The 114,564-nt window shown below is 60.7% G+C and carries 105 protein-coding genes and 2 tRNA genes (2 of these 107 only partly in view); 54 read left to right on the top strand and 53 right to left on the bottom strand.

The window, feature by feature from the left end; all coding sequences use genetic code 11:
- Positions 1–261, top strand: partial view of a YggU family protein gene (locus KF821_02895; protein MBX3004757.1) — the 3' portion only. It extends 57 nt beyond the left edge of the window; 261 of the gene's 318 nt are visible here — the last part of the coding sequence; its start codon lies beyond the left edge, outside the window; the stop codon is at positions 259–261.
- Here KF821_02895 and KF821_02890 read toward each other — a convergent pair.
- A complete protein-coding gene (locus tag KF821_02890) occupies positions 258–962 on the bottom strand; it encodes a hypothetical protein (protein MBX3004756.1) in 705 nt (234 codons plus the stop codon). The genes KF821_02895 and KF821_02890 overlap by 4 nt on opposite strands.
- A 54-nt stretch (positions 963–1,016) precedes the next feature.
- Between KF821_02890 and KF821_02885 the strand changes: the two genes are divergently transcribed.
- From KF821_02885 to KF821_02870, 4 genes are read left to right on the top strand one after another with little or no spacing between them, the layout of a single operon-like run.
- Entirely contained in the window at positions 1,017–2,507 is a 1,491-nt protein-coding gene (locus KF821_02885; GenBank protein MBX3004755.1) for a hypothetical protein, read from the top strand.
- Positions 2,497–4,080: a hypothetical protein gene (locus KF821_02880; GenBank protein ID MBX3004754.1), complete on the top strand. Its 1,584-nt coding sequence runs from the start codon at positions 2,497–2,499 to the stop codon at positions 4,078–4,080. The genes KF821_02885 and KF821_02880 overlap by 11 nt, the downstream gene beginning before the upstream one ends.
- A gap of 9 nt (positions 4,081–4,089) precedes the next feature.
- A complete protein-coding gene (locus KF821_02875) occupies positions 4,090–6,270 on the top strand; it encodes a YfhO family protein (protein ID MBX3004753.1) in 2,181 nt (726 codons plus the stop codon).
- Positions 6,249–7,364 (top strand): hypothetical protein, encoded by a 1,116-nt coding sequence (locus KF821_02870; protein MBX3004752.1) that lies wholly within the window; start codon positions 6,249–6,251, stop codon positions 7,362–7,364. Before KF821_02875 ends, KF821_02870 begins: the two co-directional genes overlap by 22 nt.
- Before the next feature lie 51 nt (positions 7,365–7,415).
- Here KF821_02870 and KF821_02865 read toward each other — a convergent pair.
- The 11 genes from KF821_02865 to KF821_02815 all read right to left on the bottom strand — a co-directional run bounded on the left by KF821_02865 (position 7,416) and on the right by KF821_02815 (position 17,513).
- Positions 7,416–7,486 (bottom strand) — tRNA-Gln (locus KF821_02865).
- A 14-nt stretch (positions 7,487–7,500) separates the two neighbouring features.
- Positions 7,501–8,064 carry a cupin domain-containing protein gene (locus KF821_02860; protein MBX3004751.1) on the bottom strand — a complete coding sequence of 188 codons (564 nt, stop codon included), beginning with the start codon at positions 8,062–8,064 and terminating at the stop codon, positions 7,501–7,503.
- Positions 8,065–8,288: 224 nt separating this feature from the next.
- Entirely contained in the window at positions 8,289–9,779 is a 1,491-nt protein-coding gene (locus KF821_02855) for a glutamate--tRNA ligase (protein MBX3004750.1), read from the bottom strand.
- Between the two features lie 18 nt (positions 9,780–9,797).
- Positions 9,798–10,904: a rod shape-determining protein RodA gene (locus KF821_02850; protein ID MBX3004749.1), complete on the bottom strand. Its 1,107-nt coding sequence runs from the start codon at positions 10,902–10,904 to the stop codon at positions 9,798–9,800.
- Positions 10,905–11,097: 193 nt separating this feature from the next.
- Positions 11,098–11,364, bottom strand: coding sequence for a cell division topological specificity factor MinE (gene minE, locus KF821_02845; GenBank protein MBX3004748.1), 267 nt, complete (start codon positions 11,362–11,364; stop codon positions 11,098–11,100).
- Positions 11,357–12,169, bottom strand: coding sequence for a septum site-determining protein MinD (gene minD, locus KF821_02840; protein MBX3004747.1), 813 nt, complete (start codon positions 12,167–12,169; stop codon positions 11,357–11,359). Before minD ends, minE begins: the two co-directional genes overlap by 8 nt.
- A 2-nt stretch (positions 12,170–12,171) precedes the next feature.
- A complete protein-coding gene (gene minC / locus KF821_02835; GenBank protein ID MBX3004746.1) occupies positions 12,172–12,873 on the bottom strand; it encodes a septum site-determining protein MinC in 702 nt (233 codons plus the stop codon).
- A 70-nt stretch (positions 12,874–12,943) separates the two neighbouring features.
- Positions 12,944–15,037, bottom strand: a complete 2,094-nt coding sequence (gene mrdA / locus KF821_02830) for a penicillin-binding protein 2 (GenBank protein MBX3004745.1) — start codon at positions 15,035–15,037, stop codon at positions 12,944–12,946.
- On the bottom strand, positions 15,034–15,531 hold the full coding sequence (locus KF821_02825; protein ID MBX3004744.1) for a hypothetical protein: 498 nt from the start codon (positions 15,529–15,531) through the stop codon (positions 15,034–15,036). Before KF821_02825 ends, mrdA begins: the two co-directional genes overlap by 4 nt.
- 1 nt (position 15,532) lies before the next feature.
- Complete coding sequence (gene mreC, locus KF821_02820) at positions 15,533–16,375, bottom strand: rod shape-determining protein MreC (protein MBX3004743.1); 843 nt, start codon at positions 16,373–16,375, stop codon at positions 15,533–15,535.
- 73 nt (positions 16,376–16,448) lie between these two features.
- Positions 16,449–17,513 (bottom strand): rod shape-determining protein, encoded by a 1,065-nt coding sequence (locus KF821_02815; GenBank protein ID MBX3004742.1) that lies wholly within the window; start codon positions 17,511–17,513, stop codon positions 16,449–16,451.
- Between the two features lie 623 nt (positions 17,514–18,136).
- Between KF821_02815 and glmS the strand changes: the two genes are divergently transcribed.
- Together glmS and KF821_02805 are read left to right on the top strand one after the other, a co-directional pair.
- Entirely contained in the window at positions 18,137–19,978 is a 1,842-nt protein-coding gene (gene glmS, locus KF821_02810) for a glutamine--fructose-6-phosphate transaminase (isomerizing) (protein MBX3004741.1), read from the top strand.
- 77 nt (positions 19,979–20,055) lie between these two features.
- On the top strand, positions 20,056–21,561 hold the full coding sequence (locus KF821_02805; GenBank protein MBX3004740.1) for a hypothetical protein: 1,506 nt from the start codon (positions 20,056–20,058) through the stop codon (positions 21,559–21,561).
- Here KF821_02805 and KF821_02800 read toward each other — a convergent pair whose 3' ends face one another.
- The 4 genes from KF821_02800 to KF821_02785 all read right to left on the bottom strand — a co-directional run bounded on the left by KF821_02800 (position 21,562) and on the right by KF821_02785 (position 24,385).
- Positions 21,562–22,119 (bottom strand): DUF1003 domain-containing protein, encoded by a 558-nt coding sequence (locus KF821_02800; GenBank protein MBX3004739.1) that lies wholly within the window; start codon positions 22,117–22,119, stop codon positions 21,562–21,564.
- A 70-nt stretch (positions 22,120–22,189) separates the two neighbouring features.
- Positions 22,190–22,504: an AzlD domain-containing protein gene (locus tag KF821_02795; protein MBX3004738.1), complete on the bottom strand. Its 315-nt coding sequence runs from the start codon at positions 22,502–22,504 to the stop codon at positions 22,190–22,192.
- The gene (locus KF821_02790; GenBank protein ID MBX3004737.1) at positions 22,497–23,234 is read right to left on the bottom strand and encodes an AzlC family ABC transporter permease; all 738 of its coding nucleotides are present in this window, start codon (positions 23,232–23,234) and stop codon (positions 22,497–22,499) included. The genes KF821_02795 and KF821_02790 overlap by 8 nt, the downstream gene beginning before the upstream one ends.
- Positions 23,235–23,308: 74 nt before the next feature.
- The gene (locus KF821_02785) at positions 23,309–24,385 is read right to left on the bottom strand and encodes a LysM peptidoglycan-binding domain-containing protein (protein ID MBX3004736.1); all 1,077 of its coding nucleotides are present in this window, start codon (positions 24,383–24,385) and stop codon (positions 23,309–23,311) included.
- 286 nt (positions 24,386–24,671) lie between these two features.
- Between KF821_02785 and KF821_02780 the strand changes: the two genes are divergently transcribed.
- On the top strand, positions 24,672–25,346 hold the full coding sequence (locus KF821_02780) for a hypothetical protein (protein MBX3004735.1): 675 nt from the start codon (positions 24,672–24,674) through the stop codon (positions 25,344–25,346).
- An 88-nt stretch (positions 25,347–25,434) separates the two neighbouring features.
- Here KF821_02780 and KF821_02775 read toward each other — a convergent pair whose 3' ends face one another.
- Positions 25,435–26,049, bottom strand: coding sequence for a helix-turn-helix domain-containing protein (locus KF821_02775; protein MBX3004734.1), 615 nt, complete (start codon positions 26,047–26,049; stop codon positions 25,435–25,437).
- Positions 26,050–26,181: 132 nt separating this feature from the next.
- Between KF821_02775 and iscX the strand changes: the two genes are divergently transcribed.
- The 5 genes from iscX (at position 26,182) to KF821_02750 (ending at position 30,084) form a co-directional block, all read left to right on the top strand.
- A complete protein-coding gene (gene iscX / locus KF821_02770; GenBank protein MBX3004733.1) occupies positions 26,182–26,394 on the top strand; it encodes a Fe-S cluster assembly protein IscX in 213 nt (70 codons plus the stop codon).
- A gap of 49 nt (positions 26,395–26,443) precedes the next feature.
- A complete protein-coding gene (nuoB, locus tag KF821_02765) occupies positions 26,444–27,130 on the top strand; it encodes an NADH-quinone oxidoreductase subunit NuoB (GenBank protein MBX3004732.1) in 687 nt (228 codons plus the stop codon).
- Positions 27,131–27,139: 9 nt separating this feature from the next.
- On the top strand, positions 27,140–28,921 hold the full coding sequence (locus KF821_02760) for an NADH-quinone oxidoreductase subunit D (GenBank protein MBX3004731.1): 1,782 nt from the start codon (positions 27,140–27,142) through the stop codon (positions 28,919–28,921).
- Between the two features lie 22 nt (positions 28,922–28,943).
- Positions 28,944–29,618, top strand: coding sequence for a 4Fe-4S binding protein (locus KF821_02755; protein ID MBX3004730.1), 675 nt, complete (start codon positions 28,944–28,946; stop codon positions 29,616–29,618).
- Positions 29,619–29,769: 151 nt separating this feature from the next.
- Entirely contained in the window at positions 29,770–30,084 is a 315-nt protein-coding gene (locus KF821_02750; protein ID MBX3004729.1) for a hypothetical protein, read from the top strand.
- Between the two features lie 187 nt (positions 30,085–30,271).
- Here KF821_02750 and KF821_02745 read toward each other — a convergent pair whose 3' ends face one another.
- On the bottom strand, positions 30,272–30,529 hold the full coding sequence (locus KF821_02745; protein MBX3004728.1) for a hypothetical protein: 258 nt from the start codon (positions 30,527–30,529) through the stop codon (positions 30,272–30,274).
- A gap of 30 nt (positions 30,530–30,559) precedes the next feature.
- Here KF821_02745 and KF821_02740 point away from each other — a divergent pair, with 30 nt between their 5' ends.
- Together KF821_02740 and KF821_02735 are read left to right on the top strand one after the other, a co-directional pair.
- Complete coding sequence (locus KF821_02740; GenBank protein ID MBX3004727.1) at positions 30,560–31,642, top strand: Mrp/NBP35 family ATP-binding protein; 1,083 nt, start codon at positions 30,560–30,562, stop codon at positions 31,640–31,642.
- Positions 31,643–31,737: 95 nt separating this feature from the next.
- Positions 31,738–32,733: a hypothetical protein gene (locus KF821_02735; protein ID MBX3004726.1), complete on the top strand. Its 996-nt coding sequence runs from the start codon at positions 31,738–31,740 to the stop codon at positions 32,731–32,733.
- Between the two features lie 41 nt (positions 32,734–32,774).
- On the opposite strand, the gene KF821_02730 is transcribed toward KF821_02735, so the two are convergent.
- Positions 32,775–33,221 carry a DUF3761 domain-containing protein gene (locus KF821_02730; GenBank protein MBX3004725.1) on the bottom strand — a complete coding sequence of 149 codons (447 nt, stop codon included), beginning with the start codon at positions 33,219–33,221 and terminating at the stop codon, positions 32,775–32,777.
- Positions 33,222–33,269: 48 nt separating this feature from the next.
- On the opposite strand from KF821_02730, the gene KF821_02725 reads away from it, so the two are divergent.
- From KF821_02725 to KF821_02705, 5 genes are read left to right on the top strand one after another with little or no spacing between them, the layout of a single operon-like run.
- The gene (locus KF821_02725; GenBank protein MBX3004724.1) at positions 33,270–34,097 is read left to right on the top strand and encodes an ABC transporter substrate-binding protein; all 828 of its coding nucleotides are present in this window, start codon (positions 33,270–33,272) and stop codon (positions 34,095–34,097) included.
- A gap of 57 nt (positions 34,098–34,154) precedes the next feature.
- Positions 34,155–34,373, top strand: a complete 219-nt coding sequence (locus KF821_02720; GenBank protein MBX3004723.1) for a hypothetical protein — start codon at positions 34,155–34,157, stop codon at positions 34,371–34,373.
- 6 nt (positions 34,374–34,379) lie between these two features.
- Positions 34,380–35,762 (top strand): hypothetical protein, encoded by a 1,383-nt coding sequence (locus tag KF821_02715; GenBank protein ID MBX3004722.1) that lies wholly within the window; start codon positions 34,380–34,382, stop codon positions 35,760–35,762.
- A gap of 15 nt (positions 35,763–35,777) precedes the next feature.
- The gene (locus tag KF821_02710) at positions 35,778–36,680 is read left to right on the top strand and encodes a DMT family transporter (protein ID MBX3004721.1); all 903 of its coding nucleotides are present in this window, start codon (positions 35,778–35,780) and stop codon (positions 36,678–36,680) included.
- 15 nt (positions 36,681–36,695) lie between these two features.
- Positions 36,696–37,811: a hypothetical protein gene (locus KF821_02705; protein MBX3004720.1), complete on the top strand. Its 1,116-nt coding sequence runs from the start codon at positions 36,696–36,698 to the stop codon at positions 37,809–37,811.
- 39 nt (positions 37,812–37,850) lie between these two features.
- On the opposite strand, the gene pyk is transcribed toward KF821_02705, so the two are convergent.
- On the bottom strand, positions 37,851–39,332 hold the full coding sequence (pyk, locus tag KF821_02700; GenBank protein MBX3004719.1) for a pyruvate kinase: 1,482 nt from the start codon (positions 39,330–39,332) through the stop codon (positions 37,851–37,853).
- 321 nt (positions 39,333–39,653) lie between these two features.
- A tRNA-Gly gene (locus KF821_02695) sits at positions 39,654–39,725 on the bottom strand.
- Positions 39,726–39,910: 185 nt separating this feature from the next.
- Here KF821_02695 and KF821_02690 point away from each other — a divergent pair.
- Positions 39,911–44,773 (top strand): DEAD/DEAH box helicase, encoded by a 4,863-nt coding sequence (locus tag KF821_02690; protein ID MBX3004718.1) that lies wholly within the window; start codon positions 39,911–39,913, stop codon positions 44,771–44,773.
- Positions 44,774–45,334: 561 nt separating this feature from the next.
- On the opposite strand, the gene KF821_02685 is transcribed toward KF821_02690, so the two are convergent.
- On the bottom strand, positions 45,335–45,820 hold the full coding sequence (locus KF821_02685) for an HNH endonuclease (GenBank protein ID MBX3004717.1): 486 nt from the start codon (positions 45,818–45,820) through the stop codon (positions 45,335–45,337).
- Positions 45,821–46,424: 604 nt separating this feature from the next.
- Positions 46,425–47,327, bottom strand: a complete 903-nt coding sequence (locus KF821_02680; GenBank protein ID MBX3004716.1) for a tyrosine-type recombinase/integrase — start codon at positions 47,325–47,327, stop codon at positions 46,425–46,427.
- A 369-nt stretch (positions 47,328–47,696) separates the two neighbouring features.
- On the opposite strand from KF821_02680, the gene KF821_02675 reads away from it, so the two are divergent.
- Both KF821_02675 and KF821_02670 read left to right on the top strand, forming a co-directional pair.
- Positions 47,697–48,716, top strand: a complete 1,020-nt coding sequence (locus KF821_02675) for a hypothetical protein (GenBank protein MBX3004715.1) — start codon at positions 47,697–47,699, stop codon at positions 48,714–48,716.
- Between the two features lie 8 nt (positions 48,717–48,724).
- Entirely contained in the window at positions 48,725–49,567 is an 843-nt protein-coding gene (locus tag KF821_02670; GenBank protein ID MBX3004714.1) for a universal stress protein, read from the top strand.
- Positions 49,568–49,619: 52 nt separating this feature from the next.
- Here the strand turns inward: KF821_02670 and KF821_02665 are convergent, their stop codons facing one another.
- From KF821_02665 to KF821_02655, 3 genes are read right to left on the bottom strand one after another with little or no spacing between them, the layout of a single operon-like run.
- Positions 49,620–50,651: a 2-oxoacid:ferredoxin oxidoreductase subunit beta gene (locus tag KF821_02665; GenBank protein ID MBX3004713.1), complete on the bottom strand. Its 1,032-nt coding sequence runs from the start codon at positions 50,649–50,651 to the stop codon at positions 49,620–49,622.
- A 20-nt stretch (positions 50,652–50,671) separates the two neighbouring features.
- On the bottom strand, positions 50,672–52,501 hold the full coding sequence (locus KF821_02660; protein ID MBX3004712.1) for a 2-oxoacid:acceptor oxidoreductase subunit alpha: 1,830 nt from the start codon (positions 52,499–52,501) through the stop codon (positions 50,672–50,674).
- A gap of 39 nt (positions 52,502–52,540) precedes the next feature.
- Complete coding sequence (locus tag KF821_02655; GenBank protein ID MBX3004711.1) at positions 52,541–53,200, bottom strand: FadR family transcriptional regulator; 660 nt, start codon at positions 53,198–53,200, stop codon at positions 52,541–52,543.
- 173 nt (positions 53,201–53,373) lie between these two features.
- Between KF821_02655 and KF821_02650 the strand changes: the two genes are divergently transcribed.
- Entirely contained in the window at positions 53,374–54,804 is a 1,431-nt protein-coding gene (locus KF821_02650) for a hypothetical protein (protein MBX3004710.1), read from the top strand.
- Positions 54,805–54,849: 45 nt separating this feature from the next.
- Positions 54,850–55,074, top strand: a complete 225-nt coding sequence (locus tag KF821_02645) for a hypothetical protein (GenBank protein MBX3004709.1) — start codon at positions 54,850–54,852, stop codon at positions 55,072–55,074.
- A 1-nt stretch (position 55,075) separates the two neighbouring features.
- Here the strand turns inward: KF821_02645 and KF821_02640 are convergent, their stop codons facing one another.
- From KF821_02640 to KF821_02615, 6 genes are all read right to left on the bottom strand, one after another.
- Positions 55,076–55,741 (bottom strand): hypothetical protein, encoded by a 666-nt coding sequence (locus KF821_02640; protein MBX3004708.1) that lies wholly within the window; start codon positions 55,739–55,741, stop codon positions 55,076–55,078.
- Positions 55,738–56,025: a hypothetical protein gene (locus KF821_02635; GenBank protein MBX3004707.1), complete on the bottom strand. Its 288-nt coding sequence runs from the start codon at positions 56,023–56,025 to the stop codon at positions 55,738–55,740. Before KF821_02635 ends, KF821_02640 begins: the two co-directional genes overlap by 4 nt.
- A 5-nt stretch (positions 56,026–56,030) precedes the next feature.
- Complete coding sequence (locus tag KF821_02630; GenBank protein ID MBX3004706.1) at positions 56,031–56,264, bottom strand: hypothetical protein; 234 nt, start codon at positions 56,262–56,264, stop codon at positions 56,031–56,033.
- A gap of 10 nt (positions 56,265–56,274) precedes the next feature.
- Positions 56,275–57,633 (bottom strand): cell division protein FtsZ, encoded by a 1,359-nt coding sequence (gene ftsZ, locus KF821_02625; GenBank protein ID MBX3004705.1) that lies wholly within the window; start codon positions 57,631–57,633, stop codon positions 56,275–56,277.
- 8 nt (positions 57,634–57,641) lie between these two features.
- Entirely contained in the window at positions 57,642–58,979 is a 1,338-nt protein-coding gene (locus KF821_02620) for a hypothetical protein (protein ID MBX3004704.1), read from the bottom strand.
- A gap of 77 nt (positions 58,980–59,056) precedes the next feature.
- Entirely contained in the window at positions 59,057–59,710 is a 654-nt protein-coding gene (locus KF821_02615) for a hypothetical protein (protein ID MBX3004703.1), read from the bottom strand.
- A 100-nt stretch (positions 59,711–59,810) separates the two neighbouring features.
- Here KF821_02615 and KF821_02610 point away from each other — a divergent pair, with 100 nt between their 5' ends.
- Entirely contained in the window at positions 59,811–60,728 is a 918-nt protein-coding gene (locus KF821_02610) for an NAD-dependent epimerase/dehydratase family protein (GenBank protein ID MBX3004702.1), read from the top strand.
- A 62-nt stretch (positions 60,729–60,790) separates the two neighbouring features.
- Positions 60,791–61,429 carry a cyclase family protein gene (locus KF821_02605; GenBank protein MBX3004701.1) on the top strand — a complete coding sequence of 213 codons (639 nt, stop codon included), beginning with the start codon at positions 60,791–60,793 and terminating at the stop codon, positions 61,427–61,429.
- 1 nt (position 61,430) lies between these two features.
- Here the strand turns inward: KF821_02605 and KF821_02600 are convergent, their stop codons facing one another.
- From KF821_02600 to KF821_02570, 7 genes are all read right to left on the bottom strand, one after another.
- On the bottom strand, positions 61,431–61,862 hold the full coding sequence (locus KF821_02600) for a DUF309 domain-containing protein (protein MBX3004700.1): 432 nt from the start codon (positions 61,860–61,862) through the stop codon (positions 61,431–61,433).
- Between the two features lie 78 nt (positions 61,863–61,940).
- On the bottom strand, positions 61,941–62,318 hold the full coding sequence (locus KF821_02595; GenBank protein MBX3004699.1) for a hypothetical protein: 378 nt from the start codon (positions 62,316–62,318) through the stop codon (positions 61,941–61,943).
- Positions 62,311–62,904: a hypothetical protein gene (locus tag KF821_02590; GenBank protein ID MBX3004698.1), complete on the bottom strand. Its 594-nt coding sequence runs from the start codon at positions 62,902–62,904 to the stop codon at positions 62,311–62,313. The genes KF821_02595 and KF821_02590 overlap by 8 nt, the downstream gene beginning before the upstream one ends.
- Positions 62,897–64,198: a DUF4097 family beta strand repeat protein gene (locus tag KF821_02585; protein ID MBX3004697.1), complete on the bottom strand. Its 1,302-nt coding sequence runs from the start codon at positions 64,196–64,198 to the stop codon at positions 62,897–62,899. The genes KF821_02590 and KF821_02585 overlap by 8 nt, the downstream gene beginning before the upstream one ends.
- Positions 64,199–64,203: 5 nt before the next feature.
- Positions 64,204–64,587: a DUF2089 domain-containing protein gene (locus KF821_02580; GenBank protein MBX3004696.1), complete on the bottom strand. Its 384-nt coding sequence runs from the start codon at positions 64,585–64,587 to the stop codon at positions 64,204–64,206.
- Between the two features lies 1 nt (position 64,588).
- Entirely contained in the window at positions 64,589–64,795 is a 207-nt protein-coding gene (locus KF821_02575; protein MBX3004695.1) for a hypothetical protein, read from the bottom strand.
- A gap of 206 nt (positions 64,796–65,001) precedes the next feature.
- Entirely contained in the window at positions 65,002–65,949 is a 948-nt protein-coding gene (locus KF821_02570; protein ID MBX3004694.1) for a hypothetical protein, read from the bottom strand.
- A gap of 125 nt (positions 65,950–66,074) precedes the next feature.
- On the opposite strand from KF821_02570, the gene trxB reads away from it, so the two are divergent.
- From trxB to KF821_02555, 3 genes are all read left to right on the top strand, one after another.
- Positions 66,075–67,028, top strand: a complete 954-nt coding sequence (gene trxB / locus KF821_02565) for a thioredoxin-disulfide reductase (protein ID MBX3004693.1) — start codon at positions 66,075–66,077, stop codon at positions 67,026–67,028.
- A 163-nt stretch (positions 67,029–67,191) separates the two neighbouring features.
- On the top strand, positions 67,192–68,118 hold the full coding sequence (gene mdh / locus KF821_02560) for a malate dehydrogenase (GenBank protein MBX3004692.1): 927 nt from the start codon (positions 67,192–67,194) through the stop codon (positions 68,116–68,118).
- Between the two features lie 21 nt (positions 68,119–68,139).
- A complete protein-coding gene (locus KF821_02555) occupies positions 68,140–69,429 on the top strand; it encodes a citrate synthase (GenBank protein MBX3004691.1) in 1,290 nt (429 codons plus the stop codon).
- Positions 69,430–69,508: 79 nt separating this feature from the next.
- Here KF821_02555 and KF821_02550 read toward each other — a convergent pair whose 3' ends face one another.
- Entirely contained in the window at positions 69,509–70,684 is a 1,176-nt protein-coding gene (locus KF821_02550; protein ID MBX3004690.1) for a LysM peptidoglycan-binding domain-containing protein, read from the bottom strand.
- A 424-nt stretch (positions 70,685–71,108) separates the two neighbouring features.
- On the opposite strand from KF821_02550, the gene hemW reads away from it, so the two are divergent.
- The gene (gene hemW, locus KF821_02545) at positions 71,109–72,296 is read left to right on the top strand and encodes a radical SAM family heme chaperone HemW (GenBank protein ID MBX3004689.1); all 1,188 of its coding nucleotides are present in this window, start codon (positions 71,109–71,111) and stop codon (positions 72,294–72,296) included.
- A gap of 21 nt (positions 72,297–72,317) precedes the next feature.
- Positions 72,318–74,837 (top strand): DUF87 domain-containing protein, encoded by a 2,520-nt coding sequence (locus KF821_02540; protein ID MBX3004688.1) that lies wholly within the window; start codon positions 72,318–72,320, stop codon positions 74,835–74,837.
- An 85-nt stretch (positions 74,838–74,922) separates the two neighbouring features.
- Here KF821_02540 and KF821_02535 read toward each other — a convergent pair whose 3' ends face one another.
- A complete protein-coding gene (locus KF821_02535) occupies positions 74,923–75,942 on the bottom strand; it encodes a polyprenyl synthetase family protein (protein MBX3004687.1) in 1,020 nt (339 codons plus the stop codon).
- A gap of 68 nt (positions 75,943–76,010) precedes the next feature.
- Positions 76,011–77,045, bottom strand: a complete 1,035-nt coding sequence (gene fni, locus KF821_02530; GenBank protein ID MBX3004686.1) for a type 2 isopentenyl-diphosphate Delta-isomerase — start codon at positions 77,043–77,045, stop codon at positions 76,011–76,013.
- 118 nt (positions 77,046–77,163) lie between these two features.
- Between fni and acpP the strand changes: the two genes are divergently transcribed.
- Positions 77,164–77,397 carry an acyl carrier protein gene (gene acpP / locus KF821_02525; GenBank protein MBX3004685.1) on the top strand — a complete coding sequence of 78 codons (234 nt, stop codon included), beginning with the start codon at positions 77,164–77,166 and terminating at the stop codon, positions 77,395–77,397.
- Between the two features lie 58 nt (positions 77,398–77,455).
- On the opposite strand, the gene KF821_02520 is transcribed toward acpP, so the two are convergent.
- From KF821_02520 to sucC, 3 genes are all read right to left on the bottom strand, one after another.
- Positions 77,456–77,701 carry a DUF333 domain-containing protein gene (locus KF821_02520; GenBank protein ID MBX3004684.1) on the bottom strand — a complete coding sequence of 82 codons (246 nt, stop codon included), beginning with the start codon at positions 77,699–77,701 and terminating at the stop codon, positions 77,456–77,458.
- 108 nt (positions 77,702–77,809) lie between these two features.
- The gene (sucD, locus tag KF821_02515) at positions 77,810–78,673 is read right to left on the bottom strand and encodes a succinate--CoA ligase subunit alpha (GenBank protein MBX3004683.1); all 864 of its coding nucleotides are present in this window, start codon (positions 78,671–78,673) and stop codon (positions 77,810–77,812) included.
- A 52-nt stretch (positions 78,674–78,725) separates the two neighbouring features.
- Positions 78,726–79,865, bottom strand: a complete 1,140-nt coding sequence (gene sucC, locus KF821_02510; protein MBX3004682.1) for an ADP-forming succinate--CoA ligase subunit beta — start codon at positions 79,863–79,865, stop codon at positions 78,726–78,728.
- Positions 79,866–79,994: 129 nt separating this feature from the next.
- Between sucC and KF821_02505 the strand changes: the two genes are divergently transcribed.
- On the top strand, positions 79,995–80,345 hold the full coding sequence (locus tag KF821_02505; GenBank protein ID MBX3004681.1) for a hypothetical protein: 351 nt from the start codon (positions 79,995–79,997) through the stop codon (positions 80,343–80,345).
- A gap of 120 nt (positions 80,346–80,465) precedes the next feature.
- Here KF821_02505 and KF821_02500 read toward each other — a convergent pair whose 3' ends face one another.
- The 3 genes from KF821_02500 to KF821_02490 form a co-directional block, all read right to left on the bottom strand.
- The gene (locus KF821_02500) at positions 80,466–83,930 is read right to left on the bottom strand and encodes a TIGR03663 family protein (GenBank protein ID MBX3004680.1); all 3,465 of its coding nucleotides are present in this window, start codon (positions 83,928–83,930) and stop codon (positions 80,466–80,468) included.
- Positions 83,931–84,039: 109 nt separating this feature from the next.
- Positions 84,040–85,281, bottom strand: coding sequence for an MFS transporter (locus KF821_02495; GenBank protein MBX3004679.1), 1,242 nt, complete (start codon positions 85,279–85,281; stop codon positions 84,040–84,042).
- Positions 85,282–85,374: 93 nt separating this feature from the next.
- Positions 85,375–86,442: a pseudouridine synthase gene (locus KF821_02490; protein MBX3004678.1), complete on the bottom strand. Its 1,068-nt coding sequence runs from the start codon at positions 86,440–86,442 to the stop codon at positions 85,375–85,377.
- Between the two features lie 73 nt (positions 86,443–86,515).
- Here KF821_02490 and KF821_02485 point away from each other — a divergent pair, with 73 nt between their 5' ends.
- Positions 86,516–87,292: an enoyl-CoA hydratase/isomerase family protein gene (locus tag KF821_02485; protein ID MBX3004677.1), complete on the top strand. Its 777-nt coding sequence runs from the start codon at positions 86,516–86,518 to the stop codon at positions 87,290–87,292.
- A gap of 70 nt (positions 87,293–87,362) precedes the next feature.
- Positions 87,363–88,910 (top strand): hypothetical protein, encoded by a 1,548-nt coding sequence (locus KF821_02480; GenBank protein MBX3004676.1) that lies wholly within the window; start codon positions 87,363–87,365, stop codon positions 88,908–88,910.
- Positions 88,911–88,964: 54 nt separating this feature from the next.
- Here KF821_02480 and KF821_02475 read toward each other — a convergent pair whose 3' ends face one another.
- From KF821_02475 to KF821_02465, 3 genes are all read right to left on the bottom strand, one after another.
- Positions 88,965–90,137: an MFS transporter gene (locus KF821_02475; protein MBX3004675.1), complete on the bottom strand. Its 1,173-nt coding sequence runs from the start codon at positions 90,135–90,137 to the stop codon at positions 88,965–88,967.
- Positions 90,138–90,235: 98 nt separating this feature from the next.
- Positions 90,236–90,733: a ClbS/DfsB family four-helix bundle protein gene (locus tag KF821_02470; protein MBX3004674.1), complete on the bottom strand. Its 498-nt coding sequence runs from the start codon at positions 90,731–90,733 to the stop codon at positions 90,236–90,238.
- Positions 90,730–91,176 (bottom strand): DUF3592 domain-containing protein, encoded by a 447-nt coding sequence (locus KF821_02465; GenBank protein ID MBX3004673.1) that lies wholly within the window; start codon positions 91,174–91,176, stop codon positions 90,730–90,732. Before KF821_02465 ends, KF821_02470 begins: the two co-directional genes overlap by 4 nt.
- Before the next feature lie 128 nt (positions 91,177–91,304).
- Here KF821_02465 and KF821_02460 point away from each other — a divergent pair, with 128 nt between their 5' ends.
- The 9 genes from KF821_02460 to KF821_02420 all read left to right on the top strand — a co-directional run bounded on the left by KF821_02460 (position 91,305) and on the right by KF821_02420 (position 99,261).
- Positions 91,305–92,195 (top strand): enoyl-CoA hydratase/isomerase family protein, encoded by an 891-nt coding sequence (locus KF821_02460; GenBank protein MBX3004672.1) that lies wholly within the window; start codon positions 91,305–91,307, stop codon positions 92,193–92,195.
- A 58-nt stretch (positions 92,196–92,253) separates the two neighbouring features.
- Positions 92,254–93,804, top strand: coding sequence for a glycosyltransferase family 39 protein (locus tag KF821_02455; protein MBX3004671.1), 1,551 nt, complete (start codon positions 92,254–92,256; stop codon positions 93,802–93,804).
- A gap of 36 nt (positions 93,805–93,840) precedes the next feature.
- Positions 93,841–95,340 (top strand): aldehyde dehydrogenase family protein, encoded by a 1,500-nt coding sequence (locus KF821_02450; protein ID MBX3004670.1) that lies wholly within the window; start codon positions 93,841–93,843, stop codon positions 95,338–95,340.
- 127 nt (positions 95,341–95,467) lie between these two features.
- Positions 95,468–96,442: a 1,2-phenylacetyl-CoA epoxidase subunit A gene (paaA, locus tag KF821_02445; GenBank protein MBX3004669.1), complete on the top strand. Its 975-nt coding sequence runs from the start codon at positions 95,468–95,470 to the stop codon at positions 96,440–96,442.
- Positions 96,443–96,523: 81 nt separating this feature from the next.
- Positions 96,524–97,096 carry a hypothetical protein gene (locus tag KF821_02440; GenBank protein ID MBX3004668.1) on the top strand — a complete coding sequence of 191 codons (573 nt, stop codon included), beginning with the start codon at positions 96,524–96,526 and terminating at the stop codon, positions 97,094–97,096.
- Positions 97,097–97,163: 67 nt separating this feature from the next.
- Positions 97,164–97,931: a phenylacetate-CoA oxygenase subunit PaaC gene (paaC, locus tag KF821_02435; GenBank protein ID MBX3004667.1), complete on the top strand. Its 768-nt coding sequence runs from the start codon at positions 97,164–97,166 to the stop codon at positions 97,929–97,931.
- Positions 97,931–98,449, top strand: coding sequence for a phenylacetate-CoA oxygenase subunit PaaJ (gene paaJ, locus KF821_02430; GenBank protein MBX3004666.1), 519 nt, complete (start codon positions 97,931–97,933; stop codon positions 98,447–98,449). The genes paaC and paaJ overlap by 1 nt, the downstream gene beginning before the upstream one ends.
- A gap of 103 nt (positions 98,450–98,552) precedes the next feature.
- Positions 98,553–98,849, top strand: coding sequence for an EthD family reductase (locus KF821_02425; protein MBX3004665.1), 297 nt, complete (start codon positions 98,553–98,555; stop codon positions 98,847–98,849).
- Positions 98,850–98,856: 7 nt separating this feature from the next.
- The gene (locus KF821_02420; GenBank protein MBX3004664.1) at positions 98,857–99,261 is read left to right on the top strand and encodes a RidA family protein; all 405 of its coding nucleotides are present in this window, start codon (positions 98,857–98,859) and stop codon (positions 99,259–99,261) included.
- 5 nt (positions 99,262–99,266) lie between these two features.
- On the opposite strand, the gene KF821_02415 is transcribed toward KF821_02420, so the two are convergent.
- The gene (locus tag KF821_02415) at positions 99,267–102,065 is read right to left on the bottom strand and encodes a hypothetical protein (protein MBX3004663.1); all 2,799 of its coding nucleotides are present in this window, start codon (positions 102,063–102,065) and stop codon (positions 99,267–99,269) included.
- A gap of 197 nt (positions 102,066–102,262) precedes the next feature.
- Between KF821_02415 and KF821_02410 the strand changes: the two genes are divergently transcribed.
- Positions 102,263–104,185 (top strand): APC family permease, encoded by a 1,923-nt coding sequence (locus tag KF821_02410; GenBank protein ID MBX3004662.1) that lies wholly within the window; start codon positions 102,263–102,265, stop codon positions 104,183–104,185.
- Positions 104,186–104,217: 32 nt separating this feature from the next.
- On the opposite strand, the gene KF821_02405 is transcribed toward KF821_02410, so the two are convergent.
- Positions 104,218–105,156 (bottom strand): hypothetical protein, encoded by a 939-nt coding sequence (locus tag KF821_02405; GenBank protein ID MBX3004661.1) that lies wholly within the window; start codon positions 105,154–105,156, stop codon positions 104,218–104,220.
- A gap of 696 nt (positions 105,157–105,852) precedes the next feature.
- Between KF821_02405 and KF821_02400 the strand changes: the two genes are divergently transcribed.
- The 8 genes from KF821_02400 to KF821_02365 form a co-directional block, all read left to right on the top strand.
- On the top strand, positions 105,853–107,610 hold the full coding sequence (locus KF821_02400; protein ID MBX3004660.1) for a proline--tRNA ligase: 1,758 nt from the start codon (positions 105,853–105,855) through the stop codon (positions 107,608–107,610).
- The gene (locus KF821_02395) at positions 107,610–108,494 is read left to right on the top strand and encodes a patatin-like phospholipase family protein (GenBank protein ID MBX3004659.1); all 885 of its coding nucleotides are present in this window, start codon (positions 107,610–107,612) and stop codon (positions 108,492–108,494) included. The genes KF821_02400 and KF821_02395 overlap by 1 nt, the downstream gene beginning before the upstream one ends.
- A complete protein-coding gene (locus tag KF821_02390; GenBank protein MBX3004658.1) occupies positions 108,491–109,339 on the top strand; it encodes a patatin-like phospholipase family protein in 849 nt (282 codons plus the stop codon). Before KF821_02395 ends, KF821_02390 begins: the two co-directional genes overlap by 4 nt.
- Complete coding sequence (locus KF821_02385; protein ID MBX3004657.1) at positions 109,339–110,013, top strand: dienelactone hydrolase family protein; 675 nt, start codon at positions 109,339–109,341, stop codon at positions 110,011–110,013. Before KF821_02390 ends, KF821_02385 begins: the two co-directional genes overlap by 1 nt.
- A 67-nt stretch (positions 110,014–110,080) precedes the next feature.
- Positions 110,081–112,096 carry an NAD-dependent DNA ligase LigA gene (ligA, locus tag KF821_02380; protein MBX3004656.1) on the top strand — a complete coding sequence of 672 codons (2,016 nt, stop codon included), beginning with the start codon at positions 110,081–110,083 and terminating at the stop codon, positions 112,094–112,096.
- Positions 112,097–112,123: 27 nt separating this feature from the next.
- Positions 112,124–112,711, top strand: a complete 588-nt coding sequence (locus KF821_02375; GenBank protein ID MBX3004655.1) for a hypothetical protein — start codon at positions 112,124–112,126, stop codon at positions 112,709–112,711.
- Positions 112,712–112,809: 98 nt separating this feature from the next.
- On the top strand, positions 112,810–114,018 hold the full coding sequence (locus KF821_02370; protein ID MBX3004654.1) for an aminotransferase class I/II-fold pyridoxal phosphate-dependent enzyme: 1,209 nt from the start codon (positions 112,810–112,812) through the stop codon (positions 114,016–114,018).
- Positions 114,019–114,054: 36 nt separating this feature from the next.
- Positions 114,055–114,564, top strand: the beginning of a protein-coding gene (locus tag KF821_02365; GenBank protein ID MBX3004653.1) for a UvrD-helicase domain-containing protein. Its footprint extends 1,971 nt past the window's final position; only the first 510 of its 2,481 coding nucleotides appear in the window; its start codon is at positions 114,055–114,057; its stop codon lies off the right edge, out of view.

Here is a 114,564-nt window from a genome sequence, read left to right as displayed (position 1 = left end):
ACGCCGCGCGCCAGCCGCAATGAGATCGTGGAGATCTTGCCCGACGATACGATCAAGATTCGTCTCACCGCACCGCCCGTGGATGGCAAAGCCAACGAAGCCCTGGTTGATTTTCTGGCCAAGGTGCTCGGCGTGGCGAAATCACGCATCGAGATCGTTGCCGGGCAGACCGGGCGGGATAAATTGGTGACGGTGATGGATATGGAGAGCGCCGAGGCGCAGGCGCTGATCCTCCAGCAGATCTCCGGCGCCGCAGCTTAGCTGCCGCCGTACAACAAGCGCTTGCAATTATCGCAGCGCACCAGATCCTCTGCCGAGCGCGCCGCCTGGGCGCGTGCCGCCGAAAGCTCGGCCCCGCAGGCGGAGCAACTCCCCCCGACGACTTTGGCGATCGCTACGCCCGCTTTGCTGGCGCGTAAACTGGCATAGGTGGCTTGATCCTCAGCGCTCACCGCGGCCTCGGCACTGCTATGTTCGGTGTGCAGACGGGCGGCTTCGGCCTGCAGGCTGGCTTGCTCGCTGAGCAATTGCGCTTGTTCGCCGGCCAGTTGGCGTTGCACCTCGGCGAGTTGGTCTTGCGCTGCCGCGGCCTCACTTTGCGCTGCCTCATGGGCACCCATCGCTTCCAGTTCGGCATCTTCCAGCTCGCTCAAACGCCGCGCCAACGCCTCGGCCTCTTTTTGCAAATCTTGTAACTCTTTGGGATTGGTCACCGCGCCGCCATACAGGCTGGCCTGATTGTTGGCAATGCGGCGCTGCTGGCCGGCCACTTCTTCTTCGGCGGCGCGCAGCGCGCTATGGGCGCTGTGCAGGCGGGCTTGGGCTCCCTGGTGGGCCAGGCTGGCGGCTTGGAGTGCGGCATTGTCATTCAGGATGCGTGTGATCTCTGCCAGCCGCGCCGCACCTTGATCCAGTTGAGTATCCACTTGCTGCAAACGGTACAGGGTGAAGGCGCGGCTCATGCGCAAAATTATACGGCAACAAAGCCGGCGCATAGGCTTTGCTACAATACCGGCATGCGGCGCCAACGAGGCTGGGCTTTCTTCTGGAGTGGGCTGTTCCTGTGCCTGCAAGCTGCACCATTTGTATTGGCGCAGCATGCCGCCGATAGCCAGCATGTCTTCGGCGGGTTTTTGCTCAACCCCACAGATGGATTTAGCTATCTAGCCAAGATGCGCCAGGGGTTTGAGGGCGCGTGGAGCTTTACGCTGCCGTATAGCGCCAGCCCTGGGGCGGGGGCCGCGCTCAACATGTACTACCTGCTGCTGGGGCACTTGGCGCGGCTGGCTGGCTGGAGCCTGGTGTTTACCTTTCACGCCGCGCGCCTGCTCGGGGCGGCGGCGCTGTGTGCCATGCTGTACCGTCTGCTGGTGCGCGTCTTGCCCGCTCCGCAAGTCTTGGGGGCGTATGCGCTGGCTTTGTTTGGCTCCGGCCTGGGCTGGTTGGCGCTGGCCGCGGGTATGTTCACTAGCGATTTTTGGGTCGCTGAGGCCTATCCCTTCCTGGCTGCGTTTGCCAATGCGCACTTCCCGCTAGGCTTGGCGCTGCAAGTGTGGCTGCTCACGCCCACAGAGGCGGAGCCGGCCTGGCAGCCGGCGCTGGTGGCCGCCGTGCTCGTACTGGTCTACCCGTTTGGCTGGGCGCTGGCCGTGGCGGTGCTGGGGGTGCAATGGCTGCTGGGGCAGCAGTGGCCCAGTCCGCAGGCGCCCACGCGCCGGCGCGTGGGTAGCGCCGTGCTGGCTGGCCTGCCGTATAGCGTGTATGTGCTGTGGGTTTTGCGCAACCATGCGGTGTTGGCAGGCTGGAACGCCCAGAACCTCACCCCCGCGCCGCCTGTATGGGATTTGGTGCTGGCGTTGGCGCCGGCGTTGTGGCTGGCCTTGCCGGCCGCCATCGATGCTTTGCTGCGCCGCCGCCCGGCGGCGCAGGCGCTGGCGGCCTGGCTGCTCACCAGCTTGCTATTGATCTACATTCCCTGGGGCTTACAACGCCGCCTGATCACTGGGCTGTATGTACCCGCTGCTGGGCTGGCTCTGCTGGCCTTGCACCAATGGGTTCCCGCGGCGCGGCGCCGGCTGGTACTGAGCCTGCTGCTGATCGCCGCGCTGCCCACTCAGTTGGTGATCCTGCTGAGTGCTTGGCAAGCCAGCCAGCAACAGCCGCCCAGCGTGTATCTAGGGCGCGAGGAGCTGGCGGTGTACACCTGGCTCGAGCACAACTCGCCGCCGGGGGCGTTGGTGCTGGCCCCGCCGGGCTATGGCCTGCATTTGCCCGCCTTCACCCAGCGCCGCGTGTGGTACGGGCACCCCTTTGAAACCGTGCAGGCTGAGCAGCGCGCCGCGGAACTGGCCGCCTTGTATGGCGGCCAGTGGGGGCTGGCAGATACTTTCGCGGCGGACTATGTGCTCTACGACGGCGAGGCGGGCGGCCCGCCGCCCGCGCTTTCGGCCGGCTGGTGGCTGGCCTTGACCCAGGGCGGCTTGCAGGTATGGGCACATGAACCCTGAGCCCGCGCCACAGGCTCACTGGCCCGCCGCGCCGGTCAGCGCCCGCGAATGGCGCGCCCTGGCCTGGCTGGCGGCCGCCGTCGCCGTATTCACCAGTGTGCCGTATTTATTGGCTTGGCATACCAATGCGCCGGGTTTCACTGGCTTCCTGATCGGCGTGGAGGATGGCAACTCTTACATTGCCAAGATGCTGCAGGGCGCTGCGGGCGATTGGCTGTTTCGTAGTGCGTACAGTACCCAGCCGCAACACGGCGCGTTGCTGTATCTGCCTTATCTGCTGCTCGGCAAGCTGTTGGGGCCAGCCAGCCACGGCAGCTATGTGCTCGCATTTCATTTGTGGCGCGTGGCTAGCCTCGCGCTGCTGAGTGCGGCGGCGTATCGCTTCGTGGCGCATTTTGTTGCTACGCCCGCCCTGCGCCGCGGGGCCACGCTGCTAGCCTTGCTGGGCAGCGGGCTGGGCTGGCTGCCCCTGCTGTTGGGCTATTCGCACCTATGGGGCGGCCTGCCGCTCGATTTCTATTCGCCGGAGACCTTTGGTTACCTAGCTACTTTCGGCTTGCCACATTTGGTGCTGGGGCGCGCATTGTTGCTGTGGGGGTTGCTGGCGGTTTTGCAGGGGTGCGGCGGCGGCTGGCGGCTGGCGCTAGTGTGGCTGGCACTGGCTTTAGTGCACCTGCTCAGTGCGGCACTGGGCTTGGTGCTGCTGTTGGTCTATCTTGCCGCGCGGCTGGCAAGCCGCCAACCGTGGCGTGCCGCGCTGGCCGCCAGCGCTTGGGCCGGGGCCGGCGCGGCCGGCCCCTTGCTATACAACGCCGCGGTGTACCTGCACGATGCCTATCTGCAGGGCTGGGCCGCGCAGAACCAAATCCTTACGCCGCATCCCTGGCACTACCTGCTGGCGTATGGCTGGCTGCTGCCGCTGGCCTATGCCGGTTGGCGGCGGGCCGGGCTGGCGCAGCCATTGCGCACCTTCAGCGCCGCCTGGCTGTTGAGCCTGCCCGTGCTGCTCTATCTACCCTTGGGCTTGCAACGCCGCTTCGCCGAAGCCGCCTGGGTGCTGCTGCTGGCGCTGGCGTTGCGCGCCCTTGAGGCCGCGCCGGCATTCTGGCCGCGGCGCGGCCTGTGGCTCCTGATCCTGACGGCTGCGCCCAGCACACTGCTGCTGTGGGGCGGGGCGCTGCAAGTGGCCGCTCAGCCCGCCATGCCAGCCTTTCGCCCGGCGGATGAAGTGGCTTTGTTTCAAACGTTGCGTGGCCAGCCTGGCGCCACGGTGCTGGCGGCCTATGCCGGCGGCAATGCGCTGCCGGCCTGGGCGCCCGTGCGCGTCGTCATCGGTCACGGGCCGGAAACCGTAGGGCTCGAGGCGCTCGAAGCGCAGGTGCGCGCTTTTTACCAGGGCGAGGGCACCGCGCTGGAGCGCCAGGCATTTTTGCGCCAGCACGCCATCGCTTTCGTGATGTGGGGGCCAGCCGAGCAGCAACTGAGCGGCGGCGCCTGGGCGCCACTGGCCGCTGAGTACCTCCAGCCGGATGGGCGTGTGGGTGCCTATGAGCTGCTGCGGGTCCTCCCTTAGAATAGTGTCATGCGTGCCCGCCTTCGCCTAAGCCCACAAATTCTTGTGTGGCTGGCGCCCTTCGTCTTGCTGGCGCCAGTGTGGCTGCGCGGCCAGGCCTTGTATTGGGGCACGCCACAGACACAATTTGTGCCCTGGTGGTGGCAAGCCTGGCAAACATTGCGCCAGGGCGAGCTGCCGCTGTGGAATCCGTTGCTGGGCATGGGTGCGCCACTGCTGGCCAACTATCAATCCGGCTTGATGTACCCGCCGCATTGGCTGTATTTTGTGCTGGCGGCGCTGGGCGGCCTGCCACTGCTGGCCTGGGGGCAGGCCGTGCTAGTGGCGGCGCACCTGGCGCTGGCCGGGTTGGGCATGCAGCGCTTGCTGCGCGCCCTGGGGGTGCAGCAGAGCGGGCAGGTGGTAGCGGCTTTGGCGTTTTCGCTCTCGGGCTATTTGGTGAGCCGCGCCCATTTTCTGAGCATCAATGCCAGCCTGGCCTGGCTGCCCTGGATCCTGCTGGCGGTCTACCGGCTGGCACAGCAGCCCGAGCGGCGCAGTGTGTTGCGCCTGACGGGGCTGCTGGGCTTGCAATGGCTGGCTGGCCACGCGCAGATGGCCTGGTATAGCCTGTGGCTGGCGGCGGCCTGCCTGCTGCTGTGGGCCTGGCCGCAGGCCGGGCGTTGGCGGCGCCTGGGCAGCTTTGTGCTGGCGGGGCTGCTGGCCTTGGCGCTGAGCGCAGTGCAGTGGCTGCCCACGGCGGAGTACTTGTTGCACTCTTCACGCGCCAGCCAGGTTGACCCGACCACTGCGCTGACCTATTCACTGTGGCCCTGGCGCCTGCTGACCCTGTTGGCGCCCAATCTGTTTGGCAACCCAGCACTGGGCAATTTCTCCGGCTACGGAAATTATTGGGAAGATGCACTATTCATCGGCCTAGGGCCGCTATTCCTGGCGCTGCTAGCCTTGCGTCGCGCCAAGCCGCGGGCGCAGGCCTGGTTCTGGGGTGCGGTCGTGGTGGTGTCGCTATGCTTGGCGCTAGGGGCGCACACACCACTATTCCCGTGGCTTTTCGCGCACGTGCCCAGCTTTGATATGTTCCAGGCACCCACGCGCTTTAGCGTGTGGGCGGTGTTCGCGCTGAGCCTGCTGGCTGGCCTGGGCGTACAAGCCTGGCGCCCGCCGCAAGGCCGCAGCCTGTACTGGAGCCGGCTGGCGGTGGCCGGGGCGCTGGCCGTGATCCTGGGGGGTCTGGCCGCCGAGGCTCTGCGCCGCGCGGGGCAATTTAGCTTTCCAGCCAGTTACAGCCAGGCGATGGTGTGGCTGGGCGTCAGCCTGCTGCTGCTCAGCGTGCTGCAGCTGCGCGCCGCACAACTGCCGGAGCCGCGGCGCAGCTGGCTGCTGGCGCTCATCGTGGCGGGCGAGTTGCTGGCGGCGGGCTGGGGGCTCAACCCTGCTGCGCCACTGGCGGTGTATCGAGCCATGCCGCTGCCAGCCGCAGTGGGCGCGCAGTTACAGCCGGGCCGCCTCTATCTGCCGGCGGAGGATGAGCGCCGCCTCAAGTTTGAGCAGCTTTTTCGCTTCGATACGTTTAGTAGCGCGGCGCCAGAGGCGGTGCGCGCCAGCCTGTTGCCCAACACCGGCTTGCTAGCGCCGATTGCCAGCGCCAACAACTTTGATCCTTTGCTGCCAGCCGGATATGTAGAATGGATCGCCGCGCTGGAGGCTGCCGCGCCATCCACGCAGGCTGGCATGCTGGCGCTAATGAACGTCAGTATGCGCCAGCATGTGGATGCAGATGGCGCCGTGGGCTTTGAGCCGGTGCCCGCCTTGCCGCGCGTGCAAGCCTATCGCTGCCCGCTGCCCAGCGCGCTGGCCGCGCCGGTGGTGCTGCCGGCGCCCGCCTGTAGCTTGGAGGCAAAGCTGGCGCTCGTGCACAGCAGTGCCAACCGGGTGACAGTGCACAGCCTGGCCAGTGAGCCCGGCTGGCTGCTGCTAGCGGATACGTACTATCCCGGCTGGGTAGCTCTGCTGGATGGCGCCCCGGCGGATATCAGCCCGGCGTATGGAGTCTTCCGCGCGGTGGAGCTGCCCGCGGGCGAGCACCAGCTCGAGTTTGTATATCGCCCGCTGAGTTTTTATCTCGGCCTGGCCAGTAGTAGCCTGGCCGGGCTGTTATGCTTGGTGCTATGGCGACGCACACCGCGCTAACACGCCGCGCCGCAGCCTGGCCGGCGCTGGTGACGCTGCTGGCTGGCCTGCTCCTGCTCGGCGTAGCCGTGGCACATGCCGGCTGGGATGCGAACGAGCTGGTGCGCACCGGCACGCGCTTCAGCCAGGGCGACCCGGCTGGCACGGAGGGCTACGACGGCCAGTTCTTCTATTACATTGCGCGTGACCCTGACCCCGGGCGCGTGGCGCCCTTGCTGGATGTGCCCGCGTATCGCTACCAGCGCATTCTGTTGCCGTTGCTGGCACGCGCCCTGACCCTGGGTGATGCTGCCGCGCTGATGTGGGCGCTCCCGGCGATCGCCTTGCTGGCGCATGTGTGCGGTGTGTACCTGCTGGCACGGCTGCTCCAGCACTGGCGCATGAGTGCGTGGTTTGCCTTGGGCTATGGCCTGTTGTTTGGCTGTTTGCTCTCCATTCGCCTGGCCTTACCCGAGACGCTGGCTTTCAGCTTGGTGATCGCTGCCGTGTGGTGCGAAACCCGCGGGCGCTCAGCCTGGGCCTGGTTGTTCTTTGCGCTGGCGGTGTTTGCAAAGGAGACCGCGCTGCTGTTTGTAGCTGCGCAGGGCCTGAGTGATCTGCTGGCGCGGCGCGGGCGGGCGGCGATTGGCCTGGCGGCCAGTGTGGGCTTGCCGCAGCTCGCCTTCCGCTTGTGGCTGCTGGCCCAGTTCGGCAGCCTGGGCTTTGGCTCGGGCGGCAACTATGCCACGGGGTTCGAATGGGTGCCGTTTATGGGGTGGTGGCGCATCGGCGCATATGACCCCGCCTGGCGCTGGCAACTTGGCCTGCTGTATCTGCCGCTGCTCTTCCTGCCAATCCTGTGGGGGCTGTGGGCCAGCCTGCGCGCCGTTCGCCGCCAGCCTGGTGACTTCACCGCGCTGGCGCTTGGGCTGCATGCGTTGGTGTGCGTGTTTCTGCCGCTCTCCATTTACATTGAGCCGCACGGCAGCCTGCGCTTTGCCGTAGGCTTGTATCTGGCGCTGTTTGTGTTTGCCGGACGGCACCAATTGCGCCGCCCGCTGGCCTATGGGCTGATCTATATACTGTTTAGCGCCATGTTGTTCGTCAGCAGCTAGCGCGCAGGCTATGAAAAAAAACAGCCAGTGAACTGGCTGTTTTTTTTTGGAATGCGGATCCTGGGTTCGAACCAGGGCTTTCTGAGTCAGAGTCAGACGTCCTACCGCTAGACGAATCCGCAACAGAGAAGCTATTTTAACATGCCTTGCTGGGCATGTCTAGGATTGTTGCGGGGTGAGCACCACCCACAGCGCGCGCATCGGTGTATCGCCATTGTTGGTGAGGCGGTGGGGGGGTAGTGGAGTCAAAAATAATGCTGTCGCCAGTTTGCAGCGTATAGGTCTCGAAGCCCAGTTCGACCATTAGCTCGCCCTGCAGCACCAGGCCGAATTCGCGCCCGCTGTGGCTGGACATGTTCTTGCCGGATTCGGCGCCGGGGGCATACTGGATCTCGAGAAATTCAGTGTCGGGCTCGGCAATCGCAGTTAGCCGCGCCCAGGTGATACCGCTGTTGAGTTCCAGGGTGGGGCGGGCGCGTGCCGGCACGATGGGGGCCTTGTGCGTGCTGGGGAAGTGCTCCACATCCGTCGCCGGGTCCTTGGTCAGCAGCGCTTCACGCAGCTGGCTGGCGGTCAGCGCCGTGCTGGGCACGCTCTCTTGCGGGGCATCGCCTGGGTTCTCGTTGTCTTGCGGCGGGAAGAAATAATCCATGACAACCCCCAGCGCGGCGGCGATTTTTGTACAGAGAACGTCCCGCATGGATAGCTTTGCTCGCTTCTGCGTCCTGCTGTGGGCGCAAGTGCCCGCTCAAGATGACAGATAAGACAAGACTGTCTTTGCGAGCGATACGCTGTTATGCAGCGTGAGCAAGCAATCCCCAAGCGAGACTGCAAATAGGTTTGGGGATTGCTTTGTCGGCGCCGCTTTGCTGCTCGTTCGGAATGACAGCGGAGTAAAAAAGAGCCCGGCATTGCCGGGCTCTTTTAGTTGAGCTTGCTGAGCGCGTCCAGCCCGGCCCGCAGGCGGGCCAGCACCGTCTCGCGGCCGATGAGCTCCATACTCTCGAAGAGCGGCGGGCTGATCTCCTGGCCGGTAGTGGCGTTACGTAGCTGGGTGAATAGGGCGCCGGCTTTGATGCCCAGTTCGTCGGCGGCGGCGCGCATCGGCGCCTCGGCGGCGGCGGCGGTCAGCTCCGGCAATGCTTCGAGGATGCCCAGTGCCTTAGTCAGGGCGGCAGCGGACTCGGCGGCAGACTTGTCTTTGATGAGCAGCTTCTCAGCCGGCACGTCTATACTGGGGCGGAAAAAGAAGCCGGCGATCTCAGGTGCATCATCCAGAGTGGTGATGCGCTCCTGGATCAGCGGCGTGATGCGCGCCAGCAGGGCTGGGTCGGCCGGGTAGCCGGCCTTCTCGAAGAAGGGCTGCAGGCGGCGGGCCAACTCTTCGGCCGGCAGGGCGCGAATGTGCAGCCCGTTGAAATGATCCAGCTTCTTGAAGTCGATCGCCGCCGGTGAGGGATTGAGCTTGGCAATCTCAAACTTCTCGATCAAGTCTGGCAGGGTGAAGAATTCGGTTTTGTCGTCATAGCTCCAGCCCATCAGCGCGATCCAGTTGATCACGCCTTCAGGCAGGTAGCCCATGCGCGCCAGGTCTTGAATGAAGATCGATTGGCCGGTGAGCTTCATTTCTTCGGTCTCGCGCTTGCTCATCTTGCCCTTGCCGCTGGGCTTGAGGAACACCGAGAGGTGGATCCATTTGGGTTGCTGCCAGCCGAAGCTTTCGTAGATGTGCACATGCAGCGGCAGGCTGGGCAGCCATTCCTCGCCGCGCAGTACATGGGTGATGCCCATCAGATGGTCATCCACCATGGCGGCCAGGTGATACAGGGCGTGGCCATCGCTCTTGAGCAGCACACGATCATCAATCGTGTGATTCTGCACGGTGATGTCGCCGCGCAGCTCGTCATGCACGGTGATGCTGCCGTCCTTAGGGACCTTGAAGCGGATAACGTGCGTCTCGCCGTCCGCCACGCGTTGTTTGGCCTCAGCCAGCGGCAGCTCCCGGCAGGCGCCGGAGTAATGCGGCGCCTGCTTGGCTTCCTGTTGCGCCTTGCGCACCGCGTCCAGCTCGGCCGGGGTGCAGAAGCAATAGAAAGCGTGGCCACGCTCGATCAACTCTTCGGCGTGCTGGCGGTAGATCGCCATGCGCTGCGATTGGTAATAGGGCGCGTGCGGGCCGCCAACTTCGGGGCCTTCGTCCCATTGCAAGCCCAACCAGTGCAGGCTGCTGGTCAGGTCGCCTTCGGCATCTGGATTGAAACGTTTCTGGTCAGTATCTTCGATACGCAGAAGAAACTTGCCGCCGCTTTGCTGTGCCAGCAAATAATTGTAGAGGGCGGTGCGGCCACTACCCAGGTGGGTAAGGCCCGTGGGGGAGGGCGCAAAGCGCACCCGGGCTGCGTGGGGTTGCGTCATGGACTGCGAAAGCCTTTACTATGAGAAATTGAGGGCGCGGTGGCGAGCAATCACGCTCTCCACCATGCCGATGCCAAACATAAACGTCAGCAACGAGCTGCCACCGGCGCTCACAAAAGGTAGCGGTAAACCGGTCACCGGTAGCAACTGAATGTTCATGCCCACATTTACGATGGTGTGCAGCGCAATAATAACGCCAATTCCATAGGCCACCAGCGACCCAAAGGGATCCTGCGCCAGGCGCGCGGCGCGCACACAGCGCCAGATGATGAACAGCTCCATGCCCAGCACGGCGACGGCACCTACCAAGCCGAATTCGGCGGAGATGGCCGAGAAAATAAAATCGTTGTGGCGCACTTTGAGGAAGCGCAATTGCACCTGGGTGGCCTGGCCGTACCCCTGGCCGAGCAGGCCGCCGGAGCCAATGCTGATCATCGCCTGGTTGACGTTGTAGCTGCTGCCGTAGCGCGCATCCTCTTCGGGGGCGATGAAACGAATGATACGATCGCGCTGATAGTCTTGCAAAAGTGGGAAGGCGATCACTGCAGCCAACAGGCCGCCGATGATGAACAAGGCGAGATGTTTGAGCTTGAGCCCGCTGGCCCAGAGCAGTGAGAACCATACCGTCATCAGTACGATCGAGGTGCTCAGATTAGGCTGCAGCAGGATCAGCACCACCAGCCCAGCGGTGAGCAGCACGCTGCGCGCCACCCAACGCAGATCGCCGATCTTGTCACGATTGCGGGCGAAGAAATCGGCCAGGATGAAGATCATGGTGATCTTGGCCAACTCCGAAGGTTGCAGCACCACCAGGCCGATGTTAAGCCAGCGCTGTGCACCGAAGCTGGTTTGACCGGCCACGATGGTGAACAGCAGCAGGATGGCCAGCAGCACATACAACACACGGCTGGCCGAGATCCACAGGCGATAATCCAGCACGGTGCACACGACGATCACCACCAGGCCGGCCAGGGCAAAGGTGATCTGGCGCCCGAGCACGTTGAGCTCGATCAGTTCGGCGTTGCCGGCAATCGTAGAGCGAATCATGGCGACGCCGAAGGTGAGTAAGACCACCACGGCGCCGAGCAGCCAGAAATCAAAGTGTCGCCAGATCGCAGTTCGCATGTAGTTTACGGTTGACAGTTTGCAGTCTACAGATGGCAACTGCCCAGTTTATGGTTGACAGTTTGCAGTCTACAGATGGGCTTGCATCAGTCTACAGCCGACAGTTTACAGCTAGCAGCCTACAGCCTAAGCTGTCAACTGATTTTCTGTGTACTGTCAACTGTGTACTGTCAACTGTAGACTATCAACTATATTACTCAGTGGTGTGCTGCTTGGGGGCGCCTTTAATCGGAATCTCAGCCTGCAGCGTAGCACTGCGGCCTTCCTGTACCATCTCGACGCGCACGGCATGCTGGTCTACGTCAATATGGCGCGCTACCACTTCGATCAGCTCCTGGCGCAGCGCATCCATCACGCCGGGCGGCAGCGCACTACGATCGTGGATCAGCACGACGCGCAGGCGATCTTTGGCGGTGCTGGCGCTGCGGCTGCGCCCGATCAGGTCGCTGAGGCTAGGCATTGCGCCCTTCTTTGGTGCCGATCAGCTTGGAGAGCCGGCCGAGGAAACCTTCGTTGCCGTTACTGGCGCTGAAGGGCACCTGCTCGCCGGTCAGGCGGCGGGCAATGTCACGAAAGGCCTGGCCGGTCTTGCTCTTGGGCTCCAGTGCGATCGGCGCACCCTTGTTGGTGCTCACCAGCACGGCGCTGTCGTCGGGCACAATGCCGATCAGCTCCACCGCCAGCAGCTCGAGCACATCGGCCACTGCCAGCATGTCACCGCGTTCGACCATCTCGGTATTGATGCGGTTGACCACCAGCTTGGCCGGGCCTTTTTGCTCCGCTTCCACCAGGCCGATGATGCGGTCGGCATCGCGCACCGCTGAAACTTCGGGGTTGGTGATGATGATCACATCATCAGCAGGGGCGATGGCGTTCTTGAAGCCGCGCTCGATCCCCGCCGGCGAGTCGATCACGATGTAATCAAAATCCGGGCGCAGCTCATCGCAAATACGCTGCATATCCTTGGGGGCGATGGCGTTTTTGTCGCGGGTTTGCGCCGCTGGGATCAGGTACAGCTCTTCCAGGCGCTTGTCGCGGATCATGGCCTGGCGCACCTTACAGCGGCCTTCCACTACATCCACCAGATCGTAGACGATGCGATTCTCCAGGCCGAGCACAACGTCGAGGTTGCGCAGGCCGATGTCGGCATCCATGCAGACCACCTTGTGGCCCATTTCGGCCAGGGCGGCGCTGATGTTGGCCGTGGCGGTGGTCTTGCCGACGCCGCCCTTGCCTGAAGTGATGGTAATTACGCGTGCGGTCATAGTTATCCTAATTTCCAATTCTCTGCGGTCACTTGCCCGTTGTGAATGCGGGCAATCTCGGGTGAAATCTCGCCGCGCTCGCTGGGCGGAATGGCAATATGCCCGGCGATGCGTAGCTGGGTAGGCGCCAGATCCATGGCGCACACGATGGCGGCTTCGTCGCCGCCGGCGCCGGCGTGCACCAGGCCGCGCAGGCGGCCCCACACCACCACGTTGCCGCCGGCCACCACTTCGGCGCCGGGGTTGACGTCACCGATGATGGTGATGTGCCCGGGGGAGTGTAGGCTGGCGCCAGAGCGCAGCGTGCGGCGCACGAGGATGCCGCCATCCGGCCCCAGGTCTTGCGGGGCGGGGTCTGCGTATTCCTCTTCGGCCGGCTCAGGCTCACGTGAGCCGTCGTGGATGCGGGTGGCCAGGCCCATCAGTTGGGCGCTGCGCTCGGTTTGGGCGGCGGTGCTGAGGATGCCCCAGAGCACCAGGCCGCTATCGGTCACCCGGTCGCGCAGGCGGCTGACTGCAGCCACATTGAGCTCGTGTTCAGCGGCGTTGATGATCAGCTTGGCGCCTTTGAGGAAATCGCCACGGCGGGCGAGTTCGTCTACTAAGGCTTGCTCGAGCAGCGGCCACTCGCCCTCAGGCAAGCTAACCAGCAGCCCTTCGCGGATGCCTTTGATCTCGATCGGAATGGCTTGTACGTCACTCACCAAAAAATTATAGCATCGCGGTTTGTGGCGCGCTGGCGTTTGTGTGTTTGGAGATGCTGCGGGAGCTGTACTACTCGGCGCGGCCCAGTTGCGTGTCGATGGACTTGAGCTCGAAGTAAGCTTGGATGACGCGGTTGAGGATCGGCCCGGCCACCGAGGAACCTTCGCTGCCGTTGTACACAAAGGCCACCGCGGCTAACTCAGGGTCATCGAACGGCGCGTAGGCTACTGACCAGGCGTGGCTGGGCCAGGCGCCGTACTGGCAACGGTTGTTGGCCGCGGCCACTTCGTCACAGTATTCGGCGGTGCCGGTCTTGCCGGCGGCGGCGATCGTAAGGCTGCGGAACCGCTCGGCCAGCGTGCCGTAGGTCACGGCCTCGCGCATGCCGCGCTGTACCGCTTGGATCACCGCCGGGTCCACCGTGGTGAGCTCACCGGTGGGGCGGCAGGCGCCAATGCCCGAGGGGTTCTCGTAATGTTCAATGATCGGGTCTTTGGTAATGTCCCAGCGCAGGTCCGGCTCAAAATCCTGAATGATGTTGCCTTCGCCATCCACGATCTGGCGCAGCAGGGTGGGGCGCATCTGCGCGCCGTCATTGGCGATGGTGGCTGTGGAGATCAAGACTTGCAAGGGTGAGGCGAGCACATAGCCCTGGCCCACACTGGAAATGTACGTATCGCCGGTGGACCAGTTCTCGCCTTGGTTCAAGCGCTTCCAGGTCGGGTCAGGCACCAAGCCATCGACTTCGTAAGGCAGCTCAACCCCCAGGGCTTCGCCGTACCCCATCGCCCGCGCGTAGGTGCCCAGACGGCAGATGCCCAAGCCTTCGTCGATCTCGCCTTCGTAGCCACCACCCACTTTATAAAAATACACGTTGCTGGAGTTGGCGATACCGCCATAGAAGTTCAGTTGGCCAAAGCCAGCGCGATTCCAGTCCACAAATTCACGGTTCTGGCCCGCTTCGCCTTCGTAGAAACGTTGGCTCACGGTGATAGAGCCAGGAGTTTGAACGATTTCCTCCGGCGTAACGATGCCTTCATTCAGGCCGCCCACCGCGGTCACGATCTTGAACACCGAGCCGGCAGGCAGGGCAGCACCGGCCGCATGGTTGACCAGCGGCTTGGTGGAGTCAGCCAATAGTTGCTCATAGTAATACGCCGGGATGAAGCGCGTCATGCGGTTGTTCTCAAATGTCGGCCACGAGACCATCGCCAGCAGCTCGCCAGTTTTGGGATTGATGGCGATGATGACGCCGCTGGTCATCTTGCTGGCTTCTTTATCCGCAAAGAAATTGTTCCACAACTGTAGTTCTTCTTCGATGATCGCCGAGGCGGCGGCCTGTAAGCGCGCATCAATGGTTAGCACGATATTTTGGCCGGCCACGGCGTCCACCGGCGGTTCGATGTCACGCAGGATCTGGCCACCAGCGTCAGTTTCCACCACACGGCGGCCGGGCGTGCCGCGCAGCAGCTCATCGAAATACAGCTCCAGGCCGCCGTAGCCCACCTTGTCGCGGTTGGGCACAAAGCCCTGGGCACGCAGCTCCTCTTCCTGTGCCGCCGGGATCGGGCCCAGATAGCCGATGATCGCGGCGGTGATCGAACCCGTAGGGTACTCGCGCACCGGCTCGATCACTACGTCTACCCCCGGCCAATCCACCGAATGCTCCATCACCGCCAGCGCCAGCTCGCGCGAAACGTTACATTGGATCGACACGGGATCATAGGGCGAGAAGCTGGTCTGGATCGCCACCATTTCGGCCACGCCCAGGTTGGTGCCACACGGGATCAGCGGGTCGTCAATGCTGCCCAGGTGCATCGGCTGTTCGGTCAGATCGGCCAGCGCGTATAGGATCTTTTCGATCTCGCCGTCGTCTTCGGGTAGCTCGGCAGGCACCACCACGATGTTGTAGGAGGCTTCGTTGCGCGCCAACACCACGCCGTTGCGATCGTAGATCACGCCGCGCTGCGGGGGCAGGCTAATCACTTCCGTGCGGTTCTCTTCGGCCTGGCTCAGCCAGTTCTCGTGTTCCAGTACCTGCAGGTAAAACAAACGCAGGGCGAAGATCAGAAAGACCAGGCCTACGAAGCCAAAAAAAGCATACAGGCGCCACTGTTCCAGTGCGGTGCCGCTCTTGGTGGGGTTGTTGTTGAGAAAGGTCATGAGTTTGCCGGAGCTGCAACCATCTTGTTGATTTCAGTGATTAAAGCATTGATGGGTAAGAGAAGGATGAGATTTAGCAGCAGGGTCGGCAGGGTGACCAGATTAAACGCGTCGCCCAGGCGGATCGGGTTATCCGAAAGCCAGAGGTAGCCGAGGGTGAGCAGGTGCACCGCCAGCGTGCCCACCAGCAAGCTGGTGACCAGGGTTAGCAAGCGCACCTGCCAGATGCGGCGATGCAGCAATTGGCACAGCCCGGCCGCCAGCGTGTAGCCGGCCATCAGCAACAGATCGGGCAGGGCGCTGCTGTAGCCCACCATCAAGCCGGCCACCAGCCCCAGGCGCCAATCGGGGCGGTTGTCCTCTTGCATCATCCAGGTCAGCAGCACCAGTAGCACCAGGTCCACCTGGCCTTGCAGCAGGCGAATGCGCGGCAGCAGGGTAACCTGCAGCAGCGTGGCCCCCAACAACAACAGCAGCGCTACAAAAGTGCGCATGCTAGTTGCTGGTTCCCGTCAGTGGGCTGAGATCGAGCGGCTGGAAGTTGACGATGATCAGCACAATTTCCAACTGGGTAAAGTCCACCGCGGGTTGCACCGAGGCGGTTTGGAACAGTGCAGTCGCCTCGCGACGCACATTACTCACCTGGCCGATGAGGATGTTGCTGGGGTAGCCACCACCGATGCCTGAAGTGAACACCAGGTCACCGGGTTGCAGGCTGGCATCCAGCGGCAACAGGTCAATGCCGATCTGGCTGGTGACGCTGCCGCTCAGCAAGCCATCCACCTCGCTGGGTTGGATGCGCACACTCACCTGGCTGCCAGGGTCGGTGATCAGTTCCACCCGCGCCGCGGTGGCGGTGACTTGCGAGATGCGGCCCACCAGCCCCTGTTGCGATACCACGGGCATGCCACGGCGAATGCCGTCATCCGAGCCGCGGTTGATGATGATGTAATGCAGGAAGGGGCTGGGGTCCTGGCCGATCACGCCGGCCGCCTGGTAGACGTTCTCGGGGCGTGCCCGGGCGAAATCCAGCAGGGCGGAGAGCAATTCGTTTTCCAGCACCTGCTGTTGCAATGTGATGATCTCAGTTTGCAGCTGGGCGTTCTCTGCACGCAGTTGGGCATTTTCCTGGCGCAAGCTGGCAATGTTCACCGGCGCGTTGACAAAATCCTGAATGGCCTGGAAGCGTGTGTACAGCCAGCTTTGCACGCCATAGATCGGGTTCATCGCCCCGTTGAACACAGGCGTCAGATAGCCACCCAGCGCCAGCAGCAGGATACCGGCAGCGAGCACGAGCAGGGCGGCGAGCTGGTAGGGATTATTGCGTGAGGGGCGCATGGAGGCTAAGCATAACGGGCCGAGATTAAGTGCCAGGTGAGGAGCGCAGCCCGTGCAGCCCTCCCTGGTGAGGTCAGTCTACCTGCAGCAGGAAGTGGCGGTAGGCTTCCAGGTCGTCGAGCACCAGGCCGGCCCCGCGCGCCACGCAGGTGAGCGGATCGTCCGCCACCCAGCAGCGCAGGCGCAGCTCGTCGCTCAGGCGCTCCGACAGCCCTTGCAGCAGTGCGCCGCCGCCACACATGGCGATGCCGTTATCCATCACGTCGCCCACCATCTCGGCCGGCACATCATCCAACGCTTCCTTGGTGGCCTGCACGATCTGATCCAGCGGGCCGGAGAGCGCCTCGCGGATCTCGATCGAAGAGATCTCCAGCGTTTCGGGCAGACCGGTCACCAGGTTGCGGCCGCGCACGGTGGTGGTGCGCTCTTCTTTGAGCGGGTAGGCCGAGCCGACCTTGATCTTGACCTGTTCGGCGGCGCGTTCGCCGATGAGAATGTTGTACTTGTTGCGGATATATTGCACGATCGATTGGTCGAGCTCGTCGCCCGCCACGCGCAGACTGCGATTGGCTACCACCGAGCCGAGCGAGAAGACCGTCACCTCAGAGGTGCCACCGCCGATATCCAGCACTACATTGCCGCCCACCTGGTTGATCGGCAGGCCAACGGCCAGGGCCGAGGCGGTGGGCTCCTCGATCAGGTAGACCTCGCGCGCTCCGGCCAGCAGGGCGGCGTCATTCACGGCGCGCTTCTCGACTTCGGTGACGCCCGAAGGCACGCCCACCACTACGCGCGGGCGGGGCAGCGGAACAATGCTTTGCTCGTGCGCCTTGCCGATGAAGTGGGCCAGCATCGCTTCGGTGATCTCAAATTCGGAAATGACGCCATCGCGCAAGGGGCGCACGACCAGTACGTTCTTGGGGGCGCGGCCAGCCATCTCTTTGGCCACTTGGCCCACGGCAGCTTTATCGCCCACCATGATCGGCAGGCGCGATTTCTTCTCCACCGCCACCCACGAGGGTTCATTGATGACGATGCCCTTGCCGCGCACGAACACCAGCGTGTTGGCGGTGCCGAGGTCAATGCCAATATCCAGGGAGAAGAAACCCAGGATCCAGTTGATCGGGTTAAAGGCCATGCATACCTGCGAACCCAGTGAATGCGGCGTCTGGCGGGGGAGATAGCGTGATCATTTTGTAGTAGCAGCCTTGAGGTACTGCAGACCTGACGTTCTGATTAAACCGAGTGATTCTACCATGCAGCATAGGGAAACGCATTCACCTGCCTTTAACAGTTTGGCGGCCAGCCTAGGTATAATCCTGCCAATTCAGTCATTGAGGTTGCCTAGCGCATACATATAAAAGAAGCTACGAGGGAATAGCGCACGGCCCGGCCTAGCCGGGTGACGAGGTTGAGTTGGTTCTTGCGCAAGCCACGAACGGTTTCACCGTTCTCTGGCTCGCGCGGGCGAATGCAAAAGACCGCATTTGCCTTGCTTCACGGCAAAGATAAGTAGCCCCGAACGGGCTACGAAAATCGAATACAGGTGCAGTTTTGGCTGGTTTCGCCAAAACTGCATTAGCAAGCGCAGTGGGCGGCCTGCGGCCGACCACCAGCTTGCGTAGATCAGCGGATGCCACTCCGGGAGACCCGCCCCCGAATTTCCCTCCAAGATAAAGCTGGCCTACAAGGCTGCCCGGGTAACCGGGCAGACAAAATCGCCAGCAGCGGCTTGCCAAATCGTTGGAGGATTCTGTCTACATGTGTGGAATTGTTGGCTACATCGGCCCGCGCGACGCGACGCCGATCATTTTGAACGGATTAAAACGCCTGGAGTATCGCGGCTACGATTCAGCCGGCATCGCGGTACTGCAGGATGAGCGTATCGAAATTCGCCGTGATGCGGGCAAGCTGGAGCGCCTGTTCAACACCGTGGCCGCGCAGCCTGTGCACGGCCAGTTGGGCATTGGCCACACGCGTTGGGCCACCCACGGTGAGCCCAACGTGCGTAATGCTCACCCGCACATCAGCACCTCGGGGGATGTAGTGCTGGTGCATAACGGCATCGTGGAGAATTACCTGCAGTTGCGCGAAGAGCTTGAAGCCGAAGGCGTAGAGTTCAAATCGGATACCGATACCGAGGTCATCGTCCAGTTGGTCGATCGCTTCCTGGCCAAGGATGGCAACCTGGAAGACGCCGCCCGCCAGGTGTTGCGCCTGATCCGCGGCCACCACGGCATCGTGCTCTTCAGCGCCCGCCAGCCCGATCGCATCGTGGCGGCGCGCATGGGCAATGCCGGGGGTGTGGTGGTGGGCTTTGGCAAGGGCGAGATGTTCGTCTCCTCCGATCTGCCTGCCATCCTCGAACACACGCGTGAAGTCGTCTTCCTCGAATCGGGGCAGATGGCCGTGGTGACCCAGCAGGGCATGAGCCTGAGCAACCTGCAAGGCGAAACCTTGCAGCCCAGCGTGGATGTGATCTTCTGGGATCCGGTATCCGCGGAGAAAGGCGAATATCGCCACTTCATGCAGAAGGAAATTCACGAGCAGGTGCGCTCGCTCACCGACACAATCTCCGGCCGGGTGGATTTTGAAACCGGCCGCATCCTGCTGCCCGACCTTAAGCTCAATGAAGCCTTCGTGCAGCAACTCGAAAAGATCTGGATCATCGCCTGTGGCACGGCGGGCTACGCCGGGCAAATTGGCGCCAAATACATCGAGCGTATTGCGCGCATCCCGGTGGAGTTTGACATCGCTTCCGAGTTCCGCTATCGCGATCCGCTGGTGAGCGACAAAATGGCCGTGCTGGCCATCAGCCAGTCCGGCGAAACCGCCGACACCCTGGCGGCGATGGCCGAAGGGCGCAAGCGCGGCGCAACCCTGTGGGCCAACATCAACATGATCGGCTCGCAGGCCATGCGCGTGGCGGATGGCTACATCTCGATGCAGACCGGGCCGGAGATCGGCGTAGCCTCCACCAAGGCCTATACCGCCCCGGTGGTCAATCTCTACATGCTGGCGATCCTGCTGGGCGAGCTGCGCGGCACGCTGGATGACAACACCCGCCGTGCCCTGGTGGCCGAGCTCAGCCACATCCCTGAGTGGGTCTCTGCCTGCTTGCAGCGCGAAGCCGAAGTGCTCGAAGTGGCCAAGGCGCTCAAGGACATTACCCATTGCCTGTATCTGGGGCGCGGGATCAACGTCTCCACCGCCTATGAAGGTGCCCTCAAGCTCAAGGAGCTTTCCTACATCCATGCTGAGGGTTACCCGGCCGGTGAGATGAAGCACGGTCCGATCGCCCTGGTGGATGAAGATATGCCCGTGATCGTGGTGGCCCCGCAAGATGAGCTGTACGAAAAAATGATCAGCCAGATTGAGCAGGCCAAGGCGCGCGGCGGCAAAGTGGTGGCGGTTGCCACCGAAGGCGATGAGCTGATTCCCACCTTGGCCGATCATGTGCTCTGGGTGCCCAAGACCCCGGCGCTGCTCTCGCCGGTGGTGACGGTCATCCCGCTGCAGATGCTGGCCTATCACATCGCCAGTCTGCGCGGCTTGGATGTTGACCAGCCGCGCAATCTGGCCAAGAGCGTGACGGTGGAATAGCCGCCCACGCCAAGCGCACGTTCCGAAGGGTGGGCCAAGGCCCACCCTTCTTGCTGTATCCACCCGACGGGAACACGATGCCCAGACGACGTTTTCTTCTCTACTTAACCATAGCCAGCCTGCTGGCCGGGGCAGCACTGTACCTGGCCACTGCGCCGCTGGGCGCGGGGGTCAGCGAAGATTCGGCCAAGTACATGTCGGCTGCCGAGAATCTGGTGGTTGGCCGTGGCTTGTATATGTACAACCGCGAACCGATGACCCAGTGGCCGCCGGGTTACCCCGCGGTGCTGGCCGGGCTGCACTGGCTTACTGGGCTGGATGTGTTCGTAGTGGGGGGCTGGCTCAATATCGTATTGTTCGCCGCTAACCTCGGGTTGAGCGGCTGGCTATTCTGGCGTTTGTTTGGGCCGCGTGTGTATACCTATGTAGCACCGCTCTTGGTATGTACCAGCCTGGGCTTGCTCTCCGCGGCGGTCACGATCGCCAGCGATCCGCTTTTTCTCACGCTGGTGTTGTGTTTCTTATTGGCTGGCGAGGCCACCCTGCGCCAGCCGCGCCGCCGCACGCTGGCGTTGCTGGGCTGCCTGGCCGCGTTGGCGCCATTGGAGCGCTACGTCGGCGTGAGCCTGGTGGCGGCGGGCGCCGCGCTGGTGTTTGCCGCGGCGCGGGGCACATGGCTGCGCCGCGCTGGGCGAGCCGCCGCCTTTGGTGCGCTGGCCAGCCTGCCTTTGCTCGCCTGGGTGTATGGGCGCAATGTTGCGCTGACCGGATCCGCCTTCGGGCCGCGGGCCTTTGTTGCGCCTTGGCTCAATCTCATGCTCTCCGTGGAGAAGGTCGTATCCTGGTTCGTGCCCGATCTGATCCTGCGCTTCATCCCGCCCGCTGCCGTGCTGCTGGCGGCTGTGGCACTGTGGTGGTGGCTGGCCGGCCGCAACGGCCGGGCGGCTTTTGCCAGCGCTGTGCGTACGCCGGCGGTGTTGCCACACCTGGCCTTTGTGCTGGCCTATTTGTTGGTGCTGGCGTTCACCAGTAGCTACTTTGAATTCCGCGTCGTGGGTTTCAATCGCATTCACGCCATCTTGTTGCCCAGCCTGCTGATCCTGGCCGGCGTGGCGCTGCAGCCGTTGCCCCAGCTGGCCAGGCGGGGCGGGCTGCTGCTGGCGCGCTTGGTGTTGGCAGCCTTATTGCTCTTTACTGGCTATCGCGCGCAAAAATATCTGCGCATCGTCGCCGCAGAGGGCGATCCTATTTTCAATTTGGCCAACACGGCTACATTGCAGCAATCTGCCCTGGTGAGCTATTTGCAAAATACCCACGCGCTGCAAGAGGCAGAGTTGTATTCAAACAATGAGGCCGTGCTGTGGTTTTACACCCGCCAGCCGGTGGGCCGTGTGCCGCGCGCAGGCCAGCCCAGTGATTGGCCCTTGGGCCGCCAAGGGTACATGGTGTGGTTCCTGGGCAGTCTTGACTATAAGTATGGCCTGGTGCCGCCCGATGAATTCGCCGGGCGCGGTTGGCTGACGCCGGTGTTCAGCGATGCGCTGGGGGTGGTCTACGCCCTCAGCGCGCCAGCTAGCGAATAGCTAGCTGGCCGAGTGCTGTTGCGCCAGTTGGCGTAGCAGCGCTAGCTGCTCTTCCTGAAACTGGATTAGCGCCTGCCATTGTTCGCTGCGCAGCTGATCGATCTTTTCGTGCAGCTCAAGGATCTCCAGCTCGGCTTTCAGATTCACCTGGTAGTCATGCTCGGCGGTGAAGCGATCACGCGCCGCCTGGCGGTTCTGCGACATCAGAATGATCGGAGCTTGAAAGGCAGCCAGGGACGAGAGGAACAGGTTGAGCAGAATAAACGGGTAAGGATCGAAGGCGCTGCCGCGCTGGGCCAGCACGAAGCCATTCAGCGCGATCCATAGCACCAGCAGAACGAAGAAGCCGATCACGAACGGCCACGAACCGCCAAACGCGGCAATTTTATCGGCCACGCGCTGGCCCAGCGTCACCTGGGTTTGCAGGTCACGATTGATGTTACGGCTCACGTGCAAACGCCGGGCGGCTTGTTCCAGCACATATTGCTCGCTCTTGCCCAGTTGGCTCAAACGTCGCTTGATGTGCTGCAGATCCTCGGGCTTGGGTTGCTCTGACATCACCAACCTCCACGTGTATGAAATTTGTATCTGTTGGGGTTTGCTTTATGTTCTGCTGCGGCGTGTGCTGCTAGATGAATGCGCGCCACAACAAAAAGGCGGCCATGCCTAGCAGAATAGTAACCAGCAAATTCTTGGTGCGCCATGAGATCACGACGGCGATCAGGCTGGCGGCCAGGGTGGCATTATCCGCTGCCAGCGCCAGGCGCCCCTCGCGCAGCACCGCGATCGGAACGATGATCGCCGCCAGCACGGTGGGTGGCACATAGCGCAAGGCGCGGGCCACGTTGGGCGGCAGGTTGCGGCGGCTGAGCGCGATCAGCACCGGAATGCGCGTGGCCATCGTGGCGGCGGCCATGCCCAGTAGCAACCACAGCTCATTCATGCACCGGCTCCGTGGGGCGCGGCCAGTGCTGCTCGGCCAGCAAGCCGGTAAGGATACCCAGCACCGCCGCCAACAGCAACCCGGCGCGGTGGGGCAGCCCGTTGGCTAGCACCGCAGTGGTGCCGGCCACCAGCACAGCCAGCAACTCCGGCTTGCCCTTGAGCATCGGCACCAACATGCCGATGAAGGTCACCACCAGGGCAAAATCCATACCCCAACTGGCCGGGTCTTCAATCGCCTGGCCAGCGCGGATGCCCAGCCAGGTGGCGGCAAACCAATTCAAGTACATGGCCAGCTCACTGCCCAGCAGATACCACTTGCGGTCTTCTAGTTGTGGGCGTTCGGCAAACCCTTTTACCGCCACCACGAAGGATTCATCGGTAAGCCAGAAGCCTAGCGGGGTCAGCCAGCGGCTGCTCAGCCCTTTGAGCTGTGGCGCCAGGGTGGCAGCGTACAGCGCGTGGCGTGCATTGACCACCAGGGTGGTCAGGGCGATCACGATCACCGGGGTGTGCGCGGCTACCAGGCTCACCGCGATAAATTGAGCCGAGCCGGCGAAGACCATCAGCGACATCGCCGCGGTGGCCCAGGCGCTCAGCCCGCTGGCCACCCCCAGCGCGCCGTAGATCAGGCCAAAGGGCAGGGCGCCGACCAGCAGCGGAAAGGTGTCTTTGGCGCCGGCCCAAAAGGCGGCGCGGCGGGTGGTGGGTGTGGCCTCAGATGGCTGCATACGAAGCTGGGATTCTATCAGTATGCACTCAATCGGGCCGCTACCCAGGCAAAATTGCGCAATTGCCTGCCAAATTAACTGAGCGGCGCGAAAGGATCGTTCTCGTCGTGGCCTTTGTCTTGTGGGGGGCGCTGGATAAAGAAGCTGGCCACGATGACTGTCAAAATGCAGATCAGCGCGATGCCCACCACCAGTTGCAAGCTGCTGTTGCTTTGGTTTTGCGCGTTTTGCTGCGCCACCACCTGCTGCGCTTCGGCCAGCGCGGCTTGCACCGTGGCATCTACATCGGCGGCCGCGCTGGGGCTTTGCGCCGGCGTGCGCGTGGCGGCTGGCGTGCTGCTGGCCGTGGGCGTGCTATTGGTATCTTGCGTGGGGGCCGAAGTGGCCGCGCTGCCTGGCGGCGCCACGATGACTTCATCGCCTGGGTGCACCACCGCCCATTCGGCGAAGCCGTTCAAATCGAGGATCTGCTGCAGCGGTACTTCATACACCGCCGCCAGCGTCCATAGCGTTTGCCCCGTGCGCACAATGTGGCGGATCGAGCCGTCGGGTTGCGGCTCGGCCTTGGTCACCGGGATTATTACTTGCGCGGCGGGCTGTTGGCTGGTTTGCCCGCTGGCTGGCGTGCTGCCGGTGCCCGCACTGCTGCCGCCCACGCTATAGCCAGTGACGCATACAAAGTAATAGCGCGTGGTGCCATCGTTGGCCACGCCACAGCCGATCTCGACATAGGTCGAGGCCAGCATGGTGTCATTGTGCACCTGCGAACCCTTCCACCAGCCGATGGCACTTTGGGCCGTTTCGCCCATGCCGTATTTGGCAATCTCTGAGACGAAGATGGTGGCCCCGCCGCCATACCCGGCTGCGATGGCACGATCGCGTGGCCGTGTGCCGCCCGGCCCGGTGTGGATATCGCCGCCGGTGGCGCCACTGGTTGAGGCCAGGTAATCGGCCTGGCCCTGAGCCAATTGGGAGAGCAATCCGTGCTCACTATAGGCCGGCAGGCCGTATTCGGCACGGTAGGCATTGATCAAGGCCACCACTTCCCCGGGGGAGCTTTGGGCCAGGGGTGCGGGTGCCTGTTGGGCCCCGGGGGCGGCACTGATCAGTAGCAAGGAGAGGGCTGCCAGGCAGCGAAGCAGGGTGGGCATAGTGGCAATGCAGGCTCCATGCTACCACCTGGGCCGCGTGCCCCGCGTGAGTGCGGGCTAAATTCACCGGGTGCTGCACGGCGCCCCAGGCGCTACAAATGCTTATTTGCAAAGCTGTGAAGCACACCGGGATCTTTTTTGGCTACACTGATTGGGCCATCGCTGCAGCCGACAATGCACGTTAGGAGGATATATGCAGCAAGGAACCTTTGGGCGCTTAGCCGCCTTGGGCGTAGCACTGCTTCTCATACCGGCCATGTGTTTGGGAAGCGCCTACGCTCTGGGGATGAACATTACTTCACCTTACTTCGACCTCTCCTTTGGCCCCAACGCGGGCAACACCAGCTTCACCACATCCGGCCCCACCTCGATCATCTACACCAATCCTGTGGTGCCGGATGAACCCCCTGTGCCGCCCAACACCCCGCCAAACAACAATGGCGGCAGTGGCAACGGCAATGGGAACGGCAACGGGAATGGGGGCAACGATTCCGGAGCTACGAGCACCTGTTTGTTGAATTTGCTGTGCCTGGATCTGAAATCCAATGTCGCCGGGCTTGCTCCGCTGAACCTGAGCCTGGGCAAACTGGGCCAGAGCACTACCGACAGCCTCAACGGGCTGCTGGGCCTAGACCTGAATCTGGGCGGCACTCCGCAACCCACCAGTGCGCCCGGGCAGACCGGGGCAGGCGAGTGCACCAGCGCTGCCTGCGTAGACCTGGGCGTGTTGCAGGGCAGCCCGGCCAGTGAGGACCTGCTCGGCCTGGATGTGCAAGTCCCTCCGCTGGATACCGGCGTGCAAGTGGGCGTCGGCAGCCAGCAAGGGGTGCAATTGGATGTGACTCTGCCGGTGGTCTTGCCCACCAGTGAACCGGCCAACCTCAACCTGCTCAATCTGGTGGAAGTGGGCGTGGGTGGCGGTAGCAGCGGCGTAGGGATCAATCTCAAACTGTTCCCGTAACCGCGCGTGATCGCAGCACCTTTAGGGTTCACACAACCACTTTAGTGGTTGTGTGAACCCTTTTGTGTTACCTGGTGCGCCGTTCACCTTAACGGGCGCTACGCGAACCTGGCGTGTGAAAGATACACTGCGGCGTCCCCTGCGGGCCAGTTTGCAGTTTGCTGATCTGTTCCAGTGGAGTATCTAGTAATTCTTCCAACAAGTACGCATCCATCTGGCATAACTCGGGGTGCTGCGCAATGATGGCGCTGAACGGGCAATGCCCCAGCACCACCTGCGGGCCTTCGGGCCGCGCTTCCCAGCGCGGCCGGTAGCCCAGCGGCTCCAACTGGCGCATCGCCGCCAGCAGGCGCTGGCTACCGTGGCCGCTGGGGCGGCGGGGGCCGAGCAGGCGTTGCGCCAGGGCGCGCAAGCTGCGTGCCGCCGCCTTGCCGCCCACTGGCAGCCCGTGCAGCAGGGCGCGGCTCAACCCCGCCAGCCCGTCTGGCTGGGCCTGGGGGGCCAGCGCATACAGCCGCTGGGGGCGGCCGCGCCCGCGCCGCCCGGCGGGCTGGCTGGCGCTGATCAGCTGGCGCTGTTCGAGGATCTCCAGATGGTGGCGCAGGTTCTGGCTGCTCATGCCGAAGGCCAGCGCCATTTGCTTGGCGGTGGCGCTGCCGCGGGCAGACAGGAAATCGAGGATGCGTTGGCGCGTGGCTTGCATGGCAAGTGACCGGCGGGCAGTACTCAGTGCTCCCGGCCCCGGAATTTTACCAAATAATTATTTACTTTATTCACAGGCGTTGACTCAAATGTTCAACCATGTATAATGTGAACGAAAGAACAATCGTAAGCTATGGCCCAGGCACTGTATTGGGACGCCATCTATGAGGTGGTTTTGGCGTTGAAAGCCCACTATCCCCACGAAACGCTGGATGCGTTGTCGCTGGGGGAGTTGTTTCAACGGGTGGTGGCGCTGCCGGGTTTTGCAGATGACCCTGAGCTGGCCAACGATGAGATCCTGGCGGCTATCTACCAGGAATGGTTCGAAGAGATCAACCCGGTGTGAGCGCCGGGCGGGCCGTATGGCCCACAACCGATCGTGGAGATGAACGTAGATGACTGACACAACCCCCACCGTCAACAGCGCCGGCTACGAGGTGCCGCCCGAGCTGCGCCAAAGCGTCGCCGTGACCACGCTGGACAAGATCTGGAACATGGGCCGCCGTTACTCCGTGTGGCCGATGATGTTCGGCTTGGCCTGCTGCGCCATTGAGATGATTTGTACCGCCGCCAGTCGCTACGACTTGGCGCGCTTCGGTATGGAAGTGATGCGCCCCAGCCCGCGCCAATCGGATCTGATGATCGTCTCCGGCACCGTCACCAAGAAGATGATCCCGCAGATCGTGCGTCTGTATAACCAGATGCCTGAACCCAAATACGTGCTCGCCATGGGCGCCTGCGCCTCCGGCGGCGGCCCCTTCAAAGAAGGCTACAACGTAGTCTCGGGCGTTGACCAATACATCCCCGTGGATGTATATGTGCCCGGCTGCCCGCCGACCCCGCAGGCCTTGCTGCATGGCTTGATGAAGCTGCAAGAGAAGATCGACTCCGAATCCATCACCACCGTGCGCTGGTATGGCAAAGAAGACATCGATGCCATTCCGGTGCCGATGCTTGGGCCAGACATTGTTGACCCGCGCGATTACGAATTGATCAAGCAAGAAACCAGCAAGAAACCCGCGGCCGCGCCTGCTGCTGCCGCCCCGTCACCGGCAACCCCGGCCGCCGAAGCGGCTAGCTAAGAGGCAAGCATGAGCGAAGCTACACCTGCTGCGGCCCCGGCCGCCCCGATCGAAAAGAGCGCGCTGGAGCAGCGCTTCCCTGAGGCCGTCACGCCCGATGCGCGCCCTGGGTACGAAGGCTACCTGGTAGGCGCTGACCACTTGGTGGAAGTGGCGCGTGCCCTGCGTGACGAGATGGGCTACGACTATCTCTCCTCCGTCACCGCGGTGGATTACTACAGCGATGCCCCCAACGCCGAGAACTTCATCGAAGTGGTCTACCACTTCTACAAATCCACCGGCGGCGGCGCACTCGAGCTCAAGGTACAGACCCCGCGCGATAACTCGGTCATCCCCTCCCTGGTTGACCTGTACCCCGGGGCAGATTTCCAAGAGCGCGAAGCCTACGACCTGTATGGCGTAACCTTCACCGGCCACCCAGACCTGCGCCGCATCCTGATGTGGGAAGGCTTCGCCGGCTACCCCATGCGCAAAGACTGGAAAGAAGCCTTCTACGAAGAGGAGGCCAAGCCCTTCAAGAACCGCTGGCCCGAAGGCCAGGTCTACCGCGCCGAAGACCGCAATCCCTTCAACAAGAACAACCAGTACCCGCAAGGGTTCGACCCCACGACGTTCAAAGAAAGCGATGACCCCAAGCTCTACGAAGTATTGGAGAAGGCCGGGCGCGCCTACAGCGAAGACATTGACACCGAGCAGGTCGTGGTCAACCTCGGCCCGCAGCATCCCTCCACCCACGGTGTGTTCCGCATGGCGGTGCGCCTGGACGGTGAGACCATCGTGGCGCTCAAGCCGGTGATGGGCTACCTGCACCGCAACCACGAGAAGATTGGCGAGCGCAACACCTGGACGATGAACATGCCGTTCACCGACCGCCTCGATTACCTCTCGTCAATGAGCAACAACTTTGGATATGCCCTGGCGGTTGAGAAACTGATGGGCGATAAGGGCGCTCCCCCTGAGCGTGCGCAGTACCTGCGTGTCATCATGGCTGAGCTCACTCGCATCAGCAATCACTTGTGGGCCGTGGGCTTCCTGCTGAATGACCTCGGCGCCTTCTTCACCCCGGCGCTGTACGCCATCGTCGAACGCGAATTGATCCTGGACGTTTTTGAAGCCACCACCGGCTCGCGCATGATGTGCAACTACTTCCGCTTCGGCGGCGTGGCGCGCGATTTGCCCGAAGGCGTGCTCGAGAAGATCAAGGACCTGGTCTTCAACCGCCTGGAGCGCAAGATCGACGAGCTGGATATCTACCTCTCCGAAAATGAACTGGTGCGCAGCCGTTCCGAAGGGGTGGGGGTGATCACGCCCGAAGAGGCGATCGCCTTCTCCACCGCCGGCCCGGTGCTGCGTGCCTCCGGCGTACCCTACGACATCCGCCGTGCTGATCCCTACGGCATCTACGACCGCTTTGATTTCAAGGTGGCGGTGCGCAACCACGGTGATGTGTACGATCGCTACATGATCCGCATCGATGAAATGCGCTACAGCCTGGATATTCTCAAGCAGGCGCTCAAAGACCTGCCTGGTGGCGAAGTGATGAACGGCAAGAACCCCTACCAGGTGCGCGTGCCGGCCGGCGAATCCTACGGCCGTGTGGAAGGCCCCAAAGGGGAGTTGGGCTACTACATTGTGTCCAACGGCAAGGGCAACCCGGCGCGCTATCACGTGCGCGCTCCAAGCTTCATTAACTTGACCGTGCTGGAAAAGATGTGCCTGGGCCAGAAGGTGGCTGACGTCGTCGTCAACCTCGGTTCCATCGACATCGTGCTGGGCGAAGTGGACCGCTAGACGGCGAGGCTGGAGAAAAGATATGTACGGACTCGGTATTCTCAAAGGCATGTGGGTGACCCTGACCCACTTCATCGACACCTATGTCGAAGACATTAAATGGCTGGGGCGCAAGCGCTACTTCAGTGAAGAAGGTGTGCAGAGCCGCCGCAGCACCGAAACCAAAGGCATCTTTACCGTGCAGTATCCGGAAGAGAAGCTGCCGGTGCCCGAAGAATTTCGCTTTACTCCCTTCCTGGTCTACGATGTAGACGAAGAGGGTAACAAGCACGATCGCTGCACCTCGTGCGGCATCTGTGCCAAGGTGTGCCCGCCGCAGTGCATCTGGATCGTGCGCACCGAAGACCCGGTGACCAAGCGCCCCGTGCCGGAGCCGGTGGATTTCTTTGTGGATGTGGACATCTGCATGAACTGTGGCTACTGCGCCGAATACTGCCCGTTTGATGCGATCAAGATGGATCACAACTACGAGATGGCCTCGTACGATCGCCATGCGGAGCACATCTTCAACAAGGAGAAGCTCTCCAAGCCGGCAGAGTACTACGCCAGCATTCGCCCCACCAACTATGCCCGCGAAGAGGCGATCAAGGCCGAAGAAGCGGCCAAGAAGGCGGCAGCCGCCGCGGCCAAGGCTGCGGCTGCAACTGCGGCTCCGGCCGCTAGCAGCCCGCCGCCCGCTGCGCCCACGGCTGGGTAAACAACAGAATTTGTCATTGCGAGCGAGCAGTAACGAGCGAAGCAATCCCCAAGCCAGCATGCAAGTGGCGCGGAGATTGCTTCGTCCGTTTCCAGAAGGTTGCATTTTATGCAACCTTCTGCAATACTCCTCACAATAACGGTGGTCAGATATGTACAACGAAGATACCGAACTGCTCTATCCCCTGCGCGTCACCCCGGCCATCCGCGATCTGCACGGTGAGGCCTGGCGTGACGCCGCGCAGGCCGCCTACAAGGCCGGCCCAGAAGGGCCGGAGGCGGTGGCCTTCGTGCTGGCGATGGTGCGCGTCAACGGCTGCCATAACTGCAACGCCGACTCGTTCCGCGCCATGAAAGGCTGCACCGCCTGCGCGCAAGACAACGTGCGCCGCTATAAGGGTGGTGAGAAGGCACTGCTAAAGCAGGTGGAAAAGGCGCATAAGGAGCTAGAGGAGTTGGAGCGGTAAACCAGACGGATTGTTTACTGACGATCCAAAGCTTTTTGCAGCAGCGCAGTGAGCCCTAATTGCGCTGCTGTTTGTTTTAAGTAGCTGATATCTAGCAGCTCGCTTTGCACGCTAATTTACCCGCGAATATCACTTGATTGCTGAGTGCTTCTAAGATTTTGTTACGCGTACCGTAATGAAGATGGGATCAGGGCTTGGGGTGTAATTTTCCATAGAATTTGCTGGCTGTTTCTTCGCCAAGCAACAGCCCCGCTAGCCGGCGCTTGATTTCGGCAGGCGCAGCTTCTGGGTAACGCTGCCGCAGCCCAGCTACGGCAAGCTGGTGTGAGCAGCGTACGAGTGCGGTCAGCAGCTCCGCTTTGCGCCAAGGCGGCATTTCGCGCAGGGTGCGTGCTTGCAAAGCCTCGACTTCGGGATGTGTGTCGGGATAGTAGCTGGCCACCATGCGAGTATACAGCAGCTTTATAATAGGCTCATGTCCAAAGAACTCACCAACGAAACTGTATTGGCTGCTCTTGCCAAAGTAAAAGAGCCTGCCGTTCAGAAAGACTTTGTACTTTTGAATGCAGTGCAGAAACTCGAGGTCAGCGGCGAGCGCGTGGCGCTGACCCTGGCGCTGATCAGCCCCCAGCATCCCTTCCAGGCCGAGATCGAGAAAGACGTGCGCAAGGCGCTGGAGAAAGCCGGCGCCCGGCATATCGAGCTCGACTTTGCCCTCCAGGTTCCCGGGGACGGGCGCCCGCGGGCTGGCTACGCCTCTGGCGTCAAGAACGTCGTTGCCATCGCCTCCGGCAAGGGCGGCGTAGGCAAGAGCACCGTCTCGGTCAACGTGGCCACTGCGCTGGCTAAGGCTGGCGCCAAGGTTGGCCTGCTGGACTCAGACGTGTATGGCCCCAATGTACCCACCATGATGGGCGTCAAACACCTGCCGGCCCCGCCAGACAGCAGCGGCCATCTGCTGCCTGCAGAAGCCTACGGCGTCAAAATGATGTCGATCGGCTTCCTGGTCAAGCCCGAGCAGGCGATGGTGTGGCGTGGCCCCATGTTGCACAATGCCATCCGCCAATTCATCAATGATGTCGAGTGGGGCGAGATCGATTATCTCATCGTGGATATGCCCCCCGGCACCGGCGATGTGCAGCTGAGCCTGGCGCAAACCACGCCGCTCAGCGGGGGCGTGATCGTCACCCTGCCGCAGAAGGTTTCGATCGATGATGCTCGCCGTGGCGCCGAGATGTTCCGCCAGTTGCGCGTGCCGCTCATGGGTGTGGTCGAGAATATGAGTTACCTCGAGCTGCCCGACGGCAAGCGTATGGAAGTATTTGGCAAGGGGGGCGGCAAGGATCTGGCGGCGGAGTTTGGCGTCGCCTTCATTGGCGCCATCCCGATGGAGCCGGAAGTGCGCGCCGGGGGCGATGGCGGCAAGCCCATCGTGGTGGGGCACCCCGATTCGGCCGCGGCTAAGGCGCTGACAGAAATTGCCGCAGACATCGCGCTGCGTACATCGGTAGCTGCCTTGGCTGCGCAGAGTCAGGCATTTTCCATTAAAATTGAGTGATCAGTGAATAGTGAACAGTGAATAGCCTGTGCCAAACAGGTTTTCCCTGATTGCTCATCACTGCTCACTATTCACTAACCGTAGAAAGGTGCGTTGTGGATGCCTTGCATCCCAACGATAACGACATGACTGATTCGCCACAGCCGCTAGAGCAGGCCACCGGCCCGCTGATCGTCGGCATCCGTTTTCAGAAGATTGGCAAGCTATATCATTTTGACGCCAGTAAAGCGCCTGAACTCAAGCCGGGTGACTATGCCATCGTGGAGACCAGCCGCGGGGTGCAGATCGGCCAGGTAGTACAGCGCCTCGAGGAGCCGCCCGCGCCACCTCAACAGGGCACCTGGAAGTCGATCGAGCGCAAGGCATCGCCCAGCGATCTGGAGACCCACAAGGGGCTGCAAAAGAAAGAAGTGGAAGCGATGATCGAGGCGCGCGCCGCGGCGTCCAAGCTGAATTACAAGGGCGTCAAGATCGTCAAGGCGGAATTCAGCTTTGACGGCAAAATGCTCACCTTCCTCTACAACACCGAAGAAGACAAAGATATGGACCTGGGCCGTCTGCGTAAAGAGATGCTCAAGGTCTACAAAAATACCAATATCGAGATGCGCCGCATTGGCCCGCGTGATGTTGCCAAGATCCTCGGCGGCATGGGCGCCTGTGGGCTGGAGAGCCGCTGCTGCTCCACCTTCCTCACTGATTTCAGCCCGATCTCGATCAAGATGGCCAAGGCGCAGGGAATCTCGCTTGATCCGGGCGAGATCACCGGCATGTGCGGCCGTTTGCGCTGCTGCCTGATCTACGAATACGAGCAGTATGTGGAGGCGCGCAAGACGCTGCCCAAGCGTGGCAAAGAAGTGCAAACGCCCCTCGGCCGCGGCAAGGTGGTGGATGTGGTGCCGCTCAAGCAAGCGGTGCTGGTCTCGCTGCCCGAAGGCAAGCGCGCCGAGTTCCTCAAGCACGAGATTGAGCCCTGGGATGAGCTCGAGGCGCTGCGCCGCAAGAGCGAAGCTCCGTGTGACCGCCATGAAAACGGCGGCTGCGACTGCGGCAAAGCCAACTACGGCGATAAGCAAAAGAAAACCGATGACTAACAAAAACGCCCGCAATTGCGGGCGTTTTTTTGTTAGTTTAACTAGCGCAGCCAAGTTCTCACTCCACCGTGATGTGAGCAAGTGCCTCTGCGATTGCGCGAATAACTCAATGTTCCGTCTCGGCAGATTGCCGTAGCTCCACTGCTCTGAATGCGAAAGATGAAAGCATCCTGGGTTTGAGTGGCTGTAGCATTTGCTGTACTAGTTAGGCTGGCCGTCGAGGTAGGGAGCGGTGTTGTGGTCAGGGTGGCCGTTAGGGTAGCGGATGCCGTGATAGTGAATGTTTGCGTAGGGGTACTGGTATCAGTTGCGGTAGCAGTGTCAGTGGCTGTAAAGGTGGGGACTTGGAAAGGGGTGGGGGTGACTGTGGCGGCTTTGGCTGTACCTGGGTGAAGCGAGGGAGACAGTGCAAAATACCCGGCCAGTAACACCAGGAGAAATAAATTAGCCAGCCATATTCCCAGAATTATGCGTTCGGCAGTCTTCATGTACCCACCTACTTACTATGAAGGCCTGCGCAATTGTATACTCAACGGATGCGCGCCGTTTCGCTTGTCCCGTCGATCACCGAGAGCTTGTTTGATCTCGGGCTGGGCGCTTCGCTCGTCGGCATCACGGATTATTGCATCTACCCGGCGGAGCCGCTTGAGCGCCTGCCGCGCATCCGCGGCACCAAGAATCCACGCCTCGCTGAGATTATCGCCCTCAAGCCGGATGTGATCTTCGCCAACCAGGAAGAGAATACTCAGGCCGCCGTCGAGGGCTTGCGGGCGGCGGGGCTGCATGTAGCGCTGCACTTTCCACGCACGGTGGCGCAAGCCGTGGCCGATCTGATGAGCATTGCACAGCTTTACAACAGCGCCACAGCCATCGCCCGGGTCGAAGCGCTAGCCAGCGAAGTGGCGGCCGCCCGCCAGCGCCAGCCGCAGCCGCTGCCAGTCTTTGTGCCCGTCTGGTACCAGGCTGGCCCACCCGAGTGGTGGATGACGCTCAACCAGCACACCTTCACCCATGATCTGCTGGCCCTGTGCGGCTTCCACAACGTTTTCGCCGCGCGTGAGCGGCGTTACCCGCTGGCGGCTGACCTGGGGCAGGGGCCAGCTCAGCCGGCCGAGGGGCGAGATACCCGCTACCCGCGGGTAACCGCCGCCGAGCTGGCCGCCGCGGCGCCACAGGCCGCCTTGCTACCCTCGGAGCCGTATGCCTTCGGCGCTGCCAATGCCGCCCGTTTGTATGCCACCTTGGGCGGCCGGCTCCCAGCATCCCAGATCCTCACCCTGGATGGCAGCTATCTCACCTGGCCGGGCACGCGCCTGCGCCAAGCGCTGGCCGTGCTTCACATTGCCCGCCAACGCCTGGGCTAAGCCAAAAATGATATAGTTAGCCTTCGTAAATCGCTGCATACCTCAAAGGATGTACACATGAAGAACGATGTTTCAAAATGGTTGCTGGCCGGCATTCTTTTTATCCCCGCCGCTTCCGACGCTCGCTATCTTGACCCGGGTTCCGGCTCGCTGATCATTCAATTGTTGATCGCCGGTGCGGCTGCGATCAGTTACTTTTTCCGCCACTCGATCGGCAGCTTTTTTAAGAAGCTGCGCGGTGGCCAGACCGAAGAAGACGACGACAACGACGAATAAGCGTGCATGGCGGATACTAAACTTACCCCCGTCTTCCGCGATCCCAGCGGTTTTGTTTTTACGCGCGCCGGGGAGCTGTATCGCCAGGTAAACAACAGCTACCAGGCAGATTATGAGCTGCTCCACGGCTCAGGCCTCTACGATGAGCTGGTTGGACGCCAGATGATGATCCCCCACCGTGAGGTGGAGATCACCCCGGCGGAGCCGCAACTGGCCTACAAGGTTCTGCAGCCCGAACGCATCCCCTTTATTTCTTACGCCTACGAGTGGAGCTTTAGCCAGCTCAAGGATGCCGCGCTACTTACCCTGAGCCTGCAAAAACGCGCCCTGCGCCACGGCATGTGGATGAAGGATGCCAACAACAGCAACATTCAATTCCACAATGGCCGCCCGGTCTTGATGGATAGCCTCTCTTTTGAGATCTACCCCGAGGGCCAACCGTGGACGGCCTATCGCCAGTTCTGCCAGCACTTCCTGGCCCCGCTGGCGCTGATGGCGCATGTGGACGTGCGCCTCAACCAGTTGCTGCGCAACTGGTTGGATGGGGTCGATCTCGGCTTGGCGTCCGAATTGCTGCCCTGGCATACGCGTTTAAACAGCGGCCTGCTGCTGCACATCCACGCTCATGCGGGCGCCCAGCGCCGCTATGCCGGCGCGGCCCAGCCACAAGCCGGGGCAGGCAAGCCCGGGCTCACCAAGACCGCCTTGCTCGGCCTGATCGATCACCTGCGCACCACGATCAAGGGGCTGAAGTGGAAGCCGGCTGGCAGCGCCTGGGGCAACTACTACGAAGAAACCAACTATAGCAACGCCGCCGAGCGCCACAAGGCAGAGCTGGTGGAGAAGTACCTGCAAAAGATTGCCCCCAAGACCGTGTGGGATATGGGCGCCAACAACGGCCTCTATAGCCGCATTGCCAGCCGCCAAGGCATCTTCACCGTCTCGCAGGATTACGACCCCGCCGCGGTGGAACAGAACTATTTGCAGGTCAGGGCGCAGCAGGAGCAAAATTTGCTGCCGCTGCAGATTGACCTGGTGAATCCCAGCCCGGCCTCCGGGTGGGCCAACGGCGAGCGCCACACCTTGGCCGGGCGCGGTACGCCGGATGCCTTAATGGCCCTGGCGCTGGTGCACCACCTGGCCATCGGCAACAACCTGGCCCTGCGCCAGATTGCCGAATTCTTTGCCAGCCTGGCCCCCTGGCTGATCATTGAGTTTGTGCCCAAAAACGATTCGCAGACGCAGCGTCTGCTGGCGGCACGCAAAGACATCTTTGATGAGTACACCCTGGATGGGTTCAGGCAAGCCTTTGGGCATAGCTACCGCATTGAGGCAGAAGAAGCAATCGCCGAATCGGAACGCACCCTGTTCCTGTTGAAACGCAAATAGCGCGCCCGGCTCACTATGTCCGCCGGCCCACTGCGTAAGGGGATTCTGTTCGGTCTGCTCGCCGCGGCGATCTGGGGCGGCATGTATGTGGTCAGCAAATGGGTGTTGGCCTATGTGCCACCCTTCACCCTGTTGGCCTTGCGCCTGCTGCTGGGTATCGCCAGCCTGCTAGTGTGGATGCGCTGGCGTGGCAGCTGGCCGCGGCTGGCGCGGCGCCAATGGCTGCACCTGCTGGCCCTCGGGGTGCTGGGCTATGGAATTTCCCTGGGCTTCCAATTCAGTGGCACGCAGCTCTCCACCGCCGCCAATGGCGCCGTGATCACGGCCGCCACGCCGGCGCTGGTGTTCCTGTTTGCGCGTGGGCTGCTGGGCGAAGCCATCCGGCCGCGCCAATGGGGGGCGTTGCTGCTCTCCACGCTGGGCGTCTTGCTGATCGTCAATCCCTGGCAAGCCGGCCTGGAGGCACCCCTATGGCGTGGCAATCTACTGCTGGTGGGCGCGGCGCTCACCTGGGCTTTGTATTCGGTATTGGTGCGCTGGCTTAGCGCGCGTGGCCCACAACTACTCGACCCGTTAGTGCTCACCCTGGGAGCTTTCATCGGTGGCCTGCTGGTGGTGCTGCCCGCCGCCAGCCTGGAGCTGCAGCGGCAGCCGATGGCTGCGATGAACGCCGGCCTGCTGGCGGGCATTTTGTACTTGGGCGTAGTATCGACTGCCCTGGCTGCGTATCTATGGAACCGCGCTTTTGCCATGTTGCCAGCCGGCATCGCCGGGCTGACCTTCTTCGCGCAGCCGCTGGTGGGGGCGGGGTTGGGCATCGGCCTGCTGGGTGAGCCGTTCAGCTTGCATTTTGCCGCCGGCGGGGCGCTGATCCTGGCCTGCTTGTGGCTGGCTGCCCAGGGCGATAGAATCGCCTAGTTTCCTGGAGGTGTTGTGCAGCAATACATCTTTCGTCCGCTGGCGATCGTGGCGATGGTGCTGATGATCGCATTGTTGCCGTTTGGCCTGGCATTTCGTGAGCTCAGTCGAGTGATCTTTGACGCCGAGTCAACCGCGGCGATGGTGCGCCAGAACCTGCAGGATGGCCAGCTCGCCGCGGCCTTGGCCAATCAACTCACCCGCCAACTCTTCCTCAGCCCCGAGGGTGAACAGCCCTCCGTGACCGCCGCGTTTGTGCGCAACACCTTGGCGGAGCTTGAAGAAGACGACTGGCGCGCGATCACCGCGCTGACGGTGCCCACCAACCTGATCGAAGATACAGTTGAGGAGGTGGTGGACGGATATACCGCCTGGCTGGATGGCGATGCCGCTCTGCCGGCGATCCATGTGGAGCTAAGCGGCTGGAAGGCCAATGCCCAGCAAAATGCTGCCGCGGTGCTGACCGTGGTGCTGGACGCGCTGCCTGAATGCAGCACCGCCCAGGTAACCAGCCTGGTACTGGGCGCCCTGCAATCTATGGAGGCAGCCCTGAGCCAGGTGAGCGGCTGCCGCCCGCCGGAGCCGGTGTATTCGGCGGTGGTGGAGAATGCCAGCACGCTTTTGCAGGCCAGCCTGGAGCACGCCCCCGATTCGGTGGATATTGGTGCGCTGGGGCAGTTGGCCGGCGCACCCGAAGAATTGGCTCAGCTCAAAGCCGGCATCGTGCAGTTGCGCCGTGGCCTGCAGTGGGGCTGGCTGGCCATCGCCGCGCTGGGCCTGCTGGGCGTGCTGCTGGCGGCGCGCAGCCTGCCGCAGGCGCTGCGCTGGGCTGGCTTGCCGCTGCTGCTGGCCGGCGGGCTCACCTTTGTGTTTGGCCTGGGCTTGGAATTTTTCTCGCTGCACTTTGTGGATGCGCTGTTGGCGGGGCCTTTTCTGCGCATGGGCGGCGCGGCCGCAGCCGTGGGCGGGGCCTTGGCCAGTGGCGCGCTGGATTACGTCAGTGGCCCGCTGATGTTGCAGGGATTTTTACTCAGCCTGGTGGCCGCCGCGGCCTTGTATGGCAGCTACGTGCTGGCCCGGCGCCAGGCTTCGCCCGGCATCCCCTTGAATCGTAAGCGTATTGGCTGGTAACTAGAAAAAAAGACGGGCTTGCCCGTCTTTTTTATTTTGCTATTGCAGCGCGTCACGCTTGTAGAGCTTATTACGATCTTGCCCCAGCGTGTGCAGCATGACCAAATTGGGCGGGCGCATATCGCCGATGGGGTAGCCAGAGATGACCACTACTTTCTGCCCGGGCTTGAGGTCGTGCAGCCCCAGGGTGGTGCTTTCGATGCTCTCCAGCATCTCGTCAATACTGTGGGAGAGTGCCACCATGATGGGCAGCACGCCGGCGTACACTGCCATGCGCTGGTAGGTCTTGCGCTCGGGCGTGAGCGCAAGGATCGGCACGCGCGGGAACGACTTGGACATCAGCAGGGCGGTACGGCCCGATTCGGTGAAGACGGTGATCGCCGCCACGTTCACATCTTCGGCCAGTTCGCGCGCCGCACGTGTGATCGAGATGGCATCCTCACGCTCCAGCGAAGGCTCGTGGCCCTTCCAGTGGCCCCATTTGCTCAGGTGCAGCTCCGACTCGTGGATGATGGCTTCCATCATGCGCACGGTTTCCACCGGGTAGCTGCCCATCGCGGTTTCGCCGGAGAGCATCACGGCGTCCGTGCCATCAAAGATGGCGTTGGCCACGTCAGAGGCTTCGGCGCGGGTGGGGCGCGGGTTCAGGATCATCGATTCGAGCATTTGCGTGGCCGTGATCACGATCTTGCCGGCCTGGTTGGCGGCATCGATGATCTGCTTCTGGGCAATGGGCACGTATTCAGGCGGTAGCTCCACGCCCAGGTCACCACGTGCCACCATCACGCCGTTGGCGGCTTCGACGATTTCCACCAGGTTCTCGAGCGCTTCGCTGCGCTCCAGTTTGGCGATGATCGGCACGTCCATGCGATCGGGCGCGGGGGCGTGTTGGTTGATGAAGGCGCGCACACGCTGGACATCCTCGGCAGTGCGCACGAAAGAGATCGCCACCATGTCTACGCCCAGGTCCAGGCCCTTGGCCAGGTCCAGCTCGTCTTTGGCGGTCAGCCCGGGCACGTCAATGTAGGCGCCGGGCAGGTTGATCCCCTTGTTGGATTTCAATGTGCCGCCGATGATTACTTCGGCCTGAATGGTGGTCTCGGTCACCTCGCCGGCGCGCAGCTCCAGGCGGCCATCGTCCAGCAGGATGCGCCCGCCTTTGGAGACGAAACGGGGCAATTCGGCAAAGTCCACCGGGATGCTGTTGGCCGGGCCGCTGCCGTCTTCCAGCGTGGTTAACGTGATCCAATCGCCGCGGGTCAGCACTACGCTGCCGTTGGCCAGGTCACCCACGCGGATCTTGGGGCCTTGCAAGTCTTGCAGGATGGCTACCGGGGTATCCAGCTTTTCGGCTGCGGCACGCACGCGTTGGATCAACTCGGCGTACTCGGCATGCGTGCCGTGCGAGAAGTTGAGGCGGGCGACGCTCATGCCCGCCGCGATCATCCGTTCCAGGGTCGCACTGTCCTGGCTGGAGGGGCCAAGGGTGGCCACGATTTTTGCACGTCGTTCTTTTAGCATTGAGTTTATAACCCGCTACAAGGCAAGTGGTTGCTACGCTCGCTGCGCTCGCTTATGCCGAAGCTACGCTTCGGCAGGGCCGCACTGACTTCAGAGTGGGTGCTACGCTCGCTGCGCTCGCTTATGCCGAAGCTACGCTTCGGCAGGGCCGCACTGACTTCAGAGTGGGTGCTACGCTCGCTGCGCTCGCTTATGCCGAAGCTACGCTTCGGCAGGGCCGCACTGACTTCAGAGTGGGTGCTACGCTCGCTGCGCTCGTTTAGGCCGAAGCTACGCTTCGGCAGCACTACGCTGACTTCACATTACGCTCGCTGATTTCAGAGCGGGTGATGGGATTCGAACCCACGCATACTTGCTTGGGAAGCAAGTGCCTTACCACTTGGCGACACCCGCGTATCTACTCAATTTTCACAGGTACTTTTGTTGCAATGAGTACCTAAATCCCTAGCAAAACCACCTAAGCTAGTGCCTTAATTATAACTAACTTGAGATCTTTGATATGTATCAGCATACAAGAAAGGCGAGAATTCTTCCCCAATGTATAATCCTTCGAATACATCCAGTTCTGAGGGAATCCATTGTCATTCAAATCCATCCTTGATAAATACCAAAAGCTAGCCTTTAGCAAGCGTGACAAGGGGGATCGCTTTGAGCGGTTGATGCAGGCTTACCTGCTCACTGACCGCACATATGCTGACCGCTTTAGCAAGGTGTGGTTATGGTCCGAATTCCCTTACCGAGCTGATCTTGGGGGCATTGATGCAGGCATTGACCTTGTTGCCCTGACTGTTGAGGGGGAATACTGGGCAATTCAATGCAAGTTCTTTGATGAGACCACTGGCATTGATAAGGCATCTGTTGATACCTTTCTTTCTACATCCAGCCGTGAATTCAAGGATGACAATCTACTAACCAGATCCTTTGCTCACAGATTGTGGATTTCTACAACAAACAAGTGGAGCAGGAATGCTACAGAGGCTATCAGGAACCAGAAACCCCCTGTCAGCCGCCTAAACCTTAGCGACCTAAGCCAGGCTCCTGTTGACTGGCAGAAGCTTGACCAAGGTGTGCATGGTGAGCTCTCTCGCACTGCACCAAAGACGCTATTCAAACATCAGCAAACAGCACTAGAGAAGGCTCACGAGTATTACAAAACAGCCGATCGTGGCAAGCTGATTATGGCTTGTGGGACGGGCAAAACCCTCACCTCCCTCCGTATTGCTGAGCATGAAACCAAGGGTCAAGGAACAATCCTCTTTCTTGTGCCCAGTATTGCATTGTTGGGGCAAACCCTGCGGGCATGGATGGCAGATGCCAATCAACCAATCAACGCAATTGCAATTTGCTCAGACCCTAAGGTTACTAAGCAAAAAGGCAGAAATGAAGATGTTGATGCCTCCAGCGTCATAGATCTGGCCTTCCCTGCTTCTACAGACACCAAGGACATCCTGCTTCAGTTTCAGCAAATCAGGGACAGGAAGCTGCCCGGGATGACAGTGGTGTTCTCTACCTACCACTCCATTGAAGTGGTTTCCAAGGCTCAGAAGGTTCTTCTCCGTGATGGTTTTGGGGAATTTGACCTCATTATCTGTGATGAAGCTCATCGCACTACAGGTGTCAAACTGGCCGATGAGGATGAATCTGCTTTTGTAAAGGTGCATGACAGCAAGTTCATTAAGGCTACAAAGCGGTTGTATATGACCGCCACTCCTCGCTTGTATAGTGATGACAGCAAGAGTAGAGCTTCTCAAGTGGCTGCGTTATTGTGGTCTATGGATGATGCTAAGGTATATGGCGAAGAGATTTACCGTATTGGCTTTGGTGAAGCCGTTGAAAAAGACTTGCTGACGGATTACAAAGTCCTGATCCTGACCGTAGACAATAAAGATGTGCCTCCAGCGATTTGGCAAATGATTACTGATGAAAAATCAGAGATCAATGCCGATGATGCCTCAAAGCTAATTGGAACGATAAATGCCCTTTCTAAGCAATTCTTAGGGGATCAAGGGATTACCAAGGATGCTGACCCAGAACCAATGCGTAGGGCAGTCGCCTTCACCCAAAGTATCAAGATTTCCAGAAAAATCACCAATACCTATAATGATGTAACTGATGTGTACTTGAATGCTTTACCTGCTGACAAAAAAGAAGAGATGGTCAGTATCGCGGCGAAGCACATTGATGGAACGATGGCCGCTCCTGAAAGGGACGAAATGCTCGCTTGGCTTCAGGAAACCGGTGATGCCAATGAATGCCGTATCCTGACCAATGTGCGTGTACTGAGCGAGGGCGTAGATGTGCCTTCTTTGGATGCCGTGATGTTCTTGTCTGCCCGCAATTCACAGGTGGATGTTGTGCAATCCGTAGGACGAGTGATGCGCAAATCACCTGGCAAGAAATATGGCTACATTATTATCCCAGTGGTGGTGCCCCCAGATGTAGACGCTGCCCAAGCCTTGGATGATAACGAACGGTACAAAGTGGTCTGGACAGTGCTCAATGCCTTGAGAGCGCACGATGACCGCTTTAATGCCACGATCAATAAGATTGACCTCAATAAAACTCGTCCTAACCAGATATTGGTAGGCAGACCCGAAACCATTTTTGACCAAGACGATGGGCGGCCACACCAAATTAGTGAAACTACTGCCGAATATCAAGTTGGTAATGTTGCTCACCAACTGCGAATGCAGTTTGAGGAATTACAAAGCATTGTATTTGCCCGCATGGTGGAGAAGGTAGGGGATCGTCTCTATTGGGAACAGTGGGCCAAGGATGTTGCCAAAATTGCCGAGCAGCAAATTGAGAGGATTAAATTCCTGATTACTGAGCGCAAAGAACAGCGTTCTGCCTTTGATGCTTTTTTGAAAGGCTTGCAGGCCAATATCAATCCCAGTATTGATGATGCTCAGGCTGTAGAAATGCTGGCTCAGCACATGATCACCCAGCCAATATTTGAGGCACTGTTTGATAACTATTCTTTTGTCAAGAACAATGCTGTTTCCCAATCTATGCAATCCATGCTAGATGTCCTGCATGGCCAGGCGGTCGCTGAGGAATCTGATTCTCTTCAACGGTTCTATGAATCGGTGAAACAGCGCGTCGCTGGAATTGACAACGCAGAAGGTAAACAGCAGGTGATCGTTGAGTTATATGAGAAGTTCTTCAAAACGGCATTTCCACGCATGGTAGAGCAGCTGGGCATTGTGTACACACCGCCAGAAGTTGTTGATTTCATTGTTCGTTCCGTGCAAGATGTTTTGAAGCAGGAATTTGGTCGTAGCCTTTCGGACGAAAATGTCCATGTTCTGGACCCGTTTACGGGTACAGGAACATTCGTTGCTCGCTTGCTCCAAAGCGGCCTGATAGACAAAAAGGACCTTGCTCGCAAGTATCAATATGAGATACATGCCAACGAGATTGTCTTGCTTGCATATTACATCGCGGCTGTCAATATCGAGAATGTCTACCATGACTTGCTAGGGACTGAAGCCTCTTATGTGCCCTTTGAAGGTATTGTTCTTACAGACAGTTTTCAACTGAGTGAGATTGCCGCTGGCGAGGGCGGAGTGATGGATATGTCCGTCTTCCCTCGCAATTCAGAGAGGGTGGCCAAGCAAAAATCCACGCCTATTCGGGTAATTGTTGGCAATCCTCCATATTCAGTTGGGCAGCGGTCAGCCAACGACAATGCGCAAAATCAAAAATACTCAAATCTGGATGCTCGCATTGCTGAGACATATGCCAAGGCAACCAAAGCAACCAACAAGAATTCTCTCTATGACTCATATATTCGCGCATTCCGTTGGGCCAGTGATCGCTTGGATCCAGAGCATGGCGGGGTAATCGCTTTTGTTTCCAACGGCTCATGGCTGGATAGCAATAGTGCTGACGGCTTTCGCAAAACTGTCGAGACTGAGTTTTCGAGCATTTGGGTCTTCAATTTGAGAGGGAATCAGCGAACCAGTGGGGAATTGAGCAAAAAAGAAGGTGGCAAGATTTTTGGCGCAGGATCGCGTGCACCTGTGGCAGTCACCTTGCTGGTAAAAAATCCGAAAAGCCAATTAGACAAAGCCAGCATTCATTATCATGACATTGGGGACTATCTTTCAAGAGAAGAAAAACTAAACACCATTGCCAAATTTGGCTCTGTAGCTAATCCGCAAATTGCTTGGCAGGAGATTAATCCCAATGAGCATGGTGATTGGCTGAGACAGCGCAGCGGCACATTCGAGACATTTATTCCACTTTCGCCAGAGAAGAAATTTTCTTCAAGTGAGAGATCGTTCTTCCTCACCTCTTCCAATGGTCTGCAAACGAATAGAGATGCTTGGGTTTACAGCTCCTCATCTGCAAGAGTATCGCAAGTTATGTCTGACTTCATCAAGAAGTATCAGAAATTTTTGAAGGAGGCGAAGGGTAATCAGCTCGTAATTGGCTCAGAAGAAAGAACCATCAAGTGGTCAAGTAGCTTGGTAGCAAAATTTGAGGCGGGAGTGCAGCTAAAGTTTGACAATCAGGCAATTCGCGAGTCCTTATACCGGCCCTTCTTCAAGCAATTTGTATATCGGGACGATACGCTCAACCACAGGCCATACCAACTTCCAAAACTGTTTCCACTCTCTACTTCAGAGAATCTGGTGATTTATGTTTCTGGTGTTGGAGGGAACAAAGATTTTTCGGCTATCATTTCTAATGTAATACCGGATGTGCAACTTCTGGCAAATGGTCAGTGCTTTCCGCTGTTCTATTATGAAGAAGCAGACAAGCAATCTCCAACTCTCTTCGATTCTGCAAATAGTGATTATGTCCGGAAGGACGGTATTTCCGATTTCATTCTGAAACGTGCTCAAAGCCAGTATGGGAAGTTAGTAGCCAAAGAGGATGTTTTCTATTATGCCTACGGATTACTGCACAGCCCAACTTATCGCTCTGCATTTGCAGATGACCTGAAGATGCAGTTGCCCAGGCTTCCACTGGTTGATGATGTAGCTGCCTTCTGGGCATTCAGTAGGGCTGGGCGGCAGCTAGCAGATTTGCACATTGATTATGAGCAGGTGCCACCCTATGACGGCGCTGTAGTGCACCAGCCTGAGATTACAAAACAAGGTATGCCGGATGGCTACTACCGTGTAGTCAAGATGCGCTTTCCTGCCAAAGACAAGAAAGACACCATCATCTATAACAAGGACATCAAGATCACTAACATCCCAGCCAAGGCCTATGAATACGTCGTCAATGGCAAATCAGCTATTGAATGGGTGATGGAGCGTTACCAGATCACCACGCACAAGGAAAGCGGTATTACCAACGATCCCAATGACTGGGCGAAAGAAGCTGGCAAACCCAGCTACATTTTAGATTTGTTGCTGAGTGTTATAAACGTCAGTGTGCAGACCGTAGATATAGTAAACAGTCTGCCAGATGTAAAGTTTGAATGAGTTGAGGTAGAACTTGCTTTATGCCCACCTAGCAACAAAACCACTAAACTTGAGATCTGATGGTGATTTTTCTGCTCTATTGTGCGTCTAATTTAGCTATCTTAAATATTGTTGTTATCAAACCTTGGGATAGTAACGGTAAACAGGCTTCATGGTAGGAGACGGAATCCACCCTTGCAAACGAAGGATGGATTCCTGGCTCATGGCCTCGTTTGACTTACTCTTTAAGAACTAAAAGAGGGGAGAAACTGAGGAAACCCAGAAGGGAGATCATCCCCATAGCTTATAAAATGCCTCTCCAATTGCTGCTTAACAAGGCTTCTGACTTTTCATCAGAATTCGCTACGTCCACTAGCTATCGCTACAGCGAATGGTGGTGTCTTTGGTTACTTGGAATAGTTTTGGCTCTTATGGTACAGCGGAGTTCCACCGCCTCCAACGGAGTGTGCAATCCCATCTAGCTTTGTTGAGTAGTCCTAGTATCTACTATCCCCTTAATATGTCATTTCCAGCCTAGGCATTGCATTGTATTAGTTTAGCCAGAAAATTTGTAGTTGTGGGCTACCCTGCAAGAGGTAGTTTCCAGTATTTGTTTTTAGTAATGGAGTAAATGGCACTGTCGCTCATTTTATACATTTGTGCCAGTTGGCGGTTCGTATAATCCCCAGTCCCGTATAACTTTCTAATATCCTTCACTTGTTCTTCTGTAAGTTTTGAATTTCCGTTTCTTTCCCCTATTGCATTTCGCCCCTTTGAGATCGCATCATGATTATTGTCCGCAATTGTTCCAACTTTAAGGTGTCTGGGATTACAACACAGCCTGTTATCACAGATGTGCATAATCACTAGCCCACGCGGTATTGGCCCCTCCTTTAACATGTATGCCACTCGATGTGCTAATTGAGTCTTTCCAGGACCAACTCCGAAGGATCCATAACCCTTTGTCTGTTTTGCCCCTGTCCAATTCCAGCACTCTTCAATTGCTCCCTTGTCTACCTTTGACCAAAATCTCCTTTCTAGATTTTTGTTTGTAATAAAAGTATTCATTGTGTTGTCATAATTCTCCTGAATAAAAGTAAGTTAAACGCAAAATACAGCTGATAAGCTGCCTTGCCCAGCAAAAGCTATTATTTTAAATTTCTCGTTGGGATACAGTTACGCTGTGGTTATTGGTGGCGAACCTAAAAAGCTAAACTTTAATCTTCTATATTAATTATACTGAAAGTTCGAGAAAATGACCCATTTTAATAATTTGTGTGCCTATTTTAGCTATATATAGACGCTATAGGCCACTAAAATCTTACTTTTTGTGCCCGGGAAGCTTGGCTTTATTGCATTTTCACAATAAAATTGGGTGCAAAACACTAAGGATCTGGCATTTTCGGCTCCGAAACAGCCCGAATCGACCCCGAAATAGGCCCGAAAACCACACCGAGAAACCACCGATAACCATTGCAGGCGAACTTGGCCTGTATGCTTCCAATACAACCTATCGCCAGCGCAATTTGATAGGAGCAATATCCATCTTCTGCTCCTCAAATGCACCATTTGGCCTCGAGAAGCGGTAATGAAAATGCTAGAGGCCCCCCGGTCTACACAACCAAGCAGATACCATAATCTGAAGTTCAGATTTTCTGTAGCAATGGGGGGGTCACAGGTGGTTGTCTATCGGCCCAAATGTTCTATGTGCTACTTGCAGATCATCGTCCAGCATCTGAACATAGTGATTGGTCATCTCTAGAGATGAGTGGCCTAATAGACCCTGTAAATGCAAGGGGTTCATTCCAGCCCGAAGTGAAAGGGTGGCAAAAGTTCTTCTTAGGGCATGGGGAGTGATATGAATGCCAGTGCGTTTACTGATTCTTAATAGAATTGAGCGCAGGCCACCAAATGTAACGCGAAAGCCATCTCTTGTTTGTATTACAGGGGAATTGTGCTTGGCTTCAATCGTTCTTCGGTAGCGTAGCAATGCTCGGCGGGTTTTTGCCCCAATTACCACAATTCGGGCCTTTCCGCCCTTGCCTCTATGAACTTGAATTGCACCATTCTCTAGATCTATATCTTCCCAATTCAATGCACACAGTTCGGCTCTTCTTAGTCCTGAATCAACCAATAGCATGATTAGGGCCGTATCGCGAAGGCCAGTAGAGGCCAGAATGTGCCTTAGTTCTTCTGCAGTAATGATTGGCAGTCGCTTCTTTGCTACCGCTGGCATTGAAAACTTGGTTTCTATAGGTGTGTAGCCTTCCGCATGAAGGAATTTCAGAAGCGTTTTTATAGATCTTGCATAGCCGTTTACAGAGCTGTCTTTCAACCCCTTGCCAACCAGTTCAGCTAAGAACAGCCTTACATGCCTAGCCTGTATCTCTGCTGGGTGGCCTACGTTATTCTCCTTAAGCCACCCTATGAAGTTCCCAGCTGTGTACCCGTACCATTTGATTGTTTGCTCTGAGCACAGAATTGCTTGACGAGATAGTATGAAGTCCGTATAAGCATCCTGTAAACCTGCTGAAGCAAGTGCCCATTCTTCACGCGTTTTCTTGTTTGAAAGCATAAACCACCTTGTTTTACGGTGGTTTTGTTTGATTTTGGGATTTGAAAGAGGTAGAAAGCGAATGCTTGCTTGGGAAGCAAGTGCCTTACCACTTGGCGACACCCGCGAGGAGCCTAGATTATACCGCTAGCGCGGGGTGGGAGTAACCGCATGGAGAAGGCGCAGCCTTCTCTCGCGCAGCGTAGCTGCGCATCGTGGCTGCGCACAGTACCCGTATGGAGAAGGCGCAGCCTTCTCCCGCGCAGCGTAGCTGCGCATCGTGGCTGCGCAAGGGCCTCGGTATAATTCGGCATCGCTTCCCCAAAGCATGCTCCTTCACCGCCAGCGTCTGCCGCCCGCTGGCCGCGGGCTATCGCCGCCGCCAGCCGGGTGCTGCTGTTCCTGTTCAGCTTGTGGCTGTTCATCCTCGCCATCAGCTTGATGAAGGCCGGCGCGCGTGAGCTGGGCCCCTTTATCCAACGTACCTTCTCCCTCGAGAATTTTGCCAATAGCCTCGGCTTTGGTTGGCTCTTTGCCTATGGCGTGATGAGCGGCTCGCCGGTGGCCGCCGCCGCGCTGACCTTCCTCGATGCCGGGGTGGTGCGCGCCGTGGATGCCTTTGCCATGATCACCGGTAGCCGTCTGGGCGCCAGCCTGGTGGTGCTGTTGATCGGCTTCGTGTATGTGGTGCGCGGCCGCAACCGTGCCGATAGCTTGGGCATGGGGCTGGTCTCCTTGTGTGTTACTGGCAGCACCTATTTGATCGCCTTGCTGCCGGGCTATCTGCTGCTCACCAGTGGCGTGTTGGATGGCGTACAACTGCAGAGCGGGGCGCTGCTGACTTCGTTGATCGATGGCTTGTTTGACCCGGTGGTCAGCCGGTTGGATGCTTGGCTGCCTGGCTGGATGCTGTTTGTGGTCGGCATGGGCGTTATCTTGCTCAGCTTCCATCTGTTCGATGAGTTGCTGCCCACCGAGGCGCTCAAGAATAGCCGCTTCGGCAAGCTCTCGCGCCTGGCCTATCGGCCCTTCGTGATGTTTGCGCTGGGTGCGCTGATCACGCTGGTATCCATGTCGGTCAGCGTCTCGATCTCGATCCTGGTGCCGCTCAGCCAGCGCGGATTCGTGCGCCGCGAGAATGTGATCCCCTATATCATGGGCGCCAACATCACCACCTTTGTCGATACCTTGCTGGCGGCGGTCTTGCTGGGCAACCCCGCCGCGTTCACCGTGGTGCTGGTGGAGATGATCAGCATCTCGTTGGTTTCTGCTCTTCTATTGAGCTTGATCTACGCTCGCTATGAGCAGGCTGTGCTGCGCTTCGTGCAGTGGTTGGTCAGCCACAACCGTAACCTGGCCGCCTTTGTTGCCCTGATTTTTTTGGTCCCCTTGATTCTACTGGTGGTGTAAGAGGGTTTATGCATATTGTCATCGCGAACGTCCAGCTTCCTGCCGATGAGGCACTGTTGCACTATGGGCTAAGGGTGGTGGCCGCGACAGGCGCCTCGTGCAGCTTGCTGCAAGTGATCGCGCGCCCGGAAGAGCGTGCCAGCGCCCGGGATGCGTTGCAAGCACAACGGCAGCAGGCGCAGGCTCTTGGGCTGCAACCGAACCTACAGCTCAGCCTGGGCGGCGCGGCGGAACAGGTTGTGCATTTCGCTCATGAGAATGCGGCGGACCTGGTGGTGATCGCGCCCAGCAAGCCCGAAGCCTTCTTCGGGCAGTTGCTGGCTACGCCCAGCGAACGCGTGCTGGCCAATGCGCCCTGCGCCGTGTTGCTGGCGCGCGGGGCGCTGCGCCCGCCGCGGCGCATCCTGCTCTTGCACAGCGGGCCGCAGACTTTGCGCACCCTGCCTGTGTTCCTACAGCAAGCCGGCGGCCTGCTCACCGCCGAGAGCGAGGTCACTTTATTGCATGTGATGTCGCAAATGGGTGCCAGCTACCAAGTCAGCGGCTGGGAGCTGGCCGCCAGTGCTGAGCAGTTGATCGAGCAGGGCAGCGAGGAAGGCCAGTGGCTGCAGGCGGCGCGCGTAGCACTGCTGGCGCAAGCCCCATTGAACGTCGTGCCCAAGGTGCGCCACGGCCTGGTGGTGGATGAGATTCTGGCCGAGGCGCACGAGGGTGAGTACGACCTGATCGTACTTGGCCGCCACGGCAGCGGCAGCTGGCAGGATTTTCTGATCGATAATGTGGCCAAGGCGGTCACGCACCAGGCACGCGTGCCGGTGCTGGTGGTGCCGCTGCCAGTAGGCGAAAGATAGGATAAAAAAAGGCCTCGAACGAGGCCCTTTTTGTTTTTTGTGCGCTTGCCGCTTAGAACATCATCGCGTTGGCAACATCGATCAGTTGCTTATCCGGGCGCAGGTCGGCCTCGGTCATGCGGTTGAGCGCGCGGTCACTGGGCAGGTCAGCCACATCGGTCAGCGAAGGCTGGTTAGGCTCTACATACACCAAGCCGGTCAGCAAAACGGCTTCGTTGCGCGCATCTTCCATTAGGCGCATGGCGGCGGAGCGATTGGTGGGATCGTAATCACGGTCGATCTTCTTGAGCACGATGGTGGCGCCGTCGTGCATCGTTACGGTCTTGGTGGTGCCTTCGGGGAACTCGTCGAGCTGGATCTCCTGCTCGCGCGGCACGAAGGTGAAGTCGTGCAGCGGCTCTTGGTGCTCGCGGCCCCAGCCGTAGGAGTGGCGCGAGTCATCTTCGTTATTGAAGGTGACACACGGGCTGATGATGTCGAGCACCGCCAGGCCATTGTGGCTCAGCGCAGCCTTGATCAGCGCCTTGACCTGGTTGGCGTCGCCCGCAAACGAGCGTGCGACGAAGGTGGCGCCGGACGCCATCGCCTCTTCCACCACGTCCACCGGGGTGAACGGGTTGAGGCCCTGGTACTTCAGGCGCAGGCCCTTTTCCGCCGTGGCGGAGAACTGGCCCTTGGTCAGGCCGTAGACGCCGTTGTTCTCGACAATGTAGACCATGGGCACATTGCGGCGCATGATGTGCTTGAACTGGCCCATGCCGATATTGGTGGTGTCACCGTCACCGCTTACCGCCAGGGCGCGCATGCGGTGATCGCCAAACATGGCGCCGGTGGCCACCGAGGGCATGCGGCCATGCAGGCTGTTGAACCCGAAGCTGCGATTGAGGAAGTAGGCCGGGCTCTTGCTGGAGCAGCCGATGCCGCTCAGCTTGATCATTTCCTCAGGCACCACGTTCAGCTCATAGGCTGCGGCGATGATCTGGTTGGAGATCGAGTTGTGCCCGCAGCCGGCGCACAGGGTCGTGGGGGCGCCGCGGTAATCGTTCTTGGACAGCCCGACCAGGTTGAGCTGTACGTTGGGCATTTGTACGGTATCCGTCATGGCTACTTCTCCTGAAGCTCAATGGCTTCTTGCACCCATTTGGCCGTCAGCGGCATGCCGTCATGCTTGGCCAATGAGATCAGTTTCATCGTCTGCTCGGGGTATTCCAGGCGCAAAATCTTGTGCATCTGGCCGTCGCGGTTCATTTCGATCACATAGATGTGCTCGTGGTTCTCGATGAAGGTTTTGACTTCATCGGTGAAGGGCACCGCGCGCAGGCGCAGATAATCGGTGGCGATGCCACCCTCGGCCAGGTAGTCGCGTGCTTCCAGGATGGCCGGGTCGGCCGAGCCGTAGGAAAGGATGCCCACCTTGGCTTTGCCATCGCCGAGCACTTCCGGCTTGGGCACATAGCTGGCGGCGGTGATGAACTTGCGGCGCAGACGCTGCATGTTGCGCTCCCAGTCCTCGCTGCGTTCGCTGTACTTGGCGGCATCGTTGTGGCCGGTGCCGCGGGCGAACCAGGCGCTGCGCGGATGCTTGTTGCCCGGGGCGGTGCGGTAAGGGATACCGTCACCGTCGATGTCTTTGTAGCGTTGCCAGTCCTTCAACTGCTCCAGGTCCTCTTCCCAGAGGATCTTGCCGCGGTCCATCGGCGTGTTGGGGTATTCGAAGGGCTTGGTCATCCAGGTGTTCATCCCCAGATCGAGGTCACTCATCACGAACACCGGGGTCTGCATACGCTCGGCGATATCAAAGGATTTCCAGCCGAACTCGAAGCACTCGCTGGCCGAACCGGGCAGCAGCAGGATGTGCTGCGTGTCGCCGTGGCCGAGCAGGTAGGTGGAGAGAATGTCGCCCTGCGAGGTGCGCGTGGGCAAGCCCGTGCTGGGGCCAACGCGCTGCACATCCCAGATCACCACAGGGATCTCGGCGTAGTAAGCCAGGCCGACGAATTCGGTCATCAAGCTGATGCCCGGGCCTGAGGTGGAGGTCATGGCGCGCAAGCCTGACCAGCCGGCGCCGACCGCCATACCGATGGCGGCCAGCTCGTCTTCGGCCTGCACGATGCCATAGGTCTTGCCCTGCTGGCCTTCCTTGGTGCGGAACTTATCGATGTTCTGGCTGACGCCTTCGGCCACGCTGGAGGCCGGCGTGATCGGATACCAGGCCATGAACTGCACGCCACCGAAGATGGCGCCCAGCGCGCCGGCGGTGTTGCCATCCGCCATGATGAAGCCCGCGGTCTTGTCCATCGCTTCTACGCGGTAGGGGTCGGTCTTGGTCAAGTTGGTCTTGGCCCATTCGTAGGCAGCTTCGATCACGCCCATGTTGATGGCGATCGGCTTCTCTTTGCCGTCGAAGTGATACTCCAGGGCCTCGCGGATCTTGCCCATGTCAATATCCAGCATGTGCACCAGCACACCGACGTAGGCCATGTTGGCAACGTAATCACGCAGGGTTGCCGGCGCGCTCGATTCCTTGGCAAACTTCTTGGCCGGGAAGGAGTACACCGAAATATCGCTGCGATTGATCTCAAACTTCAAGTGGTCGCCGTAGTAGAACGCGCCACCCGGGGCGACACTCGCCAGGTCATCAACAAAGGTGTCCTCGTTCATCGCCACCACAATTTCGTGCGTGGCGCGGCGGGCCAGGTAGCCCTGCTTGCTCAGGCGAATGGTGTACCAGGTGGGCAGGCCCTGAATGTTGGAGGGGAACAGGTTCTTGCCCGAGACGGGAATGCCCATCTTGAACAGCGCCCGCAGCAGCGTCAGATTCGAAGTCTGGCTGCCGGAGCCGTTCTTCGTGGCCACAGTCATTGAAAAGTCGTTGACTACGGCTTTGCCTCCGGTTCCTTGTTGTTGAGTTTCTTGCACCTGCGGTGTTGCCATTACTTCTCCTTGGTTGACTAGAGACGCCGGGTTTGGGCGTTACTCGTTACGCTTGTCGATCAGATCAAAGTGGCTGACCAGAAGCTGGTGGCCGCGCACAAAATCTTTCTCCGCAATTGCTTCCACGATTTGGTGATGTGAATCCCACACTTTGCGCTGGTAGGCCAGGCCGGTGTACAAACTCAGGCCAACCTGCTCGTAGGCTTCCCAGTAGGCTTCCAGCAAGCCGATCACAAAGGGGTTCTGCAAGTGTTGGTAAATCACCAGGTGTAGTTCGCGGTGCTCGTTGTGCGGCACGCGGATCGGTTGGCCTTTGAGCATCTCTTCGGCGCGCGCCACCAGGGTACGCAGGTGCTGGATGTCATCCGCCGTCAAGCGCTGCACGGCTTCAAACCAGTACACGCGTTCCAGGTGGCGGCGCACATCCGAGAAGCGGTCAAAGGCGGCCTCGTCGCGCTCCATGGCATAGAACAGGCTCTCGCGCACCGCCGGGGCAAAGGTGTAGGGCAGGCGCTTGATACCGGTGCGCGGGCGCACCTCCACGAAGCCGAGGGCACGCGCCACTTGCAGTTGTTCACGTAAAACGGAGATACTTACGCCGTGTTCCGCGCTCAATTCTTGCAGTGACGGCAGGCGATCACTGCCATTGCCGTTGGCAAGGTATTTAATAAAGTCGAAGGGGGCGGCGTCTTTTAGCATAAAGCCTCTGATCAAGTAAAAAGGCGTATTAATCAGATTATTATGATGAATTTAGTATAGCCCGTATCAATGGTTGAGTCAAGTAGGCTGGCTTTGTTCTAAAAATTGATAAGCCAAATCGCCGCACTTTCCTGTACCCTTAGGGCATTCCGAACGCCAATATAGGGACTGCAATGAGCCAAATCCACATCATCCCCTTTGTCAATCAAACCCTGGGCAACTCCATGTACCTGGTGGCCGACCCGGCCAGCAAACAGGCGGTGGTGATTGACCCGGAGCGAGACGTTGAAAAGTTTGTGCGCGCCGCGCAAGAACATGGCTACCGCATTGTCTATGGCCTGGAAACCCACTTGCACGCCGATTTCATCTCCGGCGTGCACCAGCTCGGCGCGGCACTGCGCGCCGCCGACCCGGCCAGCGGGTACCAGATTGGCGCCAGCGCCGCCGGCAACAGCCAATTCCCGCATCGTACCCTGCAGGATGGTGATGTGCTCGCCCTAGGCCAGCTGGAGCTGCACGTCGTCAGCAGCCCGGGCCACAGCCGCGAACACATCAGCTTTATTGCCCGTGCCCAAGGCGATAGCACGCCGCTGGCCCTGTTCAGCGACGGTTCGCTGATCGTAGGCGGCACCGGCCGCACGGATCTGCATGGCGACGAAAACACCGTGCCGCTGGCGCGCGCCTTGTTTGCTACCATGCAAAAATTTGCCACGCTGCCGGATGAGTTGCCGGTATATCCCACGCACGGCGCGGGCTCCTTCTGCAATACCGCTGCCGGCGGCGAGCGGAGCTCCACCATAGGCAAAGAGCGCCAGACCAATCCCTTCTTCCAGATCAAGGATGAAGAAGAATTCGTACGCGCCGCCACCGCGGGCCTGGGCTTTCCTGAGTACTATAAGCGCCTGCCGGCGGTGAACCGCCAGGGGCCGCCCGTGTTGCCCAGTATTCCGCAGCCGCCCGGCCTCAGCCCGGCGGCCCTGCAAGCCGCCGTGGAGGCCGGGGCGATCGTGCTGGATGTGCGCGATGCGGAGCGCTTCCTCTCCGGGCATATCCCCCAGGCGTTCGGCATCCCTGTGTTCGCGCCGCTCAGCACCTGGGCGGGCTGGGTGGTGCCGCCGGATGCGCCCATCGTCTTGGTGGCCGACGCGCCCGCCGAGCTCAACGAGGCGGTGCTGCAATTGATCCGAGTGGGCTATGACCAGATTGCCGGCTACCTGGAAGGCGGCATGCGCGCCTGGGACGAGGCGGGCTTGGCGCTCAGCAAGGTGGAGACGGTCTCGGCGCGCACGCTGAAAGAGTGGATCGACGCCAAGCAATCGCCGCCGATCCTGGATGTTCGCCAGTCGCACGAATGGGCGGGCGGCCGCCTGCCTGGCGCCAAACTAGTGGAAGCAGGCTTGCTGCCAGATACGCAGGCGGAGCAGGTAGGCGCACCGCAGGAGGCCTTGCTGGTGCATTGCAAGGCCGGCACGCGCTCCACCATCGCCATTTCTCTGTTGGAACGCAAGGGCTTCACTAACTTGCTCGCCCTTGACGAGGGCATTGAGGCCTGGTTGCTGGCCGGCTATAGCCTGGAGCAGGATTCGCTGCGTTCAGGTGCTTGACACTAGAACGCACGTTCTATATACTGGGTGCAGTGAGGTGACCGTATGGACACACATTTGCACTCTCAGGAGTTATTGGATGCCGCGGTGCAGCAAACCACGCAAAGCCTGGCCACCGCGGTGGTGCGCCTGGCGGATGCACGCGGCCCGCGGGGCGATTATCGCCAGCGCGCCCAGCGCAGTAGCCTGGTGAACCAGGCGCTGCAGGCTTATCGTGACTATATGCGTTTGAGTGCCCTCGGGGGCGCCGCCTCCACCGAGGCGGCCTAAGCTAGCTGGCCCAGGGGTGGCGGCATTGGATGGGTTGGCCATCGGCCACCCAACGGTCCCAGCGCGTGATCCAGGCGAAGACATTCAGCGAGCTGCGCAGGTGTTCGGGCATCAAGCCCACAAATTGATCCAACTGTTCGTTGTGCCAGCTGGCGGCGCACAGGCTTTGCAGCACTTGCACCTGGGCTTGCAGGGCGGCCTGGGGCTCGGCGGCCGTGCTAGGCAGCGCCAGCGCGGTGCCCAATAGCGTGCCCAGGCCTATTTCGTCGATCACCAGGCTTTCATCAAACGCCAGTGCGGCCTGTTGCAGCGGCGCCAAGGTGGCCAGCCCGCCCAAGCTGCTGTGTTGATTGGCATCCCAGTAAATCGCCTCGTGGGGCAGGGCGTAAGCGCTTTGGCTGGCCAATGGCGCCGGATACACTGGTTGCCAGGCCGCCTCACCTTGGGGGCTGTGTTTTAGCAGCCAGGCAGCTTGCACAATCGGAGCGACCGCGCTCAAGTCATCGACTACTACGATCAGGCTAGTGGTCTGAGCCGGGGTTTTGGCGCTCAACACTTCAGCCGCGCGCACACTGCGCAGATTGCCCAGAAAGAAGCCCGAAAGCGCGCCCAGCACCAGGAAGGCGCTAAACACCATGCGGGTGGAAATGCGCCCTGGGGTACTCACCACACACCTGCGATCCACATGCCCAACCACAGACCCAGTAGCCAGCCGCAGCCCGCTACCAGCGTCCAATTGTCTAGCACGCGCTGCCACGCCGGTTGGCGGCTGCTCACGGGTACTGGGCCGGCAGTGGCCGCCTCACTGCTGTGGGCAGCGTGCAGTGGCTGACTGCGCAGCCGTTGGGCAGCACGCCGTGTGCTGGCGCCCAAGGGGCGTACCAGGCTAAGCGCGCGCACCGCAAATTGCCATGCTTTGAGAGCCAACCAATCAGCGACTTGGGTTGCCATCTGCGCTACCGTGAAGTCGTAACCTTGAGGATGTGGCCCTGGGAATCCGCCACCACGCGAACCGTAGGCGCCAGGTTGGGCCCCTGCGCTACCGGCCGCCCTTTAAAGGTCAGCAAGTAGGTCGCGCCGGCAGGGCCTTTGGCACCTGCCTGGGCGCGCACACTGGGGGGTTCACCCGCCAGTTCAGGGAACTGGTGGTGGATTTGCTTGGCAATCACGCCAACGATGCGAGCATCCATAGCGGGCTCCTTATTCGCCTACGCGCAGGTTGAAACGGGCACGCTTGCGCATGAAGGCCGGCACGTCAAGATCATTGAGCACATCCACCGGCATGGCGGGCATGCTCTCGGCCACCATCTCCGCCTGCACTGGCTGCATTTGCAAGCCAGCCTGGAAGGCGGTTTCACTCGGCTCGTTCTCGACGGGCATCTCCGCGCCGGCCGGGGTGCCTGCTGCGGCCATGGCCAGCGCGGGGGCGGCCACCACGGCTGGGGCGCGCTGTGCGGCCGTGGCGCCCAGCGCCAACGGCTGCAGGCGTTCGGCGCCGGGCAGCACGTCGGCCAGGCTCTTGGCACCGATACCGGTCACCACCAGGATCACCTGGGTGCGCTCGTTCAGGCGTTCGTCATGCGAGACGCCCATGACCACTTCCACATCTTCGTTCACCAGCTCGCGCAGGTAGCCTAGCGCCTCACCGACTTCAAACAGGCTCAGATCATCTCCGCCGCTGAAGTTAGCGATCACGCCTGAAGCGTCTTTGAGCGAGATGCTCTCCAACAGGGGATGGTTGAGGGCCTGTTGCACGGCGCTAACCGCCTTGCCCTCACCGTTGCCGTGGCCGATGGCCATCAACGCGCCACCGCCTTTCAACATCATGTTGCGCACGTGGGCAAAATCTACGTTGATCAGCCCGGGCTGGGTCACCAGCTCGGCAATGCCCTGCACCGATTGGTGCAACACATCATCAGCCATGCGGAACGCCATCTCCAAGGGGATGTCTTGGGGCGCGATGTACAGCAGGCGGTCGTTGGGGATCGCGATCAGCGTATCTGTATTCGGTTGCAGCCAGCCCAGCCCTTCCTGAGCGTTCTTGAGCCGGCGGCCCATTTCAAAGCTAAACGGCATGGTTACCACCGCAATGGTTACCGCGCCCAGTTCGCGCGCCACCTCACCGGCAATGCCAATTGAGCCGGTACCGGTGCCGCCGCCCATGCCCGCGGTGAGGAAGACCATATCGGCGCCTTCCAGCGCGGCCTGCAACTCTTTGCGGCTCTCGAGGGCGGCCTGGCGGCCAACCTCAGGATCGCCGCCGGCGCCCAGGCCGCGGGTGAGCTGCGGGCCGAGCTGCACCTTGGTGGGGGCCAGGCTGTTTTGCAGCACCTGGTAATCGGTGTTGGCGGCAATGAACTCAATGTTCTCCAGGCCCAGCTCGATCATGCGGTCAACTGCGTTGCCGCCACCGCCACCCAGGCCAAGCACCTTGATGACGGGGCCATGCACGCTGGCCGTGCGTTCGCTTTGCGAGCGTTCGGTCTGTGGCTGTTCAGCGTGCATCGCTGCATCTGGCCGCGGGGTTGGTTGGGTTTCCTGGGTGAAGATTGCTTGCATGGTGGCTCCTATTCCTGGCTTACGTTGGCCAGGTGATCTACCTGGCAGCCAGCTTGGATCAATTGGCGTAAGGTGCTATCGGCAAAGGCTTCCAGCCCGCCGGCCAGCGTGACACGCTGTGCCAGTACGGCCTCGGCCAACACATAGCCGATGGTGGGTTGGTGCGCGGCCACGAAGCTCGCGGCCGCTTGCAGCGGCCAATGGGCATCGGGCAACAAGAGGTAATGGCGAATGGCTTTGCCATTTGCGCTTGGGGCAAATTCGCTGGGCGACCACACGGCGGCCTCAGGCAGGCTGTGGGCGCGGGCTGCCCCTTGCAGGTCTTCCTGCGCCTCGCCAGGATCTGCCGGGCGGGCGAAGCTGTGCGCCGCCAGGCGCCCGGGCTCCAGTAATTGCTCGGCCAGGGGGCGCGGCGTGCCTTCGGCGCTGAACCAGGCCTGGCCCGCGGCGGGATGCTCATCCTCAGCCGCCAGCAGCCACAGGCCGGCGGCCAGCACGTTGCTGGGCAGCTCGGCCTGCTTCAGGGTCACGAGTAGCTCTTGCATGCGCGCGGTATCGCCTTCACCCGTGGCGGCGCAGCCGGTGGCCACCAGGATGGTGGGCAGGCTGCGGCCGATGGCCGCCAGGCTGACCGCGTTGTACCAATCGAAGATACGAAAGCCGCGTTGATCCTGGCTGTTTTCGGGGGTGGAGTAGGGCAAGGTGGCGGGCCAGCGTTCCGGGCCGCCCTCGCCCCAGGTGAGCGCTTTGTCGCCCAGCCAGGCATACGCGCCCAGCGCCAGATGATCGAGCAAGACTTCCTCGCCGGCCTGATCCAATGTTTCCAGTGCGCCGCGCAGGAAGGCGGTATCCCAATAATCCCCGCCGGGTTCCAGCGGCGGAAACACCGGGGTTAATCCGGCTTCGATGGCCGCCTTGGCCAGCGGCGTAAACAGCTCCATGAAGCGCGGCACCAAACCGCGCTGGGTCCAGCCGCTGGCGGGCCACTGGCTGCGCAGATTGGGCTTATCAAACAGCACCACATAGCGCACGCCCCATTTGGCGTAGGCATCAAACAGTCCCTGCAGTGTTTCGGCGGAGGTGTCGTCGGTGAGCGCTAGCTGAAAATGCAGGATGGGTTGGATGCCTGTGGCGGTCAGGCTGCGAATGAAGTCTTCGGGGATGGCACGTTCGGCGTTGGCCTGCAGTATCACCCAATGGGCGCCCATGGCTTGCAGCTTGGGCAGCCAGGTCAGCGTATCGGCCAGGTGATAGTGCTCGCCATCGGGGAAGTAATGCACCCCCAGGCGGCTCAATACGCCTGCGCCTTTAAAAGAGTTCTCTTGCACCGTTATGTCCAGCATCATGCTGGCATAGATGCAAGAGATGTGCCAATTCGGCTTGGGTTAGCAAGACGAAGTGGGTGAACCTCGCGTTAGGTGGCCTAGAAGCAGGCCAGGCCGGCCCCCGGGCAGCGGGCGGCGATGAGCGCCAGGGCGGTAGCCATGAAGGCAAAGCCGGCCAATGCGCCGATGATCGTCTGCGGCAGATCATGCCGGTCGGTGTAGACGCGTGCCCACAGCACCAGCGGGATCAGCAGGAAGAAGGGCGCGGCGGCCGGGCCGAACAAGCCCCACAGCAACAGGGTGAAGGCCGCAATGCCGGCGCCGTGGCCGCTGATCTTCCACTTCAGCGTGATCAGCAACATCAGCAACCCTTGCAGCGCGCCGACGTAGGTGAAGACTTGCATCACATACGGCACATCCAGCAGGTAGAAGACCAGGCTGGCCAGGCTGAACACGATGAAGATAAACGCCATCGGCTTGATGCGTTCACGGCGTTCCTTCATGTGGAAATCGCTGACCTCACCCTTGCGCATCAGATAGATCAGATACAACAGCGGCAGCACGAAACCAAAGCTGGCATAGGCGATCGCCCAGGGCCAGAAGCGCGCATCGTTGATCTGGGCGCCCATCAGGTACATGCTGGCAAAGCTGAGCACAGCCGGGCTGGTCACTACGGAGATCACTTTGGCCAGGACCCATAGCGGGTTGCCAGAAGCTCGGTCAATGGTGGTGGCGGTTTGCATCTTCGGCATAAGCGTACGTCTTGGCCTTTAAAAGGAGTTAAAGCAACAGGCAATGTATTGTTAACAAGTTTAACCGCTCTTGGTTGCACCAATATGGTAAAAACGCTGCATGATCTTGGTCACCGGCGGCCCCGGATTCATCGGCCAACGCTTGATCCAGCGCTTGGTGGCCGAAGGCCATCAGGTGCGCACGCTGATCCGCCCCTCACGCCATACCCCGCAGTTGCCGCGCGGCGTGGCCGTGCAGGCGGCGCTGAGCAGCCTGGCGGATGCACGCGGGCTGCGCGCCGCGCTGGTGGGCGTGGATACCGTGTTCCACCTGGCGGGCATTGACTGGGCTGACCCGGAGGACGATTTGCGCGCCACCGATATCGACGGCACGCGCACCTTGCTGCAAACCGCCGCCGATGCCGGCGTGACGCGGCTGGTATACCTCAGCCATCTGGACGCGGATCGCGCCGCGGCTTACCCGGTGCTAAAAACCAAAGGCATCGCCGAGGAATTCATCCGCCAGAGCTCGCTGCAGGCAACCATTCTGCGCAGTGGGTTGGTCTATGGCCCGGGCGATCACTTCACCGTGCGCCTGGCGCAGTTGCTGGCGCGCGTGCCACGCGTCTTCCCCATTCCGGGTGATGGCGGCGCACTGGTGCAGCCGCTCTGGGTAGAGGACCTGGTGACCTGCCTGGCCTGGTGCCTGCAAGACGCCACCACCATCGGGCAGACCTATGAGATTGGCGGGCCGGAGCACATTCCCTACCGCCGCATTGTGGAATTGGTGATGGAACGCAGCGGCCACGCGCGCCGCTTGCTGGCGGTGCGCCCATCCTATTTGCGGCTGCTGAATGTGCTGCTGCACACCATGGCGCCGCAATTGCCGGTCTCCAGCTATTGGCTGGATTACCTGGCGGCTGACCGCATCTGTGAGCTGGAGACCGTGCCGCGCAGCTTTCATTTCATGCCGGCGCGCTTCTCACAACGTTTGGAATACTTGCAGGGCGTGGATTGGAAGATCGCGGCCGCCGAGTAAGCCGATAGCCGCCGCCGATTCCGCTGGCGCGCGATTGGCCCGCTCTTATATACTCGCCAGAGATGCGAACCTACGACGTAACCCTCACAATCCATCCTTCCATGCCGGTATGGCCGGGTGACCCCGGCGTGAGCCTGCAACGCGTGCAAAAAATCGAAGAAGGCTCCCTGGCTAACGTCTCGCGCATTGAGATGGGCGTGCATACCGGCACGCATGTAGATGCCCCCTATCACTTCATCAAAGATGGCAGCACGGTAGAGCGGCTCTCGCTGAAGACGCTGATTGGCCGCGCCTATGTGGTGCATCTGGAAGATAGTGTCGAGCGCGTGCTGCCCAGCCATCTTGAAGCGGCGGGCATTCCGCCGCGCACGCAGCGCGTGCTGGTGCGTACGCGCAATTCGAAGCAATGGGCCAAGGGCGATTACAAACCCTTCGATGAGAACTATGTCGGCATTGACGTCAGCGCGGCGGAATACCTGGTGAAGCGCGGCGTAAAGCTGGTGGGGGTGGATTACCTCTCCGTGGCGCCTTTCCCCGAGCCGCAGCCCACGCATGTGGCCCTGCTCAAAGCGGGGGTGGTGATCGTCGAAGGGCTGAATCTCTCGCAGGTGGCGCAGGGGCGGTATAACTTCTGGTGTCTGCCGCTGAAGCTGGATAAGACCGACGGTGCGCCGGCGCGTGCCGTTTTGGTGGGCGTCTAGCCTACGCTTGTACCCTAACTGGCTTTAGCAACCCCATATCAAATTTCCCTAGCTGCTGCGGCCCTAACCTTTGTGCCGCAGCCATAACGGCTTCCACATCGGCGCGCAACTGTTCAACATCTACGCCGCGGCACACCGGCGGCCAGGGGCGCAGCCACTTCTTGCAGCGCTCATACATCTTGGCCATGCCCACATAGTTGCCGCGCTGGATCTGCAAATACATCACGCCAGCTTGCAAGATCCCCTTATACAGATGGCGCGCCGGGCCGCTTTCATCGCGCCAGGCGCTTTCCAGCGCCTCGTGCGCCTCCCAGTACTGGCCGGCGTTGAACAGGGCGATGCCGCGCTGCGCCTCGGGGTGCAGCGCGCCGCTGCAGGCGCTGGGCAGTTGCTCGGGAGTGACAAAAATCTCATCGGGATCGCGCACGGCCATGCAGGCAGTATAGCGTGGCGGAGAACAAAAACGGCTACCCGGATGGGTAGCCGTTGGCTGTTGCTAGGCTAGCTGCGGCTATTCGAGGAAGATTTCTACGTGCTCGCCGTCTTCTTCATCAACGACATCTACTATCTTTCCGCTCAGCCCGCTGCGGATGGCGCTCATGATGTCGGCGTGGGCAATTTGCGGCGCAAAGTTGGAGGCGATGCTCATGCCCGCATCCACCAGCGTCAGCGGCAGGTTGACGCTCACCTTGGCTTTGCCCGTGACCACGTCAGTCACGCGCACGCGCAGGTAGCGGCCCTCATCGGCGGGGCTGGGCACCCGCGGCGGGGTGGGGCGCAGCCCCGCACTGCGGTTCAGCGCCTCGAGCAGTTTGGTGCCGTCTTCAGGGCTGATCTTGCCGTCCTGGATCATTTGCAGGATCTTGATGCGTTCTTCGTTGCTAGCCATGCTGTTCTCCTGAGCCGGCCGAAGCGGGCTTGGCCTCGGGCGGGGTGGGGGGTGAAGTGGCCGGCTTGCCGCGCAACACGGCTTCCGGCAGCGGCCGCGAAAGATCGCGCCGTTGGCCCGCTTTGCGTGAACGCAGGGTGAGCTGCGCCCCGCGTGGCTTGCGGGCGGCCACGCCCAGGCCAAGCAGCCCCAGGCCGGCGGCAAATGGCAGCCAAAGGCAGAAGAAGCCCAGGCTCAGCCCGCCATGCAGCAGCAGGCTGCTGCGCATCCACCATGCGCTGGCGATGATGAGTAGCAGGCCAAAGCCCAGCAGCGCCCAACCGGCTCGCCGCGGCGCCGGCTGTGGTGCAAGCTCCAGTGCTTCCTCGGCGGGGGGCTGGGCCGCCGGGGGCGTAGATAGCAAATGCTCGATGGCCTCATCGGCGCTCAGCTCACCGCGCTCTACCTGCTCCAGCAGGCCCATGCGCGGCGTGCTGGCAGGGGCGGGCGCGTTAGCCGCGTTCAACAGGCGCTCCGCTTCGGCCGGGCTGATCTCGCCGCGCTCCAGGCGCAGCAGGATATCCATGCGTTGTTGGGCATTAGGCATTGTCTGTTCCTTGGGGCTCATCAGCAACCGTATGCGGCGGGGCGGGCGGGGCAGGCGGTGTGCGAGGGGTAGACGGCGTGGGCGGTGTAGGCGGAGGCGGCGTGGGCGGTGTAGGCGGAGGCGGCGTGGGCGGTGTAGGCACAGAAACAGGGCGGCCTTCGATCGCATTGAGCAACATCTCGGCCTGGCTCACGCTGATCTTTTTATCCTGCACCATTTGCAAGATCATCATACGTTCCTGCTCGCTGACTGGGGCTGCCTGTTTCGGCGTCTGCAGCGAATGGGCGCGGGCATTGCGCGATTGTAATTTGCTCTGCAACTGGCGTTGGGCGGCTTCGATGCGGCGTTGGGCACGCTGGGCATTGCGTTCACTGGTGTGGCGCAGGCGCTCGTGGAGTTCTTTGAGTTGCTCGTTCACGCTTTCCAACTGGGCATCCAGTTGGGCACTGACTTGCTCGGTAATCTCACCCGCCAGGCCGGCATTGGCTTCCAGCAGGTCCAGGTCCAGATCCAGGTCAAAATCCAGGTCCTCCATATCGCTGCCTTTGTAGGCCCGGCTACGGAAATCGATCAGGCCATCGGCCTGCAGCAAAACATCGCGGCCGCCATCCCCCAAGGTGAATTCATGGCTGGGGGACTGGATGAAATTCTTGGTGTCTTGCGTGCGAATGTGGATGCTCTCGGCGCCGCTCTCCAGGCGCACATGCGCATCGCTGGGATCGGCCAGATTGCAGAACAAGTTGCCACTGGCTTGCACATGCACATCACCGCCCTCGGCATCCAGGCGCAGGTCGGCATTGCCGCCGGCGGTGACGCGAATGTCGCCTTGGATATTGCGCAGCGCCAAGTTCGCATCCACCGCATCAATGGTCAGATCGCCTTCGATGTCGCGCAGGCTGGCATTGCCGGAAACCGCGCGAATGGTCAGATCGCCTTCGATGGCGCGTGCCGCCACGCTGCCGGCTACTGCCTGCAGCGTGGCTTCGCCTGTGCTGCGCAGGGTCAGCGAGCCGGCCACCTGCTGCACCTGTACGGTGCCTTCGATGCTTTGAATGTACGCATCGCGGCCAACCTGTTGCACGCTGAGTGTGCTGCCGACCGGCACGCGTAGCGTGCAGTCATTATCGGCGCGCAGGGTCAGGCGGCCGGCGGTGTTGGTGAAGTGCAGGTCTTGCTCATTGCGTGCCTCGATACGAATGCGCTCCTCGTTCCAGCCGCGCACTTGCAGCGAGCCGCGCACATCGTCAATGCGAATTTCTGGTTCATCGTCGATCGGGAATTCAATGCGTGCCATCGTATTTATCCTTCGTTTTGTTGAATGCGCTGCATAGCTTCATCGTAGCTGATTTCGCCGCGCTCCAGCGCATTCACAATGTCTTTGCGCTCGGCGTCGCTCAGCCCGGCAAACTCATCCTCGCCCGGTTCATAGCCCAGGGCACGGATGACGTCCAGCAGGCGATTGCGGATGGTGGGGTAGGAGAGCTGCAGGTCCGCCTCCATACGGGTGATCTTGCCCTCGTTGCGCACAAACAGCTCCACAAAGGCGAGCTGTTCGGCGTTGAGTTGGCTGAAGGCACTGTTGCTGAAGCGGCCCTGCAGGCTGGTATCACACTCGCGGCAGCGCAGGCTGGTCACCACCAGCTCCCCCTGGCACACCGGGCAATGGGTCGGCGCGCTGTGCATCTCAGCCTGCCAGCCCCGGGCGGCCAACGCCGGGGTAGGCGTTGGTGTGCTTGGGCTTGATCCACTGGCCCAGGCGGATCAGCCCGCTACCGGCGGCGGCGCGCAGCTGCTCGTCCCAATGGGGGCTGGGCAGTTGGGGTTCATCGGCCTGCTTGCGCAGATCCTGCAGGCGCTGGCTGAGCATGTAGTAATCGTTCATTTGGTTCATGGCTAACTCCTTCTAAAACAAACCTCAATTTATCTTATAGTGCTTTTCGAATTCCTGCATATTATTGCATATTTATTGACTAATGTCAATGCCTAATCTTGTAAATATCAATAGTTATATAAGAATATCCTAAGTCTGGCTTGAGTTTTAACAAAAAAGCGGCCAAAAGGCCGCTGCTACAGGAAAAACAGGCGCTTAGGAAGCGGTTATTGGATGCTGGCGCTCACCAGGCCGCCAGGCGTGCGCACCTGGGCGCTCTGCCCGGTCGCGAAGGGCTTGCGCAAGACGGCCAGCCCGATCCAGCCGTGCTGCGGCGAGTGCGCCACCGAGCTCAACGTGCCGGCGTTGCGCCCATCCAGCTCCACCGTGCCACCGCTCACCAAGGGCTGCGCGGCGTGCAACCGCACCAGGCCGCGCGCCACCTTGTCGTAAGTGACCTGGCGCGCCAGCACTTCCTGGCCGGTGTAGCAGCCCTTGCTGGCGGATACATAGCGGCCCAAGCCGACTTCGAAGGGGGTATTGGCCGCGGTGAACTCAGGCGCCCCGGCCTGCCCGGCTTCGATGCGCAGGGTTTCGCGCTCATCGAAGGAGAGCGAAGGAAGCGCTTCGGTAGCCCATTGCGCGGCGAGCGCGTCGGCCAGGGCCGCGGGAACCAGCAGGCAGGTTCTGCCTGCGTCGCCTAGCGCATATACCGGTTGGTGGTCGATGCTGCCGGCCAGCACTTCATCCAGCGCTGGCACTGCGGCCAGGCCAACCGCGGCCAGGGCCTTGCTGATCTGTGGCCCATACAGCTCATATTGGGCCCAGGCCGCACTGGTATCTTCGATCGTCACCTGGTCATTAAAGAATAGGTGGCGTTTGAAATAGGCTTCCAGCCCCGGCGCGTGGCCCGGCTGAGTCAGCAATAGAAAATGGTCGCCGTGCGCCAGTAGGGTGAAGACTTCGAGAATGCGCGCGCTGGGGTTGGTGAGCACGCTGGGCACGGCGCGCTGCGGGCTGAGCAGGCCGACGTCATTAGTGGTCTGGCGCTGCACGTACTCGGCGCGGGTGGCGCCGCCCAGCCGAAGGGCGCCAGGCTGCGCCACGCGGTAGTACGCCACGGCGTGCTGGGCGGCGTGGTACGCCTGGCTGGCGGGCGCGGGCACAAGGTCCATACTCGCTCGGACGCGCTGGCGGGCGCCCTTCTTACCTGCGCGGCTTGTATAATCACGCCGTAAGGTTGCGCCCAGTGCGGCGTCTGATAAGTAGAAAGCCACTTTTGCAAACAAAGAGAGTAGATATGCAAGCCACGTCATCGAATACACCTCTTGCTCACGAGCACGTCAAAGTGCTCATCCTCGGTTCGGGCCCGGCTGGCTTGGCCGCCGCGCTGTACACCGCCCGCGCCCAACTGCAACCGGTGGTGCTGGCCGGCCAGGAATACGGCGGCCAGGTTTCGCTGACGGCCACGGTGGAAAACTATCCCGGCTTCCCGGATGCCGTGGGTGGCCCGGAGCTGACCGAGCTGTTTCGCAAGCAGGCTGAGCATTTTGGCGCCAAGACGGTCTTCGATACCGCCGTGGCGGTTGACCTGAGCCAGCGCCCCTTCAAGGTCACCAGCTTCGCTACCGAATACACCGCCGATGCACTCATCATTGCCACCGGCGCCACACCGCGCCATTTGGAAGTGCCCGGCGAAACCGAATTCACCGGCCGCGGGGTTTCGTACTGCGGCACCTGTGATGGCTTCTTTTTCAAGGATAAAGACATCGTTGTGGTCGGCGGCGGCGATAGTGCCATGGAAGAAGGCACCTTCCTCACCCGCTTCGCCAACAACGTAACCGTGATTCACCGCCGCGAGGATTTCCGTGCCGGGGAGCTGCTGCTGCAGCGCGCCAAAGACAATCCGAAAATGAAGTTCATCACCAATACCGTGGTGAATAAGATCGACGGCAATGGCACCGTGCAAACCGTGGAATTGGAAGACGTGCGCACCGGTGAAAAGCAGCCTTTCACCACCGATGGCGTGTTCATCTTCATTGGCCATACCCCCAATACCCAGCTCTTCCAGGGCCAGTTGGCCATGGAGGAGGGCGGCTATCTGGTGGCCAATCGCTACATGGAAACCAGCGTGCCGGGCGTCTTCGCCGCTGGCGAGGTGGCCGACCCGCATTTTCGCCAGGTGATCACCTCGGCGGGCATGGGCGCGGCAGCCGGCATCCAGGCCACGCGCTTCCTGGAAGCCAACGAATAGGGGCCGCAGCTGCTAACGCGGCCACGATGAATCGGCAAGGTACAAGCGTCCTCCCTTTTGGAGGACGCTTCCGTTAAGCGCGCCGCACGGCCCAAAGTATCGGCGGTGATATAATCGTGGCGTTTGGCACAATAAACCATTCCCAAATCAAGCGGAGAAGTAAATGTCGCACAAGATCACGATTGTCGGCGCCGGCATGACCGGGGCCACCGCCGCCCACTGGCTCGCTGAGCGCGAGTTGGCTGAAATTGCACTGATTGACGTTGTCGAGGGCATGCCGCAGGGTAAAGCCCTCGATTTATTAGAGGCCATGCCGATCATTGGCAAAGATGTAAAAGTGGCCGGCAGCAATGATTACGCCGCCAGCGAAGGCTCCGACATCGTCGTGATCACCGCCGGCCTGCCACGCAAGCCTGGCATGAGCCGCGATGATCTGCTGGCCGTCAATGCCGATATTGTCAAGAAGGCCACTGAAGAGACCCTGAAGCGCTCCCCGAACGCCATCTACATCATCCTCACCAACCCGCTGGATGCAATGGGCTACGTGGCGATGAAGACCGGTGGCCTGCCGCGCGAGCGCGTCATCGGCCAGGCCGGCATCCTCGATTCGGCCCGCATGCGTGCCTTCGTAGCGATGGAGCTGGGCGTGAGCGTGGAGAACATCTTCTGCTACGTGCTCGGTGGCCACGGTGACAGCATGGTGCCGCTCACCCGCCATTCCAACGTGGCTGGCGTGCCGCTCAACGAAACCATGCCCGCCGATAAGCTGGAAGCCATCGTCGAGCGCACCCGCAAGGGCGGCGGCGAGATCGTGGCGCTGCTCAAGCAGGGCAGTGCCTTCTATGCCCCTTCGGCGGCCATCGCCCAGATGGCCGAGGCGATCCTCAAGGATAAGCAGCTGATCGCCCCATGCGCCGTGTACATGAACGGGGAATACGGCTTGAAAGATATCTTCTTCGGCGTGCCGGCCCAACTAGGCCGCAACGGCCTCGAGAAGGTGATCGAATACAAGCTCAATGAGCAAGAAACCGCAATGCTGGAGAGCTCGGCCGCCGAAGTGCGCGAGCTCACTGCAGCGCTGAAGTTCTAAGCCTCGCAATAGGAGCCAGGTATGGCAAAAGACACACTGACCATCAAAGACAATCGCACCGGGCAGGAATACGAGGTGCCGATTTGGAACGGCACGGTGAAGGCTACCGACCTGCGCCAGATCAAGACCGGCACCGAAGACTTTGGGCTGATGACCTATGACCCGGCCTACATGAATACGGCCAGCACCAAGAGCGCCATCACTTACCTTGACGGCGAAAAAGGCATTCTGCGCTATCGCGGCTATCCCATCGAACAACTGGCCGAGAAGTGCACCTATCTTGAAGTGGCCTACCTGATCCTGTACGGCGAGCTGCCTACCCAGAGCCAGTTGGACCAGTGGGTGTATGACATTACCCATCACACCATCATCCACGAGAACATCAAACAGTTCATGCAGACCTTCCGCTACGATGCCCACCCGATGGGCATGTTCATCGCCACGGTAGCGGCGCTTTCCACCTTCTACCCCGAAGCCAATCAGATCAACGACACCACCGTGCGCACCATTCAGATCCAGCGCTTGATCGCCAAGGTGCCCACGATCGCAGCCTTCTCGTACCGCCACAGCCGTGGCCTGCCCTTCATTTACCCGGATAACAACCTGAGCTACCCGGGCAATTTCTTGAGCATGATGTTCAAGATGATGGAGCAGAACTACGAGCCCAACCCGGTGCTGGAGCGTGCGCTGGACGTGCTCTTCATCTTGCACGCTGACCATGAGCAGAACTGCAGCACCAGCGCCATGCGCTCGATCGGCTCCAGCAAGGTGGACCCGTACTCCGCGATGGCCGGCGCGGCCGCCGCGCTCTACGGCCCGCTACATGGCGGCGCCAACGAAGCCGTGCTGCGCATGCTCAGCCAGATCGGCGATGTCAAGAACATCCCCAGCTTTGTTGAGAAGGTCAAGCAGGGCGAGGGCCGTTTGATGGGCTTCGGCCACCGCGTCTACAAGAATTACGATCCGCGCGCCAAGATCATTAAGCAGGTAGCCGAAGACGTCTTCAAGGTCACTGGGCGCAACGCCCTGCTGGATATTGCCGTGGAGTTGGAGCAGATCGCACTGAAGGATCCATACTTCATCGAGCGCAAGCTGTACCCCAATGTCGATTTCTACTCCGGCATCATCTACCAGGCCATGGGCCTGCCGGTAGCCTTCTTCCCGGTGATGTTCGCCATCCCGCGCACGGTGGGCTGGCTGGCCCAGTGGCAAGAGATGTTGCTGGACGAAGAGCAGAAGATCGCCCGCCCGCGCCAGGTTTATATGGGCGAAGACAAGCGCGATTTTGTGCCGATGGACAAGCGTAAGTAAGGACCTTGCTCACTCACATATAAAAAAGCCCTCTCCATTTGGAGAGGGCTTTTTTGATTGCAAGCTGGCTCGTTTGTTTCTAGGGGCTGGGGGTACCGGCTGCGGCAGCGCCGCTGCCGTTCCAGGTGAAGGTGCGCATCAGGCTGGCTGGGCCACCCTGAATGTAGACTGGCAGGCCGTCGGCATCCACGCCGATCTGCGCCACCGTCACCACTGACCAACGGAAGATGTGCGGGCGCCCATCCGTGGGGCGGAACGAGGTGGGCACCGAGAACGTGGTGTCTTTGACCTCATCGGTGATCTGCAGGTTGCGCCCGCTGGTCACATCCACAATGGTGACCTGGTAGTACTCATTGCTGCGCAGCGTGCCCACTGAGGCCCATTGCAGCGCAATCGTATCGCTGCTCGAAGTGAAGGCGTCGCCATCCGCCGGCAGCAGCAGCTCCGGCGCCGGGTAAGGCGGGGCCACGGTGGGGGTCACCGTCGCCTGGCCCACATAGGTGCGCATGCACAGCGGGATGTTGAGGCGTTGGCCCTCAAAGGTGCTATCCGAGGTCATGCCGTTCCAGCTCATGATCGCTTCCATCGGCACGCCGTAGGTGAGCGAGATCAGGCTCAGCGTTTCGCCGGATTGCACGACGTAACGGTCCACTTCGCAAGCGGCCACCGTCGATTCCATCTCGCCCAGGGTAGCGGTGGCCTGCGGGGTGGCGGTAAAAGTGGGCTGCGGGATCAGCAAGGATTGGCCGATAAACAGGCTGCAGTTAGCATCCAGCGCATTTTGCAGAATGATCGAAGCGGCGCTGACGTTGAAGGCAAAGCCAATGCCACCACAGGTATCCAACTGCTGTACCGTGTACGACAGCGGCGTGTAGGTGGCCTCTGGCGTGGAGGTGGGCGTGGGCGTTTCTGGGGTGGGGGTAAAGGTGGCCGTAGCCGTGGGGGTGGCGCTGCCCTCTACCTCAGGTGCCACCAGGCGCCCGGTTTGCGAGAGCAGGGCGTAGGCTACACCGCTGCCGATGAGCAGAATCAGCACCAGCAGGCCGATGGCGATCGGCAGGCTGAGGCGCAGCTCGGGCAGGCTGGTGCGCCCACCGATGGGCGCATCGGCCTTGGCGGCCTTTTTGGTGATGGGCGTGCTGCCGGAAACAAACTGGTGGCCGCACACCACGCAGCGTGGCGCATTGTCGCTAACGCGCGTGCCACAACTGGGACAAATTTTGGTCGGAGTGGAGCGAGGTTTTTCTGTTGTCATAAAACTGGGCGATTATACCAAGGGGCGAGGGGGCCGGATGAGAGTCCAGTGAGGAGGGAGGGCCAGTGAGCAGTGAGAAGTGCAGAGTGAGCAGGGAGAAGTGCAGAAGTGAGCAGTGAGAAGTGAATAGTGAGCAGTGAGCAGGGGAGAGTGAGCAGGGAGTAGGGAGCAGTGAAGAGTGAGCGGGGAACAGGGAAGAGGGAGTAGTGAACAGGGAGTAGTGAACAGGGAATAGGAAGAGTGAACAGGGAGGAAGTCAACAGTGAACAGGGAATAGTGAGCTGGTGAGAGCAGCGAGCAGAGAACAGTGAGCAGGTTAGTGCCACTTAGCGATAACCTGCTCACTCATTACTGTTCACTCCTCACTGCTAATGCATTACTGTTCACTCCTCACTGCCACTCCCCCAAAGGTATACTCACGCAGATGCAAGCCACCAGCCTCTACCTGCACATCCCCTTCTGCCGGCATCGCTGTGGGTACTGCGATTTCAACACCTATGCCGGGCTGGAGCAGCTCATCCCGGCGTATACCGACGCACTGATCGCCGAGGCTCGCTGGCTGGCGCAGGCCGCCGGCGCGCCGCTGCCGGTGCACACCATCTTCCTGGGCGGTGGCACGCCCTCATTGCTGCCGCTGGATGCCATGCAGCGCCTGATGCTGGCGCTGCAGACCAGCTTTGCGATCCAGCCGGATGCCGAGATCTCGTTGGAAGCCAACCCCGGCACCTTGTCGGCCGACTATCTGGCTGGGCTGCGCCAGGCGGGCTTCAACCGCCTCAGCCTGGGGGTGCAATCGGCCAGCCCGCAGGAGCTGTTGGTCTTGGAACGCCAGCACGATTTTGTGGACGTGGTGAATGCGGTCAAGTGGGCGCGCCAGGCCGGCTTTGAAAACATCAACCTGGATTGGATCTTTGGCCTGCCCGGCCAGTCGCTGGCCAGTTGGCAGCGCAATCTGGAGCTGGCGCTGGAGCTGGCCCCGGAGCACCTCTCGCTGTACGCGTTGAGCATCGAACACGGCACGCCGTTCAAGGAGCTGGATGCGCGCGGCCTGCTGGCCCTGCCGGATGGTGATCTGGCAGCCGAGATGTACGAGTTGGCCGATGAAAAGTTAGCCGCCGGTGGCTTTATCCAGTACGAAATTTCCAACTGGGCGCGGCCCGGCGCCGACGGCCAGCCACGTGCCTGCCGCCATAACTTGCAATACTGGCGCAATCTGCCCTATGCCGGGTTGGGCGCCGGGGCACATGGCTTCCTGGCCGGCCAGCGCACTGCCAATGTGCTGGCACCGGGCGCCTACATCAAACGCATGCGCAGCGCCGCAGGCGATGCAAGGGCCGCCGGGCTGCCGCGCACCCCGGCCACGGCCAGCGTGGAGCCAATCGATGCCGAACGCGAAATGGGCGAAACAATGATGATGGGCCTGCGCTTAGTGCGCGAAGGCGTTTCGGCGGCGGGTTTTGCGCAGCGCTTTGGCCGCAGCCTCGAGCAGGTGTATGGGCGCAGCATCCAGACCCTGCGGCAGCGCGGCCTGCTGGAGCAAGCCGCCGATCGCCTGCGGCTGACCGCGCAAGGGCGCCTATTGGGTAACCAGGTTTTTATGGAGTTTGTCTAAACCCAATGTTATGATTCGCCTATGGCTAAGAAGCAAGTACAAAAATCCGTAAAGAAAACTACCGCGCCGCCCGCGGCACTGGATACCGGCGGCAAGTTTTACCTCGGCCGCCTGCACGACCTCAAAAAGAATCAAACCGGCAGCGAAGCCGTATTGTATGACCCGGCAGATCTGACCACGCACGGGGTGGTCTTCGGCATGACCGGCTCAGGTAAAACTGGCTTGTGCATCGGCATTCTGGAAGAAGCCGCGCTGCAGGGCATCCCGGCACTGATGATCGACCCCAAGGGCGATATCACCAATCTGCTGCTACATTTCCCTAACCTACAACCCAGCGATTTTGCACCCTGGATCAACCCGGATGAAGCCCGCCGCGCCGGCAAGGATGTAGCGCAGGCTGCGGCGGACACGGCCGCACTGTGGCGCAAGGGGCTGGCCGATTGGGGCATTGGCCCCGAGCGCCTTCAGGCGCTGGCTGATGCCGCCGAGTATGCCGTCTATACGCCCGGCTCCGATGCCGGCTTCCCGGTCAGCATCCTGGCTTCCCTACAAGCCCCACAGGAAGACTGGGACGAGCACCGCGAGGCGATCCGCGAGCGCATCGCCTCAACCGCTACCGCCATCCTTGGCCTGGTCGGCTTCGATAATGTTGACCCGGTGAAATCGCGCGAGCACATCCTGCTGGCGAACTTGTTCGAGCAGGCCTGGAGCAAGGGCAAGGATCTCACCCTGGGCGATCTGATCCGCCAGGTGCAGAACCCACCCATCGATAAACTCGGCGTGCTGGAGTTGGATCAGTTCTTCCCCGCCAAAGAACGCGCGGCCCTGGCGCTGCGGCTTAATAACATCCTGGCCGCCCCCAGCTTCCAGACCTGGTTGGAGGGCACGCCGCTGGAGATCGACGCGCTGTTGTTCACCAAGGCGGGCAAACCGCGCCACAGTGTATTTTTGCTCTCGCATCTCTCTGACGCTGAGCGCATGTTCTTCGTCACGCTGCTGTATTCTGCCGTGGAGAGCTGGATGCGCCGCCAACGTGGTACCGGCTCGCTGCGCGCCCTGGTGTACTTTGACGAGATCCACGGGTACCTGCCGCCGGTGGCCGAGCCGCCCAGCAAGGCGCCGATGTTGCGCATGCTCAAGCAGGCGCGCGCCTTTGGGGTGGGGCAATTGCTTGCCACCCAGAACCCGGTAGATGTGGACTATAAGGCGCTCTCGAATGCGGGCTCTTGGTTCATCGGCAAATTACAGACCGATCGCGACAAAGAGCGTTTGCTGGATGGCTTGGAAGGCGCCGCCCCCGGCGGCTTCAAGCGCGCCGATTACGATAAGCAAATTTCTGCGCTGGATAAGCGCGTCTTCCTGCTGCACAATGTGCACGAGAAACACCCGGCCATCTTTTACACGCGCTGGGCAATGAACTATCTGGCTGGGCCACTGACCCGCAGTCAGATCCCGGCGCTCAATAAACTCAGCACTGCCAGCCCCGCCGCCAGCGGCCAGGCGGCCAAACCCAAGAAACAGGAGCCTACAATGACCGCAGCTGACTCCGAGGCCCTCGGGCCGCGCCCGATCGTCCCCTCCGGTGTGCAAGAGCTCTTTCTGCCGCCGGTGCTGGGTATGGAAGCGGCTGCCAAAGCCAGCCGCCGCAGCCTGCCGGCGGATGCCAAGCGCATCGGCCTGAGCTACCAGCCGGCCTTGCTGGCGCAGGCGCAGGTGCGCGTGGTGCAGCGCAAGTACAACCTGGATGTCGAAACTTACAAAGCCGCCCTGGTCACCGATGTGCCCGCCCGCGGCTTGCGGTGGGAAGATTTTGAGCATGCCGCGTTTGATGAGCGCCGCCTCGAAGGCCGCCCGGATAGCGAAGAGGCGCTGTACGCGCCGCTGAGCGGTTCCCTGGCCGACGGCGCGCAACTCAAAGTGTTGGAGCGCGATTTTGCCGATTGGGTCTACCGTGCCAGCCAGGTAGAGGTATGGGCCAATGAGGAGCTCAAGGTGTACGCCGGCCCCGAGCTCACCCGCGAGGAGTTTGCTGCCCTGTGCGCCCAAGAGGCACAGAGCCGGCGCAACGCCGAGGTGGAAAAGGCCAAGCAGAAGTTCGATACGCAGCTCAAAACCCTGCAAAAGAAGCTGGAGAAAGAGCGCCGCGATCTGAACCAAGATGAAGAAAAGGCTAACCAGCGCCGCATGGAAGAGATGGGCACGCACTTGGAGAATGTGATTGGCTTGTTTGCCGGCAGCCGGCGCCGCCTGACCACCTCGCTCACCAAGCGGCGCATGACCGCCGAAGCCAAAGCCCAAGTGGAGGACAGTAAAGCCACGATCGTGAGCCTGGAGAACGAAATGCAGGCGATGGGCGATGAAATCCAGCAAGCCATGGATGCGATCGAGGACCGTTGGGAAGCGGTGGTGGAGAAGATCACCCAGATCCCCATGGCGCCGGCCCGCAAGGATATCTATGTCAGCAGTTTTGGCGTGGTGTGGCTGCCGTATCACCGCATCACCGTCGGCGGGCGCGAGGTGGAGATCCCGGCCTACGAGTAAGCACAACACAAGCCTAAGATGCAAAAGAGCACAAAGCCCAGGCTTTGTGCTCTTTATTTTCGTGCCTTGTGGTTAAGCCTTCGGCTTAGATTTCGCGCCGGCCGAGCTCATCGGCCAGCTCGGCCAGGGCGGCGCCGGGTTCTGCCGCCGGCTGGGCAGCCTGCAGGGCCGTGATGGCTTCTTCGGTCAGCTTCTCGGCCTGTTGTTGCGTATAGGCACGGGCGCCTTCGGCTTCCAATTGCTGCGCCAGCGCGGCCACGTTGGCCTCGCTGACCCCGGCCTGCCAGCCGCGGGCAAACTCGCCCTGCTGGGCCAGGGCATACAGCACCGGCAGCGATTTCTTGCCGCTGAGCAGATCCGTGTGAGCCGATTTGCCCATCGCGTCGGGATTGCCCCAGATGCCGAGCAGATCATCATGCACCTGGAAGGCCAGGCCAAGTTTCTCGCCGAAAACCATGTAGGCTTTCAAGCGGGCGCCCTCGGCGCCGCCCACCAGGGCGCCCAGGCGCACACAGGCGGCGATCAGGGCACCGGTCTTGCCCCAGATCATTGGCCAATAATCTTCAGTGGTGATCTCAGGCATGCGTTCGTAGGCCAGGTCAAGATATTGCCCCTGGGTCAGTTGCAGGCTGGTGCGCGGCAGCAGGCGCACGGCTTCGAGGTAGGCGCGCTCGGAGCTGGTTTCGGCCAACCCCTCCAGCGCCATGTGCGCCAACGCAAACAGCGTATCGCCGGCGTTGATCGCCTGCGGCATGCCCCATTGGGCCCACACGGTGGGGCGGCCGCGGCGCTGCTCACTGTTGTCTTGAATATCGTCGTGGATCAGTGAAAAGTTATGCAGGATCTCCACCGCGGCGGCGGCGGGCAGTGCACTGCGCCAGTCGGCGCCGGCCGCTGCCGCGCTGAGCAACACCAGGGTGGGGCGCACGCGCTTGCCGCTGGCCTTGGGGCCAGCGCCTGTTCCTTCCCAACCCATGTGGTAACGCAACATGGCCAGCAATTTTTGAGGGGTGTGTGGGTGAGTGAGGAGTGCGGGCTGCACCGCAGCTTGCAGCGCGTCTTCAATGGCAGGCAGAAACTGGGCTTGGAATGTGGCGAGCGACATAGAGCAGGATTATAGACCCTGCGGGCGCTTGACGCGGCTAATGAGCGATGGAATGGAGCAGCGAGGGGCTACTGGCCGCGATACACCAGCGGCACAGATTGCAAACTGCGGATATCGCCGGCACCGGCCGCAAACATGGTCACCTGCAGCTCACGGCTGATCTCGGCGATGGTTTGCACCACCGCCTTGGTGGACTGCACGGCCGCTTTCAGGAAGGGGCCAGCCATGCCGCCCAGCTCAGCCCCGAGGGCAATGCCCTTGGCAACATCCACACCGCTGCGCAGGCCGCCCGAGGCGAAGATGCGCATGGTTTTGACCGCCTGGCGCACCTGAGTGATGCTTTCGGCGGTGGGGATGCCCCAATCCACGAAGGCGGCGGCGAGGCGCGCCTGGCTGGGATCTTTGGCGCGGTGCATCTCTACCTGGCTCCAGGAGGTGCCGCCGGCCCCGGCCACATCGATGGCCTGCACGCCGGCGCGGGCAAGCTGCTTGGCCAGTTCGCCGGAGATGCCCCAGCCGACTTCTTTGATCACAACCGGCACGGGCAATTGCTTGCACATGATTTCAATTTTCTTGAGCAGGCCGCTGAAGTTGGTGTCGCCCTCTGGTTGCACCGCTTCCTGCACGGCGTTGAGGTGCAGCATCAGGGCATCCGCTTCGGCCATGTCCACGGCGCGTTGCAGATGGTTGAGGCCATAGCCGTAATTGAGCTGCACCGCGCCCACATTAGCGAACAGCAGCACATCCGGCGCCACGTTGCGCACGCGGAAGGTGGGCTCCAGGCTGGCGTCTTCGATGGCGGCGCGCTGGCTGCCCAAGCCCAGGGCGATACCGCCTTCCTGGGCCGCTTCGGCCAGGGTCTGGTTGATCGTGCCGGCTTCGCTGGTGCCACCGGTCATCGATGAGATCAGCAGGGGCGCTTTGAGGCGTTTGCCGAAGACCTCAACCGAGAGGTCAATTTCATCCAGATTGAGTTCGGGGAGGGCGTTGTGCAGAAAGGAGTACTTCTCCAGGCCGGTGGTCAGGCCGGAGCGCACATCCTCTTCCAGGTTGATGCGAATGTGATCGGCCTTTCGGGCGCCGGTACCCGTAACTTTCGCCATGAGCTAGTGTTCCTGTGGAGTGATGGGTAGTTTACCAGCCGCAAATTGGGCTGTCAATTAAGCGCAAGATAAGCGGTCAAAGACGGTAGAATACTAGTCTAAACTTTTGGAGGCATACATGTCGGATACATTTGAACAAGTAAAGGCTACTGTCGTCGAGCTGCTCGGCGTAGATGAGGCCAAGGTCACGCGTGAGGCGCGCTTCCGTGAGGACCTCGAAGCGGACTCGCTGGATATCGTCGAGCTGATCATGGCCCTTGAGGACAAGCTGAGCATCGAGATCTCCGATGAGGATGCGCAGAGCATCACCACCGTGGGCGGCGCCGTCGATTACATCGAAGGCAAGAAGTAGCCCTTCTCTCTCAAATGCAATCAAAAAAGAGCGGCCTGGCCGCTCTTTTTGATTCTGCTCATGGGGCGATGCATTCCTTATCGCGGAACAGCGCCCATTCCTCACACTCGCTGCCATCGGGCAGCAGGCACACACCGTACTCGTTGCCGTCAGCATCCTTGCGGATCTCAAGCCGGCCGCCTTGTTCAATGCAGTACTGCGAGGCGGGGTTGGCCAGGCCTACCTGTGAGCTTTTATTGAGCTGCAGCCAAGTGATCAGCAGGGCTAACAGGATCAAGCCGATGAACAGTGTTTTGCGTGACATCACTCTCCTAACGGGGGCGGAATGAACAGCCCACTATAAAAACAAACGCTCGCGTAGCTGCGGGCGTTTGTTTTAGTTCTTAGGGTGCTTCTCGGCGAAGGTGCGCCGTTATCTGAGCATATCCGGGATCTGCTCAGGGTGGTCGGCGACGCGCACGCCGGCTTTGGTGAGCGCGGCGATCTTGTCTTCGGCGCCGCCGGCACTGCCTTCAACGATGGCGCCTGCGTGGCCCATGCGCTTGCCTGGAGGGGCGGCGCGGCCGGCGATGAAGCTCACCACTGGCTTGGTCATGTGCTTGCTGATGTATTCGGCAGCCTTTTCTTCGTCGCTACCGCCGATCTCGCCGATCATGACTACTTTGTCGGTGAGCGGGTCTTCTTCGAACATCTGCAAGATGTCAATGAAGTTGAGGCCCTTCACCGGGTCACCACCGATACCCACCGTGGTGCTGGAGCCCATGCCCACCTGCTTGAGCGCATACAGCACTTCGTAGGTCAGCGTACCGGAGCGTGACACCACGCCGATGTTGCCGGGGATGGCATTATCGCCGGGGATGAAGCCGATCTTGGTCTGGCCCGGGGTGAGCAGGCCAGGGCAGTTAGGCCCGATGAGCTGTACGCCCTTCGAGTCGAGGTAAGCACGCACGCGCATCATGTCTTGCAGGGGGATGCCCTCAGTCAGGCAGACGATCAAGCGCACCCCGGCATCCGCGGCTTCCAGCATGGCATCGGCAGCGGCGGCCAGCGGCACAATGATCATGCTGCAATCGGCGCCGGTGGCATCCACGGCTACTTTTACCGAGTCAAAGACGGGTACTTTGCCATCCAGCACCCATTCGCCGCCTTTGCCGGGGCGTACCCCGCCGACGACTTGCGTGCCGTATTCCAGCATGCGCTGGGAGTGAAACATGCCCTCGTTGCCGGTGATGCCTTGCACCACGACACGAGTGTTCTTATCAGCCAGAATTCCCATTTGGTAATTTCCTTTTCAATTGTCCACAGATGAACACAGATGGACGCGGAGGTTACTTAGTGCCTTTCGCCGCCTGCACTGCTTTCTGGGCGGCTTCGGCCAGGGTTTCGGCCGTGATCATGTTGGCATCGGCCAGCAGGGCGCGGCCCTCGGCGGCGTTGGTGCCCGCCAGGCGCACCACCATCGGCACGCTGGTCTTCACCGTCTTGAGCGCTTCGAGGATGCCCTTGGCGACTTCATCACCGCGGGTGATGCCACCAAAAATGTTGAACAGCACCGCCTTCACGTTCTTGTCTTGCAAGATGATGCGCAGCGCCGCGGCCACCTTCTCCGCATTGGCACCACCACCGATATCGAGGAAGTTGGCCGGCTCACCGCCGAACAGCTTGATGATATCCATGGTGGCCATGGCCAGGCCGGCGCCGTTGACCATGCAGCCGATTTCGCCATCCAGTTGAATGTAGGTGAGGCCGTTCTTGCGGGCCTGAATCTCCGCCGGGGTGTCTTCGTCCAGATCGCGCAGCTTGGCGATCTTGGGCTGGCGATAGATGGCGTTGTCGTCGATCAGCATCTTGCCGTCGATGGCCAGCAGCTCATCGTCCTTGGTGACCACCAGGGGGTTGATCTCCGCCAGGGTGGCGTCTGAATTCTTGTAGGCTTCCCACAACCCCTTGCAGATGGTGTGGAAGGCGGCCCAGTGCTTGCGGTCGAGCTCGATACCGATCGCCAGATCGCGAATGTTGTAGTCTTGCAGGCCCAGCAGCGGGTTTACGTGCACACGGATGATCTTCTCCGGCGTGGTGGCGGCCACTTCTTCGATATCGACGCCACCGGCGGCCGAGGCGATCATCACCGGCTGGCGTGCGGCGCGATCATTGGTGATGCCCAGGTAGATCTCGCTGGCAATGCCAATTGCCGGGTCGATCAACACCTTGCGCACCGGCAAGCCCTTAATATCCATGCCAATGATCTGCTTGGCGGCGTCTTCGGCTTGTTTGGCGGTCTTCACCACCTTCACGCCGCCGGCTTTGCCGCGGCCGCCCACCAGCACCTGAGCCTTGACCACTACGGCGCCGCCCAGTTCCTTGGCAATTTGGCCAGCTTCTTTGGGGGTCTTGGCGATCTTGCCCTTGGGCACCGGCACGCCGTATTGGGAAAAGATCTTCTTTGAGTCAAATTCGTGTAGCTTCATCTGGGAAATGCTCCTTTGAAAGAGAGCCGATTGGGATAGTAGCGTCTTTTGGGGCGCTGTACAAAACGATGGCATTATAACAGGCGCGGGCCGCGGCAAAATGCCGGCCCTGCGGTCTATAATGCGGCTATGTTTCGCTACGAACGCCGTACCCAGCCGCTGCTGCCGCGCCGCCAGTTTGTGCTGCGCATCGGGCGGCACGTGCTATTGGCGCTGGCCTTGATGAGCGTCTTCCTGCTACTCGGCATACTGGGGTACCATTGGCTGGCAGGCATGGCCTGGCTGGATGCTGTGCTCAATGCGGCCATGATCCTTTCGGGCATGGGCCCGGTGAATGCAATCGATGGGGCCGCGGGCAAATGGTTTGCCACCGCCTATGCGCTAGTGTCGGGGCTGATCTTCACGCTCACCACGGGAATTGTGGTGTCACCCATGCTGCATCGCGTCTTTCACAGCTTGCATGTTGAGGGCGATGAGTGAGCTGTGATGAGTGCGCAGTGACAAGCAGTAATGAGTGAGCAGTGATGAGTGAGCAATGCACGCATGCAAACTTCCGCTGACCTGATTACTCCTCACCGATCACTGCTCACTATTACTTACTTACTCACTTGCGAACCAAGACAGCGTAGCGTTCTGGCTGTCCACTACCCATACTCCGCCGTTGGGATCAGCGGCTACGCCCTGGGCGATGGCAATGTTGGCCGCGCTTTGGTCAAAGCCGCCAAAGAAGTATTGCAGCGTGCCATCCAGACCGTAGACCAGCACGCGGCCGGCTTCGGGGTCAGCAATGTAGAGCGCGCCATCCTTGCCTGGGCTGAGGTAAGGCTTGTTGGTGAGCGATTGCCCGTACCAGCCGGCGATCTCCCAGGTCTCGCTGGGGAGGAAGCGCCCATCGCGGTAATCCAGCACCTGCACACGTTGGTTCCAGGTATCGGCCACGAAGACGCGGCCGGTGTAAGCATCGTAGGCTACGCCCACCGGCTCATCAAACTGGCCGGGCTCGAAGCCGTATTCGCCGTAATCGCTGAGGTGCTCTCCAGTGGCCGTGTACATGCGCAGGCGTTTGTTGCCCGTGTCGGTCACGAGCACATTGCCGTCCGGCAGCACGGTGATATCGCGCGGGCCCCATAGCGCGCCGGCGCTCTCGTCCTGCCCGAAGTAGCCCCACATGCGCACAAAGCGGCCATCCGCGCTGAATTGCTGCACGCGATGGTTCCAGGTATCCGCAACGTAGACGTAGGCACCATCTGGCGATAGCGCCAGCGACCACGGCTCGTTGAAGGTGCCGCCCGGCGCTTCGCCAGTGGCCAGATCCGCATAGCTGCCCCAGACCTGCAGCACGCGGCCGTCCGCAGCGAGGTGTTGGATGCGATGGTTGCCGCTGTCAGCTACGTACACGCTGCCATCCGGCGCCAAGGCCGCATTGCGCGGCGAGATGAACTGGCCCGGTTCGCTGCCGAAGCCGCCCACAGTGAACTGCGGCGCCAGCTCGCGGCCCTTGCCCTCGTAGGGGTCTTGCAAATCGCTGCCCGCGGCCGCCACGCCGTATTCCCAGATCTGCGCGGCGACATCTTTGCGGATATACACGCGCATCGTGCGCCCGGGGGACCAGGTTTGCAAGCTGGTGCTTTGCCCCTTGTTGGCAAGATAGCTGGTGAAGTCGCTATTGAGCCAGATCTGCCAAAGATCGGCGCGGCCGCTGGGCGTGCCGACATAATCCCACAGGCGTAAGGCCACCCGGCGCAGGTATTCGCCGTGGCTCATTTCGCTGGCGGGTTGGCCCGTGTCGCTGGTGAAGCGGTAGCCAATGCTGCTGGGGGTGAAATCGAAGTAATCCTGGTTGGGCCACCAGATACGCATGTATTCGAACTTGTAGAAGCTTTGGCCAACAATCGGCTCGAGCTTGCCGTAGTTAGTGTCGCCCACGATGATGACGGGGAACTGGCGCAGATCGCGCGTGGGCTCACCGCCGTAGAAGCGCTGATTGGGATAGTTGCGCAGATACCACCAGAAGGGGTAGGAGGTTTCGTTGTCGTAGGCTACCTGCAAATCCAGCCCGCCAGTGATGCGGCGCGAGATCTCTTCGATCTGCTGCATGGCGATCTTGGAGCCGGGCGCCATGTGGGCATACACCAAATACTCATTGGCCAGGTCGTAATTGCGGAAGTTGGCACGCAGCGCGGTGCGCAGGGTGAGCAGCGCCAGCGCGCCAAACATGAGCAGCAGGCTGAGCTTGCTGAGCTGGCGGCGCGGCCATTCGCCGGCCAGGGAGGAGCGCAGCACCGCATAGATGCCCACGGCCAAGGTGATCACAAACAATAGGAAGCGCGTGGTGGCTTGCAGTTGCGCCAGCTCATTGCCTTGGAAGGGCGGGTTTTGCCCCAGCAACGCCCCCAGCAAGCTGAAGGCGCTGCCCAGGCTGATCAGCAGCCCGGCCAGCAGCAGCCAGCCTTGGCGCGCCCCAAAGCCGGCCCAATCCACGCGGGCGATCAGGCGGCTGACGGCCCAGCCGGCCAGGAGCAGCATTGGCATGGCAATGTGCACCGTCAACCAGGGCATCTTCTCGCCGGCGATGGTGTAGGCCGCCAAGGCGGAAAGCGACCAGAAAGCCAGGAGCACCAAGGCCATCCGGCGGCTCTCGTAGGGCAGGAGATCACGCTGCTCCGTATCCCCCGCGGGGCTGGGCAGCCCGCGGCGCAGGCTGCGGATGCCCATCAGCGCCGCCAGCGCACTGCCGGCGGCCGCCAGGTACTCATACGCAGGGATCTGTACTGCCCAATAGTAGTAGCTGGGCTGGTTGCCGCGTTCCACGGCCTGCTGCTCCAACCAATAGCCCAACGAGCCGACCAAACCAGAGAAGAAGCCTACGCCGTTGCTGAAGATGGTGGTGTAGAAGGGGACAAAGATGGCGTAAAACACTGCGCTACTGATCAGCCAGACGCGGCCATTGATCGCTACGCCCAGCCCCGCCGAGAGCAGGGCGCACACCACCACCACGCCACTGATGAACCAGAGGTTACTGGCATCCTGATAGGCCATCGGGTCGTGATGCAACCAACGGATGGGGAAGGCGGATAAGTGCGGCAACACCAGCGCGAACAGGATGCCCATGAGCACAAAGGCGCGCTCCTGGCGCAGGCGTGCCAAGCCGTAGCCGCGCAGCAGCGCGGTCAGCGCGGTCAGCAGCGCGGCGGCCCCCAGCGCGCCGAGGATCAGCGTCGTTGGCGCCAACGGCGTGCTGAGCTCGCTGGGGGCGCCCTCTGTGGCCGCCACCACGGGCTCTTCTACCTGGGTAGCGCTCGGGGCCGCGGTGCCCAGCTCGCTACTGCGGATCTGCGCGCCGATCGCCAGGAAGAGCAGCGATACGCTCAACAAGAGGGTGATGAAGAACACTCGCCGGATCTGTGGGCTGGTCCAGCTGCGTGCGGCGATGCGCCATAGGAACACCAGGCCCAGGAACACCAGCGCCTGGGCTACATAAATGAATGAAGTTTCTTTGGAGGTGAAGTGCAGTGCGATGGCGGCTACGCCAATGTAAACGTACTTGTGCTCTCCCGTGTCCAGGTAGCGCAGAATAGCCCACAGCATCACCAGCCCAAACAGCGCCACAAAGATCTCATTGCGCGCATAGCGGCTGTAGTACATGAGGTAGGGCGAGATGAGATAGAAGCCAGCGGCGAGCAGCGCTCCTGTGCGCCCCAGGTAGCGGCGGAAGGCCCACCACACGAAGAACACCACGGCAACGCCAAACAGCGCCTGCGGGGCGCGGGCGGTGAGATCGTTGTCGCCGAATAGAAAATAGCTCAGCGCCAGCAAGTGAAACTGGAGTGGCCCGTGACTGAGCGGGTGGTGCTGGTACCCCTGGCCCTTGAACAATTGCCACGAGAAATAGACATGGGTGGTTTCATCGTGGCTCATCACGCGCTGGCCGAGCATATGGAAGCGCGTAACGAAGGCGGCCAGCAAGATGAGCGCCAGAACGGCATGCTCCCAGGTGAGTTTGTGGCTCCCCAACAGGGGCCGGTCTAACCAATTGCTGGGTGAGGAGGTGCGTTCTTTGGCCATAAGGTTTTTTAGTTTTCTGGGTTGGCGGGAATGGACCAATTGTACGGGCAGCACTGCCATTCGGCAACTAAAGACCGCAGCCATAGGCTGCGGTCTTTAGTTTGTGGGGCTAGGCTTCGGCGGCGGCAAACTTTTTACGTTTGCCTAGCCGCAGGTGCAGGTAATAGAAGAACGCCGCGGCCAGGGCACACACCAGGCCGCCACCAAACCACAGCAGGTTTGGATTGTAGTTATCCAAGATGTAGCCCGCCAGCGCCGGGCCTACGGCGGCCGGCACGGCCCACACCAGGCTGAAGACGGCCATGTAGCGGCCGCGCATCGCTTCGGGGGCGAAGTTGGCCGCCAGCGCCGAAGCGGTAGGCACAACGATCATTTCGCCGATGGTCACGATCACGATAGCGGACAGGAAAAGCCAGAAGGCGGCCACGAAGCCAAACAGGCTGAAGCCGACCATGTAGAACAAGGTGCCCAGCGCCATCATTAAGAAGGGCGGGCGCCACTTGATCACGCGCGTCATCCAAAACTGAAACAGGATCACGGTAACGCCGCTGCTGCTCATCAGCAAGCCGTAACTTTGCGGGTTAATACCATGCTGGTCACGCAGGAAGATGGAGAGCGCACCGTACATTTGGATATAGACCATGCCCATCAAGATCGATGCCAGGATGAACGCCACAAACGGCAGATCGCGCAGCACTTTGAAATAGCCAGCGAAGGTTTTGAGCAGAGCTTCGTTGGCCTGGGCTTCGCTGGCCTTGGGCTTGGTCTCGGCGATGAAGATGAAGAACAGCACCGCCACGATGCAGCTCACCACCGCATCCGAGACGAACAAGTAGAAGAAGGATACACCGGCGAGCAAGCCGCCGATGCTGGGGCCGAAGATCCAGGTGAGGTTGCCGACCACGCGCAGCATGCCGAAGCCCTCCTGACGTTTGTCCTCAGGCAGGATGTCAGCGATCATCGCTTGGTGCGCCGGCCCGGCCAGCTCGCCAAAGGTGCCGCTGATGGCCGCCACCACGTAGACCCAGTGCAATTCATTCACCAGGCCGAGGGCCAGCGTAGTGAGCGCACTGCACACCAACCCGGCCAGGATCAGTTTCTTACGCCCGATGCGATCGGTCAGTGCGCCACCGATGAACGAGCCCACCAGGGCGAACACCGAGAAGATGCCCAATACAAAGCCCGCCTGGGTTGCGCCCACGTTGAAGCGCTGCGTGATGTAAAGCGGGAAGAAGGGAAACAGCAAGGTACGGCCAACCCCATCCACAAACGATACGCCGACCACCAGCCAGAAGGCTCGTGGGAACTCACGAAACAGGGTGCTGAAATTGTTCTTCAATTTTGTCAACATGGCGAATTCCTGTCTGATATTAATAAGCGGCACAGTATAGCACGAATGTTCTTTTGTGCGCCAACAGGAATTCGCGCCGCTAGCGGGCGCGGGCTAGCGGGCGCGCTTGGTGTTCTTGCGGCTGGGCGCGGGGCTGCTGCGGCGCGGCTTGGCCGTCTTGCTGGCGGGCCGGCTGGTGCTGGTGCTGGCGCTGCGGCGCGGCTTGGCCGTCTTGTTGGCGGGCTTGCTTGTGCTACCGCTGCGGTGCGGCTTGGCCGTCTTGTTGGCGGGCTTGCTTGCGCTGGCGCTGCCGCTGCGGCGCGGCCGGCCGAGAGTGATGCCCGGCTTGCGCGGCGCCGGTTTGCGGCTGCCCGGGCCTTTGCCCGGCTTGCCCGATTTGCGTGCGGCAATTTTAGGCTCGTCGCTGCGCGGGCTGGCCGTCGGGCGCGGTTTGCGGCTGGCTGGTTTCTCGCCGGCCAGCAGATCGCGGACTTCGTCAGCGCTTAAAGGGCGCCATTCGCCGGGCTTCAGGCTGCCCAGGTAGAGGTTGGCAATGCGCACGCGGATCAGTTTGAGCACTGGCAGGCCGAGCTGGCCGGCGATCTCGCGGATCTGGCGCTTGTGGCCTTCATGCATGATCACACGCAGCCAGGCGCCCTTGCCAAACGGATACTCCACGCGTACTTCGGCGGGGCGCGTGCGCGTGCCATCTTCCAGCACTACGCCGCGGCGCCAAGTGGCCAGTTGCTCGGCATCCGGCTGGCGCGCCACCAATACGCGATACTCCTTCTCCTGCTCATAGCGCGGGTGGCTGACGCGTTGCGTCAGCGCGCCGTCATTGGTGAGCAGCATCAGGCCTTCGCTGTCTTTATCCAGGCGGCCCACCAAATGCAACTGCGCACCCCCCGGCACCAGGTCCACCACCTTTTGGCGCGGCTCTGGCCCGCCAGTGGTGGAGAGTACACCGCGCGGCTTGTAGACGGCGTAGTAGACCGGGGCACTGGCGGCCGCCAGGCGGCTGCCATCCACTTTGATCGCATCGCGCGCCGGATCGGCTTTATCACCCAATTGGGCCATCTCGCCGTTCACCGTCACGCGCCCGGTCTGGATCATCTCTTCTGCGGCGCGGCGCGAGCCGTAGCCCGCGCGTGCCAGGATCTTTTGTAAACGCTCTTCAGCCATGTCTGAATCTTAATGGGTAAAGCCCAAATTGGGTGAGCAGTTCTGCAAGTCACAATCCCCGTATACTTAGGGCATGAGCGAACAACCCCTCGTCCTGGTCGATCTGCAAACCCCTATCGCCACCGTGCGCCTCAACCGCCCGGAGAAGCTTAATGCGCTCAGCCCGGAGATGTTGCGCGCCCTGGCCGAGACGCTGGAAGCGCAAAACGCCGACGAGGGGGTGCGCGTGATCGTGCTTTACGGCGGCGAGCGCGCCTTTGCGGCCGGCGCAGATATCGAAGCGATGGCCAACGCTGGCCCAGTGGATATTTACCTGCGCAACACGCGCGCCCTGTGGCAGCGCATCTGGGCGATCGACAAGCCCGTCATCGCCGCCGTGCGCGGGGTGGCCTTTGGCGGCGGCTGCGAGCTGGCGCTGGGCTGTGACCTCATCGTGGCTGGCGAGACGGCGCGCTTTGCCCAACCGGAGATCAAGCTGGGCATCATGCCTGGGGCAGGTGGCACACAACGTTTGGCGCGCGCCATCGGCCCGGCGCGGGCGATGGAGATGGTGCTAACCGGCGAACCGCTCGCCGCCCAGGCGGCGCTGCAGGCCGGCCTGCTCAATCGTGTGGTGCCTGATGAGCGCGTGCTGGCCGAGGCGCAGGAGCTGGCCGCCGTGGTGGCGGCGCGGCCCGCCGTGGCTGTGCGCCTGGCGCGCCAGGCGCTGCGCTACGGGCACGAGCGCACCCTGCTGGAAGGCATGCAGCTTGAACGCCGCAATTATTTGCTGACCTATGACACGCAAGACCAAAAAGAAGGCATGGCGGCGTTTTTGGAGAAGCGAGCTGCAAAGTTCACTGGAAAATGAAGCAAAAGTCGATTGGTCGATTGGTCAGACTAGTCGACCTGCCAACCAATCGACTAGATAGAGAGAATCTGTGAATCCTTCAAACCGGCTTCCCACCATCGGCATCATCGGCGCAGGCACGATGGGCTCTGGCATCGCGCTGGCCGCTCTCCTGGCGGGCGCTGAGGTGGTCTTGCAAGACACCTACGCGCCAGTACTCGAAAAGGCGGATGGGTACATCAAGAAGTTTCTGGAGAAGAAGGATAAGTTGGCGTTGTACGCCAACTTGACGCTCACCGATACGCTGGATGCCTTTGCACATGCCGGTGTGGTGATCGAGGCCGCGCCGGAGCGTCTTGAGCTCAAGCAGGAGCTGTTCGCCAAGCTGGAGGCGGTATGCGCGCCGGATGCGATTCTGGCGACCAATACCAGCACGCTTTCCGTTACCGCTATCGCCGCCATGACCCAGAGCCCGCAGCGCGTCGCCGGCATGCACTTCTTTAACCCCGCGCCGGTATTGCCCCTGGTGGAGGTGGTGCGCGCTGCCCAAAGCAGCCCAGCCACTATCGACGCGCTGGTGGCATTGGCCGAGGCGCTGGGCAAGACGCCGGTGGTGACCGGCGACACGCCGGGCTTCATCGTCAACCGCGTGGCGCGCCCGTTCTACGGCGAAGCCTTGCGTCTGCTCGGCGAGGGCGTGGCTAGCTTCGAAACGATCGACCAGCTAGTTGAGCAGGGCGCTGGCTTCCGCATGGGGCCGTTCCGTTTGATGGACCTCATCGGCATTGACATTAACGCCGGGGCGATGCGCTCGATGTACGAGCAAACGTACGGCGAGCCGCGCTACCGCCCGCATTGGCTCCAGATGCAGAAGCTAGCCGCCGGTGAGTTGGGCCGCAAGAGCGGTAAGGGTTTTTATGCCTATGGTGATGCGGACCCTACCCCTGAGCCCCCACAACCCGCCTCGCTGCAGGGCGAGGGCAACGTGCTGATTTCATCGGGCAGCTTTGCGCCTGGCTTGGCCGGCTTGGCGGTGACGGGCGGATATGTGCTCAGCCATGAGCTGGGCGACGCGCCGGTGGCCGCCTTTGTGGCCGCCAGCCAAAGCGAAGGCGCCGCCGCCATCGTCAAGGGTTGGGATGCTGCGCTGGATGCCAGCATCCCGCTGCTGGTGCAGAGCGCTGACATCACGCTGAGTGAGGCGCGCCGCTGGGCCAAACAGCCGCAGCGCGTGTTTGTATTCGATGGCTTGTTTCTGGATGGCAGCTTGGTCACAGTGAGCGGCGGCGATGAGGCGATGCGCCCGCAAGTGGAGGCGGTGCTGGCTGGCCTCGGCCGCCAGGCGGCCTGGGTCAACGAGAGCCCGGCGCTGGTGCTGCCGCGCATCGTGTGCCAACTGATCAATGAAGCTAGCTTCGCGGTGCTCGAGGGCGTGGGGGCGGCGGAGACGATCGACCTGGCAATGAAGCTGGGCGTGAACTATCCGCGCGGTCTGGTGGAGTGGGGCAGCCAGCTTGGCTGGCCTACGGTGCTCGCCGTGCTAGATCATCTCTATGCCGAGTATCACGAGGAGCGCTATCGCGCTTCGGTGCTGCTGAGGCGCCTGGCGCGAAATACCTCCACAGATGAACGCAGATAACTGCAGATGAACACAGATAAGTCCTATCTGATTTATCGCACTGAGTATCTGTGTTTATCTGTGGATAATTGCTTTACGGCGTGCCAACAACATCGCGCCCGTCACCAGCATGATGCCTAGCCCAAGCCAATTCATCGTCTGCCAGCCGGCACCGTGCAGCACTGAGCCTGCCGAGAACGAAGAGATCGCCTGCACCGCGAAGATGGCAAAGTCGTTACTGGCTTGAGTCTTGAAGCGTTCACTGGGGCGATAGGTCGAGGTCAGCAGCACCGTGCCGCCTACGAACAGCAAGTTCCATCCCAGCCCCAACAGTACCAGCGCGGTCCAGTAGCCGGGCAGCTCGATACTCAACATTGCCGTGGTGTTGCAGAAGATCATCAGCAAGATACCTACGAACATGATGCGCAGCACGCCGAACTTCTCGATCAGCAAGCCGCTGAACAATGACGGCAGGTACATGGCGATGATGTGGCTTTGGATCACAAAGGCCGTATCGTCCAGGCTAAAGCCATGGCCGTGCATATGCAGCGGGGTTGCCGTCATGATGAAGGTCATCAGCCCATAGCTGGCCATGCCGGCCAGCACTGCCACTTGAAAATTGGCCTGGCGCGCAATCGCGCCCAGCGAGCGTTCGGGCAGCTGGCTAGCGGCCAGGTCTTCCACCTGGGCGCGCGTGTTCTGATAGAACTGCACGACCACCAGGCCGAGCACGTACAAACCAGCCAGCGCGGCGAAGGAGCCGGCATACAGAACCGGCAGTAGGTGCTGGGCACGCTTGGCAATCTCCGGCCCGAGGAAGCCCGCCAGGATGCCGCCCAGCAGCACTAAGGATACGGCTCGCCCCGTGTGCTCAGCGGGCACGCTTTCTGTGGCCGCAAAGCGGTATTGCAGCACGAAGGCACTGTGCTGCCCCATCAGGAAGATGGCCGCGCACAGCATGACAAAATCGCCACGGTTGACCGCCAGGGCGGCCAGGCTGGCGCCGGCCAAGGCCACGGCCAGCGAAAGCATGAAGCCGTTCTTGCGCCCGATGCGCCGCATCAATAGCGCCGCGGGAATGCTGAATAGCGCCGTGCTCATTACCCCCAACGAATTGGGCAGCGTAGCCAGTTGCGGGGAGGGGGCGATGCCTTCGCCGATAATGCCGGCCAGCAGCACCACGATCGATCCGCCGCACAAGCCAATCGCCTGCAGCAGAGCCAGCAAGAAAACGTTACGTGAACGCATGTACTTTCCTTCAAATGGGGTGGGCGGATTATAAATTGCGGCACACCCACAGCAAAGCCGCCCTTCAAGGCGGCTTTGCTGTGGGGGCCTAGATTGGGCTACTGCTCGATCAGCGTGCGCATCCAGGGAATGTGCTCATCAAAGTGTTCAAAGCTGTTACCGCCAATGTATTCAAAGATCGGCGTTTCAGACTTGCTGCCCGGCTGGTAATGGTTGTAAGGCATTTGCAGCTCCGCATCGCTCAATGCCTGCACGCGTGCGATCAGGGCGTCATGCTGCTTGCGCAGCTCGGCCTGCACTTCTGCCAGCGGCCACTCTTTGTAGCGCTGCTGCAGAATGCTATTGACCACGTCATAGGTCTCGGCCAGGCTCACCCAGTCTTTGCGCTCGATCTGCATGGCATCACGGCGCGGCGTGCCATTGAGCACCGCCACCATGCTGCCTGCCCATACCGCCAGATGCATCAGGTGGTCTTTGGCGGTCCAGCCGGCTGCGTCTTGCGGGCTGCTGAGCTGCTCTGGAGTGTATTGGCCCACAAACGCCTCCAGGCGTTGCCAGCCGGCCTGCATCGCGGCTACGAGTTCATCCTTTGTCATGCGGTCTCCTGTTGGGGGCGCCGGCGCATCTGGGCGATGAAGATCCAGTTCAAGACAACGAACAGGATCACATCGGTGATGCCCAAGATCGTAGGCACCAGCCACATTTCGTAAAATGAGTGGATCGAGGCTTCATCGGGCTTGGTGGGGTTGTAGACCACGTTGACCTGCTGGCCCACGCGGTAGGCGGGCGGACTGCTGGCATTGCCGCCTTCGAAGCGCATCGGGCGCCCGTTCACGCTGAACTCCACCAGCGGTGAATAGACGCAGCAACCGCCTTCGCCGTCACCTGATTCCACCAGCGACACGACAAGGCCAGTGGTGCGCTCTCCGTCCGTGCTCAGGCGGTAGGCGCGTGCCCCCAGCCATAAGGTGACCGCCACCATGATCAGCACAAATAGGTTGACCAGAAGCAGGGTGCCTGCGTTACGCAAAATGTTCATGGGAAGCTCCTTCAGATAGGGTGCTTCTGCAATTGGCGAATAATGAATTGTATGCGGGATTGGGTGGGCCGTGTAGAATAAAAGTCTGGCTGGGTTTATCACGGCCCCTCACCACCTCAGGAGCGATTGTGTCCTCACGAACCTTTACCGGCAGCGCCCCCGCGGCGTTTGACTTCAAAAGTATCGTCTATGAAAAACAGGCAGGCCGCGCCACGGTGACCTTTAATCGCCCGGAGGTGCTCAACGCTGTCAATCATCAGGTGCTTACTGAACTGAGCATCGCCTTCAAGGATGCGAGTTGGGACGATTCGGTGGCGGTGCTGGTGCTCACCGGCGCCGGGGCACGCGCCTTTTGTACCGGGGCGGACCTTAAAGAGCAGGAGCAGTTTCTGCAGCGCCCGCGCGATTACTGGAAATGGATGGGCGATTTCATCGAAGTGCATGAGCGCCTGCGCAATCTGGGCAAGCCCACGCTGGCGCGCCTGAACGGTATTGTGGTGGGCGGGGGCAATGAGTTCAACATCAGCTGCGATCTGGCCGTGGCCGCCGATGACATCTATATTCGCCAGGTGGGCTCGAGCCACGGCAGTGTGGCCCTGGCTGGCGCTACGCAATTTTTGCCGCTGATCGTAGGTGACCGGCGGGCGCGTGAGATCTTGCTGCTAAACGAAGAGATTCCCGCTGCGAAAGCGCTGGAGTGGGGCCTGGTGAACTGGGTGGTGCCGCGCGCCGAGCTGGACGCCAAGGTGGATGAAATTGTGGAGAAGTTGAAGGCCAAGCTGCCCGAAAAGACGCGCTACACCAAGCAGCAGCTCAATTTTTGGCGTGATCTTAGCTGGCACACTACCATCGGCCACGGGCGAGACTGGCTGGCGGTACATAACACCAGCCCGGAAACCTGGGAAGGCGTGCAAGCCTTCAATGAGAAGCGCACGCCGGACTACGATGAGATCCGCCGGCGCTGGGCCGAAGACGATGGCCCCGAGTGGCCCGGCGGGCAGCCGCCGCAGAAGGCCTAGCCCGTCTGCCGCGGGAGTGCATAGCTCCCGGCGGCGGCCATGCAGGAACCTGGCCCACATGGTGTTGCCTCCGTTTAGGCGCATTCTTCTTTTCGGCAGCTTGGGGTTGCTCAGCCTGTATGTGTTGCTGGTGGCTAGCTTTTCGCTTCAGTGGCGCATGTTGCATGATGCGCCCATACTGATGTACTTGGCGCTGCTGATCGATAAATTTGGTTACGTGCCTTATCGCGATTTTTTGGATGTCAACCTGCCCGGCAGCTACCTGATTTATGGTTTGGTGGGGCATCTCTCCGGCTATAGTGATTTGGGCTTCCGCATTGCAGATTTGCTGTATCTCACGGCGATCTCGGCACTCACCTGGCTGTGGATGCGGATCTTTGGCCGCATGGTGGCCTGGGCCAGCGTGATCCTGGGCGCCATGCTGTACTTTAGTTACGGCCAGGCAATCAGCTTTCAGCGCGAGTTTTTGATTTTGCTGCCCTTGCTGGCGGCACTGGTTGCTACGGTGCGCTTGCCTGAGCAACCGTTCGTGCGCAAATACTTCATTGTTGGCTTGCTTTTTGGCTTGGCCGCCGCGATCAAACCACACGCCGCGCTGGCCATGCCCTGCGTACTTATCTATCATGCCTGGGATGCAGGGCAGGGGCGCGCCATCGATTGGAAGCGCGGGCTACTGGCCGCAGTCAGTAGCGCGGCCGGTTTGGGTGTGCCTGTTTTGGCAACCATCGTGTATCTATGGTCTGTTGGCGCGCTGGCTGGTTTTGTTGAGATGGCGCGTAATTGGTGGCCACTCAATTTCAACATCACCACTGAATTGGTGATCATGAATGGCCGCGCCTTTCGCGAGTATTTGTGGAACGGGTATACCGCTGGCATTTTTACGCTTTGGCTGATCCCCATGGGGCTGGGGCTATGGTTGGCGCTTTCCAGCCAAACGCTCAGCGCCGCGGCGAAGCGCCGCGTGGGGCTCTTGGTTTGCCTGGCAGCTTGTTACAGCGTATATACCTTGTTGGCCGGTAAATTCTTTCCCTACCATTGGTTTATCTATCTCTATTTCGTCACTCATATTGCCGCCTTGTGCTTTGTACGCCAGCCTGCGGATGGGGCTTGGTGGAAGCCGGCTGCATCCCTGCTATTTTTGTGGGTGCTCGTACCGGTGCTGCTCTTCCCGCCCACCGAGTTTATTGCCCCGGCCTTGGATATGGAAATACCACCCCCTAAGAATGGGCGCGTGGATGAGATTGCTGCCTTCTTAAGCACCAACCTGCGCGAAGGCGAAACTGTGCAACCCCTGGATTGGACCGGCGGCGCGGTGCATGCCATGTTGCTCGCCCAGGCGCGCCTGGCCACTCCGGTGGTGTATGACGTGATCTTCTATCAGCATATTTCTTCACCCTATGTGCAATCCTGGCGGCAGCGTTTTATGCAGGCGCTGCAAGCCGCACCGCCGCGGTTCATCATTGAAATTGAGACCAACAAACCCTGGGTGAGCGGCCCGGACACCACGCGCCAATTCCCTGCTTTGCAAGCCTTCATCGCCGCTGAGTACAGCATTGCCCTGCAAGGGGATGGCTATGCCGTGTGGGAGCACAGCGAACTCGGCAAATGAGCTGCCACTAACCCATTCGTCAGTTAGAATCACTGTATGGCCAATCTCCCTGACTACAACTTTCAGCCCGCAACGCTCAAATTTCTCGAAGACTCTCCCAAGAAGCTCTTCATTAACAATGAATGGGTCGCGCCGCAATCCGGCGAGACCTTTGCCACGCGCAACCCCGCCAATGGCGCCGTGCTGGCCGAAGTATCCCTGGCCAACGCCGCCGATGTCGACGTCGCCGTGGCCGCCGCCCAGGCGGCTTTCCCGGCCTGGGCCAGCATGATCGCTGGCGAGCGCGGCGCGCTGCTCTTCAAGCTGGCTGATTTGATTGACCAGCACGCTGACGTGCTCGCCGAATTGGAAACGCTCGATAACGGCAAGCCTATCCGCGTGGCCCGCCGTGGCGATCTACCCTATGTCACCAAACACCTGCGCTATCAGGCGGGGTGGGCGGACAAGATTGAGGGCAGCACCGTTCCGGTAACCTTTGCTGACCAATTCGTCTACACCCGCCGCGAGCCGCTGGGCGTTGTCGGTGCCATCATCCCGTGGAACTTCCCGCTGCTCATGGCCATCTGGAAGCTCGGCCCGGCGCTGGCGGCTGGCAACACCCTGATTCTTAAGCCGGCTGAGCAGACTCCGCTCACCGCGCTGTACCTGGCCGAGCTGGCGCGCGAGGCTGGCTTCCCGCCCGGCGTGTTCAACGTGCTCACCGGGCCGGGTCTGCCCACGGGCGCAGCGATGGCCGAGCATGCTCACATCGCCAAGCTGGCCTTCACTGGCTCTACCTCCGTTGGTGCGCGCATCATGGAGGCTGCCGCCAAGAGCAACCTCAAGCGCGTCAGCCTGGAGCTCGGCGGCAAGTCCCCCAACGTCATCTTTGCCGATGCGGATATGAACACTGCTATTCGCGGGGCGCAATGGGCCGTCTTTAGCACCGCGGGCCAGGAATGTGTGGCCGGTACGCGCCTGTTTGTGCAGCGTGCGGTCTACGACCAGGTGTTGGAAGGCCTCACCGCCAACGTGGGCAAGATGGTGGTTGACCACGGCTTCGCCGAGAAGGTACACGTTGGGCCGCTCATCAGTGCCGAGCAGTTGGAGCGCGTGGCTGGCTACATCGAAGAGGGCAAGCAAGCAGGCGCTGAAATCCTGACTGGTGGCGAACGCCTAGGGGATGGGCTGAAAGATGGCTATTTCCTCAAGCCGACCGTATTCAGCTACTCGGACGACTCGCTGCGTTTAGTGCAGGAAGAGATCTTCGGCCCCGTGGCGGCGGTTACTGCGTTTGATGATGAAGAGGAGCTGATCGCGCGCTCCAACGCTACCCAGTTTGGTTTGGCCGCAGGCGTGTGGACGCGTGACATTGGCAAGGCGCACCGCTACGCCCACGCGGTGCAGGCTGGCACCGTGTGGATCAACGGCTACGGCATGATCGACCCGGCGGCGCCGTTCGGTGGCTACAAGATGTCTGGCTTCGGCCGTGAGATGGGCAAAGAAGCGATTGACCTGTACACGCAGATCAAGACGGTGTGGGTGAATACACAGTGAAGAAGTGAGCAGTGAGTGGTGATGAGTGAGCAGGAAATCTCTAATCTCCAATCCTGCTTTTCCTAATCACTGCTCACTCATCACTCATCACTCACCTTGATACAATGGCTACAGCAAGGAACACGCGATGTACGGTGCAGATGTAGAGCAAATTGCTATCCAACTCAACGAAGATCCGCAGAAGCTGGCGGATTTCGAGGCGCGCATTGCGCGCGGCGAAAAGATCGAGCCGGGCGATTGGATGCCGGCGGAATACCGCCGCCAACTCATCCGCATGATCAGCCAGCACGCCCACAGCGAAGTGGTGGGTATGCTGCCCGAAGGCGCATGGATCACTAAGGCGCCCTCGCTGCGCCGTAAGCTCATCCTGCTGGCCAAAGTGCAGGATGAGGCTGGCCACGGCCAATACCTCTATCACGCCGCCGAGACGCTGGGTGCCACGCGTGAAGAGATGCTCGACGCGCTGCTGGACGGCAAGGCCAAGTATTCCAGCATCTTCAACTATCACACCACTTCCTGGGCAGACAACGGGGCGATCGGCTGGCTGGTGGATGGCGCCGCTATCCTCAACCAGACCATGCTGGCGCGTTGCTCCTATGGCCCGTACTCGCGCGCTATGGTGCGTATATGTATGGAAGAGAACTTCCATCGCAAGCAGGGGCAGGAAATGATCATCCTCTACTCGCAGGGCACGCCCACCCAGCGCGCCATGGTGCAAGACGCCATTACGCGTTGGTGGTGGCCCACGCTGATGATGTTTGGCCCACACGATGCCGATAGCCCCAACAGTGGTGTGCTCATCCGCTGGGGCATCAAGACCCGCACCAACGACGAATTGCGCCAGGACTTTATCAATCAACTGGTACCCGATTTGCAGGCTTGCGGCATTGTGCTGCCTGACCCAGACCTGCATTACGATGCCGCCAGCAAGAACTGGCGCACTGGCCCCATCAACTGGGATGAATTCTGGGCGGTGCTCAAGGGCAACGGCCCGGCCAACGCCGAGCGCATGGCCGCCCGCCGCCAGGCGCACCAAGACGGCCAGTGGGTGCGTGAGGCAGCCGCGGCGTATGCGGCTAAAAGCGAACTTCAAGTGAATTGATGGTTTCTGATTTTAGATTTTTGATTTGCCCTCAAGTTGGAGCTCAATTTGCAATCTGAAATCAACAATCAAAGATCTGCAATGGATACGCAATGGCCCCGCTACATGGTCTTCCAGCAGGAAGGCCCTGACCAGCCTGTAGTACACAACGGCACTGTGCACGCGCCAGACGCTGAGCTGGCCATGCTGAATGCGCGTGATGTCTTCGTGCGCCGGCCTGAAGCCGTGCAGTTATGGGTGGTGTTGGCTGATGTGATTTTTACGCAGACGCAAGAAGAGCTATCAACAACCGCATCGATTAATCGATTAATCGATGCCGACCCGCCGCCAGCCGCGGGTCGGCTGATTGATTTCTATGTATTCGGAAAATTTACTCAGCAAGCTCAGTGCCGCCATGTCGGCGAGGTGCAAGCTACTTCGCCGCAGGCCGCGGTGCAAGCGGCCATCACCACCCTTGCAGACAAGCAGCCGCTGTGGTGGTGGGTCTTCCCGGTTAGCGCGGTGCTCAAGAACGAGAGCACGGAGGCCGAGCCCATGTTCTCGGCGGCGCGCTACAAAACCTTCAAAGACCAGGCAGAGTATCCCGTGGTTACGATGATGCGTGCGCTGCGCAATCAAAAGGCGAACCAGAAAGACACGGAGAACACAAAGTGAAAACCTTTGTGAGACAAGAATTCTCTTTGTGCCCTTTGTGCCTTTGTGGTGAAAGAATTTCATGTTGATGGAACGAACGCACCAATACGCCCTTAGCGGTTACCTGATTGCCCTCGCCGACGACGAACTTATCCTCGGCCACCGCGACTCGGAGTGGACCGGGCACGCGCCCATCCTGGAAGAAGACATTGCCTTCGCCAATTTAGCCCTCGACGAGATCGGCCACGCCAAGCTCTGGTACGAGCTGGCGGCTGATCTGCTCGGCGAAGATAAGAACCGCTACCCGGACCAGTTGGTGTATTTTCGTGAACCAGCTCGTTTCCGCAACCTGCAACTGGTCGAGCTGCCCAAGGGTGACTGGGCCTTCAGCACTTTGCGCCAATACCTGTTCGACGCCTTTGAGGCCCTGCGCCTTGAGGCGCTGAGCCAGAGTCGCTACGTACCGCTGGCCGAGATTGCCGCACGCATCCGCACCGAGGAGCTGTACCACCTGCGCCATTCGCAGGCGTGGATTCCGCGCCTGGCGCTCGGCACCGAGGAGAGCGCCCGCCGCACGCAGGCCGCGTTGGACGCACTGTGGCCGTATGCGCAGGCGCTGGCCGCGCCGCTGCCGGGCGAGGCTGACTTGCACGCCGCCGGCATCGTACCCAGCAGCGCCGAGCTGTTCGCGCGGTGGAGTGCAGCGGTTGAGGGCTTTTTGACTGAGGCTGGTTTGCAAGTCAATCTCGGAGCTCCAATTTCTGATTTCAGTCGCAAGGTGCACTCTGAGCACTTTGAGTCCCTCATCCAAAACCTGCAATCCGTAGCCCGCCTTGACCCAGAGGCCATGTGGTGATGTTGCCCAGGCAAGCTGGCATAGGGGCGGGGTCCCCCCGCCTGGGCGATGCCGAACTGTGGGCTGCGCTCAGCGAAGTGCCTGACCCTGAGATGCCCATCGTGAATTTAGTTGAGCTGGGCATTGTGCGCTCCGCCGAATGGCAGGCTGAGCAGTTGGTGGTCACCATTACGCCTACCTTTGCGGCCTGCCCAGCCTATGCGGTGATCGACCAAAGCATTCGTGAACGCTTGCAGGCGGCTGGCGTTGCCGATGTGGATGTGCGCGTGCAGCACAACCCCGCCTGGACCACGGAGTGGATGACGGCGGCCGCCCGCAGCAAGCTGCAAGCCGCCGGCCTGGCGCCGCCGCCGCGCCACCGCGGCAATGTGATCCAAGTGCTCATGGAGCCGGTCGCCTGCCCGCGTTGTGGCTCGCACAACACCACCTTGCAAAACAACTTTGGCACTACCCCATGCCGCATGATTTACACTTGCGTGGATTGCAAAGAACCGTTTGAGATGTTTAAACCTTTGTAAGACAAGTGAGCAGTGATGAGTGAACAGGAACTCGCATAACTGGACTTCCTGATTTACTGGTGACCGTTCACTACTCACTAATCATTCTCACCCAAGGAGCCCCATGTCCAAACTCGTAGCCCTCTATAAGCAGCCCGAAGATCCCGCCGCCTTTGACAAAGCCTATTTTGAAACTCACTTGCCGCTGATTGACAAAGTGCCGGGCTTGCAAAGCAAGCAGGTCACGCGCTTTACGCGCAGCTTGGTGGGCGATGGCTACTACTTGATGGCGGAGATGTATTTTGCCGATGTGGATGCGCTCAAGGCCGCCATGAAGAGCCCTGAAATGGCCGCCGCCGGCGAGAACCTGGACTCCTTCGCCAAAGGGCTATACAGCCTGCTGTTTGCTGAAAGCGAGTAGGCCGCCTGTGTCGCACAGCAGCATTCACCCGGCGGAGTTGTTTGACGCTCGCCGCTCCGGCTTCGCCCAGGTGGTGGTGGCTGAGGGCAAGCGCACGGTCTATCTTTCCGGCCAGGTGGCCTGGGGGCCAGAGCGCACCATCGTGGGCGTGGGTGATTTTGCGGCCCAGGTCGACGAAGCCTTCAAGAACGTAGGCCATGCCATGCGGACGGCGGGCGGCAGCCTGGCCGATATTGTCTCGCTGCGCATATACATCGTGCAGGCACACATGGCCGAAAACGCCGCGGTGCGCGACGGCCTGCTCAAGTATTTTCCCGGCGAGAATCCGCCAGCCAGCACCTGGATCGGTGTGGCTGGCTTGGCGCACCCTGATTTCCTGATTGAGATCGAAGCGATCGCTGTACTTGAATAGCGCGCCTACGCGCCCAGCCATTGGGCCGCAGCGCGTGGCAGATCCGCCAGACGGCCCTTGCGCAGTGTGCAGGGCGGTAGCGAATCGATGAACAAGGCCCCATATTGCTTGGTGAGCAAGCGTTTATCAAAAATCGCCACTACGCCGCGGTCGTACTGGGTGCGGATCAGGCGGCCAAAACCCTGGCGGAAGCGCAGGATCGCCTCAGGCACCTGGTATTCGTAGAAGGGGCTTTCAAAGGTCTCGGAGCGCGCCGCCACCAGCGGATCACTAGGCACGTCAAAGGGCAGGCGCACGATCGCCACCACGGAAAGCGCATCGCCGGGGATATCGACGCCTTCCCAGAAGGCGCGTGTGCCCAGCAGCACGGCAGCTTTGCTGTTCTTGAAATTCTCCAGCAGGGCGTGCGGTGAGGCGCCCTCACCTTGCTCATAGACTTCGATGCCTGCCTGGCGCAGCGGCCCGGCGATGGCGCGTGAGGTGCGACGCAACTGGTCGTACGAGGTGAACAGTGCCAGCGTGCGCCCGTTGGCCGCCTTGGCCAGCTCGATCAGGCCGCGCTCCACGCTGGCCTGGTAGGCGTGCCGCTCCGCCGGCTCGGGCATATCCTCCACCAGGTAGAGCAGCGCGGCGCTCTCGTAATCGAAGGGCGAACCCAGCGCCAGCTCTTCAGCTTCCGTGGCATGCAAGCGGCGCTTGATGTAGTCGAACTCGCCCCCGGCGGTGAGCGTGGCCGAGGTGAGGATGGCGCTGGTCTTCTTGTGCCAGATGTGCTCCTCCATCAATTCGCCCACATGCAGTGGCGCGGCGTTAAGCACCACCGTCTGGCGTTGCGGGTTGAGCTCGATCCAGTACACGATCTCGGGGCGCGGTTCAAACACCAGCGCTTGCAGCTGCTTATTCAGTTCGCTCAGGCTACGGTAGCTGTTGCCGATGTTGCCGGCCAGGTCTTCCAACTCCTCTACGCCTTGTGCGCCCAGCTCTTTCATGCCGCGCTGGATCTGTTCGATCGTGCCCAGCAGAGGTTGCAAGGCCAACTGGGCATCCTCCCAGGCGGTTTCCACTTGCAGCCAGGCGGGCAGAGTGCGGGTGGCATCTACGATGCGCTCTTGATGGGTGTAATCGCCTTGCGGCAAGGCCTCGCGCTGTTCGTTGAGGAAATGCAGAATGGCAGCGAACACGCGCGTCAGCAAACTTTGAAACTGGAAGGCCCGGTCGGTGGCGTCCTCAACCAAAGTTTCAAGCGCGGCGCGTGGGCTGGGTTGCAAGGCCAACTGGCCCACCACCAGCAGGCGGCCCAGTTGGCCGCTGCGGCTGCCGCCCAGCTCCTTGAGCATGCGCTCCACTTCTGGCTGGGTGAGCCGGAAGCTGAGCGCGCTGGTGGTGGCGGCTTCAATGTGATGGGCTTCGTCCACCACCAGGTACTGGTATTCGGGCAGCACACGGCTGCCGGTGGCCACATCGGCCAGCAGCAGCGCGTGGTTGACGATCACCAGCTCGGCCTGCTCGGCGGCCTGGTAGGCGCGGTGGAAGGGGCAGATGCCGCCCATGCGCACGATGCAGGTTTCGCCGCCACAGTTCTCATCGGCAGCCGAGAGGCGGCTCCACACGGCGCGCTCGCCAGCCCCATTGAGATTGAGCTCGCCGCGGTCGCCGGTGTGTGTGCTCTCCAGCCATACCAGCACCTTGGCCAGCACGCGCAGCTCTTCGGCGTTCTCTGGGCCGCGGCGGCGCACCGCCATCAGGCGGCGTGGGCACAGATAATTGTTGCGCCCCTTGAGCACCACGGCCTGCAGCGGCTGCCCCAGGGCGCGCTGCAGATCAGGAATGTCTTTGTGGATCAACTGGTCTTGCAGGTTGATGGTATTGGTGGAGATGACCACGCGGGTTTCGTTTTGCAGGGCGAAGAGCGCCGCAGGCAGCAGATAGGCCATTGATTTGCCCGTGCCCGTGCCCGCTTCCACCAATAGGTGGTGGCCAGAGCTGAGGGCATCGCCCACGGCGCGCAGCATTTCCACTTGTTGGCTGCGGTGCTCAAAATTTTCGAAGTGGCTGGCCAGCGCGCCACCGGGCTGCAGCAGCGCCGCCGCCTCTTCCAGATCCAGCGGCTTGGCGGCTTCGGGTTCGCCCAAGCGCGGGCGCGTACTGGCGCCGGCGGCCGGGCGCACGAAGAGCGGGCCGCGCGCCCCCCAGCTGGTGGCGGGCGCGGTTTCCCCGCTGCGTTGGCGCAACGCGTAGCGGAAGGCGAGCTCGCCGCCCCAGGCCTGGCTCTCGGCCAGGCGGGCGATCTCGGCCAACAGCTCCAACGGCATCGCCAGCATGCGCTCGTAGAGCTTGGCGTATACCGCCTGGGTCACCTTGGCATCATCCAGGGCGCGGTGGGTGGCCGGGTGGGCGACGTTAAGTTGCTGGCCCAGCGCGCCAAGGTTGTAGCGCCCGGCGCCGGGCATCAGTACCGCGGCAATATCATAGGTATCGATCGAATCGTTATAACGAAAGAGGTTGTGACGACGCAAAAATCCGAGATCGAACGCAATGCGCTGCCCCAGGATCGGCGCTTCGCCCACAAAGCTGGCCAGCGAGTCGGCCACCTCGCGCATTCCAGGCGCCTGGCGCACCATGTTGTCGTTAATTCCGGTAAGTTGAGTGATAAACGGCGGTATGCGCCGCCCAGGATTGATCAGGCTGTGCCATTCGCCTTCGATGCGGTTGCCATCAAAGCGCACCGCCCCGATCTCAATAATGGCATCTTTTTGCGAATCGATCCCCGTGCTTTCAATATCCAGGGCAACAATGCTAGGCATTCCTCCAGTATAACATCTGTTCTAATTTAGGTACTTGCTGCCGGTAGCGAGAGGACTATAATCGGCCTTCGTGCCTGCAGCCGAAATGGGAACCATGCGGCTCCCTGAATGCAGGTGGAGATTTTGAGATGAAAGATACAACCGATAAGAAACTTGAGCAGATTGCGCGTCAAGACGAGCATATCTCCTACAAAAAAATGGGGCACATCCCCAAGCGTGGCATCTGGCAGTGGTTCTTCGGGCGGCCGCTAGCGTCTGCCGCGGCCGACCATGAGACGATTGGCAAGGCGGTGGGCCTGGCCATTTTCGCCTCGGATGCGTTGTCCTCCACCGCGTATGCCACACAAGAGATCCTGGTGATCCTGGCGCTGGCTGGCATGGGGGCGCTGCATCTCTCCGTGCCGCTCTCGCTGATCATTGTGGCGCTGCTGATCATCGTCACCATTTCGTACGAGCAGATCATCCACGCTTATCCCAGTGGCGGCGGCGCTTACATCGTAGCGCGCGAAAACCTGGGGGAATGGCCTGCGCTGGTGGCGGCGGCCTCTCTGCTGATGGATTATGTGCTCACTGTGGCCGTATCCACCTCCTCGGGGGTGGCGCAACTGGTCTCCGCCTTGCCGCAATTGCTGCCTTACCAAGTCGAGATCGCCTTGGTGATGGTGGGTTTGATCACGCTGATCAATTTGCGCGGTGTGCGCGAATCCGGTGCGATCTTTTCGATCCAGGCCTATGCCTTCATTATTTTGATGCTCGGCACCATCGCGGTGGGCTTCTTGAAGTTCTTCACTGGCGCGCTGCCGCTGGTGGCCAGCCCGCCGCCGATGGAAGTGCTCGGCGAGAGCTCGCCAATCACCTTGTTCCTGATCCTGCGCGCGTTTGCCAACGGCACCGCCGCGCTCACCGGCATCGAAGCGATCTCCAACGGCATCACTGCCTTCAAGCAGCCGCGCAGCCGCAATGCCGGCATCACCTTGGTGTGGATGGCGGGCATTTTGAGCGTACTGTTCCTGGGGATCACGTTCTTGAGCATGCGCATCGGTGCGGTGCCCTCCGAGTTCGAAACGGTGATCTCGCAGCTCCTGCGCACGGTCTTTGGTGGGCGCGAGATTCTGTACTACCTGGCCTTGGGCGCTACCACCCTGATCCTGTTCATGGCCGCCAACACGGCTTTTGCCGGCTTCCCGCGCTTGGGGGCACTGGTGGCGGGTGATGGCTTCTTGCCGCGCCAGCTGAGCTATCGCGGCAGCCGCCTGGTGTATTCGCGCGGCATCATGCTGCTGGCCCTGGTGGCTTCGCTCCTGATCGTGGTGTTCAAAGCCCACGTGTCCTCGCTGATCCCCTTGTATGCGATCGGTGTGTTCCTTTCATTCACTCTGTCGCAGGCCGGCATGGCGCGGCGCTGGTGGCATGTGGGCAAGCTCAAGCCTGCCAAGAAGCCCGCGCGTGCCAAGGCCAAGGCGGTTCAGGCGAAATATGAATCGGCACTCACCTATGACGCGCGCTGGCCGCTGAAGATGGTGATCAACGGGTTTGGGGCGGTATGCACCGGCGTGGTGATGCTGATTTTTGCCGTCACCAAATTTCAAGATGGCGCCTGGATGGTGCTGATCCTGTTGCCGATCCTGATCGCTGGCTTCCTGGCGGTGCACGAGCATTACAAGGATCTGGCGCGCCGCCTCAGCCTGGATGGTTTCAAATCCCCGGCGCCGATCAAGCACCAGAAGGTGGTGATGCCCATTTCGGGCGTGCATCGCGGCACGCTCAACGCACTGCGCTATGCCCAATCGCTCAGCAAAGACGTCACCGTGTTGCATGTGGCCGTGGATGCTGAAGCAGGCGAGCGGGTGCTGCTGAAATGGCAGAAGTGGGCGCCAGGCGTGAACCTGGTGATCCTCGGCTCGCCGTATCGTTTACTGCTCGAGCCGATCTTGCGCTATGTGAAGAATGCCGCCGAGCACCGCAAGGCGAATGAGATCATCACCGTGGTGGTGCCCGAGTTTCTGCCGCGCGTCTGGTGGCATAGCTGGTTGCACACGCGGGCGGCGCAGCTGCTACGCATGAAACTACTTTTTACTAATGGCGTGGTGGTAGTCGAAGTGCCCTACGTGGTGGACTAAATAAAAAAGCGGAGCCAAGGCTCCGCTTTTTTTTATGCGCTAGCGGGGGTGAACACCTCGGCCAGCATGCAGCGGGCGCTGCCGCCGCCCGTCTGCTCGATCAGGTCGATCTTCACCGGCAGCAGCTCGCCGTATGCGGCCAGCTGTTGGCGCTGCTCGGCGGTGAAGGCGTCATAAGCCGTTTGCGACATTACGATCAGCCGCTCGCCGGCGCGGTTCTTGACATGCAGAATGTTGGCGGTGAAGGCATAAACTTGCTCCAGGGTTACTGGGATCAGCTCGCGCCCGTGCGCGGTCAACTCGCGTTCCAGCACGGTGCGCTCGGTTTCATCTTTTACAGCTTCCAGGCAGCACACGGCAAAGCCTTCGCCGATGCTCAACATCACATTGGTGTGGTAGATGGGCAGGCTGTCTTTGTCATAGGCGTGGAAGAACACGCCCTCGTAGCCCATCTCGGCGCACCAGGCATCGAAAGCGGCCTGCGTGGTGCGCGGCGAGGCCATGGCGAAGGCCACCTTGTTGGCCCGATCGAGCACCAGGCTGCCGGTGCCCTCCAGGATTTCGCCCGCGGCTTCCTGGGCGGAAAAGTCCACCGTCTCGCTGGGCTGGATGCCGGCACCGGCCAGCAGGCTGCTCAGCGCCTGCGCTTGGCGCTCGGCGCGGCGGTTGGGCGTCAACATGGGGTAGAGTGCCAGCCTGCCATCGGCATGCAGCGAGAACCAGTTGTTAGGGAACACTGCATCCGGCGTGACCGCATCCGTGCGCGAGGGCAGCACCAGCACTTGCACGCCGCGGGCACGCAGGACGGCCACCATGCCGTTGAACTCTGCCAGCGCAGCATCGCGCAATGCCGCCGCGTCTTGCTGCGGCTGGTTTTGAAACACGTTGGTTTCTGCGGTTTCCGGGTTGTAGCCAAACTGGTCTGGGCTCACCATCACCACGGTATCGGTCAGTTGTGCGCTGCTTGTCATGCCCGCATGATAGTGTGGGGCAGGGGGAATGTCAAAGGGACAAGGACTAAGGGCATACACCGTTGAACCAAGGGGCCACTACGAATTCACCATTCTGAAACCCAAATGTTCTCACCTTGTCTTGTTGACTAAAATCTCCAAAAGGCTCGCGTTCATATGAAAAAGAAACTACCCATGCACGTGTCCACCCCCTTAACTGGCCGTTCATCGAGATCTCAGGACAGATAAGTTTGCGGTGAATTTCAACATTTCTGATTTCGTCGTCCTCTCCATCATAGGGACTGTAAGAAGATGGAAAGTTGGGCCATATAGCGTTGATAACTTGATTGTCAGAGGGAGTTCCGACTGCAGAGCAGCCAATAAGTCCTAGTAAGACGAAAATCACTCCTAACATCGTTGTTGTTCTCATGTTTGCTCTGTTCTCCCTTGTTGTAAGGCTCGCACTGCAAAATTGTACAATGGACTGAAGACAAATTGCCACACGCCTTGACAATCTTGCCTGCAGCCACTATCCTCTAGCCATGCTGCAACAAGAAGCCTACGTGGTCTTCTGCCCGGTCCCTAGCCCGGCCTCGTGCCGTATTCACCCTGCTCTGGGATAGTGCGCTGCTGCGCAGCGCTTGCGTCTGTACACCCGTCACACCACGCCCCGAGCCTCTCGGGGCGTTTTGCTTTATTGCTATAGGAGATGAAACTATGAAAATGAGTCACATGTTCGGCACCACCATGCGCCAGGCGCCCGCCGAAGCCGAAACCGCCAGTCATCAGTTGCTGGTGCGCGCCGGCTTCATTCGCCAGCTCGGCGCCGGCATCTACTCGCTCATGCCGATGGGCAAGCGCTCCATCGACAAGATCGAGAACATCATGCGCGCCGAGATGAACGCCATCGGTGGACAGGAGCTGTTCATGCCCGTGGTGCACCCGGCCGACCTGTGGCAGGAGACGGGGCGCTGGTACCAGATCGGCGATGAGATGAGCCGCTTCAAGGACCGCAAGGACCATGACATGGTGCTGGCCATGACCCATGAGGAAGTGGTGACAGACCTGGCGCGCCGTGAGGTGCAATCCTACAAACAGCTGCCCATGTTGGTCTATCACATCCAAACCAAATGGCGTGATGACCCTCGCCCGCGTGCTGGCCTCATCCGTGTGCGTGAGTTCACCATGAAGGACAGCTACAGTCTGGACGCGGACGAGGCTGGCTTGGACAAGCAATACCGTGCCCATTACCAGGCCTACTTCAACATCTTTCGCCGTGCCGGCCTGCCCGTCATCAGCGTAGGTGCTGATGTGGGCATGATGGGCGGCAGCCTGGCGCACGAATACATGTACCTGACCCCGGTGGGCGAAGATACCCTGGTGTTGTGTGATGCCTGTGGCTACCGCGCCAACCGCCAAATTGCGCGTGTACGCAAAGAGCAGCCCGTCGCCGAAGCCGCGGCTGCGCTGGAGAAAGTCGCCACGCCCGCCGTGAGCACCATCGAAGCACTGGCCAACTTCCTCAACATCCCCAAGGCCAAGACCGCCAAGGCGGTCTTCATGACCGCCACCTTCAAGGGTGACGAAGGCGAGAGCCAGAAGCTGGTCTTCGCTGTAGTGCGTGGGGACATGGAAGTCAATGAGACCAAGCTCACCAACGCCATCAAGGCGGCTGAGTTGCGTCCGGCGCACGAAGACGAGATCCGCGCCGTTGGCGCTGTGCCCGGCTACGCCTCGCCGATTGGCTTACAGGGCGCACTAATTGTGGTCGATGACCTTGTGGAGCAATCTGCCAACCTGGTGGCTGGTGCCAACGAAGATGGCTTCCACTACCTCAACACCAACTACGGCCGAGATTACAAGGCGGACATTGTGGCCGACATCGTCGCCGCCGAAGATGGCCACGCCTGCGTCAACTGCGGCAAGCCCGTGCGCACTTCGCGCGGCGTCGAGGTCGGCAACATCTTCAAGCTCGGCACGCGCTATTCGGCCTCGCTGGGCGCCAACTTCCTGGATGCCGAGGGTGCCGAGCGCCCGGTAGTGATGGGCTCCTACGGTATCGGCTCTGGCCGCATGCTGGCCTGCATCGCTGAGGAACACAATGATGAGAAGGGCCTGATCTGGCCCATCACCACCGCACCCTACGAGGTGCACCTGGTCAGCCTGCGCGGCGGTGAAGCGATTGCCGCCCAGCTCTACGAAGATCTGCGCGCCGCCGGCCTGGATGTGCTGTTTGACGACCGCGACGAGTCGCCCGGCGTGAAGTTCAACGATGCTGACCTCATCGGCTTGCCGATTCGCCTCACGGTGAGCCAACGCTCGCTGCAGGCAGGTGGCGTGGAGTTCAAACTGCGCCGCGAGGCGGACCGCAGTATCGTGGCCCAGGCGGATGCCGTACGCACCACCGTGGACGCGGTCGGCGCGCTGCTGGCCGAGGTTGAAGCCAGCATCACGCCCGTGCCCTTCGAGGACTAATGGCTAAGCGCGGTGCGCCAGTAGCGCTGGCGTTAGGGGGCGGCGGCACCAAGGGCATCACCCATCTGGGGGTGCTGCGTGCCGTGGAGCAAAAAGGTTTTCATGTGGCCGCCATCTCCGGTACCAGTATCGGCGGCCTGGTAGCCGCCGTGTATGCCACCGGCCGCCCGCTGGATGAGATCATTCGGCGCGTGGCGGGTTTGCAGCAGGGGAAGCTCTTCCGCCGCGGCAAGGAGATTGACAATGCCTTGCTCGGCCTGGAAGGCGTGGCTGAAGTGCTGCTGGAGCTGATCGGTGAGAAATACTTCGAAGAGTTGCCCATTCCGCTGGCCGTCACCGCCGTGGACCTCAACACTGGGCAAGAGATGGTGCTGAGCAGCGGCCGCGTGCTGGATGCCGTGCTCGCCACCATTGCGCTGCCCGGCATCTTCCCGCCGCGCCAGATCGACGGTCACACCCTGATTGACGGCGGGGTAAGCAACCCGGTGCCGGTTAGCATTGCCCGCCGCCTGCGCCCGGGCATTCCGGTGATCGCTTCAGTGTTGTCCGCGCCCCCAATGGCGGAGAAGCCGCTGCCTGTCACCAATCTGTTGCCGCCTACGCCCGTGCTTGACCGGCTCTCCCAGTTTCGCCTGGCCAAGGCGCTCACCGTCTTCTCGCAGGCCATGAACATCAATGGCCGCGTGCTCACCGAGCTGCGCCTGGATATCGAGAAGCCGGATGCTATCGTGCGCCCTGACGTAGACCACATCGGCCTGCTCGACCCGATCGATGTTGAAGACTTTCTTGCCCGCGGCGAGGCTGCCGCTGCCGAGCTGAAGCTTGGCCCGGCGCTACGGGCGCGTGCCTGGTGGCGTGGCGCGCTGCCGCAGGGGGCGTTGTGAGCAAGCGGATCGCGCTGGCCTTGGGTGGCGGCGGCTCACGCGGTGGGGCGCACATTGGCGTTCTGCGCGCCCTTGAGCACGAGGGGGTCAGTGTCGCTGCCATTGCGGGCACCAGCATCGGCGCTCTGGTTGGCGCGCTATATCTCGCTGGTCTCACGCCCGACGAGATTGCCAATGCCTCTGCCGACATGGAGCACGCCCGCCTTTTTCGCCGCGGCCGCGGCGAACAGGGTGATGGCTTCCGCGGTCTGTCTGGCATGCAAGCCTTCCTACGCAGCCTGCTGGGCGAGCGCCGTATCGAAGAACTGCGCGCACCTTACGCAGCCACTGCGGTAGACCTCAATACTGGCGCAGACGTAGAATTGCGCACTGGCCCAGTTGTAGATGCCGTGCTGGCTGCCATTGCCTTCCCTGGCATCTTTCCATCCAAGCTCATCGCTGGCCAGGCGCTGGTAGACGGCGCAATCAGCAAGCCGCTACCCATTGCGCTGGCGCGCAGCCTTGCACCGCAACTGCCCGTGGTGGCCGTCTCACTCTCCGGCGGGCCGCTGAATGCCGGCCAGCCCATCTCCGGCAATAGCGACCTCACCGGTATGGGCAAGCTCAGCCTGCTGCGCCACCTGCGCTGGGTGCGCGCCCTCGGCAACTTCAGCCGCGCCTTTGGCATCACGCGTAAGAACCTGGAGGATGCCCGCATCCAACTAGAGCAGCCCGCATTGTGCTTGTACCCGGCCGTGCGCGGCATCGGTATGCTAAGCCGCGCTGACGTGCATGAGCTTGCCCGCCGCGGCGAGCAAGCCGTGGCCGAGGCGCTGCCCCAACTTCACGCCCTTTTCGAGGACTAATGCTCGCAGACGTAAAAGACCTGAACATTGACGGCTGGAACCTGAAATTTCGCCAGCCCGCTGGCGATGGCCCACAGCCCGTCATTGTGCTCATCCACGGCTGGACCGGTGACGAGCACTCCATGTGGGTCTTTGCGCCGCGTCTGCCCAAGAATGCATTGCTGATTGCCCCGCGTGCCCCATACCCCTCCAACCATCCTGAAATTGCCGGCTATAGCTGGGTACAGCAACGTGCTGACGGTTTCAGCAGCCTGGAGATGTTTGACCCCGCCGTGGGCGCCTTTGAAGACCTGCTGCCCAAGCTCGCCGCACACTTCCCCCATGCCGATTTTGACAGTTTTGGCATGATGGGCTTCAGCCAAGGCTCCGCCTTCAGCGTGGCCTACGCCGTGCGCAACGCAGCCCGCCTGCAGCGCTTGGCAATGCTGGCAGGCTTCCTGCCCGAGGCGAGCGAGGCGGCTTTGCCCGCCCTGGCCGGCAAGCCCGTCTTCATCGCCCACGGCACGCAGGACCAAACCGTGCCGGTGGCACGCGCCTACGCCGCCCGTGACCAGCTGGCTGCCGCCGGGGCGCAGGTGCGCTACTGCGAGTCGGAGGTGGGGCACAAGTTGGGGGCCAATTGCGTGTCCGAATTAGCTGCTTTCTTTCTGAGTGATGACCAATCGACTAAGTGACTAATCGACAGTCGATTAGTCGACTGGTCGCTTAGTCCCTCATAACCGTCAATGTATAATCTTCTCCATGACCGACGCCGCGCTCAAAGCCCAACTTGAAGAGCTGCGCAACACCATCAACGAGCACAATTATCGTTACCATGTGCTCGACCAGCCCTCCATTTCAGACGCCGAATATGACAAGCTGCTCAACCAGCTGCGCGCCATCGAAACTGAGCACCCTGAGTGGATTACGCCCGATTCGCCCACCCAGCGTGCTGGCGCCGAGCCATCCCCCAAATTTGCCAAAGTAGCCCACCCTGCGCCCATCCTCAGCCTTGGCAACGCTTTTGACGAGGCGGATTTGCGCGCCTGGCTGGAGCGCATCAGCCGCCTGGATGAACGCGTGCGCAAGGCCACGTTTGTTGCCGAGCCCAAACTGGATGGCCTCAGTGTTGTGCTGCATTACAAAGATGGCCTCTTTGTCCAGGGCGCAACTCGCGGCAATGGCGAGGTAGGCGAAGACGTCACCGCTAACTTGCGCACCTTGCGCAAACTGCCGCTGCGCATCCCTGCCGCAGCCGGTGGCCCCAAGCCGCCAGCAGACCTGTTCGTGCGTGGCGAGGTCTTCTTCTTCAAAAAAGACTTTGAAGCGCTAAACAAGCGCCAGTCTGAAAGTGGCGAGCGTATTTACCAGACCGCGCGCAACACCGCTGCTGGCACCTTGCGCCAGCTCGATCCGAGCATCACTGCCTCGCGGGCGCTCACCTTCTACGTTTACAACATCCTGGCTGCCGACGGCCCTGTGCCCGCTACCCAGTGGGAAACTTTGCAATACCTGGCCGCGCTCGGGTTCCCCACGGCGCCGGAATCACGTCTGTGCAATGACATCGAAGACGTGGTCGCCGCATACAAGGAGTGGGGTGCAGCGCGCGATACCTTGCCGTATGAAGTAGACGGTATGGTCGTCAAGCTCAATGATATTGGGCTGGCTACTGATCTCGGCGTAGTGGGCAAGGACCCGCGTGGAGCCATTGCATACAAGTTCCCCGCGCTGGAAGTGACCACCAAGCTGCACGATATTGGCGTCAACGTGGGCCGCACCGGTGTGCTCACTCCATATGCCATGCTGGAGCCGGTGGAGATCGGCGGCGTGATCGTCAAGCAGGCCACCTTGCACAACTTCGATTTCATCGCCGAGAAGGACATCCGCATCGGTGACCGCGTGCTGGTCAAGCGTGCAGGCGATGTCATCCCCTATGTCATCGGCCCGGTGCTCTCCGAGCGCGCCAAGAACACCAAAAAATACAAGCCGCCGCAAGCCTGCCCGGTGTGCGGCGAGCCGGTGGAAACTGTAGAAGACGAAGTGGCCTGGTATTGCGTCAACGCCGCCTGCCCGGAGCAGATCGTGCGCAATGTGGAGCACTTTGTGGCCGTGTTGGACGTGGTCGGCCTGGGGGAGAAGATCGTCGCCCAACTCAACGCCGCCGGCATGGTCAAAGACGTGGCTGATCTGTTCACGCTTACGCGTGACGATCTGCTCAGTCTCGAAGGCTTTGCTGACAAGAAGGCCGATAACCTGCTGGCCTCCATCGAGGCTGCCCGCGGCCGTTCGCTTTCACAGCTCATTTACGCCCTCGGCATCCGCGGGGTGGGTGGGGTGATGGCTGGCGCATTGGCTGCCAAGTATCGAGACCTGGATGAGCTGGCTGCTGCCAGCACGCAAGACATTGACGATATCGAGGGCATTGGCCCCAGCATTGCTGAGGCCATCACCGATTGGTTTGTCCAGGCCAGCAATCAGGCCGTGCTGGCCAAGCTGAAACGCGCCGGCGTGTGGCCGCGCAGCGAGCCGCGCAAAGCGCCCAGCGGGCCGCAGCCCTTTGCCGGGCTCACCTTCGTGGTCACGGGTACGCTGCCCACTTTCAGCCGCAAAGAGGCCAAAGACTTCATCGAATCTTTTGGCGGCAAGGTCACCGATTCGGTCAGCAAAAAGACCAGCTACCTCGTAGTAGGCGAGGATGCCGGCTCCAAGCTGGATAAAGCGCGTGAATTGGGCATACAAATTCTGGATGAAGCTGCGTTAAAGCAGCTAGCTCAATAAAGTAATTCCCCTCAGGAGGCCCTCTCAATGAACTTCCCGCTCAACCTGTCTTTCAAAATTCTCGCCCTAGCCTCGCAGATCCATGTGCAGGATGCCAGCGGCACTACGATTGCCTACGTCAAGCAAAAGTTGCTGAAGTTGCGTGAAGATATCGACGTGTTTGCCGATCAGAGCCAAACCAGCCTGCTCTACAACATCAAGGCAGACCGTGTGATCGATTTCTCTGCGCGCTACAACTTTACCGATGGTAGTGGCAAAGCGCTGGGCTCGGTCAAGCGCCAGGGTATGCGCTCGCTGTGGAAGGCGCACTACGAAGTCTCCGACGCGGGCGGCACCCTGGTGATGAACATCCGTGAGGAAAATGTGTGGGTGCGCGTGTGGGATTCGCTGTTTGGCGAGCTGCCCTTCATCGGCATGCTCAGCGGCTATCTGTTCCATCCCGCCTACGTAGTAACCGATTCCCAGGGCCAAATGCTGGCCCGCCTGGTCAAGCAGCCCGCCTTCTTCGAGGGCAAATTCCAGCTCGATAAGCAGCCCGCGCTGCAAAGCAAAGATGAAACCCTGGTGCTGCTCAGCATGCTCACCATGACCCTGCTGGAGCGGGCGCGTGGCTAGCGCCCAATCCTCAGACTCAAAGCTGCCTTCGGGCGCACAGGCTTGCGTTGACAGCACTTGGCGGGTGAGCTAAACTGACCCTTCGCAAAGGAACACGAATGACCGCACCCCTCGAAGACGCAATCAGTAAACGCATCGACGCTTTCGCCGAACGCATCCGCCTGCTCAAAGAAGCGGGCCTCTACTATTACAACCAGCCGATCAGCGAGATGCTGGATGAATCCAAGGTAAAAGTGCGTGGCCGCATCATGCAGATGTACGCCTCGTACAGCTACCTGGGCCTCATCGGCCATCCGCGCATCAACGCCGCCGCCAAGGCCGCCGTGGATCGCTATGGCACGGGTACGCACGGGGTGCGCACCCTGGCCGGTACGCTGGATGTGCACAACGAGCTCGAAGAGACGATTGCCAACTTCAAGGGCACCGAGACGGCCATCACCTATACCTCGGGCTACGCCACTAACCTCACCGTGGTTTCCACGCTGTTGGGCCGCCATGATTATGTCTTCTCTGACCGCCTGAACCATGCCAGCATCGTAGACGGCTGCATGATGTCGGGCGCCAAGTTTGTGCGCTTCAAACATAACGACCTCAACGACTTGGAGCGCGTGCTCGAAGAGGCGCCAGCCTCTGCCGCCAAGCTGATCATCGCCGATTCCGTGTTCAGCATGGATGGTGACATCATCGATCTGCCGCGCATTGTTGAACTCTCCCGCAAGCACAACGCCTGGCTGATGATCGACGAGGCGCACTCCATCGGTGTGCTCGGCAAAACTGGCCGCGGCATCGAAGAGCACTATGGCATGGAAGGGGCCATCGATATCAAGATGGGCACCCTCAGCAAAACCATCCCTTCGGTTGGCGGCTATGTAGCCGGCAAGCACGACATGATCAACTATCTGCGCCATGCCAGCCGCGCCTACATCTTCTCGGCGGCGCTGCCGCCGGCCCAGGCGGCTGCCGCCAATGAAGCCTTCAAGGTCATCCTGGATGAGCCTTGGCGCATCGAGAAGCTCACCGCCAATGGCAAGCAATTCATCAGCGGCTTGCAGAGCCGCGGCTTTGACACCATGCTGACTGAAACGGCGATTGTGCCGGTGCTGTGCGGGGAGGATGACCTGGCCTATGCGCTCACCCGCAACGTGCAGGAGCGCGATATCTTCGTGCTGCCCGTGGTGTCACCGGCGGTGGAGCAGGGCAAGGCGCGCCTGCGCGCCACCGTCACCGCCGCCCACGAGACCGCGGATATCGAGCGGGCGATGGATATCATCGCCGAGGAAGGCAAAAAGCTCGGCGTTTTGAAGTAGAGAACTCAATAATCTACTCCAGGAGGGGATGAAGCAATGTCAAATCTATGGATTTCCAATGCTTTCATGCATCGCTTTTTTGCTTGGGTGCAAAAAAGAGAGGAAAGACAAGCTGCTAAGCAAGATTTCTATTCACTTCTTTCATATATATATTACAAACCATCAGAGCTAGCTCATACTCCAGGTTATACAACTGGATTTTTGCCAGCAATTGAGTGGAAGGCTGCCCAAATTCATGGCCTCGATATTGCTTTATTGATCGATTTTTCTATAGCAGATGTTAAACACTACGAAGTTAAAAATACTTCGTTATTTGGCCTGCTTATCCCCTCTGATGTTCTCGAAGAGATTGTAGAGAATAAATCAGTGTGGGATATGTATAGCGATGGGCTTCGTGATGTTGCTAACATCTCACAAGCGCGGCAACAAACTGGCAAGAGTTTCAAGAAGTTGGGAGATCTGCACTCAATCTTCTTGCCTGGAGACAATCATCGCATAAATTTTGTGCCGCTCTCAAAGCAAAAGACAATGGTAATCGTTGGTCGA

The organism is Anaerolineales bacterium (assembly GCA_019637755.1).
GTDB lineage: Bacteria > Chloroflexota > Anaerolineae > Anaerolineales > UBA11579 > JAMCZK01.
This window is presented reverse-complemented; position numbering and strand designations above follow the sequence as displayed.

Coding starts and splice junctions, on each gene's coding strand:
- KF821_02855 (MBX3004750.1), bottom strand. CDS start 9,779: ATGACGCAACCCCACGCAGCCCGGGTGCGCTTTGCGCCCTCCCCCACG.
- mrdA (MBX3004745.1), bottom strand. CDS start 15,037: ATGACCTTTCTCAACAACAACCCCACCAAGAGCGGCACCGCACTGGAA.
- KF821_02655 (MBX3004711.1), bottom strand. CDS start 53,200: ATGCTAAAAGACGCCGCCCCCTTCGACTTTATTAAATACCTTGCCAAC.
- KF821_02520 (MBX3004684.1), bottom strand. CDS start 77,701: ATGTCACGCAAAACACTGTTCATCGGCTTGATCCTGTTAGCCCTGCTG.
- KF821_02755 (MBX3004730.1), top strand. CDS start 28,944: ATGTACGGACTCGGTATTCTCAAAGGCATGTGGGTGACCCTGACCCAC.
- KF821_02870 (MBX3004752.1), top strand. CDS start 6,249: ATGGCGACGCACACCGCGCTAACACGCCGCGCCGCAGCCTGGCCGGCG.
- KF821_02860 (MBX3004751.1), bottom strand. CDS start 8,064: ATGCGGGACGTTCTCTGTACAAAAATCGCCGCCGCGCTGGGGGTTGTC.
- ligA (MBX3004656.1), top strand. CDS start 110,081: ATGACCGACGCCGCGCTCAAAGCCCAACTTGAAGAGCTGCGCAACACC.
- paaC (MBX3004667.1), top strand. CDS start 97,164: ATGGAACGAACGCACCAATACGCCCTTAGCGGTTACCTGATTGCCCTC.
- ftsZ (MBX3004705.1), bottom strand. CDS start 57,633: ATGCAAGCAATCTTCACCCAGGAAACCCAACCAACCCCGCGGCCAGAT.
- KF821_02405 (MBX3004661.1), bottom strand. CDS start 105,156: ATGACAAGCAGCGCACAACTGACCGATACCGTGGTGATGGTGAGCCCA.
- KF821_02780 (MBX3004735.1), top strand. CDS start 24,672: ATGAACATTACTTCACCTTACTTCGACCTCTCCTTTGGCCCCAACGCG.
- acpP (MBX3004685.1), top strand. CDS start 77,164: ATGTCGGATACATTTGAACAAGTAAAGGCTACTGTCGTCGAGCTGCTC.
- KF821_02885 (MBX3004755.1), top strand. CDS start 1,017: ATGCGGCGCCAACGAGGCTGGGCTTTCTTCTGGAGTGGGCTGTTCCTG.
- mreC (MBX3004743.1), bottom strand. CDS start 16,375: ATGCGCCCCTCACGCAATAATCCCTACCAGCTCGCCGCCCTGCTCGTG.
- KF821_02875 (MBX3004753.1), top strand. CDS start 4,090: ATGCGTGCCCGCCTTCGCCTAAGCCCACAAATTCTTGTGTGGCTGGCG.
- KF821_02415 (MBX3004663.1), bottom strand. CDS start 102,065: ATGCCTAGCATTGTTGCCCTGGATATTGAAAGCACGGGGATCGATTCG.
- glmS (MBX3004741.1), top strand. CDS start 18,137: ATGTGTGGAATTGTTGGCTACATCGGCCCGCGCGACGCGACGCCGATC.
- KF821_02500 (MBX3004680.1), bottom strand. CDS start 83,930: ATGGCCAAAGAACGCACCTCCTCACCCAGCAATTGGTTAGACCGGCCC.
- KF821_02795 (MBX3004738.1), bottom strand. CDS start 22,504: ATGAATGAGCTGTGGTTGCTACTGGGCATGGCCGCCGCCACGATGGCC.
- trxB (MBX3004693.1), top strand. CDS start 66,075: ATGCAAGCCACGTCATCGAATACACCTCTTGCTCACGAGCACGTCAAA.
- KF821_02775 (MBX3004734.1), bottom strand. CDS start 26,049: ATGCAAGCCACGCGCCAACGCATCCTCGATTTCCTGTCTGCCCGCGGC.
- KF821_02720 (MBX3004723.1), top strand. CDS start 34,155: ATGAAGAACGATGTTTCAAAATGGTTGCTGGCCGGCATTCTTTTTATC.
- KF821_02550 (MBX3004690.1), bottom strand. CDS start 70,684: ATGACAACAGAAAAACCTCGCTCCACTCCGACCAAAATTTGTCCCAGT.
- KF821_02570 (MBX3004694.1), bottom strand. CDS start 65,949: ATGGACCTTGTGCCCGCGCCCGCCAGCCAGGCGTACCACGCCGCCCAG.
- KF821_02425 (MBX3004665.1), top strand. CDS start 98,553: ATGTCCAAACTCGTAGCCCTCTATAAGCAGCCCGAAGATCCCGCCGCC.
- KF821_02680 (MBX3004716.1), bottom strand. CDS start 47,327: ATGCTTTCAAACAAGAAAACGCGTGAAGAATGGGCACTTGCTTCAGCA.
- KF821_02600 (MBX3004700.1), bottom strand. CDS start 61,862: ATGGCCGTGCGCGATCCCGATGAGATTTTTGTCACTCCCGAGCAACTG.
- KF821_02660 (MBX3004712.1), bottom strand. CDS start 52,501: ATGGCAACACCGCAGGTGCAAGAAACTCAACAACAAGGAACCGGAGGC.
- KF821_02410 (MBX3004662.1), top strand. CDS start 102,263: ATGGGGCACATCCCCAAGCGTGGCATCTGGCAGTGGTTCTTCGGGCGG.
- KF821_02450 (MBX3004670.1), top strand. CDS start 93,841: ATGGCCAATCTCCCTGACTACAACTTTCAGCCCGCAACGCTCAAATTT.
- KF821_02635 (MBX3004707.1), bottom strand. CDS start 56,025: ATGGCAACCCAAGTCGCTGATTGGTTGGCTCTCAAAGCATGGCAATTT.
- KF821_02370 (MBX3004654.1), top strand. CDS start 112,810: ATGACCGCACCCCTCGAAGACGCAATCAGTAAACGCATCGACGCTTTC.
- KF821_02395 (MBX3004659.1), top strand. CDS start 107,610: ATGGCTAAGCGCGGTGCGCCAGTAGCGCTGGCGTTAGGGGGCGGCGGC.
- KF821_02505 (MBX3004681.1), top strand. CDS start 79,995: ATGTTTCGCTACGAACGCCGTACCCAGCCGCTGCTGCCGCGCCGCCAG.
- pyk (MBX3004719.1), bottom strand. CDS start 39,332: ATGCTAAAAGAACGACGTGCAAAAATCGTGGCCACCCTTGGCCCCTCC.
- KF821_02590 (MBX3004698.1), bottom strand. CDS start 62,904: ATGCCTAATGCCCAACAACGCATGGATATCCTGCTGCGCCTGGAGCGC.
- KF821_02535 (MBX3004687.1), bottom strand. CDS start 75,942: ATGTCGCTCGCCACATTCCAAGCCCAGTTTCTGCCTGCCATTGAAGAC.
- KF821_02850 (MBX3004749.1), bottom strand. CDS start 10,904: ATGCGAACTGCGATCTGGCGACACTTTGATTTCTGGCTGCTCGGCGCC.
- KF821_02615 (MBX3004703.1), bottom strand. CDS start 59,710: ATGCCGAAGATGCAAACCGCCACCACCATTGACCGAGCTTCTGGCAAC.
- KF821_02465 (MBX3004673.1), bottom strand. CDS start 91,176: ATGAACATTTTGCGTAACGCAGGCACCCTGCTTCTGGTCAACCTATTT.
- KF821_02575 (MBX3004695.1), bottom strand. CDS start 64,795: ATGAACCAAATGAACGATTACTACATGCTCAGCCAGCGCCTGCAGGAT.
- KF821_02605 (MBX3004701.1), top strand. CDS start 60,791: ATGCGAACCTACGACGTAACCCTCACAATCCATCCTTCCATGCCGGTA.
- KF821_02475 (MBX3004675.1), bottom strand. CDS start 90,137: ATGCGTTCACGTAACGTTTTCTTGCTGGCTCTGCTGCAGGCGATTGGC.
- KF821_02400 (MBX3004660.1), top strand. CDS start 105,853: ATGAAAATGAGTCACATGTTCGGCACCACCATGCGCCAGGCGCCCGCC.
- KF821_02750 (MBX3004729.1), top strand. CDS start 29,770: ATGTACAACGAAGATACCGAACTGCTCTATCCCCTGCGCGTCACCCCG.
- KF821_02760 (MBX3004731.1), top strand. CDS start 27,140: ATGAGCGAAGCTACACCTGCTGCGGCCCCGGCCGCCCCGATCGAAAAG.
- KF821_02620 (MBX3004704.1), bottom strand. CDS start 58,979: ATGATGCTGGACATAACGGTGCAAGAGAACTCTTTTAAAGGCGCAGGC.
- KF821_02685 (MBX3004717.1), bottom strand. CDS start 45,820: ATGAATACTTTTATTACAAACAAAAATCTAGAAAGGAGATTTTGGTCA.
- minD (MBX3004747.1), bottom strand. CDS start 12,169: ATGACCGCACGCGTAATTACCATCACTTCAGGCAAGGGCGGCGTCGGC.
- iscX (MBX3004733.1), top strand. CDS start 26,182: ATGGCCCAGGCACTGTATTGGGACGCCATCTATGAGGTGGTTTTGGCG.
- KF821_02455 (MBX3004671.1), top strand. CDS start 92,254: ATGGTGTTGCCTCCGTTTAGGCGCATTCTTCTTTTCGGCAGCTTGGGG.
- KF821_02375 (MBX3004655.1), top strand. CDS start 112,124: ATGAACTTCCCGCTCAACCTGTCTTTCAAAATTCTCGCCCTAGCCTCG.
- KF821_02555 (MBX3004691.1), top strand. CDS start 68,140: ATGGCAAAAGACACACTGACCATCAAAGACAATCGCACCGGGCAGGAA.
- KF821_02630 (MBX3004706.1), bottom strand. CDS start 56,264: ATGGATGCTCGCATCGTTGGCGTGATTGCCAAGCAAATCCACCACCAG.
- KF821_02670 (MBX3004714.1), top strand. CDS start 48,725: ATGCATATTGTCATCGCGAACGTCCAGCTTCCTGCCGATGAGGCACTG.
- KF821_02785 (MBX3004736.1), bottom strand. CDS start 24,385: ATGCCCACCCTGCTTCGCTGCCTGGCAGCCCTCTCCTTGCTACTGATC.
- nuoB (MBX3004732.1), top strand. CDS start 26,444: ATGACTGACACAACCCCCACCGTCAACAGCGCCGGCTACGAGGTGCCG.
- KF821_02815 (MBX3004742.1), bottom strand. CDS start 17,513: ATGGCCTTTAACCCGATCAACTGGATCCTGGGTTTCTTCTCCCTGGAT.
- KF821_02610 (MBX3004702.1), top strand. CDS start 59,811: ATGATCTTGGTCACCGGCGGCCCCGGATTCATCGGCCAACGCTTGATC.
- fni (MBX3004686.1), bottom strand. CDS start 77,045: ATGGCGAAAGTTACGGGTACCGGCGCCCGAAAGGCCGATCACATTCGC.
- KF821_02890 (MBX3004756.1), bottom strand. CDS start 962: ATGAGCCGCGCCTTCACCCTGTACCGTTTGCAGCAAGTGGATACTCAA.
- KF821_02385 (MBX3004657.1), top strand. CDS start 109,339: ATGCTCGCAGACGTAAAAGACCTGAACATTGACGGCTGGAACCTGAAA.
- minE (MBX3004748.1), bottom strand. CDS start 11,364: ATGCCTAGCCTCAGCGACCTGATCGGGCGCAGCCGCAGCGCCAGCACC.
- KF821_02470 (MBX3004674.1), bottom strand. CDS start 90,733: ATGACAAAGGATGAACTCGTAGCCGCGATGCAGGCCGGCTGGCAACGC.
- KF821_02490 (MBX3004678.1), bottom strand. CDS start 86,442: ATGGCTGAAGAGCGTTTACAAAAGATCCTGGCACGCGCGGGCTACGGC.
- KF821_02650 (MBX3004710.1), top strand. CDS start 53,374: ATGAGCCAAATCCACATCATCCCCTTTGTCAATCAAACCCTGGGCAAC.
- KF821_02715 (MBX3004722.1), top strand. CDS start 34,380: ATGGCGGATACTAAACTTACCCCCGTCTTCCGCGATCCCAGCGGTTTT.
- KF821_02585 (MBX3004697.1), bottom strand. CDS start 64,198: ATGGCACGCATTGAATTCCCGATCGACGATGAACCAGAAATTCGCATT.
- paaA (MBX3004669.1), top strand. CDS start 95,468: ATGTACGGTGCAGATGTAGAGCAAATTGCTATCCAACTCAACGAAGAT.
- KF821_02710 (MBX3004721.1), top strand. CDS start 35,778: ATGTCCGCCGGCCCACTGCGTAAGGGGATTCTGTTCGGTCTGCTCGCC.
- KF821_02595 (MBX3004699.1), bottom strand. CDS start 62,318: ATGGCTAGCAACGAAGAACGCATCAAGATCCTGCAAATGATCCAGGAC.
- KF821_02485 (MBX3004677.1), top strand. CDS start 86,516: ATGAGCGAACAACCCCTCGTCCTGGTCGATCTGCAAACCCCTATCGCC.
- paaJ (MBX3004666.1), top strand. CDS start 97,931: ATGTTGCCCAGGCAAGCTGGCATAGGGGCGGGGTCCCCCCGCCTGGGC.
- KF821_02665 (MBX3004713.1), bottom strand. CDS start 50,651: ATGCCCAACGTACAGCTCAACCTGGTCGGGCTGTCCAAGAACGATTAC.
- KF821_02540 (MBX3004688.1), top strand. CDS start 72,318: ATGGCTAAGAAGCAAGTACAAAAATCCGTAAAGAAAACTACCGCGCCG.
- KF821_02805 (MBX3004740.1), top strand. CDS start 20,056: ATGCCCAGACGACGTTTTCTTCTCTACTTAACCATAGCCAGCCTGCTG.
- hemW (MBX3004689.1), top strand. CDS start 71,109: ATGCAAGCCACCAGCCTCTACCTGCACATCCCCTTCTGCCGGCATCGC.
- mdh (MBX3004692.1), top strand. CDS start 67,192: ATGTCGCACAAGATCACGATTGTCGGCGCCGGCATGACCGGGGCCACC.
- KF821_02645 (MBX3004709.1), top strand. CDS start 54,850: ATGGACACACATTTGCACTCTCAGGAGTTATTGGATGCCGCGGTGCAG.
- KF821_02725 (MBX3004724.1), top strand. CDS start 33,270: ATGCGCGCCGTTTCGCTTGTCCCGTCGATCACCGAGAGCTTGTTTGAT.
- sucD (MBX3004683.1), bottom strand. CDS start 78,673: ATGGGAATTCTGGCTGATAAGAACACTCGTGTCGTGGTGCAAGGCATC.
- KF821_02800 (MBX3004739.1), bottom strand. CDS start 22,119: ATGTCAGAGCAACCCAAGCCCGAGGATCTGCAGCACATCAAGCGACGT.
- KF821_02730 (MBX3004725.1), bottom strand. CDS start 33,221: ATGAAGACTGCCGAACGCATAATTCTGGGAATATGGCTGGCTAATTTA.
- KF821_02495 (MBX3004679.1), bottom strand. CDS start 85,281: ATGTTGACAAAATTGAAGAACAATTTCAGCACCCTGTTTCGTGAGTTC.
- KF821_02740 (MBX3004727.1), top strand. CDS start 30,560: ATGTCCAAAGAACTCACCAACGAAACTGTATTGGCTGCTCTTGCCAAA.
- sucC (MBX3004682.1), bottom strand. CDS start 79,865: ATGAAGCTACACGAATTTGACTCAAAGAAGATCTTTTCCCAATACGGC.
- KF821_02580 (MBX3004696.1), bottom strand. CDS start 64,587: ATGCACAGCGCGCCGACCCATTGCCCGGTGTGCCAGGGGGAGCTGGTG.
- KF821_02745 (MBX3004728.1), bottom strand. CDS start 30,529: ATGGTGGCCAGCTACTATCCCGACACACATCCCGAAGTCGAGGCTTTG.
- KF821_02440 (MBX3004668.1), top strand. CDS start 96,524: ATGGATACGCAATGGCCCCGCTACATGGTCTTCCAGCAGGAAGGCCCT.
- KF821_02790 (MBX3004737.1), bottom strand. CDS start 23,234: ATGCAGCCATCTGAGGCCACACCCACCACCCGCCGCGCCGCCTTTTGG.
- KF821_02825 (MBX3004744.1), bottom strand. CDS start 15,531: ATGCGCACTTTTGTAGCGCTGCTGTTGTTGTTGGGGGCCACGCTGCTG.
- KF821_02880 (MBX3004754.1), top strand. CDS start 2,497: ATGAACCCTGAGCCCGCGCCACAGGCTCACTGGCCCGCCGCGCCGGTC.